Source organism: Priestia sp. VA7 (genome assembly GCF_055710015.1).
The window spans coordinates 1-115,343 of the sequence record NZ_JBVQPN010000001.1 but is presented as its reverse complement, the minus strand read 5'-3'; the positions used below and the strand labels follow the sequence as shown (position 1 = coordinate 115,343).

111 protein-coding genes, 20 tRNA genes, 2 rRNA genes, 2 riboswitches and 2 other annotated features (1 of these 137 running past the window's edge) are annotated in these 115,343 nt (G+C 38.6%); of the genes, 32 read left to right on the top strand and 101 right to left on the bottom strand.

Annotated features, from left to right (window positions below; translation table 11 throughout):
• The 3 genes from AC0C45_RS00665 to AC0C45_RS00655 all read right to left on the bottom strand — a co-directional run.
• On the bottom strand, nt 1-71 hold the beginning of the coding sequence (locus tag AC0C45_RS00665) for a hypothetical protein (protein ID WP_013059463.1). Its footprint begins 97 nt before the window's first position; the window shows 71 of its 168 coding nt (coding positions 1-71); its start codon is at nt 69-71; its stop codon lies beyond the left edge, outside the window.
• A gap of 164 nt (nt 72-235) precedes the next feature.
• Nucleotides 236-1,624: an argininosuccinate lyase gene (gene argH, locus AC0C45_RS00660; RefSeq protein WP_013059464.1), complete on the bottom strand. Its 1,389-nt coding sequence runs from the start codon at nt 1,622-1,624 to the stop codon at nt 236-238.
• Entirely contained in the window at nt 1,621-2,829 is a 1,209-nt protein-coding gene (locus AC0C45_RS00655) for an argininosuccinate synthase (RefSeq protein ID WP_013059465.1), read from the bottom strand. Before AC0C45_RS00655 ends, argH begins: the two co-directional genes overlap by 4 nt.
• 314 nt (nt 2,830-3,143) lie before the next feature.
• Here AC0C45_RS00655 and AC0C45_RS00650 point away from each other — a divergent pair, with 314 nt between their 5' ends.
• Nucleotides 3,144-3,458, top strand: coding sequence for a hypothetical protein (locus AC0C45_RS00650; RefSeq protein WP_034648645.1), 315 nt, complete (start codon nt 3,144-3,146; stop codon nt 3,456-3,458).
• Between the two features lie 25 nt (nt 3,459-3,483).
• Here AC0C45_RS00650 and AC0C45_RS00645 read toward each other — a convergent pair whose 3' ends face one another.
• From AC0C45_RS00645 to sppA, 8 genes are all read right to left on the bottom strand, one after another.
• A complete protein-coding gene (locus tag AC0C45_RS00645) occupies nt 3,484-4,326 on the bottom strand; it encodes an EcsC family protein (protein ID WP_034648642.1) in 843 nt (280 codons plus the stop codon).
• A 231-nt stretch (nt 4,327-4,557) separates the two neighbouring features.
• On the bottom strand, nt 4,558-5,748 hold the full coding sequence (locus AC0C45_RS00640) for an acetate kinase (protein WP_013059468.1): 1,191 nt from the start codon (nt 5,746-5,748) through the stop codon (nt 4,558-4,560).
• 196 nt (nt 5,749-5,944) lie between these two features.
• Complete coding sequence (locus tag AC0C45_RS00635; protein ID WP_013085210.1) at nt 5,945-6,937, bottom strand: class I SAM-dependent methyltransferase; 993 nt, start codon at nt 6,935-6,937, stop codon at nt 5,945-5,947.
• A 147-nt stretch (nt 6,938-7,084) separates the two neighbouring features.
• Complete coding sequence (tpx, locus tag AC0C45_RS00630; protein ID WP_042452765.1) at nt 7,085-7,618, bottom strand: thiol peroxidase; 534 nt, start codon at nt 7,616-7,618, stop codon at nt 7,085-7,087.
• Between the two features lie 138 nt (nt 7,619-7,756).
• Nucleotides 7,757-8,224, bottom strand: a complete 468-nt coding sequence (gene ytfJ, locus AC0C45_RS00625; RefSeq protein ID WP_047931066.1) for a GerW family sporulation protein — start codon at nt 8,222-8,224, stop codon at nt 7,757-7,759.
• A 13-nt stretch (nt 8,225-8,237) separates the two neighbouring features.
• Nucleotides 8,238-8,936, bottom strand: coding sequence for a DUF2953 domain-containing protein (locus AC0C45_RS00620; RefSeq protein ID WP_016765726.1), 699 nt, complete (start codon nt 8,934-8,936; stop codon nt 8,238-8,240).
• A gap of 404 nt (nt 8,937-9,340) precedes the next feature.
• Nucleotides 9,341-9,844 carry an RDD family protein gene (locus AC0C45_RS00615; protein ID WP_016765727.1) on the bottom strand — a complete coding sequence of 168 codons (504 nt, stop codon included), beginning with the start codon at nt 9,842-9,844 and terminating at the stop codon, nt 9,341-9,343.
• 10 nt (nt 9,845-9,854) lie between these two features.
• A complete protein-coding gene (gene sppA / locus AC0C45_RS00610) occupies nt 9,855-10,865 on the bottom strand; it encodes a signal peptide peptidase SppA (protein ID WP_128819496.1) in 1,011 nt (336 codons plus the stop codon).
• A 149-nt stretch (nt 10,866-11,014) separates the two neighbouring features.
• Here sppA and AC0C45_RS00605 point away from each other — a divergent pair, with 149 nt between their 5' ends.
• Nucleotides 11,015-11,815: an NAD kinase gene (locus AC0C45_RS00605; protein ID WP_013059475.1), complete on the top strand. Its 801-nt coding sequence runs from the start codon at nt 11,015-11,017 to the stop codon at nt 11,813-11,815.
• Nucleotides 11,816-11,838: 23 nt separating this feature from the next.
• Here the strand turns inward: AC0C45_RS00605 and AC0C45_RS00600 are convergent, their stop codons facing one another.
• The 5 genes from AC0C45_RS00600 to ezrA all read right to left on the bottom strand — a co-directional run bounded on the left by AC0C45_RS00600 (nt 11,839) and on the right by ezrA (nt 18,158).
• Nucleotides 11,839-13,431 carry an amidohydrolase gene (locus AC0C45_RS00600; protein ID WP_047931064.1) on the bottom strand — a complete coding sequence of 531 codons (1,593 nt, stop codon included), beginning with the start codon at nt 13,429-13,431 and terminating at the stop codon, nt 11,839-11,841.
• Between the two features lie 123 nt (nt 13,432-13,554).
• Nucleotides 13,555-13,743 carry an alpha/beta-type small acid-soluble spore protein gene (locus tag AC0C45_RS00595; RefSeq protein ID WP_013059477.1) on the bottom strand — a complete coding sequence of 63 codons (189 nt, stop codon included), beginning with the start codon at nt 13,741-13,743 and terminating at the stop codon, nt 13,555-13,557.
• Nucleotides 13,744-13,831: 88 nt separating this feature from the next.
• Entirely contained in the window at nt 13,832-15,043 is a 1,212-nt protein-coding gene (gene thiI / locus AC0C45_RS00590) for a tRNA uracil 4-sulfurtransferase ThiI (RefSeq protein WP_013059478.1), read from the bottom strand.
• 6 nt (nt 15,044-15,049) lie between these two features.
• Nucleotides 15,050-16,192, bottom strand: coding sequence for a cysteine desulfurase family protein (locus tag AC0C45_RS00585; protein WP_016765732.1), 1,143 nt, complete (start codon nt 16,190-16,192; stop codon nt 15,050-15,052).
• 274 nt (nt 16,193-16,466) lie between these two features.
• Complete coding sequence (gene ezrA / locus AC0C45_RS00580; protein WP_016765733.1) at nt 16,467-18,158, bottom strand: septation ring formation regulator EzrA; 1,692 nt, start codon at nt 18,156-18,158, stop codon at nt 16,467-16,469.
• Between the two features lie 213 nt (nt 18,159-18,371).
• Between ezrA and hisJ the strand changes: the two genes are divergently transcribed.
• The gene (hisJ, locus tag AC0C45_RS00575; RefSeq protein WP_013085218.1) at nt 18,372-19,166 is read left to right on the top strand and encodes a histidinol-phosphatase HisJ; all 795 of its coding nucleotides are present in this window, start codon (nt 18,372-18,374) and stop codon (nt 19,164-19,166) included.
• On the opposite strand, the gene refZ is transcribed toward hisJ, so the two are convergent.
• Nucleotides 19,158-19,805 carry a forespore capture DNA-binding protein RefZ gene (gene refZ / locus AC0C45_RS00570; RefSeq protein ID WP_047931063.1) on the bottom strand — a complete coding sequence of 216 codons (648 nt, stop codon included), beginning with the start codon at nt 19,803-19,805 and terminating at the stop codon, nt 19,158-19,160. The two genes, hisJ and refZ, sit on opposite strands and share 9 nt — an antisense overlap.
• A 217-nt stretch (nt 19,806-20,022) precedes the next feature.
• Between refZ and AC0C45_RS00565 the strand changes: the two genes are divergently transcribed.
• Both AC0C45_RS00565 and rpsD read left to right on the top strand, forming a co-directional pair.
• Nucleotides 20,023-20,502, top strand: a complete 480-nt coding sequence (locus AC0C45_RS00565) for a GAF domain-containing protein (RefSeq protein WP_013085220.1) — start codon at nt 20,023-20,025, stop codon at nt 20,500-20,502.
• A gap of 416 nt (nt 20,503-20,918) precedes the next feature.
• Entirely contained in the window at nt 20,919-21,521 is a 603-nt protein-coding gene (rpsD, locus tag AC0C45_RS00560; protein WP_013059485.1) for a 30S ribosomal protein S4, read from the top strand.
• Nucleotides 21,522-21,592: 71 nt separating this feature from the next.
• Here the strand turns inward: rpsD and tyrS are convergent, their stop codons facing one another.
• Nucleotides 21,593-22,852 carry a tyrosine--tRNA ligase gene (gene tyrS / locus AC0C45_RS00555; protein WP_013085222.1) on the bottom strand — a complete coding sequence of 420 codons (1,260 nt, stop codon included), beginning with the start codon at nt 22,850-22,852 and terminating at the stop codon, nt 21,593-21,595.
• Nucleotides 22,853-22,927: 75 nt separating this feature from the next.
• Nucleotides 22,928-23,138 (bottom strand) — a binding site (T-box leader).
• A gap of 139 nt (nt 23,139-23,277) precedes the next feature.
• The gene (acsA, locus tag AC0C45_RS00550) at nt 23,278-24,993 is read right to left on the bottom strand and encodes an acetate--CoA ligase (protein ID WP_047931062.1); all 1,716 of its coding nucleotides are present in this window, start codon (nt 24,991-24,993) and stop codon (nt 23,278-23,280) included.
• 283 nt (nt 24,994-25,276) lie between these two features.
• On the opposite strand from acsA, the gene AC0C45_RS00545 reads away from it, so the two are divergent.
• The 3 genes from AC0C45_RS00545 to AC0C45_RS00535 are packed head-to-tail and all read left to right on the top strand — an operon-like array spanning nt 25,277 to nt 27,744.
• Nucleotides 25,277-25,909: a hypothetical protein gene (locus AC0C45_RS00545; protein ID WP_016765738.1), complete on the top strand. Its 633-nt coding sequence runs from the start codon at nt 25,277-25,279 to the stop codon at nt 25,907-25,909.
• Nucleotides 25,910-25,939: 30 nt separating this feature from the next.
• On the top strand, nt 25,940-26,581 hold the full coding sequence (locus AC0C45_RS00540) for an acetoin utilization AcuB family protein (RefSeq protein WP_016765739.1): 642 nt from the start codon (nt 25,940-25,942) through the stop codon (nt 26,579-26,581).
• The gene (locus AC0C45_RS00535) at nt 26,581-27,744 is read left to right on the top strand and encodes an acetoin utilization protein AcuC (RefSeq protein WP_016765740.1); all 1,164 of its coding nucleotides are present in this window, start codon (nt 26,581-26,583) and stop codon (nt 27,742-27,744) included. The genes AC0C45_RS00540 and AC0C45_RS00535 overlap by 1 nt, the downstream gene beginning before the upstream one ends.
• Before the next feature lie 29 nt (nt 27,745-27,773).
• On the opposite strand, the gene motS is transcribed toward AC0C45_RS00535, so the two are convergent.
• The 7 genes from motS to AC0C45_RS00500 form a co-directional block, all read right to left on the bottom strand.
• Nucleotides 27,774-28,430 (bottom strand): flagellar motor protein MotS, encoded by a 657-nt coding sequence (motS, locus tag AC0C45_RS00530; protein ID WP_016765741.1) that lies wholly within the window; start codon nt 28,428-28,430, stop codon nt 27,774-27,776.
• Nucleotides 28,420-29,223, bottom strand: coding sequence for a flagellar motor protein MotP (motP, locus tag AC0C45_RS00525; RefSeq protein ID WP_171776567.1), 804 nt, complete (start codon nt 29,221-29,223; stop codon nt 28,420-28,422). The genes motS and motP overlap by 11 nt, the downstream gene beginning before the upstream one ends.
• A 53-nt stretch (nt 29,224-29,276) precedes the next feature.
• Nucleotides 29,277-30,275: a catabolite control protein A gene (ccpA, locus tag AC0C45_RS00520; RefSeq protein ID WP_013059493.1), complete on the bottom strand. Its 999-nt coding sequence runs from the start codon at nt 30,273-30,275 to the stop codon at nt 29,277-29,279.
• Nucleotides 30,276-30,833: 558 nt separating this feature from the next.
• The gene (locus AC0C45_RS00515) at nt 30,834-31,910 is read right to left on the bottom strand and encodes a bifunctional 3-deoxy-7-phosphoheptulonate synthase/chorismate mutase (protein ID WP_016765743.1); all 1,077 of its coding nucleotides are present in this window, start codon (nt 31,908-31,910) and stop codon (nt 30,834-30,836) included.
• Between the two features lie 328 nt (nt 31,911-32,238).
• The gene (gene ytxJ / locus AC0C45_RS00510) at nt 32,239-32,562 is read right to left on the bottom strand and encodes a bacillithiol system redox-active protein YtxJ (protein ID WP_013059495.1); all 324 of its coding nucleotides are present in this window, start codon (nt 32,560-32,562) and stop codon (nt 32,239-32,241) included.
• A 213-nt stretch (nt 32,563-32,775) separates the two neighbouring features.
• A complete protein-coding gene (locus tag AC0C45_RS00505; RefSeq protein ID WP_013059496.1) occupies nt 32,776-33,231 on the bottom strand; it encodes a YtxH domain-containing protein in 456 nt (151 codons plus the stop codon).
• Between the two features lie 27 nt (nt 33,232-33,258).
• Nucleotides 33,259-33,744: a DUF948 domain-containing protein gene (locus AC0C45_RS00500; protein WP_013085231.1), complete on the bottom strand. Its 486-nt coding sequence runs from the start codon at nt 33,742-33,744 to the stop codon at nt 33,259-33,261.
• A gap of 281 nt (nt 33,745-34,025) precedes the next feature.
• Between AC0C45_RS00500 and AC0C45_RS00495 the strand changes: the two genes are divergently transcribed.
• On the top strand, nt 34,026-35,141 hold the full coding sequence (locus AC0C45_RS00495; RefSeq protein WP_013085232.1) for an aminopeptidase: 1,116 nt from the start codon (nt 34,026-34,028) through the stop codon (nt 35,139-35,141).
• 40 nt (nt 35,142-35,181) lie between these two features.
• Here the strand turns inward: AC0C45_RS00495 and murC are convergent, their stop codons facing one another.
• The 8 genes from murC to AC0C45_RS00455 form a co-directional block, all read right to left on the bottom strand.
• Entirely contained in the window at nt 35,182-36,483 is a 1,302-nt protein-coding gene (murC, locus tag AC0C45_RS00490; RefSeq protein WP_013059499.1) for a UDP-N-acetylmuramate--L-alanine ligase, read from the bottom strand.
• A 185-nt stretch (nt 36,484-36,668) separates the two neighbouring features.
• The gene (locus AC0C45_RS00485) at nt 36,669-37,322 is read right to left on the bottom strand and encodes a hypothetical protein (protein WP_034648632.1); all 654 of its coding nucleotides are present in this window, start codon (nt 37,320-37,322) and stop codon (nt 36,669-36,671) included.
• Between the two features lie 339 nt (nt 37,323-37,661).
• Nucleotides 37,662-40,766, bottom strand: coding sequence for a DNA translocase FtsK (locus AC0C45_RS00480; protein WP_472927871.1), 3,105 nt, complete (start codon nt 40,764-40,766; stop codon nt 37,662-37,664).
• A gap of 429 nt (nt 40,767-41,195) precedes the next feature.
• The gene (gene ytpR, locus AC0C45_RS00475) at nt 41,196-41,801 is read right to left on the bottom strand and encodes a YtpR family tRNA-binding protein (protein ID WP_013085234.1); all 606 of its coding nucleotides are present in this window, start codon (nt 41,799-41,801) and stop codon (nt 41,196-41,198) included.
• Nucleotides 41,802-41,803: 2 nt separating this feature from the next.
• Entirely contained in the window at nt 41,804-42,616 is an 813-nt protein-coding gene (locus tag AC0C45_RS00470; RefSeq protein ID WP_014457994.1) for a DUF1444 domain-containing protein, read from the bottom strand.
• Between the two features lie 72 nt (nt 42,617-42,688).
• On the bottom strand, nt 42,689-43,006 hold the full coding sequence (locus tag AC0C45_RS00465; protein ID WP_013059504.1) for a thioredoxin family protein: 318 nt from the start codon (nt 43,004-43,006) through the stop codon (nt 42,689-42,691).
• Between the two features lie 153 nt (nt 43,007-43,159).
• A complete protein-coding gene (locus tag AC0C45_RS00460) occupies nt 43,160-43,684 on the bottom strand; it encodes a DUF84 family protein (RefSeq protein ID WP_013085236.1) in 525 nt (174 codons plus the stop codon).
• Nucleotides 43,685-43,742: 58 nt separating this feature from the next.
• The gene (locus tag AC0C45_RS00455) at nt 43,743-44,816 is read right to left on the bottom strand and encodes a M42 family metallopeptidase (protein WP_016765750.1); all 1,074 of its coding nucleotides are present in this window, start codon (nt 44,814-44,816) and stop codon (nt 43,743-43,745) included.
• A gap of 152 nt (nt 44,817-44,968) precedes the next feature.
• Here AC0C45_RS00455 and AC0C45_RS00450 point away from each other — a divergent pair, with 152 nt between their 5' ends.
• On the top strand, nt 44,969-45,280 hold the full coding sequence (locus tag AC0C45_RS00450) for a PepSY domain-containing protein (protein WP_025750689.1): 312 nt from the start codon (nt 44,969-44,971) through the stop codon (nt 45,278-45,280).
• Here AC0C45_RS00450 and AC0C45_RS00445 read toward each other — a convergent pair.
• Nucleotides 45,249-46,106, bottom strand: a complete 858-nt coding sequence (locus AC0C45_RS00445) for a YtnP family quorum-quenching lactonase (protein ID WP_472927870.1) — start codon at nt 46,104-46,106, stop codon at nt 45,249-45,251. The genes AC0C45_RS00450 and AC0C45_RS00445 overlap by 32 nt on opposite strands.
• A gap of 75 nt (nt 46,107-46,181) precedes the next feature.
• The gene (gene trmB, locus AC0C45_RS00440; RefSeq protein WP_016765753.1) at nt 46,182-46,832 is read right to left on the bottom strand and encodes a tRNA (guanosine(46)-N7)-methyltransferase TrmB; all 651 of its coding nucleotides are present in this window, start codon (nt 46,830-46,832) and stop codon (nt 46,182-46,184) included.
• Between the two features lie 127 nt (nt 46,833-46,959).
• Between trmB and AC0C45_RS00435 the strand changes: the two genes are divergently transcribed.
• Complete coding sequence (locus AC0C45_RS00435; protein ID WP_013059510.1) at nt 46,960-47,238, top strand: YtzH-like family protein; 279 nt, start codon at nt 46,960-46,962, stop codon at nt 47,236-47,238.
• Between the two features lie 6 nt (nt 47,239-47,244).
• Here the strand turns inward: AC0C45_RS00435 and AC0C45_RS00430 are convergent, their stop codons facing one another.
• The 4 genes from AC0C45_RS00430 to thpR all read right to left on the bottom strand — a co-directional run bounded on the left by AC0C45_RS00430 (nt 47,245) and on the right by thpR (nt 52,081).
• On the bottom strand, nt 47,245-48,039 hold the full coding sequence (locus AC0C45_RS00430; RefSeq protein WP_013085241.1) for a phosphotransferase family protein: 795 nt from the start codon (nt 48,037-48,039) through the stop codon (nt 47,245-47,247).
• A gap of 191 nt (nt 48,040-48,230) precedes the next feature.
• The gene (gene pulA / locus AC0C45_RS00425) at nt 48,231-50,372 is read right to left on the bottom strand and encodes a type I pullulanase (RefSeq protein WP_472927869.1); all 2,142 of its coding nucleotides are present in this window, start codon (nt 50,370-50,372) and stop codon (nt 48,231-48,233) included.
• Between the two features lie 92 nt (nt 50,373-50,464).
• Nucleotides 50,465-51,391, bottom strand: a complete 927-nt coding sequence (locus AC0C45_RS00420) for a hypothetical protein (protein ID WP_047931056.1) — start codon at nt 51,389-51,391, stop codon at nt 50,465-50,467.
• A gap of 135 nt (nt 51,392-51,526) precedes the next feature.
• Complete coding sequence (thpR, locus tag AC0C45_RS00415) at nt 51,527-52,081, bottom strand: RNA 2',3'-cyclic phosphodiesterase (RefSeq protein WP_013085244.1); 555 nt, start codon at nt 52,079-52,081, stop codon at nt 51,527-51,529.
• 190 nt (nt 52,082-52,271) lie between these two features.
• Between thpR and cysK the strand changes: the two genes are divergently transcribed.
• Entirely contained in the window at nt 52,272-53,204 is a 933-nt protein-coding gene (gene cysK, locus AC0C45_RS00410) for a cysteine synthase A (RefSeq protein ID WP_013085245.1), read from the top strand.
• Between the two features lie 32 nt (nt 53,205-53,236).
• Here cysK and pepV read toward each other — a convergent pair whose 3' ends face one another.
• Entirely contained in the window at nt 53,237-54,640 is a 1,404-nt protein-coding gene (gene pepV / locus AC0C45_RS00405; protein ID WP_171776560.1) for a dipeptidase PepV, read from the bottom strand.
• 408 nt (nt 54,641-55,048) lie between these two features.
• Here pepV and AC0C45_RS00400 point away from each other — a divergent pair, with 408 nt between their 5' ends.
• Nucleotides 55,049-55,270 (top strand): DeoR family transcriptional regulator, encoded by a 222-nt coding sequence (locus AC0C45_RS00400; RefSeq protein ID WP_013059517.1) that lies wholly within the window; start codon nt 55,049-55,051, stop codon nt 55,268-55,270.
• 222 nt (nt 55,271-55,492) lie between these two features.
• Here AC0C45_RS00400 and AC0C45_RS00395 read toward each other — a convergent pair whose 3' ends face one another.
• Both AC0C45_RS00395 and AC0C45_RS00390 read right to left on the bottom strand, forming a co-directional pair.
• Nucleotides 55,493-56,209 (bottom strand): pseudouridine synthase, encoded by a 717-nt coding sequence (locus AC0C45_RS00395; protein WP_237893055.1) that lies wholly within the window; start codon nt 56,207-56,209, stop codon nt 55,493-55,495.
• 55 nt (nt 56,210-56,264) lie between these two features.
• On the bottom strand, nt 56,265-57,908 hold the full coding sequence (locus AC0C45_RS00390) for a putative polysaccharide biosynthesis protein (protein WP_013085248.1): 1,644 nt from the start codon (nt 57,906-57,908) through the stop codon (nt 56,265-56,267).
• A 211-nt stretch (nt 57,909-58,119) separates the two neighbouring features.
• Between AC0C45_RS00390 and AC0C45_RS00385 the strand changes: the two genes are divergently transcribed.
• Nucleotides 58,120-59,391, top strand: coding sequence for a BaiN/RdsA family NAD(P)/FAD-dependent oxidoreductase (locus AC0C45_RS00385; RefSeq protein WP_013085249.1), 1,272 nt, complete (start codon nt 58,120-58,122; stop codon nt 59,389-59,391).
• Between the two features lie 4 nt (nt 59,392-59,395).
• Here AC0C45_RS00385 and AC0C45_RS00380 read toward each other — a convergent pair whose 3' ends face one another.
• The 8 genes from AC0C45_RS00380 to AC0C45_RS00345 all read right to left on the bottom strand — a co-directional run bounded on the left by AC0C45_RS00380 (nt 59,396) and on the right by AC0C45_RS00345 (nt 67,099).
• The gene (locus tag AC0C45_RS00380; RefSeq protein WP_013059521.1) at nt 59,396-59,575 is read right to left on the bottom strand and encodes a sporulation protein Cse60; all 180 of its coding nucleotides are present in this window, start codon (nt 59,573-59,575) and stop codon (nt 59,396-59,398) included.
• Nucleotides 59,576-60,097: 522 nt separating this feature from the next.
• On the bottom strand, nt 60,098-60,409 hold the full coding sequence (locus AC0C45_RS00375) for a rhodanese-like domain-containing protein (RefSeq protein ID WP_013085250.1): 312 nt from the start codon (nt 60,407-60,409) through the stop codon (nt 60,098-60,100).
• 239 nt (nt 60,410-60,648) lie between these two features.
• Complete coding sequence (gene leuS / locus AC0C45_RS00370) at nt 60,649-63,063, bottom strand: leucine--tRNA ligase (protein ID WP_013085251.1); 2,415 nt, start codon at nt 63,061-63,063, stop codon at nt 60,649-60,651.
• A gap of 64 nt (nt 63,064-63,127) precedes the next feature.
• Nucleotides 63,128-63,346, bottom strand: a binding site (T-box leader).
• Between the two features lie 243 nt (nt 63,347-63,589).
• Nucleotides 63,590-63,778 carry a hypothetical protein gene (locus AC0C45_RS00365; RefSeq protein ID WP_034648615.1) on the bottom strand — a complete coding sequence of 63 codons (189 nt, stop codon included), beginning with the start codon at nt 63,776-63,778 and terminating at the stop codon, nt 63,590-63,592.
• A 64-nt stretch (nt 63,779-63,842) separates the two neighbouring features.
• A complete protein-coding gene (locus tag AC0C45_RS00360) occupies nt 63,843-65,165 on the bottom strand; it encodes a GntP family permease (protein WP_013085253.1) in 1,323 nt (440 codons plus the stop codon).
• Between the two features lie 156 nt (nt 65,166-65,321).
• Nucleotides 65,322-66,509 (bottom strand): MDR family MFS transporter, encoded by a 1,188-nt coding sequence (locus tag AC0C45_RS00355; RefSeq protein WP_034648611.1) that lies wholly within the window; start codon nt 66,507-66,509, stop codon nt 65,322-65,324.
• Between the two features lie 158 nt (nt 66,510-66,667).
• On the bottom strand, nt 66,668-66,823 hold the full coding sequence (locus tag AC0C45_RS00350; protein ID WP_013059527.1) for a hypothetical protein: 156 nt from the start codon (nt 66,821-66,823) through the stop codon (nt 66,668-66,670).
• Nucleotides 66,824-66,835: 12 nt separating this feature from the next.
• Nucleotides 66,836-67,099, bottom strand: a complete 264-nt coding sequence (locus AC0C45_RS00345; protein ID WP_013059528.1) for a YtzC family protein — start codon at nt 67,097-67,099, stop codon at nt 66,836-66,838.
• A gap of 169 nt (nt 67,100-67,268) precedes the next feature.
• On the opposite strand from AC0C45_RS00345, the gene mnmL reads away from it, so the two are divergent.
• Both mnmL and mnmM read left to right on the top strand, forming a co-directional pair.
• A complete protein-coding gene (gene mnmL / locus AC0C45_RS00340) occupies nt 67,269-68,231 on the top strand; it encodes a tRNA modification radical SAM protein MnmL/YtqA (protein WP_013085255.1) in 963 nt (320 codons plus the stop codon).
• Nucleotides 68,228-68,797 (top strand): tRNA 5-(aminomethyl)-2-thiouridylate-methyltransferase MnmM, encoded by a 570-nt coding sequence (mnmM, locus tag AC0C45_RS00335; protein ID WP_472927868.1) that lies wholly within the window; start codon nt 68,228-68,230, stop codon nt 68,795-68,797. The genes mnmL and mnmM overlap by 4 nt, the downstream gene beginning before the upstream one ends.
• 12 nt (nt 68,798-68,809) lie before the next feature.
• Here the strand turns inward: mnmM and AC0C45_RS00330 are convergent, their stop codons facing one another.
• Together AC0C45_RS00330 and AC0C45_RS00325 are read right to left on the bottom strand one after the other, a co-directional pair.
• Entirely contained in the window at nt 68,810-69,868 is a 1,059-nt protein-coding gene (locus AC0C45_RS00330) for a tetraprenyl-beta-curcumene synthase family protein (protein WP_013059531.1), read from the bottom strand.
• 31 nt (nt 69,869-69,899) lie between these two features.
• Complete coding sequence (locus AC0C45_RS00325) at nt 69,900-70,676, bottom strand: alpha/beta fold hydrolase (protein ID WP_013059532.1); 777 nt, start codon at nt 70,674-70,676, stop codon at nt 69,900-69,902.
• 107 nt (nt 70,677-70,783) lie between these two features.
• Here AC0C45_RS00325 and AC0C45_RS00320 point away from each other — a divergent pair, with 107 nt between their 5' ends.
• The 3 genes from AC0C45_RS00320 (at nt 70,784) to AC0C45_RS00310 (ending at nt 73,191) form a co-directional block, all read left to right on the top strand.
• On the top strand, nt 70,784-71,311 hold the full coding sequence (locus AC0C45_RS00320) for a gamma carbonic anhydrase (RefSeq protein ID WP_472927867.1): 528 nt from the start codon (nt 70,784-70,786) through the stop codon (nt 71,309-71,311).
• 191 nt (nt 71,312-71,502) lie between these two features.
• Nucleotides 71,503-72,027, top strand: a complete 525-nt coding sequence (locus AC0C45_RS00315; protein ID WP_016765763.1) for a phosphatase PAP2 family protein — start codon at nt 71,503-71,505, stop codon at nt 72,025-72,027.
• Between the two features lie 18 nt (nt 72,028-72,045).
• Nucleotides 72,046-73,191: a glycosyltransferase family 4 protein gene (locus tag AC0C45_RS00310; RefSeq protein WP_034648601.1), complete on the top strand. Its 1,146-nt coding sequence runs from the start codon at nt 72,046-72,048 to the stop codon at nt 73,189-73,191.
• A 31-nt stretch (nt 73,192-73,222) separates the two neighbouring features.
• Here the strand turns inward: AC0C45_RS00310 and metK are convergent, their stop codons facing one another.
• Entirely contained in the window at nt 73,223-74,425 is a 1,203-nt protein-coding gene (gene metK, locus AC0C45_RS00305) for a methionine adenosyltransferase (RefSeq protein WP_013059536.1), read from the bottom strand.
• Nucleotides 74,426-74,557: 132 nt separating this feature from the next.
• A riboswitch (SAM riboswitch) is annotated at nt 74,558-74,675 on the bottom strand.
• A 374-nt stretch (nt 74,676-75,049) separates the two neighbouring features.
• Between metK and pckA the strand changes: the two genes are divergently transcribed.
• Nucleotides 75,050-76,639 carry a phosphoenolpyruvate carboxykinase (ATP) gene (gene pckA / locus AC0C45_RS00300; RefSeq protein WP_034648597.1) on the top strand — a complete coding sequence of 530 codons (1,590 nt, stop codon included), beginning with the start codon at nt 75,050-75,052 and terminating at the stop codon, nt 76,637-76,639.
• Nucleotides 76,640-76,673: 34 nt separating this feature from the next.
• Here the strand turns inward: pckA and AC0C45_RS00295 are convergent, their stop codons facing one another.
• Nucleotides 76,674-76,916, bottom strand: a complete 243-nt coding sequence (locus AC0C45_RS00295; RefSeq protein WP_013085261.1) for a DUF2584 domain-containing protein — start codon at nt 76,914-76,916, stop codon at nt 76,674-76,676.
• Nucleotides 76,917-76,970: 54 nt separating this feature from the next.
• Nucleotides 76,971-77,753, bottom strand: a complete 783-nt coding sequence (locus tag AC0C45_RS00290; RefSeq protein ID WP_034648593.1) for an alpha/beta hydrolase family protein — start codon at nt 77,751-77,753, stop codon at nt 76,971-76,973.
• Nucleotides 77,754-77,925: 172 nt separating this feature from the next.
• On the opposite strand from AC0C45_RS00290, the gene AC0C45_RS00285 reads away from it, so the two are divergent.
• Genes AC0C45_RS00285 through AC0C45_RS00275 form a run of 3 tightly spaced genes read left to right on the top strand, consistent with a single transcriptional unit; the run spans nt 77,926 to nt 80,489 of the window.
• A complete protein-coding gene (locus AC0C45_RS00285; RefSeq protein WP_237893057.1) occupies nt 77,926-78,924 on the top strand; it encodes an ABC transporter substrate-binding protein in 999 nt (332 codons plus the stop codon).
• A gap of 1 nt (nt 78,925) precedes the next feature.
• The gene (locus AC0C45_RS00280; protein WP_034648587.1) at nt 78,926-79,696 is read left to right on the top strand and encodes an ABC transporter ATP-binding protein; all 771 of its coding nucleotides are present in this window, start codon (nt 78,926-78,928) and stop codon (nt 79,694-79,696) included.
• The gene (locus AC0C45_RS00275; RefSeq protein WP_034648585.1) at nt 79,683-80,489 is read left to right on the top strand and encodes an ABC transporter permease; all 807 of its coding nucleotides are present in this window, start codon (nt 79,683-79,685) and stop codon (nt 80,487-80,489) included. Before AC0C45_RS00280 ends, AC0C45_RS00275 begins: the two co-directional genes overlap by 14 nt.
• Before the next feature lie 46 nt (nt 80,490-80,535).
• Here AC0C45_RS00275 and ytkD read toward each other — a convergent pair whose 3' ends face one another.
• From ytkD to AC0C45_RS00250, 5 genes are all read right to left on the bottom strand, one after another.
• Entirely contained in the window at nt 80,536-81,006 is a 471-nt protein-coding gene (gene ytkD / locus AC0C45_RS00270; RefSeq protein WP_013059543.1) for an RNA deprotection pyrophosphohydrolase, read from the bottom strand.
• Between the two features lie 104 nt (nt 81,007-81,110).
• Complete coding sequence (locus tag AC0C45_RS00265) at nt 81,111-81,431, bottom strand: hypothetical protein (RefSeq protein WP_013085266.1); 321 nt, start codon at nt 81,429-81,431, stop codon at nt 81,111-81,113.
• A 74-nt stretch (nt 81,432-81,505) separates the two neighbouring features.
• Nucleotides 81,506-81,931 carry a phage holin family protein gene (locus AC0C45_RS00260; RefSeq protein ID WP_013085267.1) on the bottom strand — a complete coding sequence of 142 codons (426 nt, stop codon included), beginning with the start codon at nt 81,929-81,931 and terminating at the stop codon, nt 81,506-81,508.
• Nucleotides 81,932-82,010: 79 nt separating this feature from the next.
• Nucleotides 82,011-82,451 carry a Dps family protein gene (locus AC0C45_RS00255; RefSeq protein WP_013085268.1) on the bottom strand — a complete coding sequence of 147 codons (441 nt, stop codon included), beginning with the start codon at nt 82,449-82,451 and terminating at the stop codon, nt 82,011-82,013.
• 163 nt (nt 82,452-82,614) lie between these two features.
• Complete coding sequence (locus tag AC0C45_RS00250) at nt 82,615-83,088, bottom strand: S-ribosylhomocysteine lyase (protein WP_013059547.1); 474 nt, start codon at nt 83,086-83,088, stop codon at nt 82,615-82,617.
• 150 nt (nt 83,089-83,238) lie between these two features.
• Here AC0C45_RS00250 and yidD point away from each other — a divergent pair, with 150 nt between their 5' ends.
• On the top strand, nt 83,239-83,466 hold the full coding sequence (gene yidD, locus AC0C45_RS00245) for a membrane protein insertion efficiency factor YidD (protein ID WP_013059548.1): 228 nt from the start codon (nt 83,239-83,241) through the stop codon (nt 83,464-83,466).
• 3 nt (nt 83,467-83,469) lie between these two features.
• Here the strand turns inward: yidD and AC0C45_RS00240 are convergent, their stop codons facing one another.
• Entirely contained in the window at nt 83,470-84,042 is a 573-nt protein-coding gene (locus AC0C45_RS00240) for a beta-class carbonic anhydrase (protein ID WP_014457956.1), read from the bottom strand.
• Between the two features lie 118 nt (nt 84,043-84,160).
• Here AC0C45_RS00240 and AC0C45_RS00235 point away from each other — a divergent pair, with 118 nt between their 5' ends.
• Both AC0C45_RS00235 and AC0C45_RS00230 read left to right on the top strand, forming a co-directional pair.
• Complete coding sequence (locus AC0C45_RS00235) at nt 84,161-85,348, top strand: GTP-binding protein (RefSeq protein ID WP_080967533.1); 1,188 nt, start codon at nt 84,161-84,163, stop codon at nt 85,346-85,348.
• A gap of 83 nt (nt 85,349-85,431) precedes the next feature.
• Entirely contained in the window at nt 85,432-86,391 is a 960-nt protein-coding gene (locus tag AC0C45_RS00230; RefSeq protein WP_047931048.1) for a metal ABC transporter substrate-binding protein, read from the top strand.
• Nucleotides 86,392-86,420: 29 nt separating this feature from the next.
• Here AC0C45_RS00230 and AC0C45_RS00225 read toward each other — a convergent pair whose 3' ends face one another.
• On the bottom strand, nt 86,421-86,666 hold the full coding sequence (locus AC0C45_RS00225; protein WP_013059552.1) for a type B 50S ribosomal protein L31: 246 nt from the start codon (nt 86,664-86,666) through the stop codon (nt 86,421-86,423).
• A gap of 152 nt (nt 86,667-86,818) precedes the next feature.
• Between AC0C45_RS00225 and AC0C45_RS00220 the strand changes: the two genes are divergently transcribed.
• Both AC0C45_RS00220 and AC0C45_RS00215 read left to right on the top strand, forming a co-directional pair.
• The gene (locus tag AC0C45_RS00220) at nt 86,819-88,153 is read left to right on the top strand and encodes a cytochrome ubiquinol oxidase subunit I (RefSeq protein ID WP_013085272.1); all 1,335 of its coding nucleotides are present in this window, start codon (nt 86,819-86,821) and stop codon (nt 88,151-88,153) included.
• A gap of 15 nt (nt 88,154-88,168) precedes the next feature.
• Entirely contained in the window at nt 88,169-89,206 is a 1,038-nt protein-coding gene (locus AC0C45_RS00215) for a cytochrome d ubiquinol oxidase subunit II (protein WP_171776558.1), read from the top strand.
• Between the two features lie 30 nt (nt 89,207-89,236).
• Here the strand turns inward: AC0C45_RS00215 and AC0C45_RS00210 are convergent, their stop codons facing one another.
• From AC0C45_RS00210 to AC0C45_RS00200, 3 genes are read right to left on the bottom strand one after another with little or no spacing between them, the layout of a single operon-like run.
• Nucleotides 89,237-89,695: a flavodoxin gene (locus AC0C45_RS00210; RefSeq protein WP_047931046.1), complete on the bottom strand. Its 459-nt coding sequence runs from the start codon at nt 89,693-89,695 to the stop codon at nt 89,237-89,239.
• Between the two features lie 15 nt (nt 89,696-89,710).
• A complete protein-coding gene (locus AC0C45_RS00205; protein ID WP_280168751.1) occupies nt 89,711-90,466 on the bottom strand; it encodes a hypothetical protein in 756 nt (251 codons plus the stop codon).
• A gap of 54 nt (nt 90,467-90,520) precedes the next feature.
• Nucleotides 90,521-90,802, bottom strand: a complete 282-nt coding sequence (locus tag AC0C45_RS00200) for a DUF2325 domain-containing protein (protein WP_034648574.1) — start codon at nt 90,800-90,802, stop codon at nt 90,521-90,523.
• A gap of 207 nt (nt 90,803-91,009) precedes the next feature.
• Here AC0C45_RS00200 and AC0C45_RS00195 point away from each other — a divergent pair, with 207 nt between their 5' ends.
• Entirely contained in the window at nt 91,010-91,168 is a 159-nt protein-coding gene (locus tag AC0C45_RS00195; RefSeq protein WP_013059558.1) for a DUF1540 domain-containing protein, read from the top strand.
• A 66-nt stretch (nt 91,169-91,234) separates the two neighbouring features.
• Nucleotides 91,235-91,438 (top strand): hypothetical protein, encoded by a 204-nt coding sequence (locus AC0C45_RS00190; protein ID WP_013059559.1) that lies wholly within the window; start codon nt 91,235-91,237, stop codon nt 91,436-91,438.
• 29 nt (nt 91,439-91,467) lie between these two features.
• Here the strand turns inward: AC0C45_RS00190 and AC0C45_RS00185 are convergent, their stop codons facing one another.
• The 8 genes from AC0C45_RS00185 to AC0C45_RS00150 all read right to left on the bottom strand — a co-directional run bounded on the left by AC0C45_RS00185 (nt 91,468) and on the right by AC0C45_RS00150 (nt 102,833).
• Nucleotides 91,468-92,511: a ribonucleotide-diphosphate reductase subunit beta gene (locus AC0C45_RS00185; protein WP_016765777.1), complete on the bottom strand. Its 1,044-nt coding sequence runs from the start codon at nt 92,509-92,511 to the stop codon at nt 91,468-91,470.
• A gap of 16 nt (nt 92,512-92,527) precedes the next feature.
• The gene (locus AC0C45_RS00180) at nt 92,528-94,771 is read right to left on the bottom strand and encodes a ribonucleoside-diphosphate reductase subunit alpha (protein ID WP_257061202.1); all 2,244 of its coding nucleotides are present in this window, start codon (nt 94,769-94,771) and stop codon (nt 92,528-92,530) included.
• Nucleotides 94,772-94,904: 133 nt separating this feature from the next.
• Nucleotides 94,905-95,090: riboswitch (cobalamin riboswitch) on the bottom strand.
• 279 nt (nt 95,091-95,369) lie between these two features.
• The gene (gene menC / locus AC0C45_RS00175) at nt 95,370-96,473 is read right to left on the bottom strand and encodes an o-succinylbenzoate synthase (protein ID WP_171776556.1); all 1,104 of its coding nucleotides are present in this window, start codon (nt 96,471-96,473) and stop codon (nt 95,370-95,372) included.
• Between the two features lie 3 nt (nt 96,474-96,476).
• A complete protein-coding gene (locus AC0C45_RS00170; RefSeq protein ID WP_237893064.1) occupies nt 96,477-97,940 on the bottom strand; it encodes an o-succinylbenzoate--CoA ligase in 1,464 nt (487 codons plus the stop codon).
• Nucleotides 97,941-98,022: 82 nt separating this feature from the next.
• A complete protein-coding gene (menB, locus tag AC0C45_RS00165; RefSeq protein ID WP_013085280.1) occupies nt 98,023-98,841 on the bottom strand; it encodes a 1,4-dihydroxy-2-naphthoyl-CoA synthase in 819 nt (272 codons plus the stop codon).
• A 16-nt stretch (nt 98,842-98,857) separates the two neighbouring features.
• A complete protein-coding gene (gene menH / locus AC0C45_RS00160; RefSeq protein WP_128819467.1) occupies nt 98,858-99,667 on the bottom strand; it encodes a 2-succinyl-6-hydroxy-2,4-cyclohexadiene-1-carboxylate synthase in 810 nt (269 codons plus the stop codon).
• A gap of 3 nt (nt 99,668-99,670) precedes the next feature.
• A complete protein-coding gene (gene menD, locus AC0C45_RS00155; RefSeq protein ID WP_047931041.1) occupies nt 99,671-101,425 on the bottom strand; it encodes a 2-succinyl-5-enolpyruvyl-6-hydroxy-3-cyclohexene-1-carboxylic-acid synthase in 1,755 nt (584 codons plus the stop codon).
• Complete coding sequence (locus tag AC0C45_RS00150) at nt 101,412-102,833, bottom strand: isochorismate synthase (protein ID WP_257061201.1); 1,422 nt, start codon at nt 102,831-102,833, stop codon at nt 101,412-101,414. Before AC0C45_RS00150 ends, menD begins: the two co-directional genes overlap by 14 nt.
• A gap of 352 nt (nt 102,834-103,185) precedes the next feature.
• On the opposite strand from AC0C45_RS00150, the gene AC0C45_RS00145 reads away from it, so the two are divergent.
• Complete coding sequence (locus AC0C45_RS00145) at nt 103,186-103,938, top strand: TraR/DksA C4-type zinc finger protein (protein WP_257061200.1); 753 nt, start codon at nt 103,186-103,188, stop codon at nt 103,936-103,938.
• 94 nt (nt 103,939-104,032) lie between these two features.
• The gene (locus AC0C45_RS00140; RefSeq protein WP_013085284.1) at nt 104,033-104,830 is read left to right on the top strand and encodes a TIGR00266 family protein; all 798 of its coding nucleotides are present in this window, start codon (nt 104,033-104,035) and stop codon (nt 104,828-104,830) included.
• Between the two features lie 38 nt (nt 104,831-104,868).
• Here AC0C45_RS00140 and AC0C45_RS00135 read toward each other — a convergent pair whose 3' ends face one another.
• From AC0C45_RS00135 to AC0C45_RS00005, 27 genes are all read right to left on the bottom strand, one after another.
• Nucleotides 104,869-107,280 (bottom strand): glycogen/starch/alpha-glucan phosphorylase, encoded by a 2,412-nt coding sequence (locus tag AC0C45_RS00135; RefSeq protein WP_016765785.1) that lies wholly within the window; start codon nt 107,278-107,280, stop codon nt 104,869-104,871.
• A 13-nt stretch (nt 107,281-107,293) separates the two neighbouring features.
• The gene (glgA, locus tag AC0C45_RS00130) at nt 107,294-108,724 is read right to left on the bottom strand and encodes a glycogen synthase GlgA (RefSeq protein ID WP_013085286.1); all 1,431 of its coding nucleotides are present in this window, start codon (nt 108,722-108,724) and stop codon (nt 107,294-107,296) included.
• Nucleotides 108,721-109,746, bottom strand: coding sequence for a glucose-1-phosphate adenylyltransferase family protein (locus AC0C45_RS00125; RefSeq protein WP_025750736.1), 1,026 nt, complete (start codon nt 109,744-109,746; stop codon nt 108,721-108,723). Before AC0C45_RS00125 ends, glgA begins: the two co-directional genes overlap by 4 nt.
• A 22-nt stretch (nt 109,747-109,768) precedes the next feature.
• Nucleotides 109,769-110,920 (bottom strand): glucose-1-phosphate adenylyltransferase, encoded by a 1,152-nt coding sequence (locus AC0C45_RS00120; RefSeq protein ID WP_016765788.1) that lies wholly within the window; start codon nt 110,918-110,920, stop codon nt 109,769-109,771.
• Nucleotides 110,871-112,832, bottom strand: coding sequence for a 1,4-alpha-glucan branching enzyme (gene glgB, locus AC0C45_RS00115; protein ID WP_047931039.1), 1,962 nt, complete (start codon nt 112,830-112,832; stop codon nt 110,871-110,873). Before glgB ends, AC0C45_RS00120 begins: the two co-directional genes overlap by 50 nt.
• 293 nt (nt 112,833-113,125) lie before the next feature.
• Nucleotides 113,126-113,197 (bottom strand) — tRNA-Glu (locus tag AC0C45_RS00110).
• A gap of 20 nt (nt 113,198-113,217) precedes the next feature.
• Nucleotides 113,218-113,308 (bottom strand) — tRNA-Ser (locus tag AC0C45_RS00105).
• A gap of 3 nt (nt 113,309-113,311) precedes the next feature.
• Nucleotides 113,312-113,386: transfer RNA gene (locus AC0C45_RS00100), tRNA-Asn, on the bottom strand.
• 3 nt (nt 113,387-113,389) lie between these two features.
• A tRNA-Ile gene (locus AC0C45_RS00095) sits at nt 113,390-113,466 on the bottom strand.
• Nucleotides 113,467-113,471: 5 nt separating this feature from the next.
• Nucleotides 113,472-113,545: transfer RNA gene (locus AC0C45_RS00090), tRNA-Gly, on the bottom strand.
• Nucleotides 113,546-113,556: 11 nt separating this feature from the next.
• Nucleotides 113,557-113,632: transfer RNA gene (locus AC0C45_RS00085), tRNA-His, on the bottom strand.
• 10 nt (nt 113,633-113,642) lie between these two features.
• A tRNA-Phe gene (locus tag AC0C45_RS00080) sits at nt 113,643-113,718 on the bottom strand.
• 8 nt (nt 113,719-113,726) lie between these two features.
• Nucleotides 113,727-113,802, bottom strand: a tRNA-Asp gene (locus AC0C45_RS00075).
• A gap of 4 nt (nt 113,803-113,806) precedes the next feature.
• A tRNA-Met gene (locus tag AC0C45_RS00070) sits at nt 113,807-113,883 on the bottom strand.
• 25 nt (nt 113,884-113,908) lie between these two features.
• Nucleotides 113,909-114,001: transfer RNA gene (locus AC0C45_RS00065), tRNA-Ser, on the bottom strand.
• Nucleotides 114,002-114,028: 27 nt separating this feature from the next.
• Nucleotides 114,029-114,105, bottom strand: a tRNA-Met gene (locus AC0C45_RS00060).
• Between the two features lie 30 nt (nt 114,106-114,135).
• A tRNA-Ala gene (locus AC0C45_RS00055) sits at nt 114,136-114,211 on the bottom strand.
• A gap of 5 nt (nt 114,212-114,216) precedes the next feature.
• Nucleotides 114,217-114,293: transfer RNA gene (locus AC0C45_RS00050), tRNA-Pro, on the bottom strand.
• Between the two features lie 4 nt (nt 114,294-114,297).
• Nucleotides 114,298-114,374: transfer RNA gene (locus tag AC0C45_RS00045), tRNA-Arg, on the bottom strand.
• Between the two features lie 9 nt (nt 114,375-114,383).
• A tRNA-Leu gene (locus AC0C45_RS00040) sits at nt 114,384-114,472 on the bottom strand.
• Between the two features lie 14 nt (nt 114,473-114,486).
• Nucleotides 114,487-114,561, bottom strand: a tRNA-Gly gene (locus tag AC0C45_RS00035).
• Nucleotides 114,562-114,584: 23 nt separating this feature from the next.
• Nucleotides 114,585-114,666 (bottom strand) — tRNA-Leu (locus AC0C45_RS00030).
• A gap of 13 nt (nt 114,667-114,679) precedes the next feature.
• Nucleotides 114,680-114,755, bottom strand: a tRNA-Lys gene (locus AC0C45_RS00025).
• Between the two features lie 8 nt (nt 114,756-114,763).
• A tRNA-Thr gene (locus AC0C45_RS00020) sits at nt 114,764-114,839 on the bottom strand.
• Between the two features lie 26 nt (nt 114,840-114,865).
• Nucleotides 114,866-114,941, bottom strand: a tRNA-Val gene (locus AC0C45_RS00015).
• Between the two features lie 9 nt (nt 114,942-114,950).
• A 5S ribosomal RNA gene (gene rrf, locus AC0C45_RS00010) occupies nt 114,951-115,066 on the bottom strand.
• 109 nt (nt 115,067-115,175) lie between these two features.
• Nucleotides 115,176-115,343: ribosomal RNA gene (locus AC0C45_RS00005) — 23S ribosomal RNA — on the bottom strand; the annotation flags it as partial.

The window sequence follows — 115,343 nt, the reverse complement described above, 5'->3', positions numbered from 1 at the left end:
TGTCTTGATGTCTCTTTTTCTCCTTCAAAATCATATTCATATACATGCTGCGGATGTTTTTTGTCTTTCATATGTCACTTCTCCTTTTTCACTTTATTTTCTTTACGAATGTAAACTTTACTTCATAATCCCTTACTTGATCTTTTCTATTTTCTTCTTAAATGCTCCAGTTATACCATTTATCTCACATCAAAAAACGCCCGCAGATTTTTCTGCGGACGTTTTGATAACTTTTTTATATCGATGTTTTTTCATGCAATTCATCTTTAGCTAGCTGAATTGCTTTTTTTACTTGTTCAAATCCTGTTCCTCCCGCGCTATTGCGGCGATTAACAGCTGTTTTTGGACTTAATACATGATAGATGTCTTCCTCAAATAAATCTGACGCTTCCTTATATTGTTCAAGCGGCAAATCCATTAGGTAGATATTTTTCTGAATACAAACGAGAACCAGTTTCCCAACCACTTCATGTGCTTCACGAAACGGCATACCTTTTGAAGCAAGATAGTCAGCTAACTCCGTTGCATTTGAAAAATCTTGTTTCGTAGCTTTTTCCATAACATTTGTTTTTACTGTCATTGTTTCGATCATGCCAGCAAAAATGGTCAAACATCCTTCAATCGTTGTAACCGTATCGAACATGCCTTCTTTATCTTCTTGCAAGTCTTTGTTGTATGTTAAAGGCGTGCCTTTTAACACAGTCAATAGGCTAAATAAATGACCATATACTCGTCCTGTTTTACCACGAATTAACTCCGCCATATCAGGATTTTTCTTTTGAGGCATAATACTGCTGCCCGTTGCGTACGTATCATCCATTTCAATAAATTGAAATTCTTGACTAGACCATAAAATTAACTCTTCACAAAAACGAGATAAATGCATCATTAAAATAGAACTGTTGCTTAAAAACTCTAAAATAAAGTCACGATCGCTGACAGCATCCATACTGTTTTGATAAATCCCATTAAAGCCTAGAAGCTCAGCGCTATAGTGACGATCAATTGGGAATGTTGTACCAGCTAAAGCTCCTGCTCCCAAAGGAGATAAATCAATACGCTTCAGCGATTCTGCATAACGTTCAGCATCGCGCTTGAACATTGAAACATAAGCCATTAAATGATGAGCAAAAGAAACCGGCTGCGCGCGCTGCAAATGTGTGTAGCCTGGAAAAATGGTTTCAACATGCTGATCTGCTTTTGTAAGCAATACATCTTCTAGATTTTCAATCAGACCTACAATTTGCTGAACATGCTTTTTTAAATATAAGTGCATATCTGTAGCAACTTGATCATTACGGCTTCGACCCGTATGAAGCTTCCCTCCAACCGGACCAATTTCATCAATTAATAACTTTTCTAAATTCAAATGAATATCTTCATATTGAGCAGAAAATGTTAATTCTTTCTTCTTAGCTTTTTCAAGCAGTGTTTGAAGGCCTTTTTTAATTTGTGACGCTTCATCTCCAGAAAGAATACTGCATTTCTCAAGCATTGTTACATGTGCTAAACTGCCTTCAATATCTTCTTCTACAAGATGCTGATCAAATGAAATCGACGCACCGAACTCGTCAATCCATTGTTCAGGGCGTTTCGTAAAACGCCCTCCCCAAAGTTTGGTCATACCGTTGTCACCTTCTTTTGATTTACCATGCTGCTCACTTGTGTTGGAAGTCCCCATAATGAGATGAAACCAACTGCTGCATTGTGATCAAATTCATCTTCTTTTGTATATGTTGCAAGTTTTTCATTGTATAAAGAATTAGGAGATTTACGTCCCTCTACGATCGCATGCCCTTTAAATAGTTTTACTCTCACTGTTCCGTTCACATATTGCTGTGTATCTTTTAAGAATGCAAGCAGTGAATTTGTTAATGGAGAGAACCATAAACCTTCATAGATAACTTCTGTTAATTTTTTTTCAATCACTGGTTTAAAGTGCGCTACTTCTTTCACTAATGTTAAATCTTCAAGCTCTTTGTGTGCTTTAATTAATGTCATAGCTGCTGGACACTCATACACTTCACGTGATTTAATTCCCACAAGACGGTTTTCTACATGATCAATACGTCCGACTCCGTGCTTACCTGCAATTTCATTCAATTCTAGAATTAACTGAGCTAGCGTGTAAGATTGACCATTTAATGATACTGGAACACCTTCAACGAATTCAATTTCTACTACATCCGCTGTGTCCGGAGTGTTTTCAAGAGAAGCCGTTAGGTCATATGCTTCTTCAGGTGGAGCTGCCCAAGGATCTTCAAGAACGCCACACTCGTTACTTCTTCCCCACAAGTTTTGGTCAATTGAAAATGGGCTGTCTAAGTTAATTGGAATTGGAATATTCTTTTCTTTTGCATACTCGATTTCTTCTTCACGAGACCATTTCCAATCACGAACAGGAGCTAAAACTTCTAAGTGTGGATTTAATGCTTTAATTGATACTTCGAAACGCACTTGGTCATTTCCTTTTCCCGTACATCCATGTGCGACAGCTACTGCATTTTCTTGCTCTGCTACTTCTACAAGCTTTTTAGCGATTAGCGGTCTAGATAGTGCAGATACTAATGGATATTTTCCTTCATATAATGTGTGTGCTTGAAGTGCTGCTAACGCAAATGTATTGGCATATTCTTCTTTTGCATCAATCACATATGATGATACTGCTCCAACTGTTAATGCTTTTTCTTTAACGAATTTTAAATCTTTTCCTTCGCCTACATCTAAACAGCAAGCTACCACATCGTATCCTTTTTCCTGTAACCATTTAATTGCAACTGATGTATCTAAACCTCCGGAATATGCTAAAACAACTTTTGGATTACTCATTATCTATTCCTCCTACAAATTATATATATATTAATACAACCGTTTTAATTTTTATTCATTTAATCTACTATTACTTTAACAACTTTTTAATCTATTTTCAATAGTTATTCAAAAAAAAGTATATAAATTCACATTTATTTTAATTTAATAGGGTAAAATCTCTTAAAATACTGTAAAAATAGACATGAATGAATATGCCTTTCTTACATACTGTGTATATTTATATGCATAAATCAAGTATAAATGATTTATTTTTCACTTACAGTAGCTCTGGCTTTTGTCATTGTATAAAATGGAAGGGAAGAGGTGAAAAAATGGAGCACTTTTTTACTTATGACAACAGACTCGGTATAAAAATTCCTGCTCTCGAAAGAGAATGGACATTCTATTCTGAAAAAGTTCAGCAGGATATCCTCCTAACATGGGAATCCATTCGGGGGCAGATTCCAGACAAAATTCAATCTTTAGAAAAGAGTATTAATCAAAAACAAGCGGCGTTAGAAGATGAGACTAATTTTATCCGCTCCTGTGAATTAAATAGCGAGATAGGAGAACTTGCTTCTATTATTAATGATTTGTGGATTTGGTATCGAACAAATGAGGAAATATCAAAAGAAGTTCACGGATAGACAAAAAAACGAGTCTCATGAAAAATTAATGAGACTCGTTTTTCTTATCCAGCAAATAGCGGTATTGGTAAAAGCGCTTCGCATAATCTGTCACTTGTTTGGCCATTCGATAATTCATCCCTCCGCCAACCATCATACTCACAATTGGCAAACGATTATAAACTTTTCGCTTCGCAGCAAATATAGCTAGCGTTTTCCCAATTTGTACAACGATTTTTTGCAGCCACGTTTTATCTACAATTTGATCAACACCTTCATAAAAATACGGGTCAAATTCTTGGCTTAACTCACCCTTTAATTGATGCCACCCCTCAGCCTGAAGGTGTCTAGGTAACGTTGCTGCATGGAACACTTTTAGCGTTAGCATAAGCTCTGAAGGAGTCTGGATATGATAGCCGTAGCTCATTGCTGCCTGTTGCACCGCTTGAATATTCATGCATAAAACAGCAGGTATATCAATACCGACTAGCAGCGATTGTCCCGTTCCTGAAAGTGCTCCTTGACTCAGCGCATACAACCGAAGCTTGGCCATTTGCTGTTCGCATATATAAGAAAGCTGATCTACTTGAAGGGAATTCATTTCTGACAGCTCTGTGATATCCTCTTTGAATACACGAGCGGTTTCAATAATTCGTTTTGTCGCTTGAGTTTGCATTTCCGTACCTTGAATTAATGCGGTTAACTGAAAGAGTCCTTCATCAATTTTATGTAAATAGGTCTCACGAACAGAAGCTGGAATTAAGTTAAGCCCTTTTTCTAACCACTCTTCGTACAATAACTCCATCTCAGTTGCTTCTACACTCTGTAAGCTCTCTTCCCATTTATAGATTTCTTCTAAAAGCTGTTCTTCGCGATTCGTTAGTATCATCATGTCACCCTTTCAAGAAATAAGTAGTTTTATTTTTATTATAACAAATAATGCATCCGTTACATTTTGCTTCCTATATTATTTCTTTCTTCTATACGTTGTAAACCTTCTTTCAATCGTCAGCTACTTACGCTATATAAAAAAGCTGATTTCCTAACAAGGAAATCAGCTTTTCGTTAGTTTGCCTGACAATTTATGAGAATTCATGCATTGAAGAGGCACTTTATGAACTTAAATATTCGCTAAACGAGTAACGTCACGTGCAATCATAACTTCTTCGTCTGTAGGAATAACCATAACTTTAACTGGAGAATGAGGGTAGCTAATAAATGCTTCTTCTCCTTGTACACTATTTAAAGCTGGATCCCAATAAACGCCCATGAACTCTAAACCGCGAAGAACGCGAGCACGTACAACATCACTGTTTTCTCCAATACCTGCTGTGAAGATGATTGCATCTACACCAGACATACGAGCAGCATAAGAACCGATATATTTATGAATACGGCTAGCAAATACTTCAAGTGCTGTTTCAGCGCGTTCATTGCCTTCAGCGCTTGCTTTGATTAGATCGCGTAGGTCACTAGAAATACCAGATACACCTAAAAGACCACTTTCTTTATTTAATACATTTAATACTTCGTCAGCAGTTTTTCCTGTTTTCTCCATAATAAATGGAATTAATGCAGGGTCAATGTTACCTGAACGAGTTCCCATTGCTACACCAGCTAATGGCGTGAAGCCCATTGATGTATCAATTGACTTGCCGCCTTCAATTGCAGCGATACTTGCACCGTTACCTAAGTGACAAGAAATTAAGCGCAATTGTTCGATCGGACGGCCAAGAAGCTCAGCTGCACGCTCAGAAACATATTTATGAGATGTGCCGTGGAAACCGTATTTACGAACGCCATACTTTTCATAGTACTCGTACGGTAAGCTGTACAAGAATGATTTTTCTGGCATTGTTTGATGGAATGCTGTATCGAAAACTGCTACAGCTGGAACATTTGGAAGAATATCTTGGAACGCTTTAATTCCCACAATGTTTGCTGGGTTGTGAAGCGGTGCTAAATCAGATAAAGCTTCAATTTCCGCTAGTGTTTCATCTGTGATTAAAACAGAATCAGCAAATTTCTCTCCGCCGTGTACTACACGGTGACCTACACCAGTGATTTCATCGTATGATTGAATGATGTTTTGAGAAAGTAACTTTTCAACTAAAATTTTAACTGCAACAGCATGGTCAGGGATTTCTGTAATATCCGTTTGTTTTTCACCATTTACCGAGATCGTGAAAACAGCGTTATCTAAACCAATTCGTTCTACTAAACCTTTTGTTAATACCGTCTCACTTGGCATTTCAAATAATTGAAACTTAAGTGAAGAACTGCCGGCGTTGATTGCCATGATTTTTGACATAAAAAAACAGCTCCTTCTTTATTATACGTGCATCATAAACATAACGAACAGAACATAAAAGTGTAATCTCTACAATATTCTATGCATTTCGACACGATTTCTATCCTTATTCATTTAATCATTCACGACAATAGATTTCAAGAGCTATACACCATGAAAACGCTACCGGAAAATATTCATTATTTTCGAAAAAGACTTACTTTTTATTCACTCGGAACCATTGGTCCATTTGAGCCATAATATCACTCATTGCTTCCCGATTACTGAACTTCGGCAAATTCACAAGCAGCGCGTTCTCAGGTGCTGTTACTCCTTCTCCCTGCTTTTGAAGAACCATAATACTTTTAGCAGCCTGCTCTTGTTTGAACATTGAAAGTGGCAGCTGAATAATCCCTTGCACGATTGCTTCCTCTTTTAGCAACGGCTGTAATAAATGAGACTGTTCAGATTCAAACAAGTTATTTGGAATAAGGGCTACTACGTATCCTCCATCTTTTACATGACGCAAGCTTTGTTCAATAAATAAGTGATGAGCATAGGTGTGACCTTCTTCAGCTCTTACCTTATACTCTTTTACCCCTTCGTCGTTTGGATAATAACCAACCGGAAGGTCACAGACAACTAAATCAACAGGATCAATAAAAAGCGGCTGTAAGCTGTCTTGATTGAATAATTGAACGCCGTGCTTCTGTAAATTTGCATTTACATATGTTAATTGAAGTAATAAATCATCCACGTCTACACCGTATACGTGTTCAATTGACGCAGCGTGTGTGTTTAAAATAGTTGTTAATAAGTTCCCTGCTCCTACTGCGGGATCTAAAAGCGTATATTTATCTTTTCCTGCCATGAACTTTCCAACTAGATAGCTGACAAATAGTCCTACAGCATCAGGCGTCATTTGGTGGTTAGGCTGAACTGCTTCTTTCATGCCTTTTAAAATAGCTAGCTGATACGCTTTTCGAATCGTTTCTTTTTCAAAATGATCAAGCGTGATTGAATCGTATTCTTTTTTTAAACGTTTTTTAGTTACCTCATCTAGCTCTTCTTGTAAAATAGTTCCTTGAAACAAATTTTCTCCCGTTTCAGCTACTGCTTCTAAATATACGCAGTTTAGTTCTTTTCTTAAAATAATAGCTGTTTGATCAATTACACCAAATAGCTTTTCCATACTAGCTAACTGACTCATATTCTGCCTCCTGTGTAATGAAATAATATCTATATAAATGAGTAAACATCCTATTTGGAACATCATATTTTATCATAAAAACTTCTTAAAACACAAAGAAGGCGAAAAACATTGTTTTCCGCCTTCTGCCGAACGCCACTGACAATCTTACTTAGCTGTTTTAGCTGCTTCGATTGCCGCTTCGTAGTTCGGATGCTCAGTTACTTCTGGTAAGTACTCAACATACGTTACGTTGTCATTGGAGTCTACTACAAAGATTGAACGAGCTAATAAGCGTAATTCTTGAATAGCTACACCATATGCTTCTCCGAAAGATAAGTCGCGGTGGTCAGATAAAGTTTGAACATTATCAATGCCATTAGCACCGCACCAGCGCTTTTGAGCAAAAGGTAAATCTACGCTTACTGTTAATACTTTTACGTTATCTAATTTAGCTGCTTCTTCGTTGAAGCGGCGAGTTTGCGCATCACAAACTCCAGTATCAATAGAAGGAACTACACTGATTAGGCGAACAGAACCCTTTGTGCTGTCAAGCGTTACTTCTGATAAATCATTTGCTAAAACCGTAAAGTTTGGCGCCTTGTCTCCAACCTTCACTTGATTTCCTAATAATGTTACATCGTTACCTTTAAATTTAGTCACGAATAATTCCTCCTTTAAATAAGTATGTACACTGTTCATATTAGCTTGTCTGTCTCTATATTGCAATTAAATGACATACAAAACATGGAGCTGTATCCTAAAAAATAAGCGCAATAAAAAAAGACTTTGCCTGCTTCTTTTACGATTTAAAGAAGCAGGCAAAGCTTTATATTATTTCTACAAATTAAAATCATTTGAACTGTCATGATGCTGATTTTGTTGATTGTGCTGATCCTGCTGATGATTGTTCCGCTTGAACATTTGCTGCACGCGTTCAATTGCTTGAGGTGCTGTATCTAGAATCTTTTCATATAAATGTGTACTTTCGTTAAGGTGAAGCATTTTAATTCCGCTTCCACTCACAATTAAAAAGGCGATGGGCGTAATTGATACACCGCCACCGCTTCCTCCGCCAAACGGATGACTTGATTCTTGCTGATGCTGTCCTGGAGTAGATGGTGCATGTCCTTCTACTCCAAACTCGCTTCCGCCCGCTGCAAAACCAAACCCTACTTTTGAGACAGTTAAAATAACACTGCCATCAGGTGTTTCTACAGGATCACCAATGATTGTATTAACATCAATCATTTCCTTTAAATTTTCCATAGCTGTCGACATTAAACTTTTAATTGGATGTTCTGCCATTAAGATAACCTCCTTATGTTTTCACAGAGTGTGTCTTGTTCTTATTTGACGACTTCCATCTTTTGCGACGCTTTTTGGACGTATGCCGCCAGTATCTCAAGGTCCGTAAACCTACTAGAATAGCTTGACCAACTCGAAAAGAAATTATGCACTCAAATACCGTTTCTGACCAAAGATGTTGAAATACAGGAGTAACGCTCATGACAGGCATATCTTTTAATTTCATATAACGGCTGATTATACCAACTATGCCCCCCTTTGCAGACCACACAGCCCCGGTAAGGACGCCTGTTAACGCAGCGTCACCTAAGCCGAAACGGCTGTGCCATCTAATATCACTTACCGTCACTTTCTGTAAGAAACGACGAAAAATTTTATGAAAACCGACTACCTGTTCAAGGAATTGCTTCGCATTTTCTAACATGCTTAGCCCGTCTTCTACAGAATAATCACTCCATGAATTCTCGTCTTCTTTTCCTTGATCACCCATTCCTTTCTTCTTTTCCACAAGCAAACGAGGAGAATCTTTTTTCACTTTCACTACCGGAATTTCATATGTATAGCGAATAAGACCAAACCAAGCCCTGAGTCTCACTCTGTAATAATCGTTATCTCGGACATGGTGAAGATCTACAAACAGCGTGATTTTTGTCCATATAATAAGTATAATAACAATTAAAAGTGCTAGCAATATCCATAAAAGCCATAGCACATCCTTCACTCCTTCTTAGCTTCACATTATCTCCAAAACACAGAATATTAAACCTTATGGAAACAATAAAAAGAGGTTGAGATATAACGAAATGAATCCAATCTCAGGACGAACAAATGGGATACATGAGCTGAACCGCTTGTGACACAGCAGTTGATTTCCGTGCAAGACTTCGCTTTCCGCGGACGGGCGCTGAGCCTCCTCGTCGCATACACTCCTGTGGGGCCTCACCTGCTCCGCTTTTCCTGCAGGAGTCTTCGCCTTGCCCTCCACTCAGCAGCTAGAAGAATCTAAACTAATAAAACCTGCGTTTACCATAAAAAAAACGAACCACTAATCAAAAGTCTTGATCAATGGTTCGTTTTTCACTTCGTCTAAAATCCTTTTATTCTAGCCTCTTTTGATTATCTGCTGATTGTACCTTCATGTATGACAGTTGTATCTGCGTAGTAATCGTGTGCTCCTTGCTTCTTAGGTAAAAACGCAACTAATAAATAGCCAAGTAAAAAAACTGTTTTAGAAATATAGCGTCCAACTCCTTCACGAAACAGCACAACAGGCCAAGTTAAAGTGGAGTCTTTCAGCGATACTACTTTAAGCCCAAACACCATCTTTCCAAGCGTTTGTCCAAAATACTTTGTCATTAAAACAAAATAACCATAAAAGATAATAACCGTTACAATCGTATAGGGAGAAAAAAATCCATCTCCTCGAGAAATACCTGCTAAATGGAAAATAGGCTTGATCAGCAGAGAGTTCAAGCTAGCTACCACAGCTAGATCTAAAAGATATGCCCAAAAGCGCATCCAAAAGCCTGCATAATGGAAGTCACTACCTATTGGCGTACTTACCGCTGGCTCATGTTTTATATTGTCGTTTGATTCGGTTGAATGAGACTGATTTTCCATGTTCCCACCTCTATTCTGCATATAAATACATCAGACGCGGAGAGCTTGGCTGCGCAAATGTTTTTAACATTGCAGTAACTTGTTCATCTCCACCTATTACTTTTTGCATGCTCATTGAAAGCCAAGAAGGCAGTCCGAATCCTTGATTGTATTGAATTACTTGTGCACCTTTTAACTTATAATCTTTCTCCATTCCTGTTACCGCATCTTCAAAATAGCCTAGTTGATCGACCAGCTTCAGCTCTTTAGCCTGACGTCCATCGTACACTCGTCCATCTGCGAGAGAACGCACTTTTTCTTTAGACAAGTGACGTCCCTCAGAGATAACATTGACAAAACCATCGTACGAGTTGTCTACAAGTGTTTGCATAATTTCTTTTTCTTCTCCGGTCATTTCTCTTGTTGGAGACATAATATCTTTATGAGCTCCGCTTTTAATCACGACGGATTCTACTCCTAGTTTATCAGCCAGCTTGCCGTAGTTAACGCTTTGCATAATTACACCTAGTGAACCTGTTAAAGTGTCCGGGATTGCATAGATTTTGTTAGCCGCTGTTGAAATGTAATAGCCTCCTGAAGCAGCCATTGATCCCATTGAAATATACACTGGCTTTTTCGTTTCTTTCTTCAGCTCTTCAATTTTTTTATGTATTTCAGCACTTTCAACGACGCCGCCACCCGGTGAATTCACCTTAATAATGACTCCTTTAACTGTCTTATCATTTTTTGCAGCCTCTAGCTGCTTTAAAAATGCTTGGTGGTTATAACCATTTTGGGACATAAGCGGAGAGGAACCGCTTCCTGTATCTTGAATCGTTCCATTGACCTCTAGCACTGCAATTTTCTTAGCTGCATTCCCTTTTTCAATAACTGTTTCTGATAGTTCGCTGTCGTCTCCTCCAAAGATGCCTGCCAGACCGTCATCTTTTTCTTCTTTGACTGAAAAACCAATATTAACAATCGCAGAAAAAATGAATAAGCAGGCCGCAATTAAAAGAGCAATCCACCTTTTTTTATTCATGAAAATCCTCCTTTTTAGGTGTCAGAATTAAAAGATTATTCTTTTAATTCTTAAAGCAATAATGCTATAATTATTGTAACAAACTTTTTTTAAAAAGTTTACTTTATCGCTAATATTTTACATATCAGACAAACAAGGGGGAACTATCTATGCCAAATCGTCGCAACGTTTATTTCTTTCATCCAAAAAACCAGGAAACAAAGGCGCTCGTAAGTCCACTTATTGAACTTGCAAAACAATATGACTTTCAAGTAGTAGATCATTTCGACAGCGCTAACATCATTGTAAGTATTGGCGGTGACGGAGCTTTCTTACAGGCTGTCCGTCAATCTGGCTTTCGAGATGACTGCTTATATGCTGGTGTCACAACTTCAGATCAACTAAGCTTTTACTGCGATTTTCATATCGATGAAACGGATAAAATGATTGAAGCTATTACGACAGAAAATATAGAAGTACGTCGATTTCCCGTTTTACAAACTCAAATTGATCAAGGAACTTCTTTTTATTGCTTAAATGAATGTTCGATTCGATCAGGAGTTATAAAAACACTCAGTCTAGATGTTTTTATTAATGAAAATCACTTTGAAACATTCCGTGGGGATGGGATGATTATTTCAACACCAACAGGCAGTACGGCTTATAATAAATCGGTAAGTGGAGCCGTAGTTGATCCGTTAATTCCTTGTATGCAAGTCAGCGAATTGGCATCGTTAAATAATAATAACTATCGTACATTAGGATCTTCATTCATTCTAAGCGCTGAGCATACGCTCACTTTAAAACTATCCAATGACAACAATCACAGTCCAATTATTGGAATAGATAACGAAGCATTAAATGCACGTCAAGTTGATCAAGTTCAAATTCGTTTAAGCGACCGTCAAATTAAAACGGTTAAGCTGAAAGATAACTCTTTCTGGCAAAGAGTTAAGCGTACGTTTCTATAATAAAAAGCGCCCTTGGGCGCTTTTTATTTTTGATATACAATTTCTCCATTAATAGCAGTCATCTGCACCTGTACCCCTGGAATATCATCTGCAGGTATCCCAAACAGATCTCTTTCTAATACGGTAAAATCAGCTACATAGTCTTTTTGAATATATCCTTTTTTATGCTCTTGATGAATGGCCTGCGCGCTTCCTAATGTAAACAGCTGAACAGCTTCAAATACAGTGAGTCGCTCAGAAGGTATGTAAACGACCGAGCTGTTCGGAGAAGTTTTTCTAGAAACTGCTGCATGAATCGTTAACATGGGATTGATAGGTTCAATAGGCGCATCCGATCCGCCTGCACACATAACGCCCTCGTCCAATAACGTTTTCCACGCATAGCAATAGTCCAAATGCTCTTCTCCAATTTTTTCAATAACCCATGGAAAATCACTGGCTAAAAACCGAGGCTGGATATCCAGCACAACCGGGAGCTTTTTTACACGATCAACTAAATCTTTTCGTAGGATTTGCGCATGAATAATACGATCTCTTTGCCCTGTTTGAGGAGGATATTGTTCGATGCTTTCTACTACATATTGAAACGCTAAATCACCAATCGCATGAATTGCAACGGTCATATTCAATTCCCTCGCTTTTCTCACTAGCTGTTTTAATTCATCGAGTGATTGAATAGCTACACCTCTTGTAGAAGGGTCGCTTTTGTATGGAAAGCTTAAAAGAGCAGATTGACTGCCGAGCGAACCATCAGCAAAAATCTTCATTGGCCCTATTTCAATAAAAGCGGATGTATCTTTCTTTTCTTCAACGTATGTATACATATCATCTACAGCTTCATGATGAACAAGTAAATGAGCACGAAACAGCTGCTTTTCTTTATGAATAACGTCTTGAAATGCTTGATATGTACGCAAAAAGCCTCCATAATAATTTAAATCTTCCGTATGTCCACCCGTCAATCCGTACTGAACACAATCTTTAATAGCTACTGAAAGAGCTTGTCGAATGTATGCTTCCGTTACTTGAGGAATATGAGCCGTTACTAATTCTTGCGCTTGATCAGCCAAAAAACCAGTAGGATTTCCCGCTTCATCCCTCTGGATAATACCTCCTTCCGGGTCGCGTGTTTCAGCTGTAATCCCGGCTATTTTAAGAGCAGTCCCGTTTACTACTAATCCGTGACGACAGACTCGCTTCAACATAATAGGATGTTCTGTTGAAAGTTGATCAAGATCTTGATAGTGAATCAAAGAGGAATCTTCCCACTGATTTTCATCCCAACCTTCTCCAATTACCCATTCTCCTTTTGGTGTACTCTCTACTTTTTGCCGAACGCGCATCAGCACGTCTTCCCTAGAAGTAGCTTGAGATAAATCAAGCCTAATGAGCTTTTCACCATGACCAATTAAGTGAAGATGGCTATCTACAAAGCCCGGATACATTGGATATCCCTTGAGGTGTACTTCATTGTCAATCTCAGCACCCCATTTGATTCTTAGATCTTCTTCTGCGCCTATATCTTCAATGAATCCTTTTTCAATATATACGCTTTCTACATGCTCATCTTCTTTTAGCATCGTATATATTTTGCCTCCGTAAAATAAAGTCCCCATCGCCAACATCTCCTTTACTTTATAAAGCTTGATCTTGTCTCTATTATACGTGACAAAACAAACAAGACAAAAGAGTGAGGTTTCCCCCACTCTTTTTAGCCATCATTATTTAGTTAATATGACTTATTTACCACCAAGTTGTTGCTCAGCCATTTGAACTAAGCGTTTAGTGATTTCTCCACCAACAGATCCGTTAGCGCGAGCTGTTGCTTCTGGTCCAAGATTTACACCGAATTCAGAAGCGATTTCGTATTTCATTTGGTCGATAGCAGCTGCTGAACCAGGAGCTACTAATTTGTTTGTGTTTGCCATGTGTTTTCACCTCCTTGTTGAATATAGATTGTGTCAAAACACATGGCATCATACATTATTTTTTTGGTAATTTTATGAAATTTAACTTTTAAAATAAATCTTCTACGCTGTCTGCGGTATTTGTAGCCGAAGAAGCTGTCATCTCAAGCGTTTCTACATTATTTACCGCTTCTTGAATTAATGTTTCAAAATCATAAAATTGTTCGTATCGATTTATTTTTTCACGCTTTGGCTTCGTTTTTGGTGAGCTTGGCGTAAAAATTGTACAGCAGTCTTCATACGGTCGATTCGAAATTTCATGTGTATCAATTTTGCGGGCAATTTCAACAATCTCCGTTTTATCCATTGTTACAAGCGGACGCAAAATTGGCGTATTAGTCACTTCATTAATCGCATACATGCTCTCAACCGTTTGACTAGCTACTTGCCCTAAGCTGTCGCCAGTTACGATAGCTAACGATTCATTTTTTTCACGAATAAGGTCCGTGATTCGAAGCATCATACGGCGTGTAGAGGTCATGGTATAATTCTCTGGAATTTGCTTTTGAATCGCTTGCTGTACAGCTGTAAACGGTACAATGTGAAGCTTTACTTTTTCGTGATAAGCCGTTAATTTTTGCGTTAAATCGATGACCTTTTGCTTAGAACGTTCACTTGTAAAAGGCGGACTGTAAAAATGAACCGCTTCTATTTCTAAACCGCGCTTCATGGCTAAGTATCCTGCAACCGGGCTGTCAATTCCTCCAGAAAGCATCAGCATCGCTTTTCCACTCGTACCAACTGGAAGACCTCCTGCTCCGCGATAATCAAAACATGTAATATACGTTGCTTCACTTCTCACTTCTACTCGTACATTTACGCTTGGTTCTTTTACGTTTACCTTTAGGTGCTCTGTATTTCGTAGAATATGACTTCCTACTGCATAATTTAATTCGTTTGTATCAAGAGGAAATTGTTTATACGCTCTCCGAGTAGATACTTTGAATGTTTTTCCTTCTATATCAAATTCTTTCATTGCTTCTAACGCTGCTTCTTGAATCGCTTCAAGCTCATTTTCAACTTTTAATGCTAAACTAAAGCTTTGAATACCAAAGATTTGCTGAAGACGTTCGATGATAGGCTCGTGATTTTCACCGTTTAAGTGAATATACATGCGGTCTCTTGTGTATTTTACGTGAATATTTTGGAATGCACTAAGAGCCGTTACGATATTTTTTCTTAGCTGGGCAACAAATTTTTTTCTATTTTGTCCTTTGGTTGAGATTTCTCCGTACCGAATTAAAATATGGTTATATATCATAATCATTTACCTCATTACTTTCTTTAGATCTTCAATTACTGTGAAAATAGCATTTACAATGGGCGTTACTTCATTATAATCATTTAAGCCTGACAAGCTTAATCGAATGGATTGATCGGCTTCTTCGTAATTTTTACCGATAGCTAAAAGCGTTTTGCTTGGCTTTTTTCGCTTTGATGAGCAAGCAGATGTAGTGGATACAAACACTCCTTTTTCTTCAAGAGCGTGAACAAAAACCTCACCTTTAATACCTTGTGCTGTAAAATTTATAATATGAGGTGCCGAATGCTCATTCGGCGTATTAACCGTGATTCTTTCGTGAGCAGAAAGTTTGTCCATCAGTTCTGCTTTTATTTCCCGCATTTTTTGCTGATTTTGAGCAGCATGTTCAAGTGTTAAACGAAGTGCTTTAGCAAATGCTACGATTCCCGGCACATTTTCCGTGCCTGATCGATGCTGCATTTCCTGAGAGCCTCCGCTAAGCAGCGGATGAAGCTGAACTCCATTTCGTTTATATAAAATTCCCGTCCCTTTTAAGCCGTGAATTTTGTGTCCTGATAATGTGCATAAATCAATTTTATGATCCGCTAAAGAAAGCGGAACTTTTCCAATCCCCTGCACATGATCGACGTGAAAAAGCACCTTGGAATAGTTCGTCAGCATCTGTCCAATTTCTTCAATTGGCTGAATGGTGCCAATCTCATTATTTACATGCATAACAGATACTAAAATGGTTTCATCCGTAATAGCTGATTCAATAGCCGCAGGTGATACAAAACCACTGGAATCTACCGGAACATACGTAACGTTAAATCCTAGGACTTCTAACTGCTTGAATGGTTCATGAACAGAATCATGTTCAATATTTGTCGTAATGATATGCTGACCTCGGCTTTTATATTGCATCGCTACGCCTTTAATAGCCAAATTATTTCCTTCCGTTCCTCCAGATGTAAAGATAATTTCATTTGACGATACGTGCAGCAATTCTGCTACTTGCTCACGCGAACGGCTCAACAAATTCTCCGCCTGTACGCCAAACTGATGGAGGGAGGATGGATTGCCATAATAAGTTGTAGCTACTTTGGTAAAAGATTGTATGACTTCGTTATAGGGTTTTGTTGTAGCGCTATTATCTAAATAAATCAAGGATGCGCGCCCCCTTCTTCATTTTTTCGGAACAACGTATTATCATAACATACCTTAATACTTTTTTAAATTAGGTTTTGCCTTAGTAATCATAACAAGGATAGACGATCTTTTCAAAGCTATTTGCCACTTTATAAGCAAGGTCTCCCCTTGCTTATCCTAACAGTTGCTGCCGTATTTATAGACTATACCATTAGCATTGAAAGAGATACGAGATAGTATGCAAAGAAAAGCATCATCATAAAAAAGCTCGTGTCCTTTGGACACGAGCTTTTTAACTCTGTGAAGATACAATACGCTGTATACGATCCAGCGCACCAGGATCTACTTGCTCAATAGCTGCAGATGCCTGTTTTAATGCTTCTTTGTATTCATAATGACGAAATGCTTCTTCTGCTTCTTCTAAAGACTGTGCAATTGAGTGATGAGTACTTCTATAGCGGTTACCGTATTGAATCACTCTTTCAACGAGTCGCGCTTCTTCTAACATTGCCTCTGTTTCATCAAATGTATCCTGAACAAAACCAACTGCATCTTCAAGTAAAGATTGAACAGCTTGAATATTAAGCGGTTTTTCTTTCAGCTTAGCGGTTACTTCATTTAAGATATGAACCGTTTTTTCAAGCTGCACTTTATATTCTTCAGGAACACCAGGAAGGTTGCTTTTTTGAATAAGGCGTCGTGCTTCAATCAACTGAGATTTCAGTTCTTCTATTTTGTCCTTAGCTGAGAGCTCATCTTTGCGAAGAGCTTGTAGCATATCGCTATAGGATTCCTGAGATTCTTTTAATTGGTTAAGCTGTTTGGAAACGTCTTCGAGTTCTTCTTGGATCACACTGTAGGCTAAATTGTGCTCCGCCACCTTGTCCGAAATATTATAGTACAAGTTAGTCAATCGTTTTAGTTCGCGGTCCATTTTATAATATACGTCTAAATCGCGCTCTTTAAAATGATAGCTTTGCTGTACAAATAGCGTTTCTTCACGAAGTTCACGGTTTCGTTCTTGAAGCATACGAAGGAAGTTAGATACCGTATGAGATTCACGGTTCATTTTATGATAGGAGAAAACCTCATGCTCAAGTGAGTCATATAACTGCTCTAAGCGTTCGTTCACATCATCTAGTTTTGTAATCGCTTCTTCCACATATAATTCTTCAATATCTGCAATAATTTCAGCAGTTTCTTGTTTTAAAAGCTCTACCGTTTCTTCTACTTGCAGATGATCTAACACATATCCCTGCTCACTCATTTCGTGGAACCCGTCAAGCAGTTCATTGAACTGAACAGGAAGAGTGGTCTGACACTCAACTAACACTTTTGGAATTTGTTCTAAATACGAATCAATAGCTGTTAAATCAGTTTTTAATTGAAGAACAATCTCACGTGCTTGAAGATAGTTTCCGTTAATCGTCTCTTCCTCGTATTTTTTAAACTGCTCTTTAGACGTATTAATTGCGTATTCTAAAGTTTTTTCAGCATTTCCATAGGAATACCGATGTGCGAGCAATTTTTTCTTCACATGGCGGTGAAGCTGATTTAATTCCTCAATATCATATCGATTATCTTGTTCGCTACCAATTAAATTTTGAAGTTCAGTAAGTATGTTTTCAATATCTATCTTGGTTTGTTCTAAGGCTTGATCAATATGTATAGATAACTGCTTCGCTTTTTTAAATCGGTATTTATCCGCTGCTTCTTCCGTTTCAAACAGTTCTTTATCAATTTTCGGGAGATTAGTTGATATAATTTCATCCCACTGCTCACGCCAACGTTCAAATAGCTCTTCAGTTTGACCTGTCATGTTCAATTCTTTTACTTTTGAAATTTCCTCTGCAACTGGCGTATTTGCTAATTCGACTTTGATCGTTTCCAGGCGATCAATTTCTTGATAAATCTTTTTACGTGAAAACATTCCGTACACAACTAATCCGATAATAAGTATGATTAGTGCTATAATGAATTCCATACTAAGCCCCCTTACAGTGCGTTCTACATGACAAGTTTCTTATTTATAAAAAGGGTCAATTTAATCCTTTAAATTTTTTTGCGTCAATGTTTTTATGATACCATGTAAAGTCCAACTTTTGAGCAAAAAATTAAATTTTTTTATACAAAATATTGGCATGGAGTCACTTTGTGTCGTTACAATGGAAAAAGAAGAAAAAAGGAGGCATTTTTTATGAAAGTTGACAAACATATTCATACTCCATTTTGCCCACACGGTTCACCTGATTCATTGCAACAATATGTTGAACAGGCGATTTCCCTGAACTTTTGCGAGATTTCGTTTACAGAGCATGCTCCATTACCAAAAAGCTTCAGTGATCCGACGCCTGATCGCGACAGCGGAATGGATCCTGACAAACTTGATCGCTACATTCAAAACGTACAGCAAGTTAAAAAAGAATTTGAGCCCGATATTCGTATTAATATCGGATTGGAAGTTGACTTTATTGAAGGATTTGAACACGAAACAACAGATTTCTTAAACGAATATGGTCCTTATCTCGATGACAGCATACTTTCTGTCCACTTCTTAAAACATGAAGAAGGATATGATTGCCTAGATTTTAGCGCTGACGTATTTGCACATATTGTACAGAAGTTTGGCAGCGTAAGCAAAGTATATGATAAGTATTACAACACCGTATTACGCTCTGTACAGGCCAATTTAGGCGTTTATAAGCCTAAGCGCATTGGTCATATGACGCTCGTACATAAATTTCAAACTCGCTTTCCATATGAAGACACACTTTCACCTATTATTTTAGCAATACTCGATGAAATAAAAATGAAAGATCTGGCTTTGGATTATAATGGTGCAGGGTTGTTTAAGCCTTTGTGCAAGGAAGCGTATCCAGCTCCCTTTGTCGTAAAAGCAGCCCAACAGAAAAAAATCCCTCTCGTATATGGGTCAGATGCCCACTGTGCGAAGGATTTAGGCCAAGGCTATGGAGAGCTCCATTTAGGATAATTGAACGCGCAGTTTGTTTGTTCGTTCATATGGCAAACATACCGTAGTGTGCACCCATCGCTCAAGCTCAATCGCATATTGCTGAACAAAATACGGTTCGTGAGGCAATATATGAAGAACTTCACTTAGGTACTGAGGATGAAGATAAGGCATAGACAGCATGCCCTTAAGCTCAATGATTGTAAAGGAAACGTGCAGCTTTCGAAATTCCTTTTCTTTCATCCCTCTTTCAAGGATTGTTTTTAAGTAGTACTTTTCCTTGGTTAAATACGTAGTCATAACTTCTCGAATTAAAATCGTGTCAAGAGAGATTTCTCTATATACGAGCCGAGCAATATGCCTATTTTCGTGCTGGTAATGTAAGATAGCTCGAATCATCACGATCATACTTTCTGTTGAAGACAGCTTTTTCATTTCTTGGAATGCTTGCTCCAGTACCGCAATATAACCTTCAAAATAAGAAATCACTAAACTTTCAAGCAATCCTTCTTTGCTATGAAAATAATATGAAATATTCGCTACGTTCACTTTCGCTTTTCCTGCAATCTCGCGCACCGACGTACCATCAAAACCTTTTACGTTAAAAAGAGAAACAGCCGCATCAATAATTTTCTCTTTTGTTTTTGACTGTACAGCCATCTATCTACACCTCATTTCGATTTATTTTTACAAAACACATATGATTGCAAAATTGTGTAGAAATCGTTACAGTATTTAAAAAGGATTTTAGTAGCCTCTCTACATAATTCGTGATAGGCTTTTTAGTTCCTGTAATCTTTTATCGACAAAGTAGCGTTAAAACTGACGTTTCCTGATAAAAACTCATTAAATCTTATGTTGAATGGAGGAGAATACATTGTTTAATGTCGAAAACTACAGCGGCTCAAAACAAAAGGATTATGAATTAGTAATTAAGCAATTACGCGCCTTATTAGAAGGAGAAAGTAATACAATTGCTAATCTAGCAAATGCTTCAGCGTTACTAAATCAATTTTTAAATGAAGTAAACTGGGTAGGCTTTTATTTAATGGAAGACGGCGAGTTAGTACTCGGCCCTTTCCAGGGGCTGCCGGCTTGTGTTCGCATTCCACTTGGAAAAGGCGTATGCGGTACAGCAGCTCAAAATCAAAGAACAGAGCGAATTGAAGATGTTCATGCATTCCCTGGCCACATTGCATGTGATGCCGCTTCTCAATCTGAAATTGTTGTACCAATGGTAAAAGACGGTAAACTTTTAGGTGTTCTTGATATTGACAGTCCAATCAAAAATCGCTTTGATGAAATCGATCAACAGTATCTTGAAGAATTCGTCAAAGAACTCACTTCTTTTCTTTGAATATGAATAAGCAAAAAAACCGCTGCAAATCAGCGGTTTTTGCTTATTAAACAAACGTTTGATTAGCCCATCACCACCGTTTTCTTATGTTCTTTCTTCTCCTTTCATACTTCAAAAGAATATATCCTTTCTTTTACATTCTTTTAATCTTCAATCTTCCTTGACTTTATACGAGGAAACACCTATAATACTCGTTGTGTGAAATATTGCAGCTTATACAATCTTCTTTATGTTTTTTCATTTTGTTCCTCATTAAAAGGTTGTTTTACAGAAGTAGCAATTCTTTTAACAAGATGGTGTATCGTGTAACTCTCTGCTGCTAGAGCGATGGTACATGAAAACAAAATGAGCATATCGCTAGAATGTGTCTGTTTTTGTTTTGCATAAAATAAAAACACAAACAAGGAGGAGTCATCATGGCTCGTTATACAGGTCCAAGTTGGAAAATCTCTCGTCGCTTAGGTCTTTCTCTAAGTGGTACAGGTAAAGAATTAGAAAAACGCCCTTACGCTCCAGGTCCACACGGCCCAGGTCAACGTAAGAAAATTTCTGAGTACGGTTTACAATTACAAGAAAAGCAAAAATTACGCCACATGTATGGTGTAACTGAGCGTCAATTCCGTAACTTATTCGTTGCTGCTGGTAAATTAACTGGTAAGCACGGTGAGAACTTCATGATTCTTTTAGAAGCTCGTCTTGATAACTTAGTATACCGTATGGGTCTTGCACGCACTCGTCGTCAAGCTCGTCAATTAGTTAACCACGGTCACGTTTTAGTTGACGGTAAACGCGTTGACATCCCATCTTACCGTGTACAACCTGGTCAAGTGATCGGTGTTCGCGAAAAATCTCGCAACCTTTCAATCGTGAAAGAAGCGCTTGAAGTTAACAACTTCGTACCAGACTACTTAACAGTAGACGCTGAGAAATTAGAAGGTACATTCACTCGTTTACCAGAGCGTTCTGAATTATCTGCTGAAATCAACGAAGCACTAATCGTAGAGTTCTACTCTCGTTAATAGTAAAAAGCCGTTCCTTATGGAGCGGCTTTTTTGCTATCTATATAAAAAAAAGGCCTTTCGGCCTTTTTTTATGCGTATTGAATAAGCGTATATTTTTTCTTACCTCGACGAATCACTGTGAATTGACCTTCAATACGGTCTTCTGCACCTACTGTTTTTTGTAAATCTTGTTCACGTTCACCATTTAAGTAAATCGCACCGTTTGAAATATCTTCACGTGCTTGACGTTTAGAAGGAGAAATTTTACTTTCTACAAGTAAATCAATTAAACCAATATCTTCACCTGTATGCGTGTAAGAAGGAACATCCTTGAATCCTTGCTTAATTTCTTCTGCTGTTAACTCTGAAATACTTCCGCTAAATAAAGCTTGCGAAATACGAATTGCTTGCTCAAGAGCTTCTTCACCGTGTACAAGCGTAGTCATCGCTGCCGCTAGTGCTTTTTGTGCTTCGCGTTTTTCAGGAGCTTCTTTTGCAGAAGCTGCTAATTCATTAATTTCCTCGTGTGATAAGAATGTAAAGTATTTTAAATATTTTATAACATCACGATCATCTGTATTAATCCAGAATTGATAGAATTCATACGGACTTGTTTTTTCAGGGTCTAACCAAATTGCTCCGCCTTCTGTTTTACCGAACTTCGTCCCGTCCGCTTTTGTTACAAGCGGAACTGTTAATCCAAATGCTTTTGCATCTTCTTCTGATTTACGAATTAATTCTAAGCCAGCTGTAATATTTCCCCATTGGTCGCTGCCGCCAATTTGAAGCTTACAGTTATATGTTTGGTATAAATTCAAGAAATCGTATGATTGTAAAATCATGTAGCTAAATTCCGTAAATGAAATGCCTGATTCGATACGAGATTGAACAGAATCCTTTGCCATCATATAGTTAATACCAAAGTTTTTACCGATATCTCGTAGGAATGTAATAACATCTAATGAGCCAATCCAGTCATAGTTATTTGCAATAACTGCTGCATTTTCACCTTCTTCGAAATCTAAGAAGCGTGAAAGCTGACCTTTAATACGCTCACTAAACATGGCAACCGTTTCTTTTTCATTTAATGTACGCTCTGCTTTTTTACCGCTTGGATCTCCAATAAGACCTGTACCTCCACCAACTAATGCAATTGGTTGGTGTCCAGCTTGTTGAAAGCGACGTAAAATTAAAACAGGAAGCATGTGGCCGATGTGAAGGCTGTCGGCTGTCGGATCGAATCCACAGTACAAACGAACAGACTCTTTACTCAAAAGTTCACTTAAACCTTTTTCATCCGTTTGTTGGTTAATGAGCCCTCGAAACTCAAGATCTTGTAAAATATCCATGTTATATATTCTCTCCTTTATCTAATTGCTCGTTACAATTTGTTGAACAACATAAAAAACGCCCCTTCTTAAAAAAGAAGGGACGAAAATATCGCGGTACCACCCTATTTGGAAATAAATTATTTCCCACTTAAATGATGTAACGGTCTACCCGTCTTTTGCTACTGTAAGTTCACAAAAGATGCTCAAGGACGTATTTCATATTTGTCTATGTACTGATTTTCAGCAACCATCAGCTCTCTTAAACAGGGAGACAAGTATTACTTCTTCCTATCACTGCAGTTTATTTTATTTAAAAGTTTACACCCCACAATTATGAATGATTTTATTTTAAAATTCAAGTCCAAAAAAAAGTTCAAACAGCTGGCTGTTTGAACTTTATAAAAATCACTTATTTTCCCTACAAAGATTGAAACATTTACTCCTTAGTCTTCCATCGTTGACAAATCGCCCGTTGGCAAATCTAATTCCCACGCTTTTAAAACGCGACGCATAATTTTACCACTTCGTGTTTTAGGTAGCTTATCTTTAAACTCGATTTCACGCGGGGCTGCATGAGCAGCTAACCCTTTTTTCACAAATTGACGAATATCTTCAATCAGTTCATCTGAAGATTCATACCCATCTCTAAGTGCGATAAATGCTTTAATAATTTCCCCGCGCACAGGGTCAGGCTTACCAATAACACCCGCTTCTGCTACAGCAGGATGTTCAACAAGCTTACTTTCTACTTCAAATGGACCCACGCGTTCTCCTGCCGTCATAATAACATCATCGATTCGGCCTTGGAACCAAAAATAACCTTCTTCATCCATATACGCCGAATCACCTGATACGTACCAATCACCTGGCATAAAATATGACTCATACTTTTCTTTGTTGTTCCAAATCGTATGCATCATAGATGGCCAGCCTTTTTTAATTGCTAAGTTCCCCATTCGATAAGGTGGAAGCTCTTGCCCTTGATCGTCAACGATTGCTGCTTGTACGCCTGGAATTGGTTTCCCCATAGATCCTGGCTTAATTTTCATAGACGGATAATTACAAATCGTCTGACCGCCAGTTTCAGTCATCCACCACGTATCATGAATACGTTTTTGGAACACCTTCATTCCCCAGCGTACCACTTCAGGATTTAACGGTTCTCCCACACTTAATACATGTCTGAGATTGCTTAAATCATAGCGTTTAACTAAGTCATCACCAGCACCCATTAGCATACGAAAAGCTGTAGGTGCACTGTACCAAACCGTTACGCCAAAATCTTCAAGTGCTTGATACCATGCATCTGGACTAAAACGTCCTCCTACAATCACATTGGTTGCTCCAGCAAGCCAAGGACCAAAAATTCCATAGGAAGTCCCCGTTACCCAACCGGGATCTGCTGTACACCAATACACATCGTCATCTTTTAAGTCGAGTACCCACTTTGCAGTTTGATAGTGCTGAAGCATTGCGTTGTGAACATGAAGTACGCCTTTTGGTTTGCCAGTTGAACCTGATGTATAATGAAGCAGCATACCATCTGTTCTATCTACCCACTCAATTTCCACCTCTTTATTCGCCGCTTCTAATCGCTTTAGAAAATCTAGTTGAATGCCTTCTTCTTCTACATTTTCCCCTACAAGGAGAATGTGTTTTAAAGCTGGCAAATCTTTCACCGGAACGCGGCTCAGCAGTTCAGGCGTTGTAATTAACACTTTTGCATCACTATCTTGCAAACGATCTTTTACTGCACCTTCCATGAACGCTTCAAATAAAGGCCCAACAATAGCGCCAAGCTTCACCGCTCCTAACAATGCAAAATAAAGTTCCGGAGAGCGAGGCATAAAAATAAACACGCGATCTCCCTTCTCTACGTCTGCTTGTTTTAGCACGTTTGCGGCTTTGTTTGACCATTCTTTCATTTCTTTGAATGTGTATTTTTCATTGCGCTGCGCATCTCGATAATAAAGCGCAACTTTATTTTTACGCGTAGAGTTTGCGTGCTTATCAATTGCTTCATAAGCTGCATTTAATTTACCTGTTTCATGCCATGAAAATTCCTTCTCCACTTGTGACCAGTCAAAGGTTTGATACGTTTTATCGTAGTCCTGTAAGTTGTATACCCCTTCAATTACAGGAAGCGCTTCCACCTTCATCACAAACTCCCCCTTATGTATAAAATTTACAAACCTATTATATAACAAAAATAGACTTTTCACAATTTTATAAAAATATTTGTCGGAATTGGGATAATAGTCTCCCTTGTTATATGACAATCTTGTTTATATAAGTGTCGAATTAACAAGAATCTCTTTTAATTTTCTATTCTATGTTTTTAAAAAAACTCCTTTTCTTTTATTTAATTTTTTGAAAACGCTTTAATACAGAGTTTTTTTTATATTATAATACAGATAAGACTGCTTGAAGGTGGTGATTCATGTGAAACATTCCCAAACATACAATATGAAAGAACTAAAAACAGCTGTTGGAGCAATTGTTATTGAAGGGCCTGTCTCCTCACAGACCTTGCAACAACTTGATTTTCATGAGCAACTAACGGCCTTTCGTCCACCTGAACAGCAAAAAGAAGCATTGATCGAGATTGCCAACTTGCCTGAAGGTAGAATCATTATTGCTCGCCATCATCATACAATCATTGGTTACGTAACCTTTTTATATCCCGATCCTCTAGAACGATGGTCGGAAGGAAATATGGAGAATTTAATCGAATTAGGAGCTATAGAGGTAGCTGCTCCATTTCGCAGCTACGCTGTTGGTAAAAACTTGCTTATCGTATCTATGATGGATGATGCAATGGAAGATTATATTGTCATTACGACAGAATATTACTGGCATTGGGATTTAAAAGGAACAGGGCTAAATGTGTGGGATTACCGCAAAATTATGGAGAAAATGATGAATAAAGGCGGACTTACGTGGTTTGCCACAGATGATCCGGAAATTAGCTCCCACCCTGCTAATTGTTTGATGGTAAGAATTGGGAGAAGAGTACCTCAAGAAAGCATGCAAGAATTTGATAGCCTGCGCTTTCGAAATCGCTTTATGTATTAAGCTGACCTTTAAGAAAAGGAGCCGTGTCTGATGATTGTTGAAGAAATGATGAAAACCGATCTCGTTACCTTAACCCCCGACCATACGATTGCTGAAGCTATGAAACTTTTAGATACACATAAGATTAGACATATTCCTATCGTTAATGACCTTCATCACGTAGTTGGCATCATTTCTGATCGAGACGTAAGAGATGCAAGTCCATCTATTTTAGATAATACTTACACGTCTGCTCTTCTATCCGAGCCCGTGCGGATGATTATGCAAACAGAAGTCATTACAGCTCACCCTCTTGATTTTGTTGAAGAAATTGCAAGTATTTTTTATGAACATCAAATCGGTTGTATTCCCGTTACAAAAAACAAGCGGTTAGTAGGAGTTGTTACCGAAAGAGATCTATTACATACGTTTATTCAGCTTACCGGTACCAATAAACCAGGTTCACAAATTGAAATAAAAGTAGAAAACAAGGCTGGCGTACTCGCTGAAGTTACATCCCTTTTTGGTTCAACGAGAACAAACATCTTAAGCGTACTTGTCTACCCAGATGTAGATGAACGATATAAAATCCTTGTGCTTCGCATTCAAGCTATTAATCCATTAATTAGTATAAATACATTAAAAGAAAACGGCTATGAGGTGTTGTGGCCTAAATTACCGGAGATGACGTAATGACTAGTAATGCTGTATTTATTTATTCAGATGATATTCTTTCGTACAAATTCAGCAATAATCATCCGTTTAACCAGCTTCGTGTTCAACTAACATATGAACTGTTACGGGAATTTGGTGCTTTAGGCAATCAAGATATTGTATTACCGCGGATGGCATCTGATGAAGAACTTCAGCTTGTCCATGATACTAGCTATATTCAAGCGGTAAAATTAGCAGGAAGCGGCGAGCTTTCTGTTGAAAAAGCAGCAGATTTTGGTCTTGGAACAGAAGATACACCTATGTTTCCCAACATGCATGAAGCCAGTGCATTTTTAGTTGGAGGTACACTTACTGCTGTAGATTATGTGATGACTGGAAAAGCTAAGCATGCTCTAAATTTAGGAGGAGGATTGCACCACGGCTTTCGAGGAAAAGCTTCCGGCTTCTGTATTTATAACGATAGCGCGGTAGCCATCAAATATATGCAGCAAAAGTACAACGCGCGCGTTCTCTATGTCGATACAGATGCTCACCATGGTGACGGCGTTCAATGGACATTTTATGACGACCCTTCCGTTTGTACTCTTTCCATTCATGAAACGGGACGCTACTTGTTTCCAGGTACGGGAAACGTTAACGAACGCGGGCACAGTGAAGGCTATGGTTATTCATTTAATGTGCCTGTTGATGCTTATACCGAAGATGAGTCTTGGCTCGACGTTTATAAGACCTCTTTAAAAGAAGTAGCTGCTTTTTTTAAACCAGATGTTATCTTGACACAAAATGGAGCCGATTCTCATTATTACGATCCGCTCACTCATTTATGCGGCACCACGAAAATATACCGTGAGATTCCTAAAATTGCTCATGAAATTGCCCATGAATACTGTCAGGGAAGATGGATTGCGGTTGGCGGAGGAGGTTATGATATTTGGCGGGTTGTTCCTCGGGCTTGGTCATTCATTTGGCTTGAAATGATTGAACGAAAGGCAGAAGGCATGCTTCCTCTGTCATGGCTTGAAAAATGGACAAAAGTATCGCCCCACCCCGTTTGCACGCAGTGGGATGATGAACCTAATATCTATCAGCCAATTCCAAGAAAACCAGAAATAACAGAAAAAAACGCTCAAACTCTTGAGCGCGCTCTTTATCCTATTCGTTCTCATACATCTCATTCTTAAAGAAAGGCTATACAAGCGTATGGCCTTTTTCACTGTGCTTCGGGATCTGAAATAATAATTTCGACGCGTCTATTTTTTTGTAGATTGTCATTAGACGTGTTCGGAACAAGCGGCTTTGTATCTCCATATCCAAGTGCTTCAAAGCGGTTAGCAGAAAGAGAAAAATGGTTCGTTAAATAACGTATGACGCCGCTAGCACGCGCTGCCGATAGTTCCCAATTAGATGGATAACGATAGGTGTGAATGGGTCGATTGTCGGTATGACCTTCTACTTTAATATCATTTGGAATAGTACTGAATAACCTTCCTAATTCATCTAGAAAAGGAGTACCTTTTTTCAAAATGTCCGCTTGTCCTGTTTCAAACAGCACCTGTTCTTGTAAAATAAGCACAACTCCGCGTTTATCTCGCTTAGCAGTAATGACATTCTGAAGCTTATTTTCCTTCAGGTAGCCCTGCACTTTCGCTAAAATGTTATCCAGCTTTTGAGACTGCTGGCTCTTTTCTACAGAAGCTAATGAGCCACCGCTTGTAAGCGAATTGACAACGGTCTGAAACTTTTGATTATCAACGCTAGACATTGAAAATAGTAAAATAAAAAAAACTAATATTAACGTCACCAAATCAGCAAATGTTACCATCCATTTTGGCGACTGTGCCGAATACCTTTTTCTTCTACGCTTCACGAACGTGTTCTCTCTTTTCTTCCAGCTTTCGTTTTTCAACAGGGGCAAATACTTTTAGCTTTGCTTGCACAAAGCGAGAATTTTGACCCGCCAGCAAGCCGATGACACCTTCAATAATCACTTCTTTAACAAAAAGCTCATGCTCCGTTTTACCAGCTAATTTAGCTGCGATTGGCTGAAAAAACAAGTTTGAAAGCAGCGCCCCGTAGAAAGTCGTTAAAAGAGCAATTGCCATGTTAGGCCCAAGCGACGAAGGAGTATTAAGGCTTTTAAGCATTAGCACTAGCCCAACGAGCGTCCCAATCATTCCCCAAGCGGGGGCATAATCGCCTGCTTTTTCAAACATACTTCGACCTCTCACATGTCTTTCTTCCACTGCAGCTATTTCAGCTTCAAGCAGCTCTCGAATCATTTCTGGTTCTACTCCATCAATGGCTAGCAAAATACCTTTTTTCACAAATGAATCATCGATTTGTTCAAGCTCTGCTTCTAACGATAGAAGTCCTTCTCGACGCGCTTTCTCCGATAAATGTACAAATGTTCCTACAATTTCTTCTACGTTTATTTCTTTCGATTGAAACGCTTGTTTCCCTACTCTTCCCATATTTTTTAATTGTTTTAAAGGAAAGCTCACGCACAGCGTACCAAAAACGCCTCCCAGTACAATTAAAATCGATGGTACATCAATAAAAGCTAAAAAACCGCTCATTCCCCCACTTGAAATAACCCCAAACACAACCATAGAGATACCAATTAGTATCCCTATAGGTGTGAGCATATCAATTTTTTTCATATTCTATCTCCCCGTGTCTGAACTTTGGATTCGTTCTTATTCATTCACAGGTATTATTTTGTTGATTGTCTGAACTCGATGCGGTGAGGAAGCTGTACAATGCTGCTGTCTACCGTTTCTTTGTTCATGTATTTTGTTAAGAGACGCATCGCTACTGCACCAATATCATACATTGGCTGTACAACAGATGTTAACTGAGGACGAACCATTGTTGAAAGTCTTGTGTTATCAAAACCGATAACTTCTAGATCGTTTGGTACATTCAACCCGCGGTCTTGTGCCCCGTGAATAACGCCTAATGCCATTTCATCCGTTCCAACGAAAATAGCAGTTGGTTTTTCATCTTCTTCTAATAGTTTTTCAACCGCTTCAATACCTGAATCGTACGTGTAGTCTCCTTCTACAATATAAGAATCACGTACAGGCAATCCGCTTTCCGTAAGAGCACGCTTGTACCCTTTTACTTTTTTCGCATGATTGATCGGTTCTTCTAACGTACCTGAAACGAATGCAATATTTTTATGACCGCTGTCAATTAGTGATTGCACTGCATCAAAAGCTGCTTGTTCATAATCAATAGTTACAGATGGGATTTGGTTAGTTGATTCGATTGATGCTGCAAGGACAACTGGAACCGGTGATTTTTTTAGCTCTTCTACGTGTTCTTCCGTTACATTCCCACTCATGAAGATGATTCCGTCTACTTGTTTACCAAGCATGTTATTTAAAAGGTGAAGTTCTTTATCTTGATTTTGATCGGAGTTACTTAAGATGATATTATATTTGTACATTGTTGCAATATCTTCGATTCCACGCGCTAACTCTGCATAGAAAATATTTGAAATATCAGGAATGATAACTCCTACTGTCGTTGTTTTTTTACTTGCTAATCCACGCGCTACTGCGTTCGGACGATAGCCTAGTCTTTCAATTGTTTCTAATACTTTTTTTCTAGTTGATGGTTTTACATTTGGATTTCCGTTTACCACACGAGAAACCGTTGCCATCGACACGCTTGCTTCCCTTGCTACATCATAAATTGTTACGTTCACAACAAACACTCCTTATCGAAAAACATTTCGTTTATTTTATCCTTATTTCATTTCTTGTATTTACGTATATAAATCCATCTTCCTTTATAGAATGGCTATTTCTAGCTCCTTCACTCTTACATACAGCTTAGATACCCTGTATGCATCTAAATCATTCCTGTTATGCCCTTATTATTACGTGGCAAAGACAATTTTACCAGTTTATATGTAACAATGTAAAAGACGGTGTATATTAAGTAAATAAAAAAAGTGAATCGCGAATTTATATCATATGCAATCACAGAATGATAGCGAATATCTGTAACTACTATACGATACTATGTGCTTCATCGCAACGTATTTACCGCCTTTTTCCGACAAGTTTCACGAGAATTTCATAAATTCTTGTTTTTTGGATTTGCACTTATTCTTTCCTATTTTGACAAAAGTTATCGACTGTTTTCAAAATACGTAATAATTTCGCTTATCTTTATTATAACGAAAGGCAAACAAGCTTGAAACCATTAAGTGCCTCAAACTTGTCATAAAAGTATACGAATTTTTCATTTTTACGTTTTTTTATAAATTTAAGTTACATATAGGTTTTAGCTGCTTCATAAATTCTGTAAATTGCGGGATATCCATTTGCTGAGCTGAATCAGAAAGTGCTACCGCAGGATCTGGATGAACTTCTGCCATAATTCCATCTGCACCGATGGCAAGAGCTGCTTTAGCCGTTGGAACAAGTAAATCTCGTCTTCCCGTTGAATGGGTGACGTCGACTAAAACAGGTAAATGAGTTTCTTGTTTTAAAATGGGAACAGCTGAAATATCCAGCGTATTTCGCGTTGCTCGCTCATACGTACGAATTCCTCGTTCACACAAAATCAGCTGATCATTTCCTTTTGACACAATGTATTCAGCAGCATTAATAAACTCATCAATCGTAGCGGCTAAGCCTCGCTTTAATAAGACAGGCTTCTTCATCGCACCCGCTTCTTTTAACAGCTCAAAGTTTTGCATATTACGAGCACCAATCTGAATCACATCTACGTATTCTACAGCTGTTTCAATATCAGCGGGGTCGACAATCTCACTAATAACGGCTAAATCGTATTCGTCAGCTACTCTTTTTAAAATTTGCAATCCTTCTAAGCCAAGGCCTTGAAAATCATAAGGAGATGTTCTTGGCTTGTAGGCTCCGCCTCTAAGCATCCGCACACCCTGCTGCTTCACGACTTTTGCTACGGCTGCTACTTGCTCATAGCTTTCAACGGAACAAGGTCCTGCTACAAAACGCTGAAGTCCGTCACCAATTGTTTCTCCTTTTACCGTAACAATTGTATTTTCCGGCTTCTTTTTACGGGATACAAGAAGTGCTTTACGATGATCATCTTCTTGAAGCTCTAAATGAGCTTTGAAAATCTCTTTGAAAATATGTTGAAGCGTAGACGTTTGAAACGGTCCTTCATTCTTGCTTAAAATCGCATCAAGCATTGCTCGTTCACGAACGGGATCAAACCGTTTGGTTGACTGCATGCCTTTTAACTTTCCTATTTCTTGAACAAGCTCGCCTCGCTCATTAATAAGCTTTAACAGTTTCATATTTACTTCGTCAATTTGAGATCGCAAATGCTGAAGATTTGAATTCGTCATGTACGTCCACCCTTTCACTGATTTTAAAAAATCCGTTTAGCAGGGTTACTACATAAGATGATAGATGATGGAGGATATATGTAAGGGGCTTCTCTGCTTTTATGTGCTAAACTACATCTATTGTACGAAAAAGCGGATGAAACCGCAATCAGCTTATAAAAAAAAGAGGTTGAGGCATAGCTAAATCGCTCCAATCTAAAGGCGAAAAAATGGAATAAACAATCTATTATGGATTGCTTGTCATACAGTAAACCTACGTTCACCCTTTCAATGAAAAAATCCGAACGATTAATGTTCGGATTTTTCTTTTACTAAAATACTTTTTCGGTTAGTGAGCTACGTTTTTCGCTAATTCGTCTTCATTAATGTTCCAGTGAGAAGCATGCCACTTCACTTTTCCATCTTCAAACAGAAGCGCTTGAGGTGATTCATGCTTCACTTCATAGGTCTCAGCGATATAGTTAGATACATCACGTGAATCTTGAACATGAAGATAATAAGAAGGAATGTCTTCATGACTAGAAGCAAATGCTGAAAATGCCTCATGACCAGCTGCACTAATTGGACACGTTGTACTGTGTTTTAAAAATAAAAAGCGATTGTTTTCCTTTACAACTTGTTCGAACTCTTCAACTGTTGAAATTTTTTTCATTTTTTTCACCCTTTCTATACTTACTCTTAAGTTTACATGGTTTGAGCGTTTCCATACAAAAAGAGTGCTCAGCTTTATGTATGATGCTCATAAATTCATTTATAAGGTGGGGTTTTTTTCTGCAATGAAACGATTATTTACTTGTTGTTATCCAACCTAAATTACATACAAAAAAAGCGTTCACCCTATACGGTAAACGCTTTTGATTCTTTATTATGGCCGTGGCACTGTGCTTTCCACTTCATCTAGTGCTTTTTGAGCTTCTGTTAGCTTTTGCTGAACGTCTTCGTTGCTTTGAGACTCAACTTCATCAGCAAGCACTTCTAAGCTTGTTGGCGGTAATGCTTCGTGTTCAGGATCTACTTTACGGAAGTTTTTCACCTTGTCCACTACTTGTGAAGATTGCTCAGACAGTGTTTGTGATAAACCAGCTGTTTTTTCTTTAGCCGTTTGAGCAAACCCTTGTCCTTTTTCAACAGCGCTGTTTTTCGCTTGCTCTGTTTTTAAACGAACATAAGCTGCCTGCTCATTTAAATCAGAACGGAACTCTTTACCTGATTTTGGAGCAAGTAGTAATGCCGTTGCAGCTCCTACAACTCCTCCAATCACTGTTCCTACTAAAAAGCCTTTATTTGAAGTGTTGTTTGGTTTATTTGGTTTGTTTGACATATGCGTCTCCTCCTTTAAAGTTCATCCTTATGAAAATGAGCGTGAGCGTTGAACCGCTTTTTCTTTTACTTCAACAGGTACAGGCTCTGCTTCAACTTTTTTCTGTTTTCTTAATTTTATACGTTCCCATACGTCTAATGCAACATTGCTCCATTGAACAACTTGAGCAACAGTTTCTTTATTTTCTTCTACTTTCTCTGAAACGCTTGATGATACGCTTTTAATAGACTTATTTAGGTCTTGGATTGAGTCACCTACGCCTTTAACAGAATCCACCACTGTGTTCAGCGCTTCGGATTTACGCTGAATATCTTCAGCTAACAGATTAGTCTTATGTAAAAGTGCAGTTGTTTCAGCTGTAATTCCTGTCATTTGCTTTTCTACACCGTCTAAAGTACCTGCCACTGAATTTAATGTGTGCTGAACGGATTTCAATGTTTTGGACACGGAAACCACCAGGTAAAAAATCGCAATGGCAACAATAGCAGCGCTTAAATAAAGAATAATAACCATCTGTGCAAGGCACCTCCTATTTTCTTCTCTCTTGTTATAACTACTTTCCCAATTTTATAAACAATTAAACCTTCTATTCCCTATAGACTCTTTAACTTTACCATATTCTCTCTGCTTTTATTCAGAAAAAGGGAAGATTGTACATTATTTCGCGATATATGAGTTATTTCCCTTCCTAAAGAAAAAAAGGATTTTAAAGCATAAAAACAAACAAAATAAGCTCAGTGGGGTACAATAGAAAGTGAATCACCAATCATTGCTATTTTAAGGAGGCACTATTTATGAAAGACCCTAGAATTGCGACATTAGCTAAAAATTTAATTAATTATTCTGTTCGCCTTCAAAAAGGAGAAAAAGTATTAATCGAAAACTTTGGACTTCAGCGCGAACTTGTGACAGCACTTGTAGATGAAGCGTACAAGGCGGGTGGTTATCCATTTGTACTGCTAAAAGATCATTCGGTAGACCGCGCTCTTTTAAACGGTGCACAAGAAGAGCAGTTCAATATGATGGCAGACTTCGAAGCAAATGTGATGAAAGAAATGAATGCTTATATTGGCTTGCGTTCTGGTTCAAACATTTTTGAACAATCAGATGTTCCGGCAGATAAAATGAAAATCCAAGGGAATACGATCGGTAAAAAAGTACATAGAGAAATTCGCGTTCCAAAAACAAAATGGGTTGTTCTTCGCTATCCAAACGATTCAATGGCGCAGCTTGCTAAAATGAGTACAGAAGCATTTGAAGATTTTTATTTTGATGTATGTAACTTAGACTATGGCAAAATGAGCAAAGCGATGGATGCTTTGGTTGAGCTCATGAACCGTACGGACAAAGTGCGTTTAACAGGTGAGAATACAGACTTAACGTTCTCTATTAAAGATATCCCTGCAGTGAAGTGTGCCGGGGAAATGAATATTCCGGACGGTGAAGTATACACGGCTCCTGTACGTGATTCTGTAAACGGAACAATTTCTTACAACACTCCTTCTAACTATCAAGGCTTTACGTTTGAGAATGTATCCTTAACATTTAAAAACGGTAAGATTGTTGAAGCAACCGCTAATGATACAGAACGCATCAACGGCATTTTTGATACGGATGAAGGCGCACGTTTTGTTGGCGAATTTGCGATTGGCGTAAATCCATATATTCAACATCCAATGCAAGACATCTTATTTGATGAAAAAATTGACGGAAGTTTCCACTTCACTCCTGGCGAGTGCTACGAAGATGCGTATAATGGAAACAAGTCAAATATTCACTGGGATATGGTGATGATTCAGCGCCCAGAATACGGCGGCGGTGAGATTTATTTCGATGACGTGTTAATTCGTAAAGACGGGTTATTTGTCATTGAAGAATTAAAAGCGTTAAATCCTGAAAATTTAAAATGAGTTTTGAAATAAAAAAGGCACTCTCCTGAGTGCCTTTTTTTTATGATACGGTTTGCTGATATAGTTTTTCAAACTTTTGAATGTCTCCAGCACCCATAAATACTAATACAGCTTCATTATGGTCTTTTAACGATTCAATTGTTTCTTCATTAATTAATTCAGCTCCGCTGATTTTGCTTCGTAAATCTTCAATTGATAACTTACCTTGATGCTCACGAGCTGATCCAAAAATATCACATAGATATACTTTATCAGCGTGCTGTAAGCTTGCTGCAAAGTCCTCTAAGAACGTTTGTGTACGCGTAAAAGTATGCGGTTGGAAAACAGCCACAACTTCACGGTTTGGATACTTTTGACGAGCAGCTGAAATCGTTGCGTTAATTTCCGTTGGATGGTGTGCATAATCATCAATTAGCACTTGTTTGCCAACGTTCTTTTCACTGAAACGACGTTTTACACCTTGATATGTTTTAAAACGCTCTTGCAGCACAGCAACGTCAATTTCTTCATAATGACAAAGTGCAATAACAGAAAGTGCATTTAAGATGTTATGGTCGCCATACCCTGGAATTTCAAATGATGCGTGGAATGTATTACGAACGAACACATCAAATGTTGTGCCTGTTGTGCTTTTTACGATATTACGTGCTTGGAAATCATTTTCTTCGCCTAATCCATAATAAAGAACAGGTACCTTCGCCTGAATTTGCTGCAGATGTTCATCATCACCACAGGCAATAATTCCTTTTTTGACTTGAAGTGCCATCTCTTGGAACGCGCTGAATACATCGTCGATATTGGCAAAATAATCAGGGTGATCAAAATCAATATTCGTCATAATTGCATAGTCTGGCGTATAAGATAAGAAGTGGCGGCGATACTCACATGCCTCAAACGCAAAATACTTGCTGTCTTTTACACCTTTACCCGTACCGTCTCCAATTAAATATGAAGTAGGTTCAGCTCCTTGAATCACATGCGCTAACATACCCGTTGTGGATGTTTTTCCGTGTGCTCCTGTTACGGCTACACTCGTATACTGTTTCATAAAGTCACCTAAGAAACGGTGATAGCGTACAAGCTTGACTCCTTCTTTTGAAGCTGCTTCTGCAATTTCTTCATGCGTATCAGGAAAAGCATTTCCTGCAATTACAGTCATGCCGTCTTTAATATTATTTTTATCAAATGGTAAAACAGGAATTCCCTGCTGTTCTAGTGCTTTTTGCGTAAAAATTTCTTTTTCAATATCCGATCCTTGAACTTGAAAGCCCATATCGTTTAGGATTTGCGCAAGCGCACTCATTCCTGTTCCTTTAATACCCACAAAATGGTAAACTGTCATATAAAGAACCTCCAACATTCGTCTATCTGTAAGACAGTATATGACGGTTATCTAGAATTGCTCTTACAAACGTATATAAATGTCGTTTGATTGCTGATTTCACGATAACATCCGTACATTATATCACTTCTTATAACATAACTCCATGACTCCATTTCTACTCTCTTCCCTTGCGAAACGGCCTTTTATTTTGGCTTCATCACATAGTATATAGCCTGCTGTTTTAAAAATGAGCGCCATGTCATTGCATTTTTTTTGTCATTATATTGCGTTACTAACTGTTCAATGCGTTGTTTATGTCCTAAAAAGAAAGAGTCAATTAACACGTCATATCCGATTGATTTTATTTTTCGAATCCAAATTACTTGTTGTTCCTCTAAATTTGCAAATCTTCCTCTTACATCTTTGATGATAACCTGCTCATTTGTCAATGGGGTATATCCTTTTAAGAAAAACGAATTAGGTACTTTAGACACAATAATTGGCTCTAGTACACTCGTCAAAAAAAAGGCTCCTTGAATCAAAAACGACTCTGTTTTCTGCTTCGCCTGATCAGCTAAAAAAAGCTGCAGCAGGGTTTTCCCCTGAATGGTTACATATTCAAATGCAAACCACTGAAAAAATAATTGTTCATAGGAATCAGACAGAGGCGCCTCATGAGGTAAGTTTACTAACTCTTTAAATAAATGTGAAGCCCGCACTTTTTCTCGTATATTCGTATAGCGGTTCACAAAAAAGAAATATTGATTGTAAAAGTCGCAAATAGCATTATCAGACTGAAGCTGCTTTTGTTCACGAATTTCATTAAAGTTAATCAGTTCATGATTTTCTTCTCTCATTACTCTTCACTCGTACTCTAATTATTTTAGTTTGTCCTCTTTATACGCCTTCAGCTCATATGTTTCTGCTGGTGAGAAATGATAGCAAACTATCACATGCTAAAAAAGCAACACACACATTATCCTTACATATAGTAAATCATTTTACTAGTTCTGACAAACCTTTTCCTTTTTTTCTTCATGGATTTCTTCCAAAATCTCTACTCAAATTCTGTATAAACGAACTTAAAGCAGAAAAAAAAGAGGCGACGGATACAGTGACAGAGCGTTAACTCACACAATGCTGTATCCTGCTGATCTTGCATAGCCTCTTTTTTAACCTACATGTAGAAAAACAGCTTAAAATGTAGAAGTGGCTGTTTGACTTTCCATTTCCTGAAGCTCGTTTTCGGTAATGAGCACATCTCTCGGCTTGCTTCCTCTTGCTTCTGAAATAATTCCTTGCTGCTCCATCATATCAATTAGGCGCGCAGCGCGATTGTACCCCATTCTGAAGCGTCTTTGCAGACTGGAAGTAGATGCACCGCCTTGGTCTAGCACAAACTCGCATGCTTCATAGAAAAGCTCATCTTCTTCATTTGAAGCAAAGCTTTGCTGCTTTTTCAACAAATCTTCTTGATCAAATAGGTATGTTGGCTTCATTTGTTTTTTGACATGATCTACAACGCGGTCAATTTCTTCATCTGAAACAAAGTTCCCTTGAATGCGAACGCTTTTAGAAGAGCCGTTTTCAAGAAGCAGCATATCACCTTTACCTAGTAGCTTCTCTGCTCCCCCTGTGTCGATAATTGTACGTGAATCAACTTGCGAAGAAACAGAAAATGCAATACGCGTTGGCACATTCGCTTTAATTAAGCCTGTAATCACATCTACGGAAGGACGCTGCGTTGCAAGCAATAAGTGAATGCCACATGCTCTTGCCTTTTGTGCAATACGGCAAATAGCTTCCTCTACTTCCCCAGGAGATACCATCATTAAGTCGGCAAGTTCATCAATAATAATAACTAGATATGGGAGCTCCCCGCTTTTTTCATTATGTTCTTTTACACGTTCGTTGTATTTTGTAATATCACGTACGCCCGCATGTGCAAACAATTCATAACGGCGCTCCATTTCCTCTACTGCCCATTTTAAAGCTGTAGTAGCTGCTTTAGCATCCGTGATAACCGGGCTGACTAAATGCGGAATACCGTTGTAAGGAGCTAGCTCAACCATTTTAGGGTCAATTAACATAAGCTTGACTTCGTGCGGCGCAGCTTTATAAAGCAAGCTGACGATAATAGTATTAATACACACGCTTTTACCAGACCCTGTCGCTCCGGCAATCAAACCATGAGGCATTTTATTCAAGTCAGTCACAACCGGCGTTCCTGAAATATCTAACCCTAACGCCACCGTTAAAGGAGAGTTATCTTTTCTAAAAGAAGGATGCCTCAAAATTTCACGAATTAACACCGGCTTACTTTGACGATTTGGCACTTCAATTCCAATCGTATTTTTCCCTGGAATTGGCGCTTCAATTCGGATATCACGCGCGGCTAGGCTCAGTTTAATATCATCTGTTAAATTCGTAATTTTGTTCACTTTCACACCGGGTTCAGGATGTACTTCAAATCTGGTCACGGTAGGACCTTGCGTGACGTTTACGACCTTAGCTCGAACGTTAAAGTTTTTTAATGTCATATCCAAAAGCTCACGCTGCTCATCCGCCCATTGATTATCTTCTTCAATAGCAGCTGGAGGAATGTTAAGCAAGTTCATTCCAGGAAATGCATAAGGAGAAGAAGCCTTTACATTTACAGGTTCTTCAGCTTTTAACGAAGCCTGCGGAACTGCTTCTTTGGTTTTTTCACCGTGAACTTCTTCGTGCCTACTTACTTCCGTTTTTTTTTGCAGAGCTTCTGTCTCCTGCCTTTGGTATGAACCTTGAGACGGCTGACTTTTTTCTCGAGCGCCGTTATTCATCTTTGTGCGGTCTTTTTTCAGCATCATCACGTTAAAAGGTACTAATCGCTTACCGCGAACTCGTTCAGCATTTCCTGGCTGTTCTGCAGGTACAAGAGGTTCTACAGTTGACTCTTGCTGTACTTGTTCTTGTAACTCTTGACTTTCCTGCATACTGCTCTCTTCCTCTTTTATCACCGAATTTTCAAGTTCTTGGTGAACAACAGCCGATGCCGCTTCTGGTTGCCATTCATCAGCTGCGGGTTGCGATGAATTTAAACTTTCAGAATTCAGCTCATGTTCTGCTTCCATATGAACACTGTTTGCTGGCTCTTCTAGAATGACGTCACTTTCTTTCTCAGCAGCTGGAGCTTCTTCTTTCTTTCTAGGCTTTAGTACTTCTACTTCTACTTCTTCTGCTGCTTGTAAAAACCCTGCGCTTCCGTCCATCAACGTTTCTACTTCTTCAGTCTCATTTCCTATCTCTTGTTGGAGAGAAACTGATGGTTCAGACGGACGCGTTTCCTCTGAAATTGGAACTTCTTCGGGCGCTGTCATACCTTTCGCTAAATCCCAGTCAAGAGTGCTCTCTTGTCCGACTAACGGTTCGACCGCGTGTGATTCTTCAAAAGTTGGCACCTCTTCTTGTTCTTTTACGGCTACTGAAGAACTTGGCTTTTCTTCAGGAAATGATAGCTTCTCTTTTTGATTTTCCTCATATTGCTTCCACTGAGCAAAACGCTGAGAAGACAGTTGCATCATTTCTTCTGTTTCTTGAATCGGTGCTTCTTCGGCCATAGGCTTAGAAACTGGTTTTCTTAACGGCTCTACAACAGCTGTATTCATCGCTCGTCGGTAAATTTCATCTTCAAACGCTGCTTTTGATAACTGTGTACTCGGAAGCTCATATTCTACTACTTCCTCACTTCCGTTTTGTCCAACATTAGAAGGCCGCTTATTAAACCCATAGACAGGTGAAGGAATTTCAGTCGGACGAAACGGACGTTTTCTTACTTGCGGAACCGCTTCTTTCTTTTCAGATACCGTTTTTAACGGCTGAGATACTGACTTAGGCTGTGTTAGCGCCGACTTGCGAACAGGCTCTTGATAAAACGGAGCCGGTGCCTTTTTTGTTACAAGCCTTGGTTCATCTTTAGGCTTTGTTGCCTTTTTTGCTTCTCCCGTATCATCAATTAAAGGAAAACGAAACGTTCCTTTTGGATATTGATAAGCTACTTTTGTATGAACATCTTGCCGTTCTTCACTGTAACTCCGCTTTTGCGTTCTGGCTGAGTGTGGAACAGAAGGTTTTGGCGCTGCTTTCATCACTGGCTTTTGATGAACTGACTGCATTTGTTTAAGCTTAGGAGCCTTCTTTTTAGGAATTGTTTTTTCTCTATTTAAAGGGTATTCTTCCGTTGTATTTCCATGTTCGTCTACAACAATTTCTTTCACTTCGTATCCTAGTAAATAATCCATTACTTTTCGTACAAAACCCATTTTTATCACTCTTTCTATCAGACTATCTTACTTCGTGTAGCCTCTTATACCGCAGTGCTGCGATATCTACAAAAAGCTATCCATGCATCCTTTATTTACCTTTGGCCTCAAAGTATTCTCTGAGATGGATATATATACTATCTTTTCATTTATCATTCTATCACGTATGCTTGAACTCTTACTATAAAATCTACTATTTTGCTTCCCTTATTTATACAGTAAAATTCCTCTTTGCAAAAATATTTTTTTGCGTCTAGTTAGCACTCATAATTAAACGCGAAAAAAGCCACTAGTATATACTAGTGGCTTTTAATTTTATCAAACCTTTTTAAGAATTGACAATTGCTTTTCAGCAACTGTAACGCTTTGAAATATACGTGTAAAAAAACATCATGCTTTTGCCCTATAAATCAGTATCGCACTCTGCTTTTATGCTTGAAAAGGCTGACCTACTTCATATTTGTCTTCAAGTACTAGAATTCCTTTTTCTTGAGGAGCGTTCGGAAGCGCCAGCTCTTTAGCAGAGCAAATCATACCTGAAGAAGGCACACCGCGCAGCTCTGCATCTTTAATGATCATACCACTTGGCATAACCGCTCCTACTTTTGCTACCACGACTTTTTGACCTGCGTCTACATTTGGTGCTCCACACACAATTTGAAGTGTTTCTGTGCCAACATCTACTTTACAGATGTTCAGCTTATCTGCATTCGGATGCTTTTCTTTTTCTTGAACGTATCCCACTACAAATTTAGGAGATAAATCCACTTCAAGTTTACCTTCAAAACCGCTTTCGCTAAGTACACGATTTACTTCTTCGACCATTTCTTCTGTTAATTCAAGAGAACCATTTCCCTCTACTTTTAACTTAGAAGAAGCATGAAAAATGTTATAGCCAGCTGTTGTATTTGATTTTTGATCAAAGATACGCACAACGTCGCCTTTTGTTTCAAACGTGCGATTTTCAATTGCGATATCTTCTAGCTTGACGATTAACGTATCGCCGATACCTTCTTTATTATAAAAAAGATTCATAATTAGTCCCGTCCTTTACTGCGATTTTTTCCTAGAATAAAAATAGGTTCTAGCTCACCGTTTTCGTATAAAAATGAAAGAGCTGTGATGGGTACACGTCCACTTGCAAAAAAGCTCATGGTCATTTGCGCAAGAATATCATAACCCGTTTCGTTTTGGATATCAGCTAGAATCAGCACATCTTGATGAGGTACTGCTACAGCCATTGTGCCCGAAACACTAGAAGCAAAATCTTGCAAAAATGCCTCGTTAAGAATTCGGCTTGCATCGTATCCATCGTTCTGATTTACAAAATAAAAGTCATTGCCTGCTACCGTATCTTTTTTATGTGAAATCGGCAAAGAGCGAAGATTAAATTTAGCCATTTCCCGCACTGCGGATAGATCTAAATTTTCCTTACGAATTAGTTTCTCATCTAATAGACGATATGTATTGCCTAAATCAAGCGCATAATAAATGCGTGTTTCAGCTGTATGTTCATCATAAATCAACGGCACGTCTTCATTCGATTTATCTGGAAAAGACGTTGAGCGAATAACTGGATAAATGCGCTTTTCTTTTCCCGTTACCTGCTGTTCATCGTTCATAACACGAAGAGCTTCTTTTATATAATATACCATTTCATCTAGAGCCGCTTCCTTTTTTTCTTCCCATTTTGCAATTAGCCCAGGTAAAGAAATGGTTACACCTTTTTTCGTTTCCTGATGTTCAACGCGCAGCGTATCTTTTTCACGATCAAATAAAAATGACCAATCCGCACCCGTTAATCGCTCTTCTAGTAGTTTTCTCATCTTTTGACTATTCATTTTCGCCATATTTACGCCTCCTTTTCTCATTTTTATGTATGAAGACTGATAGCTGTAGATCGCTATCAGTCTTCACTTGATTTATGCATTTAAGCCGTTAATAAACTCTTCAATTTCTTCTTTTGTTTTACGGTCTTTGCTGACAAAACGCCCTGTTTCTTCTCCGTTGCTGTAACCAACAAAGCTTGGAATTCCAAAGATGCTTAATTCTGCACAAAGATCGATAAAGTCGTCGCGGTCGACATAGTGAAATGTATACTCGCTATGATTCGCCTCAATTTCTGGGAGCACGGGCTCGATTACTCGGCAATCTGGGCACCAGTCTGCTGAAAACATCATGATATGTTTTCCTTCTTTAATGATTTCTTTGTATTGTTCAATTGTTTGCATTTTTTCCATTTTTCTTTCCTCCACTTTTTCTTTTACTTTCGTATTTAAACGGCTAAAGCCCTATACATTATTTAATCCTTCTACATCAAAACATAGTATATGAGTTGTTGCAACTATCATACACTGATGCTTTTCTATTATAAAGGGTTACAAAGAAATTTCCTATTGAACAGCTTGATTTGTCCTAAAATCAAGCTGTCCTTTTAGCATTAAAACAACCTGATAAAACATAGCGGTCCGATCTAAATTCCCATTGGTGAAAATACCGATTGCTCCTTCTTTTTTTCGAATATTCTTTTGGTTTGTATACACTTCCATAGCTTCGGCTAATTCTTTTTTATCATGACGAAGCATACCGGCTACCGCTTCAGGAAGCCGAATACGAGCCCCTCCACCTAAAATCGGTTCAAGGTCCTGAGAGGTAACAAGACTTCCCCAATTGCAAAGGAATAAGCCATGAGGCGTTTCCTGCACCCCTCCTTCAAGCCCAATACCAATATCAGCACCTGTCTCTTTCACAGCAGCACGCGCGCGATTAACCGCTCCTTGGATGGTTTCTTCGTCAGAAAAAGGCTGTGGCGACACCCCGGACTGCACGGCTACCTCTACATATGTAAAAGTATCTCCAAATACTTTTTTTACTGCATTTACTTTTGTTGGATTTTTCGTTCCGATTGCAATTTTCATTTTTTTCTCCTGTCATTATGAAACAAAGCAACCGCAAAAGCAGCTGCTTTGTTCTTTTTTATCCGTTTTGCTTAATCGTATCGAGCGTTGTTTGGTCTGTAGAACGTACAAGTTTGACTAGTAATTCTTTTGCAGCTGCATAGTCATCTACATGAATCATAGAAGCATGAGTATGAATATAACGTGAACATACGCCGATGACCGCAGAAGGAACTCCATTATTAGAAGTATGAACGCGCCCTGCATCCGTACCTCCTGGAGAAACAAAGTATTGATAAGGGATGCTGTTTGTCTCAGCTGTATCTAAAATAAATTCTCTCATTCCTCTATGTGTGACCATCGTACGGTCAAAGATACGAAGTAATACGCCTTTTCCTAATTGTCCAAACGCATTTTTGTCGCCTGATGTATCGTTAGCTGGACTAGCATCTAGTGCATAAAACAAATCCGGTTTAATCATATTCGCAGCTGATTGAGCACCGCGAAGCCCTACTTCTTCTTGCACAGTAGCTCCAGAATATAAGATATTTGGCAATTTTTCATTTTTTACTTCTTTTAATAATTCAATCGCAAGTCCGCACCCATAGCGGTTATCCCATGCTTTCGCCAGTATTTTCTTTTCATTTGCCATTGGCGTAAACGGACAAATCGGTACAATTTGATCGCCAGGACGAATGCCCATTTCTGCTACTTCCTGCTTACTATCTGCGCCCACATCAATCATCATATTTTTAATGGCCATTGGCTTGTTGCGCTGTGATTCGTCTAATAAATGAGGAGGGATAGAAGCAATTACGCCGGTGATAGAACCTTTTTTTGTAACAACATGGACGCGCTGAGCCAGCAGTACTTGACTCCACCATCCTCCTAGAGTTTGAAAACGAAGCATTCCTTTATCTGTTACAGACGTAACCATAAATCCTACTTCGTCCATATGTCCCGCTACCATTACTTTAGGACCTTTTTCCTCATTATAGCGAACGCCGAATAAACTTCCTAACCCATCTTGAATGACCTCATCTACAAGGGGTTCAATTTGCGAGCGCATAAATGAACGTACTTGATGTTCGTTTCCAGCGGCACCTGGTAACTCCGTTAATGTTTTAAATAGAGATAGCGTTTCATTGTTCATATATACTCTCCTTTATGTATCATTTTCTTTATTGTATCGAAAACCGGAAATAGTTGCTAGTTCCGTCCTTCTCTTCTACAACTCAACTTAACAAAGCATTCGACAATTTGATATAATGATGAAAACATATCCTTAAAAAGCAGGTGAATAACGTGAAATGGACTCAACTAATAGCAGGAGCTGCAGTCGGATTTGCAAGCGCTTATATTCTTCAAAAAAGAAAGTCGTCAATTTCCTCATCGGAAGCCCTTACGATTGTTAAAAGCGCTTTTAAACAAAATGGGGCAATCGATGGCTCATGGATTGAAACAACGACTAAAGTCATTCAAAAACATGGTCTCTCTTTTTATGGTTATACAGGTGGAATTATCAGAACACGTGATGCAAAACAGGAACATTACGAGTTTTTCATTGATAAAAAAAGCGGTTCTATTATTGAATTGACGCTGAATGCACCCGTTTAATTTCGTCAACTATTTCTCCTTTGTTATCCCATTTTACAGCTCGATAAAAAGCATCATGATAAAAACTTAGCCAAGCTTGATTCTCATAGGCATAAGCTAGCCACTGCTGCTTTTGTTCAATCGAAGTCATTGGATAATCATCATATGCCATTACCCATAAGACATTTTGATGTGCATGTGTTGGCAAAAGATCGCCCATGTGCACTAAGATGTCATTGTTTCCTTTTAATACAACTACAGCATGACCATCGCTGTGACCGCCGGTATGATGAACCGTTACTCCAGGCACAATTTCATCTTTATCGCTAAATGTTATTACTTGATGCTGAATAAATTCCCAATTTTGTTTCCAATACGTATTTTTAGAACGTATATTAGGATTTCTCATCTCATTCCACTCGATCTCACTAACAAAAATTCTTGCATTTGGAAAAGCAGAGGAAAAATGTCCGTTGCTGCCTTTTGTTAAGCCTGACACATGATCAAAGTGAAGATGCGTCATAATGACATGAGTAATATCTTCGCACGTAAACCCTAACTTTTGTAAATCTTCACCAATAAATGATTCTTCTGTTACACCAAAATGACGCTTTTTTTTCTCATCCAACATACCATTCCCTATACCTGCATCAATTAACATGAGGTGTTTTTCAGTTTGAACGAGCAAAGGATCAGTCCTCATTGGAATTCGATTTCCTTCTGAGATAGGATATTTTTTTGTCCAAAGCTCTTTTGGAACAACACCAAACATTGCTCCTCCGTCTAAATGATTATTCCCTCCACGAAGCCATGTCACTTTTAACTCGCCTATTGTTAACGTTTCCATTTTGCACCTCCATTATATTCCTTTTTATTTTATCACTATCTCCTTCTCTTTTTGAACAAAAAAAGACTGAGGAACTCAGTCTTTTTCGTTAAGGTATTTTACTTCACAGCGGTAAATACGGCTGCCTTTTTGTGAAAATTTCTCTTCATATTCCGTCATAACATTGCCTTCAAAATCGCTTTTATGCAAATCTAAGCTAATGTATTTGAGAAGAAGCCCATATTCTGAAAAGCTTGTCAATGAATATTCAAATAGCCCTTGATTATCTGTTTTAAAGTGAATTTCTCCACCATCAACCAGCAGGTTTTCATACATGCTTAAGAACGTTTTGTATGTCAAACGGCGTTTGGCATGTCTCTTTTTTGGCCATGGATCAGAGAAATTGAGATAAACGCGATCCACGTCATTTTTTGCAAAAAACTCACTAAGCTGGTTAGCATCTACATTCAACAGCTTTAAATTTGGAAGCTCTTCTTCAATCAATCGTTCTAGAGCACTTAAGATGACACTTTCATACATTTCAATTCCAATATAGTTGATATGCGGATTTTGTTTAGCCATCCCTACTAAAAATTGGCCTTTTCCTGTTCCTACTTCAATATGGAGAGGATTTTCGCTTCCAAAAACCTCTTTCCAGTTCCCTTTATACTCTGCTGGGTTTGGAACCACGTATTGGGGATTTTCAGCAATTTTATCTTTTGCCCAAGGTTTGTTTCGTAATCTCATGTTGCACCTCTTTAATGTATTTTGACGCATTGAAAATGTCGGTTATTCGAAACAACCGACATTCTCATGCATAATTGTGTTTAGATAGAAAAAAATAAGAGCATCATACGAGAAAGGATGATGCTTAATGCCTTTAAATGCCGAACACCAAATGAATATATTAAAAGATATTTTATCTAATCATCAAAGTGATTGCTGCGGAACGGTTGCGGAATGTGAACAGGTTGAACGTTTAATTCAATCAATGTTAGCAAAAGGATACGCTAGCACAGACGTACAAGCAACACTACAAAACGTGTATAAATACACGCAAGATGCAAAAAGTGCTGCTCATTTAGACGAACATATTCAAACCAATCAACAAAATTTATCACAATGGGTCCAAGAACTATCTACCTTGTCATAATCTTTGCTACTGTGCTTGAATGTCGTTGACGAGCAAAATCCGGAGATATTCAAGCCAGTAATTCATTTCAGAATGTTCATTTTTCGAACGATGCCATTCAATGAATAAAATGGTTTGACTTATCACATACCACTTCATTCTCTTTTTCAAGTTCTCGGTTAGTTCAACCCCATAATGCTCAAGCCATTCTTCCCACTGAGATGGATTGATGTACCAATAAAGCAATAAACCTAAATCAATCGCAGGATCTGCAATCATCGCTCCGTCCCAGTCGATTAAATATAGCTGCGTATTCTCTCCAAGCATCCAGTTATTGTGGTTCACATCACAATGACACACAACATATTTATCTGTCTGAACGGACAGAAGCTCTGCTTGTAAATAACTGATTCCCTGCTCTACAATACTTTCTTTTTGAAGTCGCTCGTCCACATTCTCTACAATATCGGCTAGCACGTCTTCGGGAAGAAGCGGTGTTTTCCCCAACCTTTTCAACATATCTAATAACTCGTTTGAATGATGAATTTTACTAAGCAATTCTGTCACTCGACTCGAATTCATATCTTTTGGTTTTAATTCTCGACCATCTAGCCAGTGCTGAGCTGTGATCACATCTCCATTTTCCATTCGTCTTGTCCACACGAGCTTCGGTACAATTCCTTCAGCTGACAATACTGCTAAAAAAGGTGATGAATTACGCTTTAAAAAAAGCTTTCGGTCTTGAAATTTTGCAAAATAAGCTTCTCCTGTCGCTCCGCCAGCAGGAGTAATTTCCCATTCGCTTCCTAATATATCTTCCAACCAATTCACCTTCAATTTCAACACACACATTTCGTTTAAAAATTTCACTCAATAAAGCAATCTATTAAGACATCATGACGTTATTTTCTTAGTAAATAAAAAAGACGGCTATTGAGGATATGTATCAATAGCCATCCTTTATAAATATTATCTCCATCATACTTTTTTCGTCAAGTGGTTGAAGACAATAATTATGTTTGAAATAAAATAAGAACGCTAAGCTTTGAAACGTTTATAGCATTATCCTCTATAGTAGGATACCCATTTTTATATACTTTACAATGATCAAGTGCTATTTTCCATGGTCCTTCTGGCAAAACTACTTTTTCTTCCATTAGGCCTTGATTAAAAAACACAATAATATTCTTCCACGGACCGTAAGCCAATACGTTTGATAAGCAATAGCCAATAACGGATTGCGGCGTATTTAGGAAAGAGATATGCTGCCTAATCGCTGAAGCATCTCCCAAGCGAAATGCACCGTGCTGTTTGCGAATACGAATCAGCTCTTGAACCCAATTCACGTCAGGAGAAAATTTGATCCGTCGATTCCAATCAAGTGCATTAATATCATCGGGTGAATTATAGCTGTTCTCTACGCCTTGTTTAGTGCGGTAAAACTCTTGACCACTATGAAGAAACGGTATGCCTTGCGAAAGAAGTACAATAGCAGTAGCAAGTCGGTGACGACTTCTACGTGTATCTTCGTCTTCTTCTCCATTTGAATTCGTTAACTTATCCCACAGCGTATGATTATCATGTGATTCAACGTAATTAACTGATTGTGCTGGATTTATAAATAAAGCCCGGCTGTCTTCTTTATCCAGAATGCTCCCCGCTATCACAGATTGCACGGTCTCTTTTTGATGAATACTTCCGCTGATAAAACCTTTTTCATATACATCAAACGTGCTTCCTTTTACAGAATCTCGAAAGCGATCATTAAAATAGCCGATTTGAGGCGTTTGGCGGGCATTCGCCATAATTGCTTTTTGATTATAGGGAATAGGAGTATTTAAATCCCAGCCTTCGCCAAACACCAAAATAGTAGAATCAATTTCATTTATTTTTTCCCGAATGATGTTCATCGTTTCTATATCTAAAATCCCCATGAGGTCAAAGCGAAGCCCATCAACGTCGTACTCTTTTATCCAAAACAATACTGAATCGATAATAAACTTTTGCGCCATTTTCCGTTCAGAAGCAAAATCATTTCCTACTCCCGTCCCGTTCGAAGGCATCCCAAACTCATCATGTCGAAAATAATAGCCCGGAACAATTTTTTCAAAAGGTGATTCCTCTCGTACAAATACGTGATTATAAACTACATCTATAATAACACGGAATCCCTGTTGATGAAGTGTTGATATTAATTGTTTCACTTCAGCAATACGAGTGGCAGGATTTGAAGGGTCAGCGGAGTAGCCTCCTTCTGGTACATTAAACAACAATGGATTATACCCCCAATTATAAGAAGCATGAGGGTTTAATTCATCTACTCCGCCAAAGTCGTTAATAGGAAGAAATTCAAGGTGGGTCACTCCTAGCTCTTTTAAATAATGAAGACCTGTTGTTTTGCCTGGCTGCCCGCTTGATTCAGTAACAGCTAGGTACGTGCCTTTTTTTTCTATCCCGCTTGAAGGGTGAATAGAAAAGTCGCGAACGTGCATTTCGTAAATAACGGCATCCGTTGGCTGAAGGAAAGGTGGCTTTTCATGGGGATGAACATAAACTGTATGAAGATTTATCAGAACTCCGTATTCACTATTTGCTGTAGCTGCAACGGCATAAGGATCCACCGCTTCATTTGTCCGGCCGTTTACATCTATTAAAAATCGATAATAATACCCTTCTTTATCTAAGGGAAGTCTCTTTTCCCATACGCCTTTTCTTTGACGAGCCATGACGTACAGTTCTTCTTTGCCGCTGTTTGCATGTATTAATTTTAAAATCACCGCTGATGCAGTCGGGGCCCAAATTTTTATCATAATATGATCTGAATAAAAGGCTGCACCCAAATCATTTTGATTATAATAAAATCTCTCATCAAACTCTTTGGTTCGTATAACAGCCCCTACCTGCAGCGGAACTTTCTCTCCGTAATTATCACAGATAACGTACGACTGTCCAATTTCTATGCTACCTTCGACCTTGCCTTCATATTTGATAAAACCTTCTAATTCATGTACGTTTTCAATAGAGATGGTCTCATGCATTTGTGTACTTTTAATCACAAAAAAATCAATTTGACCTTCATGATAAGAAATTGGAACTAAAAGAGTAATACGATCTATTTGATCTAAATAAGCTTGAAACTTATTATCACCAGTCATCCTTTTCTCCTCCTTATGCCAATTACCTCTTTAGTAGCATTATATGTAGTAAACGCAAAAACGAAAGCACTTTCATAGCTTGAATGTTCGTATTATTCACCTGCTTCGAATTCCCGGTCAAAATAAATACTCTGGCTGTGTTCGAGCAATACTTGAGCTGCTTTCATCTGCTTAAACTTTAAAGGTGCTTTAGATTTCCTAAGTTCATAAAACCACTCTTCGTACTTTCTAGCATCTACAAATTCAACCTGATAAGGCTCCGCAGCGTAATCAATATATCCATTTCTGCTCAGTAATATTTTCTTTACGTTATGTTCAATATCGTGAGTACGATAGATGCTTCGGACAATTTGCTCTGTTCGATTTAACCCAATTAAAGGATTTAATATCTTTTTTTGATCTCTTCCTCTTAACTCTGTCCAAAAATTTTCTTTTGAATACTGAAAAACAGCGCTTTTATATGTTTCTATTAAACAAATACAGAGGGTTTCCGTTGGAGTAACGATAACGATATCTCCTTCTACCGGAGCTTTATTAATCATGAAAACAGGCTTGTACATCACGAGACACGTATCAGGAAAGCACTGAATAAAATAACGGAGAGCTTCATCATGGTAATATTTACGATCTGCTTGTGAGAACTCAAATAAAGTGGATGTAGCCCATTTCATTTGAAGATCAAATACATTTTCTAAAAACAATATTTTCAAGTCTTCCGCTGTTTGTGGAAGAGTTGTAAACCTCAATAGCTCTTGATTTTCCACGCTATCGCTAGAGAACGCTTCTTCCACTTCACACGTTTCTTTTTTTCTTGTAAACCGCTCTTTTGCCTTTTGCAAAAATGAACGTTGAGCTTTTATTTCTTCTTGTACAGGCGGCTCATGTAATAGCCCTTCTTCAAATAATTGCTTTGCTTTCTTCCAATTATGCTTTTTTAAGTGATTAAACTGAGACGTGTAGTGATAAACGTCTTTTTCATAACGGGAAATATAATCTTGCACCTTAAGTAGCTGCGCCACGTTTACATCAATCCCCTAATTAAAATTCCTCTAAAACTTTGTTCGCCGATGATTTCTCTATTATCATCGGCGTTTTCTTTTCTTTGATAAGAGCGATTTTTAAATAACCTCTCTCCATGCTTTTATGTTCATATGCTACTGTGACTGCAAGGAAAAAGATAGTATTTTTTTATATTTAGGTTTGCTAGCAGGATGAACTTCAAAAAGGGCAAACGAACTTACTTGAAACTGTTCTTCAATCGACGTTTGCTTTAACTGTTCTTCCAAAAGTCCGGCTTCCCCTCCCCACTTCTTTGCAATCGTAATATGAGGACGATAAGGACGTTTTTCGTACAGGCCGCTTAGATCTTCCCATACGGCCTGTATATCCCTTTGCAGATTCATAAGCTTATCATTTGGCCTAAGGCTTACATAAAGCACTCTAGGCTTGTTATACGCACCGAACACATCGTACTGACCTGTCTGCAGCGAAAAACTTGAATGACGGGAGGCTACTTCTTTTAAGCGCGTAATCAGCTTTTCCTTTTTGTCATCTAAAAACCCTAAAAATTGTAGCGTTATATGATAATCGTCAGAGTATGTCCATTGTTTGAAAGGAAAAGGTATTAATTCCTTTGCCCAATTTTCTGCTTGATGTGCAATGGATACAGGCACGTTGATTCCAATAAAATAATGTTTATCGCCTTTCATCAAATCTCTCCTTTTCTTTTTATTATCTTTCCCCAATTGGTTATGTTCAAAAAGAGCTAGATCTATTTTAAAGGTTTTTTCGGATGAAATAGAGAGGTTTTTCTGAAAATTTGTCATGTGCTTAAAAAATAAGAATTTGTGTTATCATAGAAACAATACAGAGAATTTTTATAAGAAAAGGATGAGAAGAATGAAAGTTGTTAATAATATGGCTGATTTGATTGGCGAGACACCTCTTGTTAAGTTGAATCGTCTTCAACCTGCAGATGGAGCATCCGTTTACTTAAAACTAGAGTTTTTTAATCCAAGCCGTAGTGTGAAAGACCGTGCTGCTTTTAATATGATCGTGGAAGCTGAAAAAGCAGGCTTGCTCAATGAAAATTCTACTATTATTGAACCAACGAGCGGAAATACAGGTATTGGCTTAGCAATGAATGCAGCGGCAAGAGGTTATCGTTCTATTTTAGTTATGCCAGATACCATGACTCAAGAACGAATTAACTTGTTAAAAGCATATGGTGCTGAAGTTGTTCTAACACCGGGCGATGAGAAAATGCCAGGAGCAATTCGCAAGGCAGAAGAGCTTACAAAAGAAATTCCAAATGCATTTATGCCCATGCAGTTTGAAAATAATGCAAACCCTGACGCTCATCGAAAAACGACTGCTAAAGAAATTATCGAGGCAATGAACGAGTTAGGCAAAGACCTATCTGCTTTTGTTGCTACTGCTGGAACAGGCGGAACGATTACAGGAACTGGTGAAGTACTAAGAGAAAACTACCCAAATATGACCGTTCATGTTGTGGAACCAGCCGGGTCTCCTGTATTATCTGGAGGAAGACCTGGGAAGCACAAGCTTGTAGGAACAAGCCCTGGATTTATTCCTGATACGCTTAATGTAGATGTTTACGACGAAATTTTAAAAATTAAAGATGAACAAGCCTACGATATTACGCGACGCTTGGCTTCTGAAGAAGGAATTTTAGTCGGTCCTTCATCTGGCGCTGCGTGCTATGCTGCTATCGAGGTAGCCAAAAAATTATCTCCTGATCAAGTGGTCGTATGTATTGCTTGCGATACAGGTGAACGTTATTTATCAAGTGACCTGTTCTCATTTGAATAATAAAAAAGCGAACGCAAAGGCGTTCGCTTTTTTTATTTAGCTAATTCGTAAATAGCCTGTGCATAAATAGCTGTTGCACGAAGTAAATCTTCAATTACCATGTACTCGTCTTTTTCGTGCGCTACTTCTTCACGGCCTGGGAAAAGAGGTCCAAATGCCACACCCGCTTCCAATGCTCTGGCATACGTTCCTCCTCCAATTGAAATAAGTGTAGGTTCTTCATTTGTTTGTTCTTGGTAAACCTTTTGAAGCGTTTGAATAAGCTCATGTTTTTGATCGACATGATGTGGTTTAGAATCTGTAAAATGTTTGATGGTCATTTGATAAGATTCACTTTTTTCTTTAATCGTATCAATAATGTCGTCAATATGAGCTGATACAGGATAGCGAATGTTTAAACCAAAGTGCCCCGCTTCTTCTTGATTGTAAGACATGATTCCAACATTTATCGTTAAATCACCCGTGACCTCATCTTTGCGATTTAAGCCCATTTTTTCTCCTAGTGCATCTTGGACTAAATACGCATTTGCATAACCTACAAACTGATTAGCTTGTTCATCAAGTTCTAATGTGTGTAAAAAGCGAAGAAGCATAAGTCCAGCATTTTTCCCTTTATCAGGCACACTGCCATGTGCTGAAACGCCTTCTAAAGTAAGTGTGTATACACCGCTCTTTTCTGTTATTGAACCTTTTAAAGACTGATCCTTTAAAAATTGATCATATTTATTTTTAATATCCGTTTCACTATGGAATTCAAGAACAGCTGTTGCAAGATCAGGAACCATATTGTAGCGTCGCCCAGAGACAAATGATGTAAGCTGAACGCTTCCCTTTGTTCCTTCAATTGGCTGCTGGCGAATTTCTACGTCTGTAATGCCTTTTTCAGCAAAAATGATAGGAAAATCGGCATCGGGCGCAAACCCCATAGTTGGCATCTCTTCATGATTGAAGTAGTGGTCCACACATCTCCAGTCACTTTCTTCATCCGTTCCAATGATCATTCGAACCCGTTTAGATAGAGGAAGCCCTAAATCTTTCACAATTTTCATTGCATAATAAGCAGCCATCGTCGGGCCTTTGTCATCGATTGCTCCTCTAGCAAAAATTTTCCCGTCTTTTATTTCACCGCCGTATGGATCAACCGACCACCCGTCTCCTTCAGGAACAACGTCTACGTGACAAAGAATGCCAAGAAGGTCTTTCCCTTCTCCTGCTTCAATATGACCTGCATATCCGTCTACGTTCTTGACGGAAAACCCGTCATTTTTTCCTTTATTTAAAAGAAAGTCAAGCGCTTGAGCAATTCCAGGTCCAAATGGCTCTTCTTGTTTTTCTGTGCTTGTCAAAACACTTTTAATTTGTAAAAAACGCTGCGTCTCAGCTAGAATTTCAGCTTCTCTTTTTTGAACTTCCTCTTTCCAATTAATTGCCGTCATCTGTTTGTCTCCTTTTCCTGCTTTTACAGATTGTATCTATCATTACTATTGGTAAATTCAACTTTATCATACCTTTATATAGAAAGAAATAATTGTCTCTTTCCTTTCATATCAAAGGTTTACAGAGTCAAAATTCCGGGAAATAAATTGTAGGCACAATCGATAAAAACGGATTCTATTTGTTTATTGTTTACATATACTATAAAAAATGTGCAAATAGAGGAAGGAGATGTTACGAAAGGATTACATATTTATATCATTTTTTGTAAATATTGTGTTAATTTGCGTTTTCTCTTTTATTTTTCTGTCGATTTTGTGTACAATAAGGATAAGGACTGAAATAGTGCTTGACATCTCAGAGTTATAAAGAAGTTGTGCCTTACGAAAAACGAATAAGGAAGTGGTTTTTTGAAACCTTCAACTAATCGAATGCTAACTCGTATCAAATCGGTCTATATGTTCATTTGTAAAAATGGAACAGTTACAACGCAAGAGCTTGTAGACGAATTTGGTATTACACCAAGAACCATTCAGCGTGACTTGAATGTGTTAGCATATAATGATTTAGTTCGCAGCCCAAGTCGCGGTACATGGACGACTACGCAAAAGAAGGTCAAGATGTCATCCTAGTAAGTTTATTTCAAGGGTAGTAAGTGATTTATATATAGAGATAAAATTCTACGCAGTAGAAAGTCAAGACTTGGACGAGTGCATAGTCCCCCGCTCCATTTGCACGTCAAGCAGAGTTGGTACTCGTTTAAGTGCTTTAACGTGAAATGTTTCACTTGTCTAACAAAGTGGACAAAAAAAGGAACCATTTTAGACTTAGGTTCCTTTTTCTTTCGCCTCTTCTTAGGCATTTGATTTTTGCAATAAAGCTAGTTCTTCTTCCGTTAACTCCCTATACTCTCCTAAATCTAATGACTCGTCTAACAGCAAAGCTCCCATAGATAAACGTTTTAAATACGTTACTTTTTTTCCTCTTGCTTCAAACATACGCTTCACTTGATGAAATTTTCCTTCAACGATCGTTAATTCAATTTCTGATTCCACACCGCTTGTTAGTATCTTTAACTCTGCTGATTTTGTTACATATGCATCATCAAGAGTGACACCTTGTCTAAATGCTTCAGCATCTTCTTCAGTCACCGGTGCATTAATTTTTGCAAAATATGTTTTAGGAACGTGTTTTTTAGGAGATAGCAGCTGATGTGCAAGCTGACCGTCATTCGTCAGCAGCAAGAGCCCTTCTGTATCTTTATCTAAACGCCCTACCGGAAATGGGTCATACACAGCATCGTCAAGTTCAAGTAAGTCCAAAACTGTTTCATGAAGAGAATCTTCTGTTGCTGATATGACGCCTTGAGGCTTATGAAGCATAAAGTAAACAAATTCTCGGTAAGAAACGGCTTCGCCATGCACAGTGATTTCTTGTTCATCTGGATTAACGTGGACCTTAGCATCTTTAACTGTTGAACCGTCTACCTTAACAGCTCCAGTCTTTAAAAGACCTTTAACTTCTTTTCGGCTTCCGTACCCAATGGTAGAAAGCAATTTATCCAAACGCATGTAATATCCTCCTCTTTTTTGAAAAGAAGATGACTCTAACGAGTCATCTTCTTACTTAGGCACTGCGCTGTTTATTTCGGCGCAGTATCTTTCTTTCAATTGCACCAGTTACCCTCGCTCCCATTACTTTTTCAAGCAGGCTTGAACGATAGGTAATAATAAAGTAAATAAGGCCGCCTACTGCTGCTCCTATAATTGTAATAACAGTGGCAGAGAATCGTCCTGGCGTTGTAAACAGACCAATCACTGCTGCGACAATTTTTACGCTGATTCCCATAATCGCAACAAAAATGAGAATAAGCACAGAGCGTTTTATAAACTCACTGTAGTTATATTTTGCGTGTTTTTGAATAAGCGCAAACATATAAACAAGAGATACGATATAGCCTAGTGCAGTCGCTAAAACTGAACCAATCTCGTGGAACATAAGAATAAATGGAACGTTCACGACAATTTTCACAATCAATCCAAATAATAGACTTAAAACAGCATATTTTTGTTTGTTGATTCCTTGTAAAATAGCTCCATTCACCGTAAAAAATGAGAACAATAAAGCTACCGGTGCATAGTAAAGCAAGACATTTCCACCCGCATCCGATGCATCTGTTCCAAAGAAAAACGTATAGGCTGGGCCAGCTAAAGCCATTAATCCTACAGATGCTGGCAGCACAAGAAACATAATCGTTTGATATGTTTGGTCAATTTGCTTTTGCAGTACGTTATAATCTTTATTCACAAAGGAACGTGTAATCGTTGGTACAAGAGTCAAACCGAACGCAGTAGCTAATGAAACGGGAATCATCACAAGCTTTGGAACATAAGACTGAACAATTCCGTTCATTGACTCTGCTATTTCTTTTTGTCCAGCCGCTACCATTGCACGGTTAAATGTGAATTGGTCCACATATTGATAAAGCGGAATAGCCAAGCTGACAAAGACATATGGCAATGAATACGTAAGCAGCTCTTTAAAAATGGATACGGTAGAAATACGCGTAGGCGTTACCGTCTGCTCGTTCACCATTTTATCAAGATAAGGCTTTCGTTTTTTCCAGTACCAAATTAATACAGCCAGTCCAGCAAGAGCTCCTACAAAAGCCCCCATCGTAGCAAATCCAACGGCTAATGCAAGACTTCCATGGACAACTTTGATGACGATATAGGTAGATGCCAATAAAAAGACAACCCGCACAAGCTGTTCAACTACTTGTGAAACAGCTGTTGGTCCCATAGACTGGTGACCTTGGAAAAATCCTCGCATTAAACTCATCATCGGTACTACAATTAACGCAACACTAACCATTCGCATAACCATTACTACATCTTCTAAGGAGTTATTTAAATCAGAACCTCCCAGTGTAATTCTAGACATAACAGGAGCTAACGAATATAAAAGTAAAAATGCAAGTATTCCTGTGACAAGCATTAATTTCATGCCGGCCCGATACATTCTTCTACTCGTATAGTAATCACCGAGTGCATTATATTTTGATACAAATTTCGATACGGCCATTGGCATACCGGCTGTAGCAATACTTAAATAAATAGCATATTGGTTATATCCGTAACCAAACAGTGCTCCCCCTACGGTTCCAACAAGGATCGCAAATGGAAATAAATAAATCATTCCCAAGATTCGGGATACATAAGTGCCAAGCGTTAGCACAAAGGTCCCTCTTAACAATTTTGAATCAGACATACGTTTGCCTCCGATACTTAATGTTACATACTGATAATAATGATAGAATTGAAAAGAAGCAAGTGACAGTATACACTAAGAAAGGTCTTATACTCACTCGCACTCGTCAACAAACTAAAAAAACAAAGACTATAGCCCATTTTATCCAATGTTGAGAGATTTGTCAGTGAACAAACTAAATTTTTTTAAGAATAGACAGGTTGGTGAAAATATGATATATGATGTAGTCGTAATCGGAGGAGGACCTTCTGGTTTGATGGCATCGATTGCAGCTGGTGAGTCAGGTGCAAACGTATTATTAATTGATAAAGGCAATAAACTTGGACGAAAGCTTGCCATTTCTGGAGGCGGACGCTGTAATGTGACAAACCGTCTTCCCATTGATGAACTTATTAAACACATTCCAGGAAACGGACGCTTTTTATACAGTGCGTTTTCTGTTTTTAATAACGAAGATATCATCTCTTATTTTGAAGGCCTTGGAATTAAATTAAAAGAGGAAGATCACGGCCGTATGTTTCCGGTCAGCAATAAAGCGCAATCTGTTGTTGACGCATTAATTAGCGAACTTCACCGTCTTCGTGTGACAATTCGCACAAACACAGCCGTTAAACGCGTACACTATGAGAACAACACCGTGAAAGAAGTTGTGCTTCAAAACGGGGAAGCAATCCAAACAAAAAGCGTTGTGATTGCAGTAGGTGGAAAATCAGTACCTCATACAGGTTCCACAGGAGACGGTTATCAATGGGCAAAAGATGCGGGGCATAAAATTACTGAACTTTACCCAACAGAAGTTCCTATTACATCTAGCGAACACTTTATTAAAACTAAAACGCTTCAAGGTCTATCGCTTCGCAATGTAGGACTAAGCGTGCTTAATAAAAAAGGCAAGCCTGTCATTACTCATCAAATGGATATGATTTTCACTCACTTTGGCATCTCTGGCCCTGCCGCTCTTCGCTGCAGCCAATATGTTGTTAAAGAGTTAAAGAAACAAAAAAGCAATACTGTTCAAATGTCTCTTGATTTATTTCCTAGCCAAAACGACGAAGATATTTTCCAAAAATTAGTCAAAACAACAAAAGAAGAGCCGAAAAAAGCAATTAAAAATGTCTTAAAAGGTTTTGTATCTGAACGCTATCTATTGTTTTTACTCGAGCAAGCAAGCATTGATAGCCAAGCGCTAGCAGGACAGCTTCAGCATGAGAAACTGAGAGAATTTGCAAGACTGTGCAAACGATTTGAATTTGCTGTAAACGGCACGCTTTCTTTAGAAAAAGCATTCGTCACAGGAGGCGGCGTATCTGTTAAAGAAATTCACCCAAAAGAAATGTCTTCGAAATTTATGCAAGGCCTTTACTTCTGCGGGGAAATTCTTGATATCCATGGATACACTGGAGGATACAATATCACTTCTGCTCTTGTAACAGGCCGTTTGGCTGGAAGTAATGCAGGAGAATTTGCAACAAGCCTAGCATAATATGCTAGGCTTTATACATAACCATGGCTGAAAAACAGTACACCTGCTCATCACGATCAACATCCACTGTCACTTGGTATTTAATATCAACGACGTCTTCATCCTCTAATTTCCGTAAAAATCGGTTCACCGCAAATTCTAAATCTTTTTCGTGCTCTTTATCAAACATTTTCACCTGTATCACAGCTTCTACCACCTTGTCCTATCAAATTTGTTTCAATCAGAATGGACTGTTTCTCTTGATGATGGTTTTTGTACGGATTTTCAATCTCTTACTACCTCTATTTTTATGAGAGCTTTTATAGATTTAGTCATCATTTGTTTTCCTGCTATCATTTTAGTCGGATGGCAGAAGTGTCATTCAAAAAAGAGGTTGAGACATAACGAAATGAACTCAATCTAAAGACGAACAAATGGGATACATGAGCTGAAACGCTTGTGACACGGCAGTCAATTTCCTTTCAAGACTTCGCTTTCCGCGGGCGGCCGGTGATCCTCCTCCTCGCTTGCGCTCCTGGGGGGTCTCACCTTTTCCGCTTTTCTCGCAGGAGCCTTCGCCTTGCCTTCCAATCAGCTGCTAGAGGAGAGGAAACGAAACAAATAAAACCTAAGTTCACCCTAACAAAAAAATGAACCACTAATCAAACATGTTGATCAATGGTTCATTTTTCACTTCAGCTAAGATACTTTTGTCCCAGCCTCTTTTTTATTTATTAACCGTTTTTCCTTCCCACTCTAACATACCGCCAACCATATTTGTTACTTTATATCCTTGTTCTTGAAGGTAGTAACATACGTTTTCACTGCGGCGGCCCGAACGGCAAATGAAAATATATTCTTTGTCTTTATCGAAATAATCCACATTACCTGGAATATCATTCATACGAATGTGTTTAGCAGTTGGAATCATTCCTTCTGCTACTTCTTCATCTTCGCGCACATCAACTAAATGAAGTTCTTCTCCATTTTCAACGCGTTTTTGAAGTTCTTCAGGCGTAATTACTTTTACTTCTTCCATCTTCGTCATTCCTCTCTATTCTTTCATTCAGCTTGCTATCGCTATTGTAGCAAATTCAAATACCTTTATGCCACTAAATAAGAAAAGCTTAAGCAGCAGCCTGCCTAAGCCCTTCCAATCGTAGTTAAAGGTTTGACTAAGCGCCTGATGTTAACCCGGAAAGGCGGACATCAGGCACTTAGGTCTAGAACAGAACCCCTGACTAAAGAGCAGTCAGGGGTTCTGTTCTACATCAATACTTAATTAGCTACGATGTTTACTAATTTACCAGGCACAGCAATCACTTTGCGCACTGTCTTACCTTCAATGAACTCTTGAACATCTTCATTAGCCATTGCAATATCTTGAAGCTCTTCACGAGACGCCTCAGCAGGTACGTTTACTTTCGCACGTACTTTACCGTTAATTTGAACGACAATTTCCACTTCATCATCTACAAGTTTTGCTTCGTCAAACGCAGGCCAAGCCTCATACGAAATTGTATCTTCGTGACCTAGTTTGCTCCATAATTCCTCAGTCGTATGAGGACAAATTGGTGCTAATAGCTTCACAAATCCTTCTACGTATTGCTTTGGCAGCACGTCAACTTTGTATGCATCATTGATGAATACCATAAGCTGAGAGATACCTGTATTAAAACGGAGGCCTTCGTAATCTTCCGTTACTTTTTTCACCGTTTGGTGATACACGCGTTCAAGCGTAGTGTCATTGCTTTCTTGAACCTTGCTGCTTAATTCACCGTTATCGTCAACAAGTAAGCGCCATACACGATCTAAGAAACGGCGTGCACCATCAAGCCCTTTTGTTGACCAGGCGATTGACGCATCTAAAGGCCCCATGAACATTTCATAAAGGCGAAGCGTATCTGCTCCGTGGCTTTCTACGATCTCGTCTGGGTTTACAACGTTACCTTTTGACTTACTCATTTTTTCGTTGTTTTCTCCAAGAATCATACCTTGGTTAAACAGTTTTTGGAACGGCTCTTTTGTTGGAACTACGCCGATATCATATAAAAACTTATGCCAGAAACGAGCATATAATAAGTGAAGAACAGCGTGTTCAGCTCCACCGATATAAATATCAACCGGCAACCATTCTTTTAATTTATCTGCATCTGCTAACGCTTCACTGTTTGTTGGATCAATGTAGCGTAAGTAATACCAGCAGCTGCCTGCCCATTGAGGCATTGTATTTGTTTCGCGGCGCCCTTTTTTGCCTGTTTCCGGATCTACTACGTTCACCCAGTCATCAATGTTTGCTAACGGAGATTCACCTGTGCCTGACGGTTTAATTTCAGTCGTTTTTGGTAACACAAGCGGAAGCTGATCTTCAGGAACTGCAGTCGTTGTGCCATCTTCCCAGTGAATAACAGGGATTGGTTCACCCCAGTAGCGCTGACGACTGAATAACCAGTCACGCAGACGGTATGTTACTTGTTTTTCACCTTTTTCATTTGCTTGAAGCCACTGAATCATATTTGAAATTGCTTCTTCTTTATCTAAACCATTTAAGAAGTCTGAATTAACGTGCTCGCCGTCGCCTGTATAAGCTTCTTTTGAAACGTCTCCGCCCGCTACTACTTCTTTAATCGGCAGTTCAAATTTAACAGCAAATTCATAATCACGCTCATCATGAGCTGGAACAGCCATAATTGCACCTGTGCCATAGCTCATTAAAACATAGTCAGCAATCCAAATTGGCATTCTCTCGCCGTTTACAGGGTTAATTGCATAAGCACCAGTGAATACGCCAGTTTTATCTTTAGCTAAGTCTGTACGTTCTAAATCGCTTTTGCTTTTAATTTGATCTAAATACGCTTCTACCGCTTCTTTTTGTTCGGCTGTTGTAATTTTTTCTACAAACGGATGTTCAGGTGCTAAAACGGCATACGTTGCTCCAAATAGCGTGTCAGGACGCGTTGTGAACACAGTAAATGTGTCCTCGTATCCATCGATTGTGAAGTGCACGTGAGCTCCTTCAGAGCGGCCAATCCAGTTGCGCTGCATTTCTTTAATACTTTCTGGCCAATCAAGCTCATCTAAATCTTCTAGTAAACGATCTGCATAAGCTGTGATTTTAAGCATCCACTGCTTCATTGGACGACGCTCAACCGGATGTCCCCCACGCTCACTTTTGCCGTCAATAACTTCTTCGTTCGCAAGTACTGTTCCTAGAGCAGGACACCAGTTAACAGCTACTTCATCCACATAAGCTAAGCCGTTTTTATATAGCTGTAAGAAAATCCACTGTGTCCATTTGTAGTAGTTTGGATCAGTTGTATTAATTTCTCGCTCCCAATCGTAAGAGAAACCTAACGATTTGATTTGACGACGGAAATTATTAATGTTAAGTTCAGTGAATTCAGCCGGGTCGTTTCCTGTATCTAATGCATACTGTTCAGCAGGTAGTCCGAATGCATCCCATCCCATCGGATGAAGTACATTGTATCCTTGCATACGCTTCATACGAGATAAAATATCCGTTGCTGTATAACCTTCTGGATGCCCAACGTGTAAACCAGCGCCAGATGGATAAGGGAACATATCTAATGCGTAAAATTTACGCTTTCCTTCATCTTCTGTTGTTCTAAATGTTTTATTTTCTTCCCAAACTTTTTGCCATTTTTGTTCGATCTTTTCATGATTAAAAGCCATACATAATCCTCCTTGTACGCTCCAGCTGTATTTAATTAAACTAAAAAACCCCTCATCCCTCAAACAAAGGGACGAGAGGTTGAATAAACTTCCCGCGGTACCACCCAAATTAGCACAATTATGTACTCACTCATTTTCCTTAACGCGGATAGACGGCAAATGTTACTTTACTTCACATTTACAACTCCAAGGTGAGTTCATGAACGCTCGTTTGCTGACTCGCACCACCCGTCAGCTCTCTTAGCTCGCTTCGTTCACTACTATTCCTTATCATAGTTTTTACATCATACTACCTTGTATTGTAAATAATATGTTCGTAAACTGCAAGTTGTTCAAGGGATTTTGTAAAAGTTTCTGCAATGCAGCACTGCTTTGTTGCTAAATCCTCTCTTTCATTCTTATATATGAACAACTTCTCCCAAAAACATACATCCACGGCCAAACAAAAAAGGGATTGAGACATAATTAAATCAATCCAATTTAAAGACGAACAAATGGGATAAATGCGCTAGTATGAATTTCTTGGTTACACCGCTGTTGATTTCCGTGCAAGACTTTTTCCGCTGGCGGCCGATGAGCCTCCTCGTTTCTTACACTCATGCGGGGTCTCACCTACTTCAGGAGTCTTTACCTTGCCCTCCACTCCGCAGCTAGAAGCACCTAAACAAATGAAACCTACGTTCACCATAAACATGAAAAGATCCGAACGATTCATCGTTCGGATCTTCCTTCAACTAAAATACTTTTATCCCAGTCCCTATTTTCTTTAGCTGCTATTATTAAATGCCAAATCCAAAAGAAAACAGGATGATCGCAAGTACAAGACCAACAAGCGGCACAATCACCGTCATTGCTGCAACTGATCCATACGCATCTTTATGAGTTTCTCCGCAAATAGAATTAATTGTTGTTACGACATAACCATTATGAGGCAAGGAATCTAATACTCCAGAGGAAATAGCTACTACGCGATGGAGAGCTTCTGGATTTACACCAGCATCTAGATAGTGAGGTGCTAAAATTGGCAAAGCAATCGCCTGACCTCCTGAAGCCGAACCTGTCATCCCCGCGATAACACTCACGGCAATAGCTCCTCCAATCAACGGACTTCCTGGAATATGCGTCATGGCATCTACAGCCACTCCAAACGCGGGAACAGCCTTAGCAACTCCTCCAAAACCTACGACAGCCGCTGTATTCCCAATAGCAATTAACGCACCCAGTGTTCCTTCTGAAGCTGCATTCCAAAATCCTTTAAAATGCTTTCGGTTCACAATATAAGTGACAATGATCCCGCTTAAAAGTGCGACAATCAGCGCAGATTGCTGAAGTGGCTTATGAAGTGCAAAAGAAATAATGAGCACGACCACAAGCGGAAGCAAACTTAATAAAGGATTAGGAAGAGACTGATTTTCCGTTACTACTGGATCTTTCTTGCGTGATATAAAACGCTCTCCATTTTTAACTGCTTTTGAAATCAAGCGCTTTAACCACCAGTAGCCGAATACAGCCATCACTACTGCTACAACTAAACTAACTTCCCATCCTGCATACGGACTAGTCTTTAAGTATTCAATTGGAATCCAGTTTTGGATTTCAGGCGATCCAGCCGAGGTCATCGTAAACGTAACGGAACCGAATGCTAAAGCAGCAGGGATAAACCGCCTCGGCAAATCGGCCTGTTTGAATAAGCTTAAAGCCATTGGATAGACAGAGAATGCTACTACAAACAGACTGACTCCTCCGTATGTCAAGACCGCACAGGCAAGTACAATCGCCAACACTGCTCTTTTCATTCCTAGTTTACTGACAATCCAGCGAGAAACACTATCAGCAGCCCCGCTGTCTTCCATCACTTTTCCAAAGACGGCGCCCAATAGGAACATTAAATACCAAGAAGCAATAAATCCTGTGAAACCAGACATGTAATTTCCAACAAAATTTGCTTCTCCTTCTTTCACCAGCTGTGGAAATAAAGGCATTCCGCTTGTTAACGCAACAACTAAAGCACTGAGCGGACCTGCTATAAATAAATTCATGCCTCTCATCGTTAATACAATGAGCAGCAATAATCCTCCAATTAATCCAATCATACTAAGCATGTTTAGCCCCCCATGAAGTCATATAATTAGAAAACGCTTACACATTTACAGGTATATACTCCTTTCTTTGCTTGTCACAACCCTTATTATATTATTAAAGGAATACTGAAGACATTCCTACGTTTATTAAGCATTCAAAAATAAAACCATCTCTATTTATTTAGAGATGGTTAATGAACGCTGACGTTTTTCTTTTAATTTATAATCGTATATCCATGTTGTACACATGCTGAATAGCAATAGTCCAATTAATAAATAGCACAGTGTAGACATATTAAACGCATCGAAAATAACGCCTCCAAAGAGAGGACCAATCATTTTACCTGCAGTAGCCATGCTGTTAACTACACCTTGATAAAATCCTTCTTTTCCAGATGGAGCCAAATGACTTGCAACAGCCGGAATGGCTGGCCAAACGAACATTTCTCCAATTGTTAACACAACCATTGCTGTTAAGAACTGCGGAAATGTTGTAGCATTCACCACGATAACAAAAGAAGCCACAAAAATAACCGTTCCAATTAGGACCTGTACTTTTAATGTTTTTGCTACTTTTTGAATGATGGGTACAATCAAAGGCTGACCGACTACAATTAAAATCCCGTTAATTGTCCAAAGCAAACTGTAGCTAGAAAGAGGTATATTCAGCTCACGCGTATGCGTAGCAATCGTTGTTTGCCACTGAACATACGCCACCCAGCATAAGACATACCCCGTACATAAAATAAGAAGAGCAGTCAGCTTCGTTTTATGCCCAATGCTCCCTGCTTCATTAAGGACATTCGTTTGTCCAACGGTAACCGAAATATGACGATATGAAAAAATAGCAATAAGCAGAAAAATAACGTATAAAATTGTATTAGCTAAGAAAATATACGTAAATGAATAAGACGCTACAATGCCCCCTACCGCGGCGCCAATAGCTACTCCTGCATTTTGAGCAACGTACATCGCATTAAATGCTTTTCTTCCGCCTTGTGGCCAAACGGACCCTGCCATTGCATACATAGATGGAAACACAATACCAGATCCAAACCCTACAACAACCAAGAGAACAACGTATGTAGGCCAACCATGGAAAAACACGAGTCCCACTAATGCAATAAGAGTAATAATAATTCCTGATAAAATGGATTTATATCCTCCGATTTTGTCAAAAAGCGTTCCTCCAAGCAAATTTCCTACTACGCTTGCCGCAGAATTCAGCATAAGAACCACTCCTGCGACGGATAACGACTTTCCTAAATGTTCATTTATATAAATTGTATTGAGAGGCCATAAAAATGAAGCTCCCGTTACGTTTACAAGCATACCAATAATCAAAAACCAAAGTGATTTGGGCATTGATCTCCCCCCTATCTATTCGAATGCCAACGTACATTCTAGTCTTTTCTTAAAGGGTTCGCAATGCTTTTACATATAGACAATTTATTTGAAATTCGCTGACTATTTAAAAAGGTGATTCCACATGACAATATCATGCAAAATCACCTTTTTATCGCTTATTTTTGCTTCGAACGAACCGGCTGTGCACGCTTGCTGTTTCGTGCTTTTAATTCTTTTACCGGATCAAAATCTTTTCCTAGCTCAATGTCATTGCTGTTGATCCCGTTTTTTGTTTTTTGTTCCGGATTATTTTGATTTGAACGCGTTGCCATAAAATCCTCTCCTTAATGCTGAGTTGTGATCAATTTATTTTGCAGCTGCTGAACTTGCAGGCGCATGCGATATAGCTGCTCTCTTTGCTGTGCATTTGCACTGTGAGAAAACTCTTCAATTTCTTTATAAGCATTTTCTAATTTTTCCTGTGCTTTTGTATATTCAGTGTCGTTATAATGTTCTTGCTTCATGCCTTCCTGCAACTGACCTTGTCCAAAGCGAATAGCATCTTCACACTGTTGCATAAGTTGATCCACTGCTTGACGAGTTGTCATTCTCTATTCCTCCTATTCGTTCATTTCTGTCTTATTTTGCGCAACTTTACTTCCCTTTACGACAAGAAGAACCTGTTAAATATAAGCATCCTTAAATTTGTTTGGCACTTTTTCACGTTTTTGATACAATTTGTTGATGTATATTGCATGTAAAAAGGAGGTTGCTGATTTGAGTCAGACAAACCCATTTCCGTATAAATCTGAAAACAAACGTTATCACACCTGGAATTACCACTTACGTAACCACTTTGGCCATAAGGTATTTAAAGTAGCCTTAGATGGAGGATTTGATTGTCCAAACAGAGACGGCACGGTAGCTCACGGCGGCTGTACGTTTTGCAGTGCTGCTGGCTCAGGGGATTTTGCTGGAAACAGAGCGGATGACCTCGTGACACAATTTAATGAAATCAGTGAAAAAATGCATCATAAATGGAAAGACGGAAAATACGTTGCTTATTTTCAAGCATTTACTAATACTCATGCTCCTGTCGAGGAGCTTCGTGAAAAATATGAAGCCGTCTTAAAGCTTCCCGGAGTTGTTGGGCTTTCTATCGCCACGCGCCCTGACTGTCTCCCCGACGATGTGGTGGAATACTTGGCTGAATTAAATGAACGAACTTATCTATGGGTAGAACTTGGACTCCAAACTGTTCATGAACGAACTTCACTGCTTATTAACCGGGCACATGATCATCAATGCTATGTAGATGGGGTAGCAAAGCTTCGAAAACACGGTATTCGCGTATGTTCTCACATCATTAATGGTTTGCCTTTAGAAACACCTGATATGATGATGGAAACCGTACGTGAAGTAGCAAAATTAGACGTTCAAGGAATTAAGATTCATCTGCTTCATTTACTAAAAGGAACTCCTATGGTCAAACAGTATGAAAAGGGCCTTGTTGAATTTCTTTCATTTGAAGAATACGTAAAGCTTGTATGCGATCAGCTCGAAGTAATCCCTCCTGAGATGATTGTTCATCGTATTACAGGCGATGGACCGATAGACCTCATGGTTGGACCGATGTGGAGCGTAAATAAGTGGAGCGTATTAAATGCCATTGATCAAGAGCTCCAACGTCGTCAAAGCTATCAAGGAAAATATTACGAAAAAGAGTTGATGGAAAGATGAAAATAGAACGTATCCTGCCTTTTGCCCGCACATTGCTGACTAATGCTGTGGCCCAAGGAGATGTCGCGATTGATGCCACAGCAGGAAATGGACATGATACATTGTTCTTAGCTAACTTAGTCGGAGATACAGGTCATGTATATGGATTTGATATTCAACCTCAAGCCATTCAAGCAACTCAACAGCGATTGACAGAACACCATCTAGAAAACAGAGTAACACTTATCCAAGAAAGCCACAGCAATATAAACATGCTTCCTCGTTCTATCAAAAGACGAGTCACGGGCGCTGTCTTTAATTTAGGTTATTTACCAGGTGGAGATAAAGACATTGTCACCACTTCTGAAACAACAATCTCTGCAATTGAGCAGTTACTTGATTTGCTAGCACCTGAAGGAGTGATTGTGCTCGTTATTTATCATGGACACGAACAAGGGAAACAAGAAAGAGACGATTTACTAACGTATGTCCAAAATCTTGACCAAAAAGACGTTCACGTTTTACAATATCGTTTCATGAATCAGCAAAACAACCCTCCCTTCATCATTGCTATTGAAAAAAGATAAGCCGCATATGGCTTATCTTTTTAACATTCGGTACAAGCGTCCGTTGATATAGAAAAAGTAGCTGAGGGCTCCCCCCGCTTTTATTAACCTACGTGCATTCACATGAACATGTTTTTGTGCCCGCACTTTTTGATCCGACAAATAAACGCCCAAGAGTCCTTTATAGATAAAGCAGTGAAAGTGATAATCCGGCAGTTTTTTAGCATATTCGTCTGCTTTTACGACAAAATGCAAAAAGCGATCCATCATTTGCTGATAATGAGGATAATAAAAACAAAAGTTCAAATCTCCTCCTGCTTTATCTTCTTCTTGGTCAATTAAATAATCGAGTAAAATATGTAAGCCTTGAATATAAGGAAAATATCCTGCTTTTATTTTCTGCGTCATTTCTTCCGTCATCTCTTCTTGAAAGCTATAAGCAACTAAACAAAAAATTCCTAACGTTGAACCAGAGCACGCTGAAAATTCATACCACTCCATTTCAGGAACACTGTGCCGGTGAGCATCGAACCAATTCTCTAATCGTGGAACTCTTTCCTTGATTTCAACATGCTTATGTATTTGCAAATCACAATAATAATTAGCTAGTTCTAATAAATGTGAAGAGACTATATGGTAATTACAAGCTTTTCGCAAGGACTGCTGACAAGTCTGGACAAGTCCGGCTAAGTATCCTCCGTCGTCTTTATCCGCTCGAAAACGATAGTAATCCCCAAGAGGTGCATGAGGAGTCAACGCATCTGGCATCGATTCATGTAAGGCGGCAAAATCTTTAGGGTCTAGCGAATTGCTGCGGTCACATAAGTTATCTAAGTAATCGCTGATTGTTTGGTAGGCAACAATAAATTTCACGCATTCAATCATGTTTTCTTTCGCTAAAATCGATAGGATACCGCCTCCTTCACAATGAAAAGTTTTTGTATCGATACTTGCCAATGCTTGAGTACGCAATTCTTTATTAGGAATCTCTTTTGCTCGTTCGCGCCAATGATTAAGCTCATGATGAACGACAGGAAACACTTCTCGATAAATTTTTCTCATTAATGAAATAGGATGAGACGGAATCTTCATTTATTTTCACCTCAATTTCTTACCGCATTTATTAAATGTGAAGATCGACAAAACTTTTCGCATATGTAAAAACGTATTCTCTTTCAGGCTCATTAAAGATTTCGTGATACAGCTGAGACCATTCTTTGTAGATTTTTTCACTTAGCTCTATTTCATCAAACCACTGCCTAACAATCAGCTTTTCAATAATTTTATCTTCTCCTGCCTGCATCACAAGAAGCGGGACATCAGGCAAACGATCGATATCTTTAAAAGCTAAGTTGACAGCTTGGATCAATTCCCGGTACCATCTTACAGAAACTTTTGTAACATACAGTGAGTCATTTTCATCTTCATCTCGAACTTCTTGGTTTCTTGTTGCTTTTTCAACAGTGAGACCTAAATCGAAAAGTTTGTTCGGCATGACTTTATTTAACCCTTTAGATAGCATATCTAAATAAGCCGGTACTTGCTCTTTTAATCCTAGACAAGGAGAGGAAAGAATCGCACCCCATATAGGAAGGTTTTTTGTCTGGAGCGTACGAATAACCGCCAGTCCTCCCATACTGTGGCCTAACAGGAAAATAGGCAAATCATATTTTTGCGCTTCACGTACCCATTCTTCCACTTCATACACATATTCATCAAAGGATAGGATATGTCCTCTTCTTCTTGTTGTTAAGCCTTGGCCAGGAAGGTCTCCCATAATTACGTGCATTCCAACCGAACGCCACATCTCAATCAGCCAGCGATAGCGTCCGTGATGCTCCGCTGCTCCATGGACCATGACAATAACGCCTTTTGGATTTACTGCTTCCCATTTATGCATTTGAGTTACTCCTTCTTCCTTTTTTTGTTTACCTGCTTAAAAAACCTTTGTACACTTACATTAGAAGATTTACTACTTTTTTTCAACTAATAAAGGGAGATGATTTGATGATTTATCCGTATAAAGAAAAAATGCCTACCATTGCACCCAGCTGCTTCATCGCAGACTATGTCACGATTACTGGAGATGTCACCATTGGTGAAGAAAGCAGCATTTGGTTTAACACTGTTATTAGAGGAGATGTTTCACCTACGATTATTGGTAAACGAGTAAATATACAAGATCAATCAACACTCCATCAAAGCCCAGATGCTCCTTTGCTTATTGAGGATGATGTAACAGTAGGACATCAAGTTATTTTACATAGCTCCATCATCCGCAAACGCGCGCTCATTGGCATGGGTTCTATTATTTTAGACGGGGCGGAAATTGGTGAAGGTGCTTTTATCGGTGCTGGAAGCTTAGTGCCTCCCGGTAAAAAAATACCCCCTAATACTCTCACACTCGGCCGACCTGCTAAAGTGATCCGCACTCTGACAGAAGAGGATTTAAAAGATATGCAGCGCATTCGTACAGAATATGTAGAAAAAGGGCAGTATTATAAATCTATTAAGAAATCTGATTCTTCATTATAAAGGAAACGTTCCCTCAGAAAGCCATACTGAGGGAATTTTTTTATTATCTCCACAAACTCTCCAATCATGCTCTATTCTCTCCACAATTGTAAAGAAATTTCCATATTAATTTACATCGCTTTAGTACTGCCTACACAATTAAAGATTAAACTGAGTAATAAAGACGTATTTATTGAAAAGGGAGCGACTCTATGAAAGCCAAGTTAATTCAGTATGTATATGATGCCGAATGTCGATTATTCAAAAGCGTAAACCAACATTTTGATCGAAAGCACTTAAATAGATTTTTACGTTTACTAACTCACGCTGGCGGAGCCACGTTTACCATTGTGATAGCGTGCTTGCTGCTATTTCTGCATCCTTCATCTGTCGCTTACGCTTGTGCGTTTTCTCTAGCCGTTAGTCATATTCCTGTCGCCATTGCTAAAAAACTATATCCGAGAAAACGACCTTATATTCAATTAAAATATACAAAAGTATTAGAAAATCCATTAAAAGATCATTCATTTCCATCTGGGCATACAACAGCTATTTTTTCGTTGGTTACCCCTCTTATGATTGTTTATCCAGCCTTCACTACCGTTCTTTTGCCTCTTGCAGTAACGGTAGGAATTTCAAGAATTTATCTCGGTCTGCACTATCCGACGGATGTCATGGTAGGCCTGATACTGGGCATCTTTTCAGGTGCTGTGTCACTGAACATATTTTTAACTTAATTGATAGGAGGAGTACTAATGAGAATTGCTTTATTTACGGATACATTTGCTCCAGAAGTTAACGGAGCTGCTAAAACACTTTATCAGTTTACCCAGTATGTCAAATCAAAGCAAATTCCCATCCAGGTATTTGCTCCTGAATTTGCTCATGATCAGTCATTTTCAACGTATGTTCACCGTTCGCCCAGCATGCCGTTTTTCCTTTATCCAAACAGCCGCTTTTCATTGCCAAACGTTCTAAAAATTAAAAAGCAGCTGCAGGAATTCAATCCTTCTATTATTCATTTGGCCACTCCTTTTACAATGGGGCTTTGCGGCTCCTATTACGGGAAAAGATTAGGTGTTCCTCTTGTCGGCTCTTATCATACCAATTTTGATGATTATTTATCTCACTATGAACTTGAAAAAATGCGTGTACCACTGCAAAAATATATGAAATGGTTTTATAAACCTGTACAAAAAATATTCGCTCCCTCTGAAGTGACCAAACAGCAGCTAGAAGAACAAGGGTTTCACAACGTATCTATTTGGTCGCGAGGAGTAAATCATAAATTATTTCATCCCCACTATGACCGCTTCGATATTCGTATTAAATATAATATTAAAAAGCCCTACATTTTAACATATGTAGGAAGATTAGCTAAAGAAAAGAACGCTGATTTTTTAATAAAAATTGCACGATCTCTACCTGATCATATCCGCCATCAAATTCACTGGGTTATTGTGGGAGACGGCCCTTTAAAAGAACAAATGCAACAGCAAGCATCTGAGCATATGACATTTACAGGCTTCCTTGAAGGTAAGCAACTTGCTCATATCTATTCATCATCTGATTTGTTTGTTTTTCCTTCAGAAACAGAAACCTTCGGAAATGTTGTACTGGAGTCTCTTGCTTCTGGAACTCCTGTAGTGGCAGCAAATGCAGGAGGAGTTAAACAGATGGTTCAGCACGGGCGAAACGGCTACCTTTGCAAACCTCACTCCTTAGAAGAATTCAGTTCGGCTATTACAGGTTTACTCGATGATTTGCACCAGCGGCTTCACTTTGGCCATGCAGCGAGACACTATGCTCTTACTCAATCATGGGACGCCATTTTTCAGCATTTGCTTTCAGAATATGAAGGCGTCGTAGAAAAATCTGCTGCAGGTATTCAATGGGCATAAAAAAATCTCCGTTTTCACGGAGATTTTTTTATTATTTAGCTAAAGCTTGAGTTTTTAATGCTTCCGCTTTGTCTGTGAACTCCCAAGGAAGCTCCACATCCGTACGACCAAAGTGGCCGTAAGCTGCTGTTTGCTTATAAATTGGGCGACGTAAATCAAGCATTTTAATGATGCCTGCTGGACGTAGGTCAAAGTTTTTGCGTACTACGTCTACTAGTACTTCTTCAGAAACTTTTCCTGTACCGAATGTATCAATTGAAATAGATACTGGTTGTGCAACACCAATCGCATATGCTAGTTGTACTTCACATTTATCAGCAAGATCAGCTGCTACAATGTTTTTCGCAACATAACGAGCTGCATAAGCTGCTGAACGGTCTACTTTTGTTGCGTCCTTACCAGAGAATGCACCGCCGCCATGACGAGCATATCCGCCGTAAGTATCAACGATAATTTTACGACCAGTTAAACCAGCATCTCCTTGAGGACCGCCGATTACGAAACGGCCTGTTGGGTTAATGAAATACTTTGTATTTTCATCAATTAACTCGTTTGGAACAACTGGATTAATAACATATTCTTTTAAGTTACGTTGAATTTGCTCTAACGTTACTTCTGGATGATGCTGAGTTGAAATAACAATTGTATCGATGCGAACAGGTTTGTTGTTTTCATCATATTCAACTGTTACTTGTGTTTTACCATCCGGGCGAAGGTAAGGAAGAATTTCTTCTTTACGTACTTCTGTTAGACGGCGAGCAAGTTTATGAGCTAATGAAATTGGAAGAGGCATTAATTCTTTTGTTTCGTTACATGCATAACCAAACATTAAGCCTTGGTCTCCAGCTCCGATTGCTTCGATTTCTTCATCTGACATTTGACCTTCACGTGCTTCTAACGCTTGGTCTACACCAGCAGCGATATCAGCTGACTGCTCGTCGATAGATGTTAATACTGCACAAGTTTCAGCATCAAATCCGTATTTTGCACGAGTATAGCCAATTCCTTTAATTGTTTCGCGAACTGTTTTAGGAATATCCACGTAAGTAGAAGTTGTAATTTCACCACTTACTAAAACTAAACCAGTTGTTACGCTTGTTTCACAAGCAACACGAGCATTTGGATCCTTTGCTAGGATAGCATCAAGAATTGAGTCAGAAATTTGGTCACAAATTTTATCGGGATGTCCCTCTGTAACAGATTCTGACGTGAACAGACGACGTTGTGTTGACATCAGTTTTCCTCCTTATAAATACGATACATTGTGATACGGTACTCATTCCCTTATTTTCATTACACGCTAAAAAATATAAAAAAACCTTTCCTTGTATCGAGGAAAGGTATCAAATTCTACATAAGCCTTTCACTCTTATCGATCAAGGTTGTGCCCTTGCATCAGGTTAGCACCTTATCGTCTACACAAAAAAATGACGATGGTTGCTGGGTTTCATAGGGCCTGTCCCTCCACCAGCTCGGGATAAGAGAGTATCCGTTCAAGGACATATAATACATGAAAAAGCGCTTCACTGTCAACAACATTCAAATGGAAATCATCTCTTTATGTTTGAATCTGTTTTAATGTAACATACTCAAATTCCGAAATAGTACACCTTATTAAGAATCATCACTAAGTTTAGTTAATAAGACAGATCAAAATGAGGCTTTCACTTAAAATAGCTTCACTTTTTTCTCTCCTAGCACATATACAGGTGTCCAAAATAGGTATAATGTACATTTTTTTATAATACACAAACATTTTTAGTTAAATAGTATAGAATAATTAAATAAATGTGTTATACTAATTATAAATTTCAAACATTAATGAATAAATAATAGCTAAAAAAGGAAGGTAGTGCACATGAGTACTGTTGATATGTCTATCGAATTAAATGGTTTGCTTCAATTAAAAACAACAAAACACCAATTATCTGTTCCACAACTTGTTGAAAAAATTCTAGCTCGACGCGAAGGAACGTTGACTTCTACAGGTGCTGTGTCAGTCGAAACCGGAAAATATACAGGTCGCTCTCCTTTAGATAAATTTATTGTAAGCGATGCTGTGTCTTCAAAAACGGTTGAATGGGGACCTGTCAATCAGCCAATTTCTGCTCAGCGATTCGATGCGCTATACAAAAAAGTCTTAAACCACTTAAAGAAGCAGGATGAACTTTTTGTTTTTAATGGATATGCTGGAGCTGATAAAAAGTATCAGTTACCAATTCAAGTAGTTAATGAATTTGCATGGCACAACCTATTCGCTCAGCAGTTATTCATTCGCCCTTCAGCCGAACAAAAAACAAATGATGATGTGAAGCCGTTTACAATTGTAGCAGCTCCAACGTTCAAAGCTGATCCTGAAACAGACGGGACGAATTCTGAAACCTTCATTATTCTTTCGTTAGAGCGACGCATTGTGCTAATTGGAGGAACTGAATACGCTGGTGAAATGAAAAAATCTATTTTCTCAGTGATGAACTTCTTGCTTCCTCAAAACAATATTCTATCCATGCACTGTTCTGCCAACGTAGGAGAAGAAGGTGACGTTGCATTATTCTTTGGTTTATCTGGAACGGGTAAAACAACGCTTTCTGCTGATGCAAACCGTCGTTTAATCGGAGATGATGAGCACGGTTGGTCAAGCTCTGGTGTATTTAATATTGAAGGAGGATGCTACGCGAAGTGCATTCAGCTTTCCGAAGAAAAAGAACCGCAAATTTTCAATGCAATTCGCTTCGGCGCCGTACTGGAAAATGTAGTGTTAAATCAAAATACGAAAGTAGCAGATTACAATGATAATAGTTTAACAGAGAATACTCGTGCCGCTTATTCAATTGACTCTATTGATAATACGGTATTGCCAAGCGTTGCTGGGCACCCTACAGCTATTGTCTTTTTAACTGCTGATGCTTTCGGCGTCTTGCCTCCAATCAGCAAGCTTACAAAAGAACAAGCGATGTACCATTTTCTGAGCGGATACACTAGTAAGTTAGCTGGAACAGAGCGCGGCGTAACATCGCCACAGGCTACTTTCTCTACATGCTTTGGTGAGCCTTTCTTACCTCTTGCTCCAACAACTTATGCAGAAATGCTAGGAAAGAAAATCGATGAACATAATGTAAATGTCTACCTTGTAAATACTGGATGGACCGGTGGTGAATACGGCATCGGCGAACGAATGAAGTTAAGTTACACTCGAGCTATGGTTCAAGCAGCCCTTGAAGGAGAACTAGCTAATACCGAAACAGTAACAGACGCTATTTTTGGTTTATCGATTCCAACTCATGTTCCGGGAGTTCCTGATGAAGTGCTTCAGCCTTCTAAAGCCTGGAACGATGCAACAGCTTATAATCAAAAAGCAACTGAGCTTGCTGCTAAATTCAAAGCTAATTTCAAGCGTTTTAATGATGTGGCATCTGATATTTCAACATTAGGCGGACCTAGGGTCTAATAAAAAACCGATCGTCTTAGAGACGATCGGTTTTTTAGTTAGTCGAATGTAATTTTGTCAGTTCATATGTGACAATGGTTTTTTCCTGCTCCATTTCTACCTTACGCACAACAGCAGTTCCAATACATTCTCCAGTTTTCGTTTTGTGAATGTTTAATGGAATATCTAACGGATACAAGCGATATCCTTTTTTCTCAATTTGAAAAATGTTATCCGTTACACGTTTTTCATTGCCTTTTGTTACAATCATTGTATTTAATTCTAGCGGCATCCCCATTTTTTCTCACTCCTCACTGTTATTCTACTTGTTTTCTCTATCGTAGCATATCTTTTATTGCGCTTTCATCCACTTCGTTAACTTCTTCACCGTTTCTCGGTTTTCTTTTGGTGGAAAAGCATGTGGAAAGTTTTCGAAGTACCAGCTGGTAACTTTTTTATTGGACTTCTTTAATTTAGATTCGAGCTGATAGGAATGATCAATCGATACGTTTTTATCTTCTAAACCATGAATAAGCAAGACCGGCGGCTTGACGAGATGAGCACGATGCAAAGGTGTCCTCCATTCATATCTTTCAGGATATTTAGAAGGAGTTCCTCCAATCACTCGCTTCATCATTCTTCTTAAATCTTCTCTTTCTTCATATGTCAGCACCATATCCGTGACGCCTCCCCATAACACAAGAGAGCGGCTGTCGTTTTTTTCAATGGCTGTGAGTAAAGCCATCACTCCCCCTCTTGAAAACCCAAAAATATGAATGCGGTCACGGTGGACGTTAGGGAGCTGTTTCAATAAATCGTAAGCAGCAAAAGCATCGTAACGATCATCTCCTGCAAAATCTTCGTTTCCTTCGCCTCCTTGATTTCCCCTATAGAACGGAGCCATCACAATAAAACCTTGAGAAGCAAATTGAATGAGTCGAGCAGGACGAACCGTTCCTACGTTCTTAATACCTCCTCTTAAGTATAAAAAGCCGTCATACATTCCTTTTTCTTTTGGCTCTGCGAGCATTCCTTTAATCTTAAGCCCTTGACATGCATATGTAATCACCCACAGCGCCACGCGAGGGTTTGATGATGGGAAACGCTGTTTATGAAGAATTGTTCCATCTTTCATTTTTTTCCTCCATTCTTTATATGACTGGTATATTTTTTCCCGCCACGGTGGACTTTCAATCATTGGCTAATACTTCTTTGATTTTCCACATAGTTATGTAGGCACTCACCTTCTTCTACTTTCTTACATACATTATCATAAAATATTTTATTCTTTTAAGGAGGTTTGCTTTATGAAACCAATCAAATGGCTCTTTTCTTTGCTTGCTATTATGATTTTACTCATCCCAATAATTAGCTGCGGCAAAACAACATCTGTACAGACGGTTCGTGTCGGCGAAGTAACTCGCTCTATCTTTTATGCTCCCCAGTACGTTGCTATTTCAAAAGGCTTTTTTGAAGAAGAAGGACTAAAGGTAGATTTAAAAACAACGTGGGGCGGAGATAAGACAATGACGTCACTTTTATCTGACGGCATCGACGTCGCCTTAGTCGGCTCGGAAACTTCAATCTACGTATATGCACAGGGGTCTAGTGATCCCGTCATCAACTTTGCACAACTAACCCAAACCGACGGAACATTTCTAGTATCGCGTAAAAAGGTCGATCAATTCTCATGGGATCAGCTTAAAGGCAAAACGTTTCTTGGTCAACGTAAAGGCGGCATGCCGCAAATGGTAGGGGAATATGTGTTGAAACAGCATAATATTGATCCTAAAAAAGATGTAAAACTCGTTCAAAACATTGATTTTGCTAATGTTGCGAATGCTTTTGCTTCTGGTACTGGAGATTATGTTCAATTATTTGAGCCAACGGCTAGTATTTTAGAGCAACAAGGAAAAGGACATATCGTTGCTTCCTTCGGAAAAGAATCAGGAACAGTTCCTTATACAACATTTATGGCCAAAGAAAGCTATTTAAAAGATAACCCTGAAGCAGCGGCTAAATTTACTCGAGCTATTTACAAAGCACAAAAATGGGTGAATACACATAGCACAGATGAAATTGCCGAAGTGGTTGCACCGTATTTCGAAGATACTCCTAAAGAAACGCTGAAAACTGTTATTGACCGCTATAAATCTCAAAAATCCTTTGCAACTAACCCTTTATTAGATCAAAAAGAGTGGGATCATTTACAAAAAATCATGGACGAATCTGGAGAACTTCCAAGACACATCAATCACAACAAGCTAGTCAACACAAAATTCGCAAAAGATGCAATGAGTGAGTAATATGACAAAACTTCACATTCAAGATGTTCAGCATATGTATCTTACGACAAAGTCTGCTACCACTGCACTTGAACATATTAATTTGTCTATTGAAGAAGGAGAATTTGTTTCCTTTCTCGGCCCAAGCGGATGTGGAAAAACGACGCTTCTATCGATTATTGCAGGCTTGATTGAACCAACGTCCGGCTTTGTCACAATAGACGGTGAAAATATCGGAACATCAGTCCCAAACATCGGTTATATGCTTCAACAAGATTATTTGTTTCCGTGGAAAACCATTAAAGAAAATATTTTACTTGGGCTTGAAATTCGCGGACAGCTAACAGATAAAACAGAGAGTAAAGCACTGTTACTCCTAAAAGAAATTGGTTTACAGGGCGTAGGTGACCTATATCCGCATCAGTTATCCGGAGGCATGAGACAGCGTGTCGCTTTAGTCCGAACACTTGCCATTGACCCCGCTATTTTACTCTTAGATGAACCTTTTTCAGCACTTGATTTTCAAACAAAACTTAAGCTTGAAGAACTTGTCTCCAAAACGCTGATGACCTATCAAAAAACGGCCGTTTTGGTCACGCATGATATCGGCGAAGCTATTGCCATGAGCAGCCGAATCTTTTTATTCTCAGCAAAACCGGGAAAAATCGCAAAAACATTTACGGTTCCTTCTATTTTACGAACTCTCTCTCCGTTTGAAGCACGACAGCATCCTGTCTATAACGATTTATTTATGGACATATGGAAGGAGCTTGATCAACTTGAAACCCACTAGCTCCCTAGATACTCTTCACGAAAGCTACCTTCGCAAGGTTCGGGGTGAAAAACGATTAGTACTGAGCGTACAGCTGGTCATGTTCTTAGCCTTTTTTAGCTTCTGGGAACTGGCTTCTCGTTTAAAGTGGATTGACCCTTTAATTTTCAGTTCTCCTACTAAAGTATGGCATTTATTTTTAATTAAACTTACCGACGGCTCGCTGGCAGCACATATTGGTTTTACATTATTTGAAACGATTCTTGGCTTCATTTTAGGCACATTACTAGGTATTTTACTTGCAACGGCCCTTTGGTATTCAACGAGGCTCGCAAACATATTAGACCCTTACCTCGTTATTTTAAACGCCATGCCAAAAGTAGCGCTGGGCCCTATTTTAATTGTAGCGATCGGTCCAGGATTTTTCTCAATCTTAACGATGGGGGCGATTATATCCGTTATTATTACATCCATCGTCGTTTACACAGCATTTAAAGAAGTTGATCCAAACTATATTAAATTACTAAAAAGCTTTGGGGCAACGAAAACCCGCTGCTTTAAAGAAGCCATTTTGCCAGCTTCCATGCCCGCTATTATTTCCACATTTAAAGTAAATGTCGGCTTATCTTGGGTAGGAGTCATCGTAGGAGAGTTTTTAGTTTCTTCGAAAGGGCTTGGATATATGATTATTTATGGTTTCCAAGTCTTCAACTTTACTCTTGTTCTTCTCAGCTTATTATTAATTGCCATTTTCGCTACGATTATGTATCAAGGCGTTGCTTATTTAGAAAAGAAATTGATCCGACGCTCATAAAAAATCCCCCCGTACAAACGGGGGGATTTTCATTGATAGGATACTTTTACAAAAATGTTCGCTTTACATATTTCATTACATATTGTAAAACATTATCTTTCATGATGAAGCTGTATGCATCATCTTGTTGAATGCCCGAAGGTAGTTCATCAATCATTACGGGACCATCCGTTTCCATGTAGTCTTCTTTTTTAATTACATTTCCAATAGTAGCAAAATAAATGTTTTTAATAATGGTCTTTCCTTTACTTACTACTTTATATTGCCCAATATAAGTTAAAGAAGAGACTTCTCCGCCTGTTTCTTCAAATACTTCTCGAACCGCTGCTTCTTCTGGTACTTCATTGCCTTCTAGTTTTCCTCCGGGAAATTCTAAACCTCGTTTTGAGTGATTCGTTAGCAACCATTGATTTTCATACCTGCATACGACCCAAACATGACGTGGAGTTTTCGAGAATGGATTTTTTTCAAATGATAAAAATACTTGATTATGATATGCATCCTTAAATGTGTACATGGTCGACTCAAACTCCATTTGATTTTTCCCTTATTTTATCATACATTACGGCCATACCTGATAAGAAAAGTATGCTCGTACTTTTTTTCTTTGCTTTTTACTCCTTATTCCATTCTATCTGAAGATAAAATATTCATCTGTTTGATATGTGATTTTGTTTCATCGTCTCCTAGCTGATAAAGCATGGCATATATTTCAACTGTCGTTTTATCGTACATATCATTTTGAGAATCATGATGATATTCCAGATACGGAATATGTGATCGCCAAAAGCTTGACCAATCGCTTGAAGCACGCTGATCTAAATACGTTCTCAGCTTCTCGACTTCTTCATCTGTTGCTTCAATCGCATAATTCCAATCTGAAGCAGTATTTGACTGATTGATTTCTCCTGAACTCAGAGATATATAATATTTTTTTGTCATGAAAGATATTCAGCTCCTTCTTTCTAGTGCCAACTTATCTTTCTTATTTGTATCTTATTCTTTTTTTATACACTTTACGATTTAAAGCGGTCTTTTAAAATCGCTATTGCTTTTTTTAGCGGCTCTGGAATTGGAATTCCTACAATTCCTGCATTTTCTGTAATTGAAATCATTTCGTTTAAAATATAGAACAAAGTAGCTCCATCTCGAATAATATGACCGTTTTCCCAGAATACGGAATCGATAAAGTTTGCTACAGCAATCATGGCAAAAATAAAAATCTTTTTGGCAATTCCTTTAAAACCTACTTTGCTAGATAAACGTTTATTTATAAAAGCTGCAATCGTGCCTGTCAAATAATCCATTGTCACTAATGCTACTAAAGCCATTAGTAAATAGTCCCACTCTCCAAATAAAAAAAAAGCCAGTGAACCTAAACTTGAGATTATCAAGACAGAAAGCTTCTGCATATCCACTTTTTTCACCCTTTCAGCAGTCATATCCCTACAGTATATGCCGGTGAAAAAAAAGTGTTCGTCCATCTTACCATAAAAAAACCTGCGATTACTCGCAGGTTAATTACTTGCCTAGGAATGATTTTAACATCCACGTATGCTTTTCTAAGCTTTGATGAATGGCTAACAGCATGTCTCCTGTTGTTTCGTCGCCCGCTTCACCGGCTGCGTCCATTCCTTCTTTTAATTCAGCAGTTAGCGTATCAAAATCGCTTACTAAAGAAGCGACCATATCTTTAGCCGTTTCGCTTCCATCCGCTTCTTTAATAGAAGAAAGTTCTAACGATTCTTTCATTGTTGCCACAGGTTTTCCTTCTAATGCTAAAAGGCGTTCTGCAAGGTCATCAATAATTGTAGCTGTTTCCGTATACAGCTCTTCAAACTTTTCATGAAGAGTGAAGAATTGTTCACCTTTTACGTACCAGTGAAAGTTATGAAGTTTTATGTACATTACACTAAAATTCGCTACTTGTTTATTAACGATTTCATTTACATTTACTGCCATGTTTTTCGCTCCTTTGTGAAGTCTTTGTATAATATAGTTGTACCCTTTTTTAGTTCATTAAAACATTTTTTTCATAAAAAGAGACATTTCCCTTTCTTTAGACTTAGAGAAACTTCTTCATCTTTTTTCAAATAAAATAAGCAGCCCAGCGGACTGCTTATTTTTAGCCAAATACTTTTTCTAAATCTTCTTTGTCCTGTTCTAGCCAGAACTTCATCAAGCGTTTTGCTCCTTCTAAATCGTGAAGTTTCGCTTGACCGCACTGCTTTTCGTTTGCTGCTGGAATTTCAGTAATGTTAATTGCATCTTTTAACGTATCGTCTAACAAATCAATAATTTCACGTACAGTCGGCTCACCGCTCACTACTAAGTAGTACCCTGTTTGACATCCCATAGGCGAAATATCAATAATATCAAAGTGATCGTATTTTTCTACATGAGTACGAATATTAAAAGCTAATAAATGCTCTAGCGTATGAATAACGTCCGGCTTCATTGCTTGTTTGTTTGGCTGGCAAAAACGAATATCAAATTTATTTACAACGCCGTCGCTTCCCACTTTATGAACACCGCAGTGTCTTACGTAAGGTGCTTTAACCGCATTATGATCTAGCTCAAAACTTTCTACTGATGGCATAATACCACTCCTTTTTTCTTCTTTCACCTATCATAACATGCAATTCCGATATATTTCATCCATTTAATAACCTTTATTTCTTTTAGTTGCTTTTTATTCCTTCTATCCCTTATAGTATGAGCAAACACGAAAGAAAGAACGTGATAATAAATGATTGCAAAGCTTTTGCTTTTACTTATAAAAGGATATCAAAAAGGAATTTCACCTTTTCTTCCGGCAAGGTGCCGGTTTTACCCTACTTGCTCCCAGTACGGAGTTGAATCCATTAAACGCTTTGGTGCCGTAAAGGGATCTTATTTGACTGTAAAACGCATTTTAAAATGCCACCCGTTCCATCCGGGTGGCATTGATGAAGTACCTGAGAAAAAATCACACTAAGCTTTAGTTGTTTTCGATTGCTTCATACCCATTTACAACAACATCTAGCTTTCCTGTATTTGGATCAATAACTAGTCCATGTACAGGAGTATCTTTTGAAAATAGAGGGTGGTTACGGATTGTCTCTACACTATGCTGAACAGTCTCCTCTACTGAATCAAAACCTGTTAACCATTGTTTCAAGTCCATAGAATATTCAATGGTATTAATCACTTCATCTGAGATGCCTTTTGCTCTCACTTTCTCTAAAAAAGGTTCCGCCTGAAGTTTACCTGCTCCGCAGTCATGGTGACCAATTACACATACCTCATCGGCTTGAAGCTCGTACACAGCTACTAAAATGCTTCGCATAATACTTCCAAATGGATGTGAAACAAGTGCTCCTGCGTTTTTAACAATTTTCACATCTCCGTTACGCAGATTTAAAGCGTGCGGAAGCAATTCTACCAATCTTGTGTCCATACACGATAAAATAACCATCTTTTTATCAGGGAATTTGCTTGTTTCGTAAAGTTCATACTTCTTTTCTTCTACAAATTTTTTGTTGAATTCTAAAACATCTTGTAATAAGCTCATTTGCTGTCTTCTCCTTCATAAAAAAATTCTTTCTTGTATTATAATACTTTTTCCTATAAGATGAAAAGTGTTAAATCGTAATCATTATTATTTACAAACAAGAAAGTAGGTTATAACAGTGAAAAAAATTCCCGTTACCGTTTTAAGCGGATACCTTGGTTCAGGTAAAACAACTCTTTTGAACCATATTTTAAAAAATAAAGAAGGTTTAAAGGTCGCGGTTATTGTCAATGACATGAGCGAAGTAAATATTGATGCAGACTTAGTTAAACAAGGCGGATTTTCTCGAACAGAAGAAAAGCTAGTTGAAATGCAAAATGGCTGTATTTGCTGTACGCTTCGAGATGATCTAATGAAAGAGGTAGAACGCCTAGCTGATAATGGTGATATTGATTATATTGTCATTGAATCTTCCGGAATTAGCGAACCTATCCCTGTGGCTCAAACATTTACTTATATTGATGAAGAGCTTGGCATTGATTTAACTCAGAAATGTTCATTAGATACAATGGTCACTGTAGTAGATGCCAATCGCTTTTGGGAAGACTTTTCATCCGGCGAAAGCTTATTAGATCGCAAAGAAGGAACGGATGAACACGATACAAGAGAAGTAGTTGATTTATTAATCGATCAAATTGAATTTGCAAACGTCATTTTGTTAAACAAAGTTGATTTGTTAACAAAAGACGATGCAGATGAGCTGCAAGCTGTTCTTCACAAATTAAACCCAGAGGCCATTGTTATCCAAACCGTTAATAGTGAGGTAAAACTTGAATCTATACTTCATACCGACTTATTCGACTTTGAAAAAGCTAGTCAAGGAGCCGGGTGGATTAAAGAACTAAATGAAGAACACCATACGCCTGAAACAGAAGAGTTTGGTATTTCTTCTTTTGTATATAGAAGGAATCGTCCCCTTCATCCTGAACGTTTTATGAAATGGTTAGAGAATTGGCCGGTTGATATTGTACGTGCAAAAGGATTTTTCTGGCTTCCTTCACGCAACCATATGGCAGGACTTCTTTCTCAAGCAGGTACGTCCATTATGATTCAAGGAGCGGGTGAATGGGTGGCGACGTACACAGCAGAGGAAAGAGAACAAACCTTAAAAGAAGAGCCTGAATTACGAGCAAAATGGGATGAACAATTTGGAGATCGTATTAACGAGCTTGTGTTTATTGGTATTGATATGAATAAAGCTGAAATAATTGAAACTTTAGACCGCTGTTTGCTGACAAATGAGGAAATGAATCAGGATTGGGCTACTTTCAAAGATCCTCTTCCGAAGTTTACAGTAAGTGCGTAATTTTTTAGTTTTCAAATCGTAATAATTACGATATAATAACATAGGTCATAAATGGTTACGATACGAACGGAAGGAGCAACATAATGAAATTCAAACCACTTTTAATGGTGCTGGCATTAGGAATTGGAACAGCCCTTGCAGGGTGCAGTTCAAGCAGTGCAAATAACGCATCTGATGATAAAAACAAAAAATTAGAAGTTTACACAACAATTTACCCTTTACAGGACTTCACTGAAAAAATCGGTGGAAAATATGTAGAAGCTAAAAGCATTTTACCAACCGGTGTAGACGCGCACTCATTTGAGCCTACAACAAAAACAATGGTCAAAATCGCCAACGCGGACGCATTTGTTTACTCAGGAATTGGACTTGAAGGTTTTGCAGATAAAGCACAGTCTACACTTAAAAATGAAGATGTAGCTTTAGTAGAAGCTGCAAAAGGAATTAAATTAGCAAAGAGTTCTGAAGATGAGCATGCCCACGAAGACGAACATGCCCATGGAGAAGAGCATAACCACGGAGATACAGACCCTCACGTTTGGCTTGATCCTGTTTTAGCTATTCAATTAGCAGAAAATATTAAAGACGAACTTATTGAATTAAAACCAGATAAAAAAGCAGAGTTTGAAAAGAACTTCCAATCGTTAAAGACTCAGCTTGAAGATGTGGACCAAGAGTTAAAAACAACGATTGGCGACGCACCTCATAAAGAAATTTTAGTATCACATGCAGCCTATGGCTACTGGGAAAAACGATACGGCTTAAAACAAATTAGCGTAGCGGGTTTATCTCCTACAAATGAGCCGTCTCAAAAACAATTAGAAAACATCGTAAAACAGGCAAAAAAAGACCATATCAAATACTTTATCTTTGACCAAAATTTAAAGCCTAAAGTGTCTACGCTTGTAAAAAATGAAGTAGGAGCTCAAGCTTTAACACTTCATAACTTAGAGTCATTAACAAAAAACGATGTTAAAAATAAAGAAGATTATTTCTCCATTATGCAACACAACATTGATACGTTGAAAAAAGCATTATATTAATAAAAAAACTAGCCTCCCGGCTAGTTTTTTTATTGTAATTTATATTTTTGCTTAAAGCGTTCTACACGGCCGCCTTTATCAGCAAATTTTTGCTTTCCTGTATAAAATGGATGTGTATCCGAACTGATTTCAACTTTTAAAAGCGGATATGTGTTACCATCTTCCCATTGAACGGTCTCATTTGATTGTTTTGTAGATCCTGATAAAAATGATGTTCCGCTATTTGTATCCATGAATACAACTTTACGATAGTCTGGATGAATATTTGTTTTCATTAAATATCTCTCCTTTAAAACAATATATACTTATTATAATCGTAATGATTACTATTTTCAAGTTATATGTTTTACCAATTCTGATGCATAAAGCGTGGTAAAAAGTGGACAATAAGGTTTATCAATACTTTACTGGAAAGGTTGAAAAATGAATGGATCATTTAGTTACTGCACGTTCAATGTTTGGTCTGAACATGGGAGTACATATCATTTTTGCCACTCTTGGCGTCGGCATTCCTCTCATGATTTTATTGGCTGAAATTCTTTACTACAAAACAAAAGATAAAGATTATGAACTTATGGCACAGCGTTGGACAAAAGGAGCTGCTGTCCTGCTTGGAGTCGCCATTCCTACGGGAACGATTGCTGGTGTACAATTAGCGTTGCTTTGGCCGGGTTTTATGGAAATCGTAGGAAAAGTGATGGCTCTTCCCTTTCAAATTGAAATTTATGCTTTCTTTATTGAGGCTCTGTTTCTCTCTATTTATGTATACGCAGCGGACCGTATTTCTCGAAAAATGAGGATTATCAGTCTAATTTTAGTAGCAATAGGAGCTCTTGCCTCTGCCGTTTTAATTACCAATGTGCACGCATTTGAAGGAACACCTGCTGGCTTTCGAATTTTAAATGGAGACATTGTAAGCGTAGATCCTTGGGCAGCTTTCTTTAATCCGAGCTTCTTTGTAACGTCCGGTCACGTAGCGGTTTCTGCTTATACAACCGGAGGCTTCGTCATTGCTTCAGTCGCTGCCTTTAAAATGCTTCGTGCGCGAAAACATAATCCAAGAGAATATAAGTTTCATCATAAAGCGTTGATGATGGGGTTAGTAATCGGCGGGATTTTCTCTTTTGTAACGGCTTTGAATGGACATGAATCTATGCAAAAAGTATACGAATATCAACCCGAAAAACTTGCAGCAGCTGAAGGTCTATTTGAAACGCAAGATCATGCACCATTAGCTTTAGGCGGATTCACAGATGAAAAAGAACAGCGAGTCAAGTATGGAATTGAGTTTCCATGGATGCTCAGCTTCTTGTCGGGTAATAGCTTTAATACAGTGATTACTGGACTCAATGACTTCCCTAGGGATTATTGGCCGCCGCTTTTTGTGCATACCTTGTTTAACGGTATGGTCATTATCGGATCGATTTTAATTTTAGTGGCGCTAGTGGGCGTTGTTTGGTACAAGTTTTTAAAGAAGAAAAGCTTCCCTAAAATTTTCATGTGGGCATTTGTCGCAACGGGCCCTCTCGCGATCATGGGCATTGAATTCGGATGGATTTTCGCATGTACCGGAAGACAGCCCTGGGTCATTTACCGCATCATGCGTACATCAGAAGCAGTTACCACTTCTGCTAATTTGCATATTTTATTTTTTTTATTTTTGCTTGTTTATATCGTACTCGTGGCCGCAGTCGCCCTTGTACTGGTGTTTTATTTTAGAAGAAATCCGCTTTCTAAAGAGCTTGCTGCGCAAGCAGATTAAAAAGGATGTGAGAATATGGGTGATTCATTACTAGCAATTACTGTAATATGGGGCTTCATTTTTATCTATGCCGTAATGGGAACGATGGACTTTGGAGCTGGCTTTTGGTCGATGGTATATATTAATCGTACGAAAACAAATGCTACAGATGTAGCAAACAGATATCTATCGCCTACTTGGGAAGTAACCAATGTATTTATCGTTGCGATTGTTGTGGCGCTGTTTAGTTTTTTTCCTCGAGCTACATTTACGCTTGGCACAGTGTTACTAATACCCGGAAGTATCATTTTACTTCTCTTATCTATTCGAAGCGGATTTTTAGTGTTTTCACACTATGCTAGCAGCTTCAAATATCGGAGAGCGTTGGTTTATATATCCGGTATATCCGGCGTGTTAATTCCTGCTTTTTTAATCGCTGTACTGCCAGTAAGTCAAGGTGGATTTATTGATATAATTGATGGCACGCAGCAATTAAATTTAGCAAAAGTATTTTCAAGTCCGCACGTCTATTCATTTATCGGATTTGCCATAAGCTCTTCGCTGTTTCTATCGTCTCTGTTATTAGCAGATTACTCGAAGTCATCTGACGAAATGGAAGCTTATGCGGTCTATCGGCGTGATGCGCTCATTACAGGACCTCTTTCCCTGCTAATGGCTATCTTTATTATGATTACAATGCAATCAGAAGCAAGCTGGTTATATGATAAAATGATGCAGTTTAAGCCCCTTCTTTACGGATCTGTAGGTCTATTTGTAGTAGCTGGTATTGCTCTGCTGCTACCTTCTCAAAAAGGAAAAGGCATGCCTCGTTTAGCCGTGGTATCCATTATCCTTCAATATTTCTTAGCAAGTTACGTATACGGACGAAGTCATTTACCTTATGTTGTCTATCCAAACGTAACGATTGAGAATGGATTTACACATCCCGATGCGTTTCATTCTTTATTTATTGTGTATATTGTTGGTTTTGCTATTTTATTTCCTGGATTCTTTTATTTCTGGCGTCTATTTATGAAAGATAATAAAGCATACAGCAAAAAGAAGCCATATTAAAAAACCCGGTCAGCACTTGACCGGGTTTTCTTATGAAGCAGCAGATTTTGCTACTACTTGAGCAAAACCTTTAGCAAATATCTTACATTTTTCTATATCTTCTCCAAAGGGAGAGAGCTCGATTTTCAAACCGGGAACGGCTATATTTCCATTACGTCTCTTTATTTTTTCTTCAATTAAATCAACTGCTCCGCAAAAAACATCATATGATGAATCACCTGAGCCAAATACAGCCATCTGCTTTTGACTGAGATCTATATCATCCATTTCATCATAAAGATCTAAAAAATCATCTGGCAGCTCTCCATCTCCCCACGTATAAGTTCCAAAGATAATAGATTCTGCGGATACAAGGTCAGAAGCATCAATGTCATATACTTCTGCTCGTTTCACATGTAATCCATGCTTGACTAATTCTTCTTCGATCAAATCGGCTATCGCTTCTGTGTTACCTGACATACTCGCATAAGCTAGTAAGATTTCCTTCATGTATATGACGCTCCTTTACACCAGCAGTGTCGGCCGCATATCCCCTTCTTCAACGCATTCTCGTTGAAGAGGACAGTTTTCACACTCACTGGATGCATAATTCTTTTGAAAATGTTTTGGTTCCATTAACACACTTTTGACAATATGTAGTTGAAGTATGGATTTTTGATAATCGTTTGGTGCAATATGATAAGTTGTTGTTTCTCCAGTTAATAATGAATAAAAACGAATTTGTTCAGGAACCTTTTTAAAAGCTTGTTTCGAAAAAACGATAATAAAGTCTTTCATGGTGTTTTTCACTTCTTCATGGTCATCTAGAATGAATTTTGTTACTGTATAAGACTTCTCTGTCCATGCAGCAAAATCAATGGTTAGAGAAAGGTTGCTTTGAATTTCTTCTACATAAACGCTGTATTTCTCAAACACAAAAAGCGGTAATTCCATATGTGCTTTCTTTCCTAAAAACCTTAGTAAATAATCACTTACTTTAGCTAACACATCGTAATAGTGAACGGGTGATGAAAACATATTTGGCTTTAGGCGCCAATATTTTTCAATAAGCTGTAAAACATAGAGGTTTGAGCGATACTCAACTGGCTTGCTATAGTATGTTTTAATGATTTGATGGACAGTTACTTGAACGAGCTGTTTCCAATCTATAGATGTTTTTTTCAAAAGAAGCTGCTGCTGATAAAATTTGTACGGACATCGAATAAATTGTTCGATGTGGTCGTTAGAGAGTGTCTTTATATGCACTTTTATCGGTTCCACCTATGTCTCACCACCCTAATTGAAATTCATTCTCAATAATAAACAAAAATTAAATCATGAAATTTGCTCAATCACTTTACGAATAGCACTCCATGAATGTTTGACGAAATAAATCGGTTTTTTTTGTTTTTTTGCTTTCTCTTTAATGACTTTTGCCATATTGTGATTAATAAAATCCGTAATAACTAATACAAACCCAATATGTTCGGGTATTTCTCGCTTCACCATATTGCTTTTACGGCCATCTAAATGAATTACTTCATTAAATCCTTCTCCCTCTAAACGATCTGTAATATGCTTTAACCTGTCTCCTCCTACAACCATAACTGATGACATGTTTGTTCCCTCCCAATTAATTATTCATTTAATGATTTGCCAACAACTTGTATTCTTTACTATATACACAGTTTAATTGAGAATGATTCTCTTTGTCAATATTTAATTGATAAAAATTCTCAATTAAAATGAAAGTCTACCACCTTTCTTATAAGTTAGTTGAATTTTGACCATACTATAGCTATCACATACAAAGGAGGGTTAACGTTGGAACAAAACATTCTTTGTGAAGTAAATAACTGTCACTTTTGGAAAAATGGAAATCACTGCAGCGCAGAAGAAATTTACGTGGTAAGTCATAGCGGAAAACATGCAGCAAGCAGTTATGAAACAGACTGTAAAACGTTCAAGCCAACTGAAGCGTAACCCGCAAAAGGACAGCCTCTGGGTTGTCTTTTTTCTCTCTTCAAGATCATAAAAAAGGAGACTATTATGAAAACTGAACAACTGATTCATTTTTTTAAAGAAGAAGCAATAAAAGCAAATGAACAAACCTTTCCAATCTATGTACAATCTTTTACTCATTTATGGACATATAAATGGGGAACACTTGAAAACATTCCAGAAGAAATTGATGACTTAATTACCACACGTGCGTTAGAACTTGGACTTATTCACTTAAAAAAAGCTGACTAATCAATAAGGAAATTAGTCAGCTCTTGTATTTATAGATCATCAAATCCATTCGCATCTGATGCTTTTGTATATTGTCTTGATTTCTGTTCAAAGAAATCCGTTTTCCCTAAATCTACCTCTTGATAAGCAATAATCCAACGAAGAGGATTTTCAATCGGTGCTTCTGGGAAAGCAGCTCGGCCAAAGCCTAATTGATTACAGCGTTTATTAGCCATGTATTCAATATACTGCTGCAGTTCTTTCATCGTGATCCCGTCGAATTTTTCTCCGATAACAGATTCTGCCCATTCAATTTCAAGACGAGCTGCCTCTTGGAACGTTTCAACTACAAACGTTTCTAGCTCCTCCGTACGATAAGCTGGATTTTCATTTAGGACTTCCTTGAAAATCTTTTCAAATAACCCAACGTGAAGCTGTTCATCACGATTGATATAGTTAATCATCGTAGATGTCGCCACCATCTTTTGATTTCTCGCAAGATTATAGAAGAAAGCAAATCCACTATAGAAGAAAAGGCCTTCTAAAATAACATCATATACCATAGACTTCAAAAAGTTTTCAACCGTTGCTTCTTCGCTAAATGCTTTATATCCGTTTGTAATAAAGTCATTTCGAGCACGAAGCTTTTCGTCTGTGCGCCAGTATTCAAATACTTCATCTTGTTTTCCTTTTGGTACAAGACTTGATAAAACGTATGAATACGAATGATTATGAACCACTTCTTGCTGCGCTAAAATAATCATTAGAGCATTAATCGAAGAGTCGGTTACATAATCAGCTACTTTGCTAGCATAATCTGATTGAATACTGTCCAGTAGCGCCAGCAGGCCAATAATTTTTAAAAAGCTCTCTTGTTCGTCAGCCGTTAACCGAGGGAACTGCTTAATATCTTGACCCATATTAATTTCAAACGGCGTCCAGAAGTTAGCTAGCATACGCTTGTATTTAGGGAACGCCCATGAAAATCGGACGTCATCCCAGTTTAGAATATTTGAGCTCTTGCCGTTGATGATTCCTGTCGAACGGTTCGGAGCTGTTTCGTTCATTAATTCTCGTTTTAACATGCTTGTCATTAATTATTCACTCCTTTTAACTATGACAGCTTTCACATTCTTCAATCACTTCACTTGATGTTGAACGTACGTAGTAGGTCGTTTTTAACTTTTCTTTCCATGCCGTCATATGAAGATCCAGCAGCTCTTTTGCTCGGATATCATTTTGTACATATAAGTTGAATGAAATGGATTGATCAATATGGCGCTGGCGCTTGGCGTTTTGCTTAATACTCCAGTGCTGATCAATTAAATAAACGGACTTATAATACCAGTTTGTTGCTGGCGATAAATCTGGTGCCGTCACTGGGATTTTATAGTTTTTCTTTTCCTCTGAATAAAACTTACGGAAAATCGGATCAATACTTGCAGTAGAACCCGCGATAATAGATGTTGATGAATTAGGTGCTACAGCCATTAAGTAGCCATTTCTTATCCCATTACTTTGAACTTCGTTACGCAGTTCACTCCACGCTTCGCTTGTGTATTTACGTGTTTCAAAATAAGCGCCTGACTCAAAATCTGAGCCTTTAAATAATGGATATGCACCTTTTTCTTTAGCTAAGTTCATGCTTGCCTGTACGGTTAAGTAAGCAATTTGCTCGTACAATTCATCGCAATATGCTACCGCTTCATCTGTTTCCCATGCTATTTTCTTTAAGGCAAGCAAATGGTTCCAACCAAATGTGCCAAGTCCTACTGCGCGGTACTTTTGGTTTGTTAGTTTTGCTTGAAGTACTGGCAAATCATTTAACTCAATAACGTTATCAAGCATGCGTACTTGAATTGGAATTAAACGTTCAAGCACATCTTCAGTTACGGCTCTCGCTAAGTTGATAGAAGAAAGATTACATACAACAAAATCGCCCGGATTCTTTGTAATAATAATTTTTCCGTCTTCCGTAATTTCCTCTGTTACGACCGTTGTGCTTTGGTTTTGCGTAATTTCTGTACATAAGTTGCTGCAGTAGATCATGCCCTCGTGGCGGTTTTGATTAGCTCGGTTAACCGTATCACGATAAAACATATAAGGCGTTCCGGTTTCAAGCTGGGAAAGCATAATGCGCTTGAAGATTTCAATAGCAGGTACTGTTTCTCTTGAAAGCTGTTCATTATTTACACACTCAGCGTAACGAGTGCGGAACGAACCGCTGCCTTCTTCTTCATCATAAAAATCTTCTAACGAGTAGCCCATCAGCGTACGAACTTCGTGAGGATCGAATAAGTGCCAGTCTTCACGTGCCTCTACTTTTTCCATAAACAAATCTGGCAAACATACACCAGTGAATAAATCATGCGTGCGCTGACGTTCGTCACCATTGTTCAAACGCGCATCTAAGAATGAAAAAATGTCTTTGTGCCATACGTCTAAATATACGGCAATAGCTCCTTGTCGTTGACCTAGCTGATCGACACTTACAGCCGTATTATTTAGCTGTTTCATCCATGGAATTGTTCCTGATGATACGCCTTTAAAACCTTTTATATCACTTCCTCGGCTTCTAATATGACCGAGGTAGACACCAATTCCGCCTCCATTTTTACTAAGCGTGGCCAAATCTGTATTGCTATCATAAATACCGCGTAAGCTGTCATCAATCGTATCAATAAAGCAGCTAGATAGCTGTCCGTAGCTCTTTCCTGCGTTTGAAAGTGTTGGTGTGGCAACCGTCATATATAGACTAGAAAGCGCCCAATACGCTTCTTTTACTAATACTGTTCGATTTTCTTTCTTTTCTTGAGACATCAGCGTCATAGCAATGATAAGAAAACGTTCTTGTGGTAATTCGTATACGCGCTTATCATGTGATGTCGCTAAATAGCGATCTGCTAATGTCAACAATCCAATGTATGTAAATAAACGATCGCGTTCAGGAATAATGACTGAAGCAATTTCATTAATTTCTTCTTCTGTATATGTTTTTAATAGCTGCTTATTATAAATGCCGATTTTTGTTAGTTCTTGAATAAGCTGATAAAACGAACCGTACTTCTCTTTTTTATCGTAACCTCGGTTGTCCGCTGCTTTTCGATATAGTTCGTTTAAGTAGACGTCTGCCGCTACGTACGTCCAATCGGGTTCTTCCATTGAAATACGCTCTAAGGCTGCCAAAATTAGGACGTTTGCAACCTTTTCGTCCGTCATATTTTCCTTTACTGTAACAGTTTGAATAACCTTTTCCTCATAAAAAGAAAAATCAAGCTGCGTAAATTCTTTTTTTAAACGTTCAATATATGCAGTTAATTCATGTAGAATTGTAGGCTTTAATGTATTCACCATAAATATGGCTCCTCTCTTCACTTCAAAATAAAAAATCGCTCACCGTACCTCGGTGAGCGAATAGAACGAAGATAGAAGAAGACACTAAGTCTTTTCTCAATCCTCGCTCTACCCTCTCACCTCCCGAAGAAGATAAAACGACATAAAAAAGGCAGGTCTCCTGACTTATGCTTCTTTTTACTTTAAGGCCTTCCCATGATGTTTACTCACAGTGGATCTCCTTATTTCATCAGCATTCACAGTTGCGGGAACAGCTTTGGATTTTCACCAAATTCCCTTTTAAGTCTTTTTATCAGACACCTTTTTCACTGGAAAACACAAAATATAGTATTTTATTATAGATTTCAAAACAACATATTGTGTTATGTTATAAACACATTATATAGGACAACTTAGAAAACTATCAACCTATTTTCAAAAATAATTTTGTTTTTTACGATAAAACTCTTCGACTTTTTTCATCAAACTATTCCATCATAACATGTTTTGACACGCTTGATGGAACAATGTGCTCTTTTTAAAAAATTTGTCCTATTTTTCTACTAAACATTGACAACCTCAATAAAAAAACCGTTTTTCATCAAAAAACGGTTTTTAATTATTTGTATTCTTTTTCAAATGCTTTGATTGTTTTGATAAACTTTTTATCAATATCGTATCCTATCCCCGGTTTTCCCTTCACCTTTATTACTCCGGCTTCTACCTCTACTTCGGGCTTAATAATATCTTTTTCCCAATAGCGAGACGACGCAGAAATATCACCTGGGATCGTGAAAGAAGGCAGTGTGGCAAGGGCGATGTTATGAGCTCGTGAAATCCCTGCTTCTAACATTCCTCCAACCCAAAGTCTTACACCATGCTGGACGCATAAATCATGAATTTGCTTTGCTACGGACATTCCGCCAACTCGCCCGATTTTCACATTGATAATCTTACAGCTTTCTTGTTCGATTGCATGACGTGCATCTTCACAGCTCACAATACTTTCATCTAAGCAAATTGGCGTCTTTATTTGCTTTTGTAACAATCGATGATCAAGGATATCATCAGAACTTAACGGCTGTTCGATCATCATTAAATTCAATTCATCTAGTTTCTTCAATGAATCACTATCGCTTAAAGTATAGGCTGAATTGGCATCAGCCATAAGAGGAATGCTTGGAAATTCATCTCGAATTTGTTTCAGTAGGTCATAGTCAGCACCCGGCTTAATTTTCACTTTAAAGCGCTTATAGCCATCTTTCATGTAAGTCTTTATTTGTTCTTTCATTACGGAAATGTCATTTAAGCCAACTACCACTCCAGCTTCTACAGCAGACCTTACTCCGCCAATTACTTCAGATAACGGCTTGTTTTGCCGCTTTGCATACAAATCCCATACAGCACAGTCCAAAGCTGCTTTAGCCATGTTATTTCGCTTTAGAGGTTTGAATAACTTTTGAACATCCTCTGGTTTTTGAAGCTGCTGATGAAGAAGCGAGGGAATTAAAAAATCGTCTAACATATGAAAACATGTCTGAATCGTTTCTTCCGTATACCAAGGAGATGAAAAAGCAACGACTTCTCCCCACCCTGTAAATCCTTGTTCATCTTCTACTTCAAGCAAAATCAATTCTCGATCCTGCACTGTACCATAGCTTGTTGAAAAAGGAGAAAGAAGCTTCATGTCAATTTTATAAAGGTGTACTTTTTTTATAATCATCGATTAGCTCCTTTTCTGTATGAACGATGATAGCTTCCGGCGTATGATTTTATTAGAAGCTGTTCGCGGCAGCTCCTCTACTCGAACGAAATACTTTGGAAGTTTGTACTTTGCTAAAAATTGTTGAATGTGTAAAGATAATTCTTCATCTGAAACGTCTTCGTTTACAACAATACATGCAGCTGGCACTTGTCCCCATTTTTCATCACCTACTCCCGTTACACCGGCCTCTTTAACAGCGGGATGCTTCAACAAAACATTTTCAATTTCAGCTGGATATACATTTTCTCCACCTGAAATAATAAGGTCTGAACGTCTGTCTAATACATATAGAAAGCCTTCTTCATCCACTTTCCCGATATCTCCTGTATAGAACCAGCCTTGTTGAAGGGCTTTTTCAGTAGCTTCTGGTTTATTTAAATATCCTTTTGTAACATTTGGACCTTTAACAATGATTTCTCCTGCTTCGCTGGTCTCATTTCCTTTTTCATCTACAATTTTCATTGCACATGGAAATAATGGTTTACCTGCTGATCCCAGTTTTCGCAAACTATCTTCAGGTGAAAGCGTAACGAACTGTGAAGATGTTTCTGTCATTCCATACGTTTGATAAACAGGAATTTCTTTATTCACACAAGCCTCTAAAATAGTAAGCGGTGCAGGTCCTCCTCCTAAAAGCATGCATCGAAACGTATGCGGATATTTTCGTTCCCCTAACTCATCGAGCATGTTGGACAGCATGGAAGTGACAACCGAAATAATCGTTACCTCTTTGTTTTCAATTGCTTCATTTACTGCTCTTGCTTCAAACCGTTCTTCTAAAATGATTTTCATTCCGTAAAAGACGCTCCGCATTAAAATAGATAAGCCGCTAATATGAAACAAAGGAACTGCTATAAGCCAGCAGTCTGTTTCGTTTAATCCTAAATTAAGCGCTGAGCCAACGGAACTCCACCAGTGATTTCCATACGTCTGCAGCACTCCTTTTGGATGACCTGTTGTTCCGGACGTATACATAATGGTAAATGTCTCCTCGAGATTCCACGTTTTTTGAAAATCCGTTTCTGCTTCTGGAGAACTTTTTAAAGCAGGTAAAGTAAGCTGAGTAATGGAACTTTGGAATTCTCTCATTAAAAATGTTTCATCCGCAATAAGCAACGACACGTTTGCATCTGTTAGCTGATAATTAATTTCTTCGTTTGTCAAACGCGTGTTGACGAGCAGCAACCTTGCACCAATATAAGAAACCGCATGTAAAATCTCAATAAACTCCACTCTATTTTTCATGTATAAAGCAATGGTATCGTCTTGCTTTACACCGTTAAACGAAAGCTGCTGTGCTACTTTTTGAACACGTTTATGAAGCTCTTGAAACGTAAGAGACGTTTGGGATGTTTCTACCGCCACTCGATTTGGCGTCAAATATGCTCTTTGCATAAGCCCATTGGGAATCGTTTGGCTACTCATGAATTTCTCTCCTTTTTATACTGATTAACTAAATTAAATTGAAAAAACAGCCTGATGATAATCACCAAGCTGTTTCAGCTGTTTAAGGGAAACGTGGGAACTGTTGGAAGTCTGGATTGCGTTTTTCCTTAAATGCATCGCGACCTTCTTTTGCCTCATCGGTTGTGTAATAAAGAAGCGTTGCGTCACCCGCAAATTGCTGGATACCAGCTAAGCCATCCGTATCAGCATTAAATGCTGCTTTTAAGAAACGAAGAGCGGTTGGACTTTTTTCTAACATCTCTTCACACCATTGAATTGTTTCAGCTTCAAGCTGTTCTAATGGAACGACCGTGTTTACTAATCCCATGTCTAGTGCTTCTTGAGCGTTGTACTGACGGCATAAGAACCAGATCTCACGCGCTTTCTTATGACCTACGATGCGAGCTAAGTAACCAGAGCCATATCCTGCATCGAAGCTTCCAACTTTAGGACCTGTTTGTCCAAATACTGCGTTATCCGCTGCAATTGTTAAGTCACATACAACGTGAAGAACGTGGCCACCACCAATTGCATAGCCTGATACCATCGCAACAACCGGCTTTGGAATTACGCGAATTAAACGCTGTAAATCTAGAACGTTTAGACGTGGAATTTCATCTTCTCCTACATAGCCGCCGTGGCCGCGAACTCTTTGGTCTCCGCCTGAGCAAAATGCTTTATCTCCAGCACCTGCTAATACAATTACTCCAACGCTTGCATCGTCACGAGCATAAGCAAATGCATCGATCAATTCCATTACTGTTTTTGGACGGAATGCATTGTGCACTTCCGGACGGTTAATCGTAATTTTAGCGATTCCGTTATATGTTTCGTATAAAATGTCTTCATACTGACGTACTGATGTCCATTCAACTGTCATCTTTATTTCCTCCTAATTATGTAGTAGCTAAGAACTCACTTACTATTCTACCAAAAATCTCGGGTTGTTCCACGTGAATTGCATGGCCTGTCCCTAAAATAATTCTAGAAGTAGCATTTGGTATTAATGTTTGCATTTCTTTGGAAATTAAACAAAACTTTTGATCTACTTCTCCTGTAATAAGCAACACCGGCATCAACAGATCGTCCAGCTTCTCCCAAAGGGACGGCTGGACTCCTGTTCCCATTCCTTTCAAACTGTTGGAAAGGCCGATTTCTGTATGCGAAAGTCTTTCTTTACGCACCGCTTCTTGAACATGGCTAGGCAATTGCTTTTGAGAACGAAAAAGAGGAATTCCCTCCCAAAATTTAACAAATTCTTCAATTCCATTTTTCATAATGCGGCTCGCCAGCTGTTCATCTTTTTCTTTTCTTAGCTTTTGTTCTTCTCGCGTTTTTAAACCAGGCGATGCGCTTTCTAATACCAACTTTTTCACATGGTGTGGATATCGCTGGGCAAATGAAAGAGCAAGCCTTCCTCCCATCGAGTATCCAATTACATTCACCTGTGATAAAGATAGCTGTTGAAGAAGCTCATGCAGTGCTTCAACAACTGCTTCCATTGAATATGGTTTGATTTCTTTGGGAGCTGCTGATTGGCCATGACCAATAATATCAACAGCAATTACCTGATAGTCTTTAACGAATTTCTTCATAAAGGTACGCCAAGTTTGAGAAGAGCCGGTAAAGCCGTGAAGCAGAAGCAGCGGCTCTCCTTTTCCCTCGGTGTGCACATGGTAAGATACACCACTTAATTTATACCTCATTGCCTATTCCTCACCGTTTGACAAATTTATTTCCTCGGAAACAAGTTTCCACAAACTGCGATGAGTCTCTACATTTTCTGTACGAGTTGTACGAATCTCTACAACATGCAACCCGCCCTTTGTGAAAGCATGGTTCATTGCATGTCGAAATTCTTCCCAGCTGCTTGCTGAAGAAAATGTGCCATCATACAGACGAGTGGCATGCTCAAAGTTTAATCCAGTTGGCGTACCGAATAAAAATTCAAAGTGCTTTTCTTGTTTTGACTGCGGTAAAAATGAAAAAATTCCTCCGCCGTCATTGTTAACTAGCACAACGGTTAAATTTAAATTATGCATTTTAGCTGCCAGCAGACCATTTAAATCGTGATAAAACGATAAGTCACCAATAAATAAAACGGTGTGATCGTAAGCCGTGCTTACGCCTAGAGCAGAAGAAACTACACCATCAATTCCATTTGCGCCCCGATTTACAAAGAGTGGAATATCTTTTTCCGTATTTAAGAAGAAAGAATCAATATCTCGAACAGGCATTGAATTTCCAGCAAACAAAGCCGTGCCTTCAGGTACTACATCAACAATTTCTTGAACTACTTGTCCTTCGAACCATTCCTGGCCAGAAGTTAGTGTTCTCAGAGCCTGTGCAGTTTGAGCATTAATCTTTTTCCACAGACTCAGCCATGAAGTAGATTCCTCTTGATTCGCTGAAAGACGCTTGATCAGTTCTTCACAAAATAATGTCTCATCGGCTTCAATCATCACTGTCGAACGTAAAGTAGGGTCTCTCCAGCCTTTACCTTGGTCAACTACAAACATTTCTGTCGGCTCGTGTGCTTTCAAAAATTGCAATAGCGGTTTCGATACCGGCATCGCGCCAAAACGAATGACAACTTCCGGGTAAAAACGCTCATCAACCTTATCACTTTTTAAAAATGTATCATATGTCTCTATTACATTTTCTTTTGAATGCTTGCCGCTTCTTAATTGTGATAACGGATCTGCGAGCACTGGAAAGCTTAAAGATTCAGCTAAACGGCATACGCTGTCTACTGCTTTTAAAGACATTTGATCTCCGCATATAATAATTCCTTTTGTTGTTCCCTCTAAGCGCTTCGCAATTTCTTCGAAACCTTTTTCAGATAGAGATGCTTCTCCATGAATAGCAGACACATATGATTTACCGCGTTTCCCTTGACTCCATAAATCTTCAATAGATAAATCTGGTACAATCGGTTCACGTAAAGGTACGTTAATGTGTACAGGACCGCTCGGTATAGCTTGAGCTGTATGAACAGCCCTTGAAGCTACTGTTCGAATATAACGATTCATATCTGCACTTTCTTCTGGTAAAGCTGTATCTACAAACCACTTCGCATATTGACCGAAAAGATGATTCTGATTAATGGCCTGCGGGGCACCTATATCCCTTAACTCATGGGGACGATCCGCTGTGATAACTACTAAAGGAATGCGTGAGTAGTGAGCTTCAATTACTGCAGGATAATAATTCGCTGCAGCTGTTCCAGATGTACATACAAGCGCCACTGGTTTTTTCTTTGCTTTTGCTATTCCTAGAGCAAAAAAGCCGGCGGAACGTTCATCAATATTTAAGTGCACATGAATATCAGGGTGCTCAGCCATAAGCATCGCAATAGGCGTTGAACGTGACCCTGGACTGACCACTACTTCTTCAACATTTGCTTCTACTAATTCATCCACGAATGACGCAATATACGTTGTTAATGATTTAATGTGTTCCACGCATAATCCCTCCTAAAGCTGAAAGCATCGGGTTGAATTTAATTCTTGTTTCTTCATATTCACTTTCAGGCGTAGAATCTGCTACAATTCCACAGCCCGCAAATAAAACGGCTTCTTTTTGCTGAATAACACCAGAGCGGATTCCTACTATAAATTCACCGTTTCCGTTGATATCCATCCATCCTAAAGGAGCTGCATACCACCCTCGGTCAAAGGATTCTAGCTGTCGAATAATAGGCAAGGCCTCCTGTTGAGGATATCCTCCTAGCGCTGGTGTTGGATGGAGCTTTTGAATAAATGAAAATAGCGTTACATCTTCCTTTATACGCCCTTTAACAGGTGTATACAAATGTTGAATATGCTTTGTTTTATATAAACTTGGCGTACTTGGAATTTCTACTTCATAACAATAAGAATTCATCGCTTCTTTAATCATATGAACAACAACATCGTGTTCAATTAAGTTCTTGGGATCTTGAAGCAATTCCTCACCTAGTTCGTGATCTTCCTGCCTTGTCTTTCCTCTTGGAATCGAACCCGCTAAACATGTGGAAAACACATAATCTCCTTGTTTTTGCACTAGCCTTTCTGGGGAAGCGCCGATAAAATGCTGATGCTCTCCCTCTAAAATATATGTGTAGCTAGTTGGCTGTTCCTTCAACAGACGCTGAAGCACGTATTCAGTAGAAATATCTTCATTAAATTTCACTTTTAATTGACGAGCAAGAACTACTTTCTCTATAGCCTGTTGCTTAATTAAAGTAGTAGCTCTTTCAATATTTCCTTTAAATTTCTCTACACCAATTTCCTCTTTTTCCAACAGCAAAGGTGAAATATGGGATTCCCCGTCGTACTCTTCACAAAGAACAAGTTTTTGGACCTCTTCGAAATAATTGATGTGCTTTTTAACAGAATCTTGTCCTTTAACCATCATATTAACGGTAAGGTATCCTTCTTTGTCTACCTGAGTATATAACACAGTTGGAATCATAAATTTTGAACTCGGGAAATCACTCCAATAGTTTTCTTGATACTGATTTGGGTCAAATGAAAATCCTCCAAATAAAAGAGGACCTGTCCCATCAGGGGAAATTTGGTTATTTTTATAAAAGTCTTCTTTTATAAAGCGCTTCCATTCATTTTCAATGTGGAAATAACGTTCTTTTGCCGCATTGGTGCAAATAGTATGCGCATATCCTAATCCAACAAATGTATAATAACTGTTGGGATCTTTCCAAAAAAAGCGTTCTTTATAAAACTGGTCATGTCCGTTCGCATAAAAAATAAGGGGGTCAATAGGTCTTACTTTTTTCACTAAACTGACCAATTTTGGGTGATTTTCATTTTTTGCACACTCAATCGCATCTTTAATGTATTCTTGTACTAACTGTTCGGTCGTTGCAATCACACTACGTCCCCCCGTTCATCTTTTTTTCTTAAGTCTGTAACTAACTTATTATAAACTTTCAGTTCAAAAAAATCTAGCATCGCGATTCACGAGAAAAAATTAATTTCGCTTGTCTAAATTATGCCTTTTCATTAAATGAATCAAAAATCTTTATGATCTATTCAGTACTCTTTAGACCTCGAGAGCGTTATTTTTATCATACCCTTTTCTATAACCTTTAACTTTCTTTAATTTTCCACTCCTTTTCTCTCTTAGCTTCATGAATACCCCAAATACTCCTAATATGAATCGTGTTTTTTTGAATTTTTAACACATACTACAAAAGCACAATAAATTTTTAAGGGGGAGCTTCATGACACTTTCAAAACAAGAAATCAGTCAGTTAAAACAAAATTTACAGCAGCAGAAGGCTGATATTCAATCGCACTTTGATCAAAATGATCATTTTGGTCTAACTCGAAGCGACGCTCACGATGCTGTAGGAGAACTTTCAAGCTACGATAACCACCCTGGTGACACAGCCACGGAAACATACGAGCGTGAAAAAGACCTTGCATTAAATGAACATGCAAAACAAGAGCTACATGAAATAGAAGAAGCACTTCAGGCAATCGCTCACAGCACGTATGGAACGTGCAAAGTATGTGGAGCAGATATCTCGTTTGAAAGACTTCAGGCTGTACCAACTACTTTATACTGTAGAGAACATAGCCCATCGCAGGATATTCCAAAGCACAGACCTGTAGAAGAAAATGTTCTCCATCACCCATTTGGTCAATACGACTATGACGATACCGAAACAACAGGATATGACGCAGAAGATTCTTGGCAAGACGTTGCGCGTTACGGGACGTCTGAATCTCCTTCTGATTTTATAGAAGATACGTCTAACTATAGTGAAACCTATATTGAGGCAGATGAAGCTATTGGATACGTTGAAGATTATGAAAACTTTGCCGCTACCGATTTATATGGACAGCCTCTTCCTATTTACCCTTCAAAAGAGCATGAGCGATATGAAAATGCACTGGATGAAGAAGGTACGATGACCATATTTGGAGATTTACCGGCCTATGAGAAAGATCCATACACTGAAAAGGAGTAGTTCTTCATACTACTCTTTTTTCTATTTTTTGTAGGAGCTATAGGAGATGATATCGAATAAATAGGAGATTAGAATTAATAATGAGGTGAAAATGATGAATGCACATGAAATTGATTATAAATTGTATGGAGATGACATGCAGTTTGTTGAAATTGAATTAGATCCTTCAGAAAGTGTTATAGCAGAAGCTGGAGGAATGATGATGATGGAAGATGATATTGAGATGGAAACCATTTTTGGTGACGGTTCTTCTTCCACCAGCAGCGGGCTGTTTAATAAACTAAAAGGAGCTGGGAAACGCGTATTAACTGGTGAAAGTTTATTTATGACGGTATATACAAATAACGGATATCACAAACGAAAAGTATCCTTCGCTTCACCTTTTCCAGGCAAGATTATTCCTGTCGATTTAGAGCAGCTCGATCATAAAATCATTTGTCAAAAGAGCTCCTTTTTATGCGCTGCCAAAGGCGTATCCGTTGGCATTGATTTTCAAAAAAAACTAGGAACGGGCTTCTTTGGCGGTGAAGGTTTTATTATGCAAAAATTAGAAGGTAATGGCTTGGCATTTTTGCATGCAGGCGGAACCATTCATAAAAGACAGCTGCAGCCGGGTGAACGCCTTCGAGTGGATACTGGATGTTTAGTGGCCATGACCCGTGATGTAAACTACAATATCGAATATGTAGGGAAAATTAAAACAGCTCTGTTTGGAGGGGAAGGCATGTTTTTTGCTACTCTGTCAGGACCGGGAACAGTTTGGATTCAATCTCTTCCTTTTAGCCGACTAGCCGATCGCGTTTTATCAAGTGCAGTTTCGCCAACGGGAGGTAAAGGTGAAGGCAGTATCCTTGGTTCTTTAGGTGATTTCTTAAACGGTGACAACAGATAAAATAAAAAAGGTGTAGTCTTTGACTACACCTTTTCTATTTATTGATTTAATAAATTTTTAGTGGAATGAATTCCCCAAATATCAGATGCATATTCCTCAATCGTTCGATCACTAGAAAAAAAGCCGGAGTGTGCAATGTTCGTCGCACTCATTTGAAGCCATTTATTTTCATTTCTATAAGCTTCGTTTACTTTTTGCTGTGCCGTAACGTATGAGTCAAAGTCACGGAGTACATAGTATTCATCATTTTGCATTAATAATGAATCATATATAGGCTCGAATAAGTCATATGTGTCAGGCAGGAAGCCGTTTGTAAGCTGCTCGAGCACTTGTCGAATACGCTTATCATGATGGTAATAATCATAGGCACGGTATCCTCCATTTTGCTGATAGCTCAACACTTCTTCGGCTTTTAATCCAAAAATAAAGACATTATCTTTTCCTACTGCCTCGCTAATTTCGACGTTCGCTCCGTCCATCGTGCCAAGAGTTAACGCTCCGTTCATCATGAATTTCATATTTCCCGTTCCCGAAGCTTCTTTGCTGGCGGTTGAAATCTGTTCACTGACATCCGCCGCAGGAAAGATATACTCAGCAAGTGACACACGATAGTTTTCTAAAAAAACGACTTTTAAAAACGGTGATGTTTGTGGATCATTATTGACAACATCAGCTACAGAGTTAATTAGCTTGATGACTTTTTTTGCATAATAATAGCCGGGAGAAGCTTTCGCACCAAAAATAAATGTACGAGGAACGATTTGAAAATTAGGGTCTTCTTTTAATCGATTGTACAAATACATAATGTGCAGCACATTTAAAAGCTGCCTTTTGTAAGCATGAAGCCTTTTAACCTGTACATCAAAAATAGAATTAGAATCTATTTTAATTCCCGTTTGCTCTTGAATAATATCCGCAAGCAGCTTTTTACGCTGTTGTTTTACTGTTTTTAGTCCTTGTAAAAAACTTGGATCTTCCACGTACTCTTGGAGCTTTATAAGAGAATGCGGCTGTTTAATCCATTTATCTCCTATCACCTCGGTAATAAGGGAGGAAAGCTGCGGGTTAGCTTTTAACAACCAGCGCCGGTGGGTAATTCCGTTCGTTTTATTGTTAAATTTAGCAGGATAAAACTGATAAAAATCTTTCATTTCTCGTTCTTTTAAAATATCAGTATGAATCTTTGCCACACCGTTTACTTTATAACTTCCCACAATTGCTAAATGAGCCATCTTTACTAACCCGTGCGCTAAAATAGCCATATTTTCAATCCGTTGCCAGTCGCCTGGATATGATTCCCATAATTCTTTACAAAAGCGCTCATTAATTTCTTCAATAATCATATACACGCGTGGAAGCAAGGGTTGAAATAAATCAATTGGCCATTTCTCAAGGGCTTCAGAAAGAGTGGTATGATTTGTGTATGATATGGTATTGGACGTAATATGCCATGCATCTTCCCATTCCATTTTTTCTTCATCCAGTAAAATTCTCATTAGCTCAGGAATCGCAAGTACAGGATGAGTATCGTTAATATGAATGGCTACTTTTTCGTGAAAGTTTGTAAGTGTTTGATAGGTATTTCGATGTGCTCTGATAATACTTTGTAAGCTAGCTGACACAAGAAAATATTGCTGTTTCAATCTTAATATTTTACCATCTTCATGTGTATCATCTGGATATAAAAATTCTGATACAGCCTCTGTTTGACGCTTATACTCCATCACATCTTTATGTACTGGAAATGATGAAGGCTCCGCATTCCAAAGGCGAAGTGTATTAACTGTATCTGTTTTATACCCGATAACCGGGATGTCATAAGGAACAGCAGAGACGGGTTCTCCTTTTACATGACGAAAAGAGAATTTTTCATCTTCCTGTACCATTTCAACTTCGCCCCAAAAGTTCACTTCTATGGCTTGATCTAATTTGCGTACTTCCCATGAATTCCCATGCCTTAACCACTGTTCTGGGAGCTCAATTTGAAAGCCGTTTACAATCTTTTGATCAAACAAACCGTGTTTATAGCGAATCCCATAACCGTGGCCAGGAAGATTAAGTGAAGCAAGAGAATCTAAAAAACAAGCAGCAAGCCTGCCTAATCCGCCGTTTCCTAATCCTGCGTCTACTTCTATCTCTTCAATATTTTCAAGTGAAATATTCAGATCACTTAATCCTTCTTTTACAACTTCCCGAATTCCTAAGTTCAACAGATTTTGACCCAATAGTCTGCCTAGTAAAAATTCGATAGAAAGATAATACACTTGCTTTGTATGTGAAGACCTATGAATTTCATTGGTTGAAATCCAATCGCTGCTAATATACTCTCGCACCATATTTCCTAATGTATGATAGTGATCTTGAACAGTAGATTCTTTAAAGCTCTTTCCATATGTCATTTCCAGCTTTTTTAAAAAAGCCTCTTGAAAGCTTTTTTTATCAGAGAACAATCTGCTCACCCTTTCACGATGGAGTAGATGTCAAATTTGAATACAATTGATTATATTTAAATGCCGATTGCCCCCAGCTATAATCCTGACTCATAGCATCCATCATTAATTTTTTCCATACATCTTTCTGGTGATAAAATGAAACAGCTCTTTCTAACGTATGAAGCATGTCATGAGCATTATAATTCTTAAAAGAGAAGCCATTTCCCTCTCCGCTATATTCATTATAAGCTTTGACCGTGTCATTCAGGCCGCCCGTTTCACGCACGACTGGAATGGTTCCATATTTTAAGGCTATTAATTGTCCGAGTCCGCAAGGCTCAAAACGGGAAGGCATTAAAAATAAATCCGTACCGGCATAAACTTTATGAGCAAGTTCTTCATTAAAACCAATAATAGCTTTTACTTGTTGCGGGTACGTATCTTCCATCTCACGGAAAAACTGCTCAAACTCGTGTTCTCCAGTGCCTAAAATAACAATTTGGGCTCCTAAGTTAACCGTCTCATGGAAAACGTGCTTAACTAAATCCAATCCCTTCTGCTGAGTTAACCTTGTAACCATCGAAATAATTGGAACATCCTTATTTTCTTCTAATTCAAGATAGCGCTGGAGCTCTTTTTTATTTTTATATTTCCCTTCAATCTTTTCTACCGAATAAGGATAAGATATAAGCTGATCTGCGTCTGGGCTATAAGCTTCTTCATCGATTCCATTTACAATCCCAATTAAATCTTGATTTCGCTGACGCAATAATCCATCTAAACTTTCTCCGTAATATGGCATTTGAATTTCATCTCGATATGTAGGACTTACCGTGGTAATTTTATCAGCTGATACAAGCGCAGCTTTCATAAAATTAATATTCCCATAAAACTCGAGCTGGCTTGTAGTAAAATAATATTCATTTAAATTTAATAACTCATATAAATTGCTCTTAGGGAAGATTCCTTGGAATTGCAAGTTATGAATCGTAAAGACCGTCTGAATATGATCATACATATCATAATTAGCACGAAGTAAAAATGGAATCATAGCCGTATGCCAGTCGTGACAATGAATAATATCAGGCTCATTCTCTAAAAACGGGATAGCTTCAAGCACGGCTCTGCTGAAAAAAGCAAATCGTTCAGCGTCATCGTAGTGCCCATATAAGCTATCTCTTTTAAAATAATATTCATTATCAATGAAAATATATTTAACGCCATCCATCGTTAACGATTCAATTCCGCAGTACTGTCTTCTCCACCCAACCTGTACATGAATAACTTTTTCAAGCACCATTTCATCTTGATAATGTTGAGGAATCGTTCCGTACTTTGGCATGACTACACACACGTTCGTTCCTAACTTTTTTAATTCTTTAGGCAGGGCACCAGCTACGTCTGCTAATCCTCCTGTTTTAATAAAAGGTACACATTCTGATACAGCAAATAATACATTCACGACTTCATCAACGCTCCTTGAGTTGTTCCTTTAGCAATGACTCTAGGTAATCCTGACTCACCTAGCAACGTTTCATTACTTCCTATTTTCACATCTTTGTCTAAAACAACATTTTCTAATACACTATTTTCTAAAATAACGCCTTTTTGCATCACAATGCTATTCTTAACGACCGTACCTTTTCCAATTTTAACGCCTCGGAAGATAATACTATTTTCCACATGCCCTTCAATCACGCACCCGTTTGCAATCATTGAATTTTTCACAACCGCTTTTTTTGCGTAACGAGTAGGCGGTTCATCTTTTACTTTAGTGAAAACAGGACGTTCGTTGATAAATAACTGCTTCCAGACATCTGGAGATAAAATTTCCATACTTGTTTTATAGTAGGCATCTAAGCTAGAAATCTCAGCCGTATATCCATGGTGCTCATACTTTTCTACACGATGAGATTGTGCCATATATCGAACCATTTCTTTAATCGTATAAAAATCATGGGATTCATTTTGCAAAATATTAACTAGAATAGATTTATTAATAATATACATATTAAGCGATTTATCACCCTGCTTCATTTCAGTAATATCTGCATTTGAAGCAATATGACGTTGCAACACGTGCTCAAAGTCAACTGTACATATCGTATAACTATTCGCAATTAATACGTATTCCTGCTTACTTCTTAAGAAATAATCAATATGATAACGGAACTGCGTGAATAGTGATGGACTTTCTAAGTGTAAATCACTTGTCATAGGAGGGAAGATAAACAATCCATCTCGCTTCCGATCCAAATCCCACTCTTTTCCTGAACCTATATGATCCATCAATGCGCGATAGCGATCACGAGGAAAAATGGCAACGCTCGAAATTCCAGAGTTTACCATATTAGAAAGCGTAAAATCGATTAATCGATAGCGTCCTGCAAAAGGAATGGCAGCAATCGATCTATAAAAGGTTAAAGGCTGCAGCGCTGTTGTGTTTGTACAAGCATCAATAATACCAAGCATTTGATTATTCAATGTCGTTCATCCTCTCTGTTCGTTAAATGCATTTAGCAACTGATTCAATCAATTCTTGAGTAACAAGAATTACTTCTTCGCTTCCTTTGGTCGGTCGAATAATAGTACCGTCTGGAACTTCAATGTCCGATGGAACAATTGCGTTTTCAATATATACGTTAGAGCCTATCTTTGCAGTAGGCATGACAACCGTTTTCTTAACCTCAGAACCTGAGCCGATTTGTACACCTGGAAATAACACGGACTGCTCTACGTTTCCTTCGACAACGCACCCTTCATTTACTAATGACTCCACCACGCAGGCGTTTGGCGCGATATATTGAGGAGGCTGATTAGGGTTAACAGAGTATACTTTCCATGAAGAGTCAAATAAATTAAGCTCGTCTTTATCACATAACAAATCCATATTCGCTTCCCACAAGCTTTTTACAGTTCCTACATCTTTCCAATAACCTTGAAATGGGTATGCAATTAGCTTTTTCTTTTCATCTAGTAAAAGCGGAATAACATCTTTACCAAAATCATGGCTTGAATATGGATTGCGTGCATCCATTTCTAAATATTCTTTTAAAATACTCCATTTAAAAATATAAATTCCCATGGAAGCTAGATTATTTTTAGGACGCTGTGGTTTTTCATCGAACTCCATTACGTCTAGGTCACTATTGGTATTTAAAATACCAAAACGGCTCGCTTCTTCCCAAGGTACTTCAATAACAGAAATCGTTACGTCTGCTTCTTTGTTTATATGATAATCAAGCATATTTTCATAGTTCATTTTATAAATGTGATCACCTGATAGAATCAGTACATACTCAGGATCATATTGTGTCAAATAGTTTAAATTTTCATAAATAGCACTAGCCGTGCCTTTATACCACTTTACTCCATCTGATTCCGCGTATGGAGGCAATACCGTGACGCCACCATTCCGTCGGTCCAAATCCCAAGCGCTTCCAATTCCAATGTATGAATTGAGAACTAGCGGTTGATATTGAGTTAATACACCTACTGTCTCAATACCTGAATTTGTACAATTACTTAAAGCAAAATCAATAATTCGATACTTACCACCAAATGGTACAGCTGGCTTTGCTAGATTTTTTGTAAGCGAACTGAGCCGACTACCTTTTCCTCCTGCCAATAACATCGCTACGCATTTCTTTTTTAACATGTTGTTTTCTCTCCCCTCGTTTTCTCTTTGCTCGTAGTATACTAATGCCAAACGGCGGAATATTCATTTCAATGCAAAAAGGTTGACCGTGAAACGATTCATCCACTGATTTTAATGCCTTTTTATTTACAATGCCTGAACCGCCGTACACTTCGTCATCACTGTTAATAACTTCAATGTACTCTGTCTCAACTGGAACTCCAACTTTGTAAGAATGATATGGATGCTCAGAAAAATTGCTAACAACTATAAAAATCTCCTGATTTTCTTTTGACTTACGAATAAAAGAGAAGATTTGTTGATGATGGTTGTTAACATCAATCCATTCGAATCCATCTGGATTATGGTCTAATTCATATAAAGGCTTGCTTCTCTTATAAATCTTGATGAGATCCTTCATATATCCGTTAAGATTGCGATGCATATCAAAGTCATAAAGCATCCAATCCAACTCCTCTAAATCTTTCCACTCATCAAATTGGCCAAACTCTCCGCCCATAAATAAAAGCTTTTTTCCCGGGTGTGCAAAGAAGTATCCATATAGCAGTCGAAGCTGTGCAAACTTGCGCCAGTAATCACCTGGCATCTTATTAAGTAATGATTTTTTCCCATGTACGACTTCATCATGAGAAAGCGGCAAAATAAAATTTTCGTTAAACGCATACATTAGTGAAAAGGTCATTTTATCGTGAAGATAGGGACGTCTTTCCACGCCAGCTTCCATGTATGTTAAAACGTCATTCATCCATCCCATATTCCATTTATAATTAAAGCCTAAACCGCCCTCATACGTAGGTGCTGTAACAAGCGGCCAGTCCGTTGAATCTTCTGCCATCATTAATACCGTTTCATCAGATTCAAAAACAGCTTCATTCAACTTTTTCAAGAAGCTGACAGCTCCATCATTCACTGCTTTTCCAGAAGAATTTTGCCAATAAAGCATATTAGCTACAGCATCTACTCGAAATCCATCTATATGGAAGTACTCCAACCAAAACAAAGCATTCGAAATCAGAAAACTTTGTACTTCAGGCTTTCCTAAATCGAAATTAGCTGTTCCCCAAACGTAGTTTTCACGATCGGATTCTTGTTTGTATTCATAAGTAGGTTCTCCATCGAACATATACAGACCATGTTCATCCTTACAAAAGTGCCCGGGTACCCAATCTAAAAGAACTCCTATATTGTTTTGATGACACTCATCTATAAAGTTCATCAACTCTTTAGGTGTACCGTATCGACTGGTGGCGGAATAGTATCCAGTTCCTTGATATCCCCAGGATCGGTCGAGCGGATGCTCAATGACTGGTAATAACTCAATATGTGTAAAACCTTGTTCAGCAATATAAGGAATAAGCTCCTGTGCTAATTCACTGTATGTATAAAGGCTGCCATCTTCATGAGTCCTCCAAGACCCTGCATGCAGCTCGTAAATACACAGCGGTCTTTCATATATATTTTGCTGTTTTTTCTTTCTACGCCAATATTGGTCGTTCCATTTGTACCCATCCAATGAGTAAACAATAGACGCAGTGTTTGGGCGCACTTCGCTGAAGAAAGCGTATGGATCTGCTTTTAATTTTTTTTGATTGCTTTGTGTGATGATTTCATATTTATAAATAGTCCCTTGTTCTAATTCAGGGATAAATGTCATCCAAATACCTTCTTCATTAACTTTGACCATGGAATGTTGAAAACCGTTCCATTTATTAAAATCACCTACAACGCTTACGCCCTTTGCATGAGGTGCCCACACGCAAAATCGTACGCCTTCAATCCCTTCTACCGTTACCTGATGCGCACCGAAAATAGAGTAACTGCGAAATAAGTTTCCTTCGTGATACAAATGAACATCAAATTCAGTAGGCTGAACCGCTAGATTCACTTTTGCCACCCCTTTAACTTCAAACATAATATACGCACATAATATACGCTTCTTACCACTCATTCCCTTTTACAGTAAAAACATAAACCTTTTCTACAAATATAATAGAATAAAAGTTCTTTTAAATAACTCTTTATCCCATACTCTTCATACTTTATTACTTTATGAATAATTCCATATGACATAGGGAAAATCCTGCTTAAAACTTACTTTTTATTCTGAAAATTCATGGTAATTATTCCTAACTATTATTTCTGTTTACTTAATCTTTAAAAAAGCGCAAATAAAAAAGGTTTGCATATATGCAAACCTTTTTGAGATGACCCGTACGGGATTCGAACCCGTGTTACCGCCGTGAAAGGGCGGTGTCTTAACCGCTTGACCAACGGGCCATATTTAAATTTAAAACGACTGGCGGAGAAGGAGGGATTTGAACCCTCGCGCCGCTTACACGACCTACACCCTTAGCAGGGGCGCCTCTTCAGCCACTTGAGTACTTCTCCGTATGGCTCCACAGGTAGGACTCGAACCTACGACCGATCGGTTAACAGCCGATAGCTCTACCACTGAGCTACTGTGGAATATGGTGGGCCTAAGTGGACTCGAACCACCGACCTCACGCTTATCAGGCGTGCGCTCTAACCAGCTGAGCTATAGGCCCATTTTTGGAGCGGGTGATGAGAATCGAACTCACGACATCAGCTTGGAAGGCTGAGGTTTTACCACTAAACTACACCCGCGTTACTTAAGATGGGGCGACTGATGGGAATCGAACCCACGAATGCCGGAACCACAATCCGGTGCGTTAACCACTTCGCCACAATCGCCGTCTTAAAATGGTGGCTCGGGACGGAATCGAACCGCCGACACAAGGATTTTCAGTCCTTTGCTCTACCAACTGAGCTACCGAGCCAAACAAAATGGCGGTCCCGACGGGAATCGAACCCGCGATCTCCTGCGTGACAGGCAGGCATGTTAACCGCTACACCACGGGACCACTTTGGTTGCGGGGACAGGATTTGAACCTGCGACCTTCGGGTTATGAGCCCGACGAGCTACCGAACTGCTCCACCCCGCGATGATATGAATATGATATAAATAAATGGCGGAGGAAGAGGGATTCGAACCCCCGCGGGCTTTAACACCCCTGTCGGTTTTCAAGACCGATCCCTTCAGCCGGACTTGGGTATTCCTCCGTATATTTATAACAAATGTAACTTATATGGTAGCGGCGGAGGGAGTCGAACCCACGACCTCACGGGTATGAACCGTACGCTCTAGCCAGCTGAGCTACACCGCCATATTATTCGTTACAATTATTTAATTTAATTGGTGGAGCCTAGCGGGATCGAACCGCTGACCTCCTGCGTGCAAGGCAGGCGCTCTCCCAGCTGAGCTAAGGCCCCATAAATGGTCGGGAAGACAGGATTCGAACCTGCGACCCCTTGGTCCCAAACCAAGTGCTCTACCAAGCTGAGCTACTTCCCGTTTATGGCGCGCCCGAGAGGAGTCGAACCCCTAACCTTTTGATCCGTAGTCAAACGCTCTATCCAATTGAGCTACGGGCGCTTATTAAAATGGTGCCGAGGGCCGGACTTGAACCGGCACGGTAGTCACCTACCGCAGGATTTTAAGTCCTGTGTGTCTGCCAATTCCACCACCCCGGCAGGACTTATATATGTGGAGCGGAAGACGAGGTTCGAACTCGCGACCCCCACCTTGGCAAGGTGGTGTTCTACCACTGAACTACTTCCGCACATATATGAAATTAATGAAAGATGCGGGTGAAGGGACTTGAACCCCCACGTCGTAAGACACTAGATCCTAAGTCTAGCGCGTCTGCCAATTCCGCCACACCCGCGTGTGAATATAAATGGTGAGCCATGAAGGACTCGAACCTTCGACCCTCTGATTAAAAGTCAGATGCTCTACCAACTGAGCTAATGGCTCGAAAAAAATGGTGCCGGCAAGAGGACTTGAACCCCCAACCTACTGATTACAAGTCAGTTGCTCTACCAATTGAGCTACACCGGCGTGCAATCTCTGACTTAAATAGTCGATGGTGGAGGATGACGGGATCGAACCGCCGACCCCCTGCTTGTAAGGCAGGTGCTCTCCCAGCTGAGCTAATCCTCCGATATATAAGCCTGGCAACGTCCTACTCTCACAGGGACAAAGTCCCAACTACCATTGGCGCTAAAGAGCTTAACTTCCGTGTTCGGTATGGGAACGGGTGTGACCTCTTCGCTATCGCCACCAGACATATTATATTATACACTATTTCATAAAGAAAGCAAGACTTTTTTCGAAAAGTTTTGTTCTCTCAAAACTAGATAACAGTTTGCTGAGTAAAGCTTACGCTTTTAAAGTTTGGTTAAGTCCTCGATCGATTAGTATCAGTCAGCTACACATGTCGCCACGCTTCCACCTCTGACCTATCAACCTGATCATCTTTCAGGGATCTTACTAGCTTGCGCTATGGGAAATCTCATCTTGAGGGGGGCTTCATGCTTAGATGCTTTCAGCACTTATCCCGTC

Bases quoted from the DNA above. Each gene is read 5' to 3' on its own strand.
- argH (WP_013059464.1), bottom strand. From the start codon at position 1,624: ATGACCAAACTTTGGGGAGGGCGTTTTACGAAACGCCCTGAACAATGG.
- AC0C45_RS00655 (WP_013059465.1), bottom strand. From the start codon at position 2,829: ATGAGTAATCCAAAAGTTGTTTTAGCATATTCCGGAGGTTTAGATACA.
- AC0C45_RS00650 (WP_034648645.1), top strand. From the start codon at position 3,144: ATGGAGCACTTTTTTACTTATGACAACAGACTCGGTATAAAAATTCCT.
- AC0C45_RS00645 (WP_034648642.1), bottom strand. From the start codon at position 4,326: ATGATACTAACGAATCGCGAAGAACAGCTTTTAGAAGAAATCTATAAA.
- AC0C45_RS00640 (WP_013059468.1), bottom strand. From the start codon at position 5,748: ATGTCAAAAATCATGGCAATCAACGCCGGCAGTTCTTCACTTAAGTTT.
- AC0C45_RS00635 (WP_013085210.1), bottom strand. From the start codon at position 6,937: ATGAGTCAGTTAGCTAGTATGGAAAAGCTATTTGGTGTAATTGATCAA.
- tpx (WP_042452765.1), bottom strand. From the start codon at position 7,618: ATGAACAGTGTACATACTTATTTAAAGGAGGAATTATTCGTGACTAAA.
- ytfJ (WP_047931066.1), bottom strand. From the start codon at position 8,224: ATGGCAGAACATCCAATTAAAAGTTTAATGTCGACAGCTATGGAAAAT.
- AC0C45_RS00615 (WP_016765727.1), bottom strand. From the start codon at position 9,844: ATGGAAAATCAGTCTCATTCAACCGAATCAAACGACAATATAAAACAT.
- sppA (WP_128819496.1), bottom strand. From the start codon at position 10,865: ATGAATAAAAAAAGGTGGATTGCTCTTTTAATTGCGGCCTGCTTATTC.
- AC0C45_RS00605 (WP_013059475.1), top strand. From the start codon at position 11,015: ATGCCAAATCGTCGCAACGTTTATTTCTTTCATCCAAAAAACCAGGAA.
- AC0C45_RS00600 (WP_047931064.1), bottom strand. From the start codon at position 13,431: ATGGGGACTTTATTTTACGGAGGCAAAATATATACGATGCTAAAAGAA.
- AC0C45_RS00595 (WP_013059477.1), bottom strand. From the start codon at position 13,743: ATGGCAAACACAAACAAATTAGTAGCTCCTGGTTCAGCAGCTGCTATC.
- thiI (WP_013059478.1), bottom strand. From the start codon at position 15,043: ATGATATATAACCATATTTTAATTCGGTACGGAGAAATCTCAACCAAA.
- ezrA (WP_016765733.1), bottom strand. From the start codon at position 18,158: ATGGAATTCATTATAGCACTAATCATACTTATTATCGGATTAGTTGTG.
- hisJ (WP_013085218.1), top strand. From the start codon at position 18,372: ATGAAAGTTGACAAACATATTCATACTCCATTTTGCCCACACGGTTCA.
- refZ (WP_047931063.1), bottom strand. From the start codon at position 19,805: ATGGCTGTACAGTCAAAAACAAAAGAGAAAATTATTGATGCGGCTGTT.
- rpsD (WP_013059485.1), top strand. From the start codon at position 20,919: ATGGCTCGTTATACAGGTCCAAGTTGGAAAATCTCTCGTCGCTTAGGT.
- tyrS (WP_013085222.1), bottom strand. From the start codon at position 22,852: ATGGATATTTTACAAGATCTTGAGTTTCGAGGGCTCATTAACCAACAA.
- acsA (WP_047931062.1), bottom strand. From the start codon at position 24,993: ATGAAGGTGGAAGCGCTTCCTGTAATTGAAGGGGTATACAACTTACAG.
- AC0C45_RS00540 (WP_016765739.1), top strand. From the start codon at position 25,940: ATGATTGTTGAAGAAATGATGAAAACCGATCTCGTTACCTTAACCCCC.
- AC0C45_RS00535 (WP_016765740.1), top strand. From the start codon at position 26,581: ATGACTAGTAATGCTGTATTTATTTATTCAGATGATATTCTTTCGTAC.
- motP (WP_171776567.1), bottom strand. From the start codon at position 29,223: ATGAAAAAAATTGATATGCTCACACCTATAGGGATACTAATTGGTATC.
- AC0C45_RS00515 (WP_016765743.1), bottom strand. From the start codon at position 31,910: ATGACGAATTCAAATCTTCAGCATTTGCGATCTCAAATTGACGAAGTA.
- ytxJ (WP_013059495.1), bottom strand. From the start codon at position 32,562: ATGAAAAAAATTTCAACAGTTGAAGAGTTCGAACAAGTTGTAAAGGAA.
- AC0C45_RS00505 (WP_013059496.1), bottom strand. From the start codon at position 33,231: ATGTCAAACAAACCAAATAAACCAAACAACACTTCAAATAAAGGCTTT.
- AC0C45_RS00500 (WP_013085231.1), bottom strand. From the start codon at position 33,744: ATGGTTATTATTCTTTATTTAAGCGCTGCTATTGTTGCCATTGCGATT.
- AC0C45_RS00495 (WP_013085232.1), top strand. From the start codon at position 34,026: ATGAAAGACCCTAGAATTGCGACATTAGCTAAAAATTTAATTAATTAT.
- murC (WP_013059499.1), bottom strand. From the start codon at position 36,483: ATGACAGTTTACCATTTTGTGGGTATTAAAGGAACAGGAATGAGTGCG.
- AC0C45_RS00485 (WP_034648632.1), bottom strand. From the start codon at position 37,322: ATGAGAGAAGAAAATCATGAACTGATTAACTTTAATGAAATTCGTGAA.
- AC0C45_RS00480 (WP_472927871.1), bottom strand. From the start codon at position 40,766: ATGGGTTTTGTACGAAAAGTAATGGATTATTTACTAGGATACGAAGTG.
- ytpR (WP_013085234.1), bottom strand. From the start codon at position 41,801: ATGAATCTTTTTTATAATAAAGAAGGTATCGGCGATACGTTAATCGTC.
- AC0C45_RS00470 (WP_014457994.1), bottom strand. From the start codon at position 42,616: ATGGCGAAAATGAATAGTCAAAAGATGAGAAAACTACTAGAAGAGCGA.
- AC0C45_RS00465 (WP_013059504.1), bottom strand. From the start codon at position 43,006: ATGGAAAAAATGCAAACAATTGAACAATACAAAGAAATCATTAAAGAA.
- AC0C45_RS00460 (WP_013085236.1), bottom strand. From the start codon at position 43,684: ATGAAAATTGCAATCGGAACGAAAAATCCAACAAAAGTAAATGCAGTA.
- AC0C45_RS00455 (WP_016765750.1), bottom strand. From the start codon at position 44,816: ATGAACAATGAAACGCTATCTCTATTTAAAACATTAACGGAGTTACCA.
- AC0C45_RS00445 (WP_472927870.1), bottom strand. From the start codon at position 46,106: ATGGAAACGTTAACAATAGGCGAGTTAAAAGTGACATGGCTTCGTGGA.
- trmB (WP_016765753.1), bottom strand. From the start codon at position 46,832: ATGAGATTACGAAACAAACCTTGGGCAAAAGATAAAATTGCTGAAAAT.
- AC0C45_RS00435 (WP_013059510.1), top strand. From the start codon at position 46,960: ATGCCTTTAAATGCCGAACACCAAATGAATATATTAAAAGATATTTTA.
- pulA (WP_472927869.1), bottom strand. From the start codon at position 50,372: ATGACTGGTGATAATAAGTTTCAAGCTTATTTAGATCAAATAGATCGT.
- thpR (WP_013085244.1), bottom strand. From the start codon at position 52,081: ATGAAAGGCGATAAACATTATTTTATTGGAATCAACGTGCCTGTATCC.
- cysK (WP_013085245.1), top strand. From the start codon at position 52,272: ATGAAAGTTGTTAATAATATGGCTGATTTGATTGGCGAGACACCTCTT.
- pepV (WP_171776560.1), bottom strand. From the start codon at position 54,640: ATGACGGCAATTAATTGGAAAGAGGAAGTTCAAAAAAGAGAAGCTGAA.
- AC0C45_RS00395 (WP_237893055.1), bottom strand. From the start codon at position 56,209: ATGCGTTTGGATAAATTGCTTTCTACCATTGGGTACGGAAGCCGAAAA.
- AC0C45_RS00390 (WP_013085248.1), bottom strand. From the start codon at position 57,908: ATGTCTGATTCAAAATTGTTAAGAGGGACCTTTGTGCTAACGCTTGGC.
- AC0C45_RS00385 (WP_013085249.1), top strand. From the start codon at position 58,120: ATGATATATGATGTAGTCGTAATCGGAGGAGGACCTTCTGGTTTGATG.
- AC0C45_RS00375 (WP_013085250.1), bottom strand. From the start codon at position 60,409: ATGGAAGAAGTAAAAGTAATTACGCCTGAAGAACTTCAAAAACGCGTT.
- leuS (WP_013085251.1), bottom strand. From the start codon at position 63,063: ATGGCTTTTAATCATGAAAAGATCGAACAAAAATGGCAAAAAGTTTGG.
- AC0C45_RS00365 (WP_034648615.1), bottom strand. From the start codon at position 63,778: ATGAATCGTTCGGATCTTTTCATGTTTATGGTGAACGTAGGTTTCATT.
- AC0C45_RS00360 (WP_013085253.1), bottom strand. From the start codon at position 65,165: ATGCTTAGTATGATTGGATTAATTGGAGGATTATTGCTGCTCATTGTA.
- AC0C45_RS00355 (WP_034648611.1), bottom strand. From the start codon at position 66,509: ATGCCCAAATCACTTTGGTTTTTGATTATTGGTATGCTTGTAAACGTA.
- AC0C45_RS00350 (WP_013059527.1), bottom strand. From the start codon at position 66,823: ATGGCAACGCGTTCAAATCAAAATAATCCGGAACAAAAAACAAAAAAC.
- AC0C45_RS00345 (WP_013059528.1), bottom strand. From the start codon at position 67,099: ATGACAACTCGTCAAGCAGTGGATCAACTTATGCAACAGTGTGAAGAT.
- mnmM (WP_472927868.1), top strand. From the start codon at position 68,228: ATGAAAATAGAACGTATCCTGCCTTTTGCCCGCACATTGCTGACTAAT.
- AC0C45_RS00330 (WP_013059531.1), bottom strand. From the start codon at position 69,868: ATGAAGATTCCGTCTCATCCTATTTCATTAATGAGAAAAATTTATCGA.
- AC0C45_RS00325 (WP_013059532.1), bottom strand. From the start codon at position 70,676: ATGCATAAATGGGAAGCAGTAAATCCAAAAGGCGTTATTGTCATGGTC.
- AC0C45_RS00320 (WP_472927867.1), top strand. From the start codon at position 70,784: ATGATTTATCCGTATAAAGAAAAAATGCCTACCATTGCACCCAGCTGC.
- AC0C45_RS00315 (WP_016765763.1), top strand. From the start codon at position 71,503: ATGAAAGCCAAGTTAATTCAGTATGTATATGATGCCGAATGTCGATTA.
- AC0C45_RS00310 (WP_034648601.1), top strand. From the start codon at position 72,046: ATGAGAATTGCTTTATTTACGGATACATTTGCTCCAGAAGTTAACGGA.
- metK (WP_013059536.1), bottom strand. From the start codon at position 74,425: ATGTCAACACAACGTCGTCTGTTCACGTCAGAATCTGTTACAGAGGGA.
- pckA (WP_034648597.1), top strand. From the start codon at position 75,050: ATGAGTACTGTTGATATGTCTATCGAATTAAATGGTTTGCTTCAATTA.
- AC0C45_RS00295 (WP_013085261.1), bottom strand. From the start codon at position 76,916: ATGGGGATGCCGCTAGAATTAAATACAATGATTGTAACAAAAGGCAAT.
- AC0C45_RS00290 (WP_034648593.1), bottom strand. From the start codon at position 77,753: ATGAAAGATGGAACAATTCTTCATAAACAGCGTTTCCCATCATCAAAC.
- AC0C45_RS00285 (WP_237893057.1), top strand. From the start codon at position 77,926: ATGAAACCAATCAAATGGCTCTTTTCTTTGCTTGCTATTATGATTTTA.
- AC0C45_RS00280 (WP_034648587.1), top strand. From the start codon at position 78,926: ATGACAAAACTTCACATTCAAGATGTTCAGCATATGTATCTTACGACA.
- ytkD (WP_013059543.1), bottom strand. From the start codon at position 81,006: ATGTACACATTTAAGGATGCATATCATAATCAAGTATTTTTATCATTT.
- AC0C45_RS00265 (WP_013085266.1), bottom strand. From the start codon at position 81,431: ATGACAAAAAAATATTATATATCTCTGAGTTCAGGAGAAATCAATCAG.
- AC0C45_RS00260 (WP_013085267.1), bottom strand. From the start codon at position 81,931: ATGACTGCTGAAAGGGTGAAAAAAGTGGATATGCAGAAGCTTTCTGTC.
- AC0C45_RS00255 (WP_013085268.1), bottom strand. From the start codon at position 82,451: ATGGCAGTAAATGTAAATGAAATCGTTAATAAACAAGTAGCGAATTTT.
- AC0C45_RS00250 (WP_013059547.1), bottom strand. From the start codon at position 83,088: ATGCCATCAGTAGAAAGTTTTGAGCTAGATCATAATGCGGTTAAAGCA.
- yidD (WP_013059548.1), top strand. From the start codon at position 83,239: ATGATTGCAAAGCTTTTGCTTTTACTTATAAAAGGATATCAAAAAGGA.
- AC0C45_RS00240 (WP_014457956.1), bottom strand. From the start codon at position 84,042: ATGAGCTTATTACAAGATGTTTTAGAATTCAACAAAAAATTTGTAGAA.
- AC0C45_RS00230 (WP_047931048.1), top strand. From the start codon at position 85,432: ATGAAATTCAAACCACTTTTAATGGTGCTGGCATTAGGAATTGGAACA.
- AC0C45_RS00225 (WP_013059552.1), bottom strand. From the start codon at position 86,666: ATGAAAACAAATATTCATCCAGACTATCGTAAAGTTGTATTCATGGAT.
- AC0C45_RS00220 (WP_013085272.1), top strand. From the start codon at position 86,819: ATGGATCATTTAGTTACTGCACGTTCAATGTTTGGTCTGAACATGGGA.
- AC0C45_RS00215 (WP_171776558.1), top strand. From the start codon at position 88,169: ATGGGTGATTCATTACTAGCAATTACTGTAATATGGGGCTTCATTTTT.
- AC0C45_RS00210 (WP_047931046.1), bottom strand. From the start codon at position 89,695: ATGAAGGAAATCTTACTAGCTTATGCGAGTATGTCAGGTAACACAGAA.
- AC0C45_RS00200 (WP_034648574.1), bottom strand. From the start codon at position 90,802: ATGTCATCAGTTATGGTTGTAGGAGGAGACAGGTTAAAGCATATTACA.
- AC0C45_RS00190 (WP_013059559.1), top strand. From the start codon at position 91,235: ATGAAAACTGAACAACTGATTCATTTTTTTAAAGAAGAAGCAATAAAA.
- AC0C45_RS00185 (WP_016765777.1), bottom strand. From the start codon at position 92,511: ATGACAAGCATGTTAAAACGAGAATTAATGAACGAAACAGCTCCGAAC.
- AC0C45_RS00180 (WP_257061202.1), bottom strand. From the start codon at position 94,771: ATGGTGAATACATTAAAGCCTACAATTCTACATGAATTAACTGCATAT.
- menC (WP_171776556.1), bottom strand. From the start codon at position 96,473: ATGATTATAAAAAAAGTACACCTTTATAAAATTGACATGAAGCTTCTT.
- AC0C45_RS00170 (WP_237893064.1), bottom strand. From the start codon at position 97,940: ATGAGTAGCCAAACGATTCCCAATGGGCTTATGCAAAGAGCATATTTG.
- menB (WP_013085280.1), bottom strand. From the start codon at position 98,841: ATGACAGTTGAATGGACATCAGTACGTCAGTATGAAGACATTTTATAC.
- menH (WP_128819467.1), bottom strand. From the start codon at position 99,667: ATGAGGTATAAATTAAGTGGTGTATCTTACCATGTGCACACCGAGGGA.
- AC0C45_RS00145 (WP_257061200.1), top strand. From the start codon at position 103,186: ATGACACTTTCAAAACAAGAAATCAGTCAGTTAAAACAAAATTTACAG.
- AC0C45_RS00140 (WP_013085284.1), top strand. From the start codon at position 104,033: ATGAATGCACATGAAATTGATTATAAATTGTATGGAGATGACATGCAG.
- AC0C45_RS00120 (WP_016765788.1), bottom strand. From the start codon at position 110,920: ATGTTAAAAAAGAAATGCGTAGCGATGTTATTGGCAGGAGGAAAAGGT.
- glgB (WP_047931039.1), bottom strand. From the start codon at position 112,832: ATGTTTGAAGTTAAAGGGGTGGCAAAAGTGAATCTAGCGGTTCAGCCT.